94 protein-coding genes and 3 pseudogenes (1 of these 97 only partly in view) are annotated in these 107,840 nt (G+C 70.3%); 51 read left to right on the top strand and 46 right to left on the bottom strand.

Features of this window, described 5'->3' with window-relative positions; translation table 11 throughout:
• Nucleotides 1–1,124: pectate lyase family protein (locus ABD810_RS17125; RefSeq protein ID WP_344940442.1), on the top strand; the 1,124-nt coding region annotated here is incomplete at its 5' end.
• Nucleotides 1,125–1,236: 112 nt separating this feature from the next.
• Here ABD810_RS17125 and ABD810_RS17120 read toward each other — a convergent pair.
• The 3 genes from ABD810_RS17120 to dapA all read right to left on the bottom strand — a co-directional run bounded on the left by ABD810_RS17120 (nucleotide 1,237) and on the right by dapA (nucleotide 4,671).
• Nucleotides 1,237–1,794 (bottom strand): DUF402 domain-containing protein, encoded by a 558-nt coding sequence (locus ABD810_RS17120; protein ID WP_344940439.1) that lies wholly within the window; start codon nucleotides 1,792–1,794, stop codon nucleotides 1,237–1,239.
• Nucleotides 1,795–1,846: 52 nt separating this feature from the next.
• Entirely contained in the window at nucleotides 1,847–3,532 is a 1,686-nt protein-coding gene (locus ABD810_RS17115; protein WP_344940437.1) for a ribonuclease J, read from the bottom strand.
• A 224-nt stretch (nucleotides 3,533–3,756) separates the two neighbouring features.
• Nucleotides 3,757–4,671, bottom strand: coding sequence for a 4-hydroxy-tetrahydrodipicolinate synthase (dapA, locus tag ABD810_RS17110; RefSeq protein WP_344940434.1), 915 nt, complete (start codon nucleotides 4,669–4,671; stop codon nucleotides 3,757–3,759).
• A 478-nt stretch (nucleotides 4,672–5,149) separates the two neighbouring features.
• On the opposite strand from dapA, the gene ABD810_RS17105 reads away from it, so the two are divergent.
• On the top strand, nucleotides 5,150–5,890 hold the full coding sequence (locus ABD810_RS17105) for a GntR family transcriptional regulator (RefSeq protein ID WP_344940431.1): 741 nt from the start codon (nucleotides 5,150–5,152) through the stop codon (nucleotides 5,888–5,890).
• Nucleotides 5,891–5,931: 41 nt separating this feature from the next.
• Here ABD810_RS17105 and ABD810_RS17100 read toward each other — a convergent pair whose 3' ends face one another.
• Nucleotides 5,932–6,789, bottom strand: a complete 858-nt coding sequence (locus tag ABD810_RS17100; protein ID WP_344940429.1) for a DMT family transporter — start codon at nucleotides 6,787–6,789, stop codon at nucleotides 5,932–5,934.
• A 91-nt stretch (nucleotides 6,790–6,880) separates the two neighbouring features.
• Between ABD810_RS17100 and ABD810_RS17095 the strand changes: the two genes are divergently transcribed.
• From ABD810_RS17095 to ABD810_RS17080, 4 genes are all read left to right on the top strand, one after another.
• Complete coding sequence (locus ABD810_RS17095; RefSeq protein WP_344940425.1) at nucleotides 6,881–8,299, top strand: aminotransferase-like domain-containing protein; 1,419 nt, start codon at nucleotides 6,881–6,883, stop codon at nucleotides 8,297–8,299.
• A gap of 44 nt (nucleotides 8,300–8,343) precedes the next feature.
• On the top strand, nucleotides 8,344–8,880 hold the full coding sequence (locus ABD810_RS17090) for a CGNR zinc finger domain-containing protein (RefSeq protein ID WP_344940422.1): 537 nt from the start codon (nucleotides 8,344–8,346) through the stop codon (nucleotides 8,878–8,880).
• Nucleotides 8,881–8,963: 83 nt separating this feature from the next.
• Entirely contained in the window at nucleotides 8,964–9,548 is a 585-nt protein-coding gene (locus ABD810_RS17085) for a GNAT family N-acetyltransferase (protein WP_344940419.1), read from the top strand.
• A 204-nt stretch (nucleotides 9,549–9,752) separates the two neighbouring features.
• Nucleotides 9,753–10,622, top strand: a complete 870-nt coding sequence (locus tag ABD810_RS17080; RefSeq protein WP_344940416.1) for a 1,4-dihydroxy-2-naphthoate polyprenyltransferase — start codon at nucleotides 9,753–9,755, stop codon at nucleotides 10,620–10,622.
• 152 nt (nucleotides 10,623–10,774) lie between these two features.
• On the opposite strand, the gene dapB is transcribed toward ABD810_RS17080, so the two are convergent.
• The 15 genes from dapB to rimP all read right to left on the bottom strand — a co-directional run bounded on the left by dapB (nucleotide 10,775) and on the right by rimP (nucleotide 27,408).
• Complete coding sequence (gene dapB, locus ABD810_RS17075; protein ID WP_344940413.1) at nucleotides 10,775–11,512, bottom strand: 4-hydroxy-tetrahydrodipicolinate reductase; 738 nt, start codon at nucleotides 11,510–11,512, stop codon at nucleotides 10,775–10,777.
• Between the two features lie 97 nt (nucleotides 11,513–11,609).
• The gene (locus ABD810_RS17070; RefSeq protein ID WP_344940409.1) at nucleotides 11,610–12,920 is read right to left on the bottom strand and encodes a M16 family metallopeptidase; all 1,311 of its coding nucleotides are present in this window, start codon (nucleotides 12,918–12,920) and stop codon (nucleotides 11,610–11,612) included.
• Nucleotides 12,917–15,262 carry a polyribonucleotide nucleotidyltransferase gene (locus ABD810_RS17065; RefSeq protein WP_344940406.1) on the bottom strand — a complete coding sequence of 782 codons (2,346 nt, stop codon included), beginning with the start codon at nucleotides 15,260–15,262 and terminating at the stop codon, nucleotides 12,917–12,919. The genes ABD810_RS17070 and ABD810_RS17065 overlap by 4 nt, the downstream gene beginning before the upstream one ends.
• Before the next feature lie 412 nt (nucleotides 15,263–15,674).
• On the bottom strand, nucleotides 15,675–15,944 hold the full coding sequence (rpsO, locus tag ABD810_RS17060; RefSeq protein WP_344940403.1) for a 30S ribosomal protein S15: 270 nt from the start codon (nucleotides 15,942–15,944) through the stop codon (nucleotides 15,675–15,677).
• Nucleotides 15,945–16,099: 155 nt separating this feature from the next.
• Nucleotides 16,100–17,050 (bottom strand): bifunctional riboflavin kinase/FAD synthetase, encoded by a 951-nt coding sequence (locus tag ABD810_RS17055; protein WP_344941962.1) that lies wholly within the window; start codon nucleotides 17,048–17,050, stop codon nucleotides 16,100–16,102.
• Between the two features lie 117 nt (nucleotides 17,051–17,167).
• Entirely contained in the window at nucleotides 17,168–17,782 is a 615-nt protein-coding gene (locus ABD810_RS17050; protein WP_344940400.1) for a Chromate resistance protein ChrB, read from the bottom strand.
• A gap of 144 nt (nucleotides 17,783–17,926) precedes the next feature.
• The gene (locus ABD810_RS17045) at nucleotides 17,927–19,036 is read right to left on the bottom strand and encodes a pyridoxal-phosphate dependent enzyme (RefSeq protein ID WP_344940397.1); all 1,110 of its coding nucleotides are present in this window, start codon (nucleotides 19,034–19,036) and stop codon (nucleotides 17,927–17,929) included.
• 56 nt (nucleotides 19,037–19,092) lie between these two features.
• Nucleotides 19,093–20,076 carry a tRNA pseudouridine(55) synthase TruB gene (gene truB / locus ABD810_RS17040; protein ID WP_344940393.1) on the bottom strand — a complete coding sequence of 328 codons (984 nt, stop codon included), beginning with the start codon at nucleotides 20,074–20,076 and terminating at the stop codon, nucleotides 19,093–19,095.
• Nucleotides 20,077–20,123: 47 nt separating this feature from the next.
• Nucleotides 20,124–21,134: a DHH family phosphoesterase gene (locus ABD810_RS17035; protein ID WP_344940390.1), complete on the bottom strand. Its 1,011-nt coding sequence runs from the start codon at nucleotides 21,132–21,134 to the stop codon at nucleotides 20,124–20,126.
• A gap of 41 nt (nucleotides 21,135–21,175) precedes the next feature.
• The gene (gene rbfA, locus ABD810_RS17030) at nucleotides 21,176–21,676 is read right to left on the bottom strand and encodes a 30S ribosome-binding factor RbfA (RefSeq protein WP_344941959.1); all 501 of its coding nucleotides are present in this window, start codon (nucleotides 21,674–21,676) and stop codon (nucleotides 21,176–21,178) included.
• Nucleotides 21,677–21,751: 75 nt separating this feature from the next.
• Entirely contained in the window at nucleotides 21,752–22,051 is a 300-nt protein-coding gene (locus tag ABD810_RS17025) for a DUF503 domain-containing protein (RefSeq protein WP_344940388.1), read from the bottom strand.
• Between the two features lie 88 nt (nucleotides 22,052–22,139).
• The gene (gene infB, locus ABD810_RS17020; RefSeq protein WP_344940385.1) at nucleotides 22,140–25,439 is read right to left on the bottom strand and encodes a translation initiation factor IF-2; all 3,300 of its coding nucleotides are present in this window, start codon (nucleotides 25,437–25,439) and stop codon (nucleotides 22,140–22,142) included.
• Between the two features lie 151 nt (nucleotides 25,440–25,590).
• Complete coding sequence (locus ABD810_RS17015) at nucleotides 25,591–25,827, bottom strand: YlxR family protein (RefSeq protein ID WP_344940382.1); 237 nt, start codon at nucleotides 25,825–25,827, stop codon at nucleotides 25,591–25,593.
• A 40-nt stretch (nucleotides 25,828–25,867) separates the two neighbouring features.
• The gene (gene nusA / locus ABD810_RS17010) at nucleotides 25,868–26,869 is read right to left on the bottom strand and encodes a transcription termination factor NusA (RefSeq protein WP_344940380.1); all 1,002 of its coding nucleotides are present in this window, start codon (nucleotides 26,867–26,869) and stop codon (nucleotides 25,868–25,870) included.
• A gap of 23 nt (nucleotides 26,870–26,892) precedes the next feature.
• Nucleotides 26,893–27,408: a ribosome maturation factor RimP gene (rimP, locus tag ABD810_RS17005; RefSeq protein WP_344940377.1), complete on the bottom strand. Its 516-nt coding sequence runs from the start codon at nucleotides 27,406–27,408 to the stop codon at nucleotides 26,893–26,895.
• Nucleotides 27,409–27,593: 185 nt separating this feature from the next.
• Here rimP and ABD810_RS17000 point away from each other — a divergent pair, with 185 nt between their 5' ends.
• From ABD810_RS17000 to ABD810_RS16990, 3 genes are all read left to right on the top strand, one after another.
• Nucleotides 27,594–28,103 (top strand): twin-arginine translocation signal domain-containing protein, encoded by a 510-nt coding sequence (locus tag ABD810_RS17000; RefSeq protein ID WP_344940374.1) that lies wholly within the window; start codon nucleotides 27,594–27,596, stop codon nucleotides 28,101–28,103.
• Nucleotides 28,100–28,576 carry a ferritin-like domain-containing protein gene (locus ABD810_RS16995; RefSeq protein ID WP_344940372.1) on the top strand — a complete coding sequence of 159 codons (477 nt, stop codon included), beginning with the start codon at nucleotides 28,100–28,102 and terminating at the stop codon, nucleotides 28,574–28,576. The genes ABD810_RS17000 and ABD810_RS16995 overlap by 4 nt, the downstream gene beginning before the upstream one ends.
• Before the next feature lie 78 nt (nucleotides 28,577–28,654).
• Nucleotides 28,655–28,846, top strand: coding sequence for a DUF4236 domain-containing protein (locus tag ABD810_RS16990; RefSeq protein ID WP_344940370.1), 192 nt, complete (start codon nucleotides 28,655–28,657; stop codon nucleotides 28,844–28,846).
• A gap of 211 nt (nucleotides 28,847–29,057) precedes the next feature.
• On the opposite strand, the gene ABD810_RS16985 is transcribed toward ABD810_RS16990, so the two are convergent.
• Nucleotides 29,058–30,812, bottom strand: coding sequence for a proline--tRNA ligase (locus ABD810_RS16985; protein WP_344940367.1), 1,755 nt, complete (start codon nucleotides 30,810–30,812; stop codon nucleotides 29,058–29,060).
• 131 nt (nucleotides 30,813–30,943) lie between these two features.
• Between ABD810_RS16985 and ABD810_RS16980 the strand changes: the two genes are divergently transcribed.
• The 6 genes from ABD810_RS16980 (at nucleotide 30,944) to ABD810_RS16955 (ending at nucleotide 39,370) form a co-directional block, all read left to right on the top strand.
• Complete coding sequence (locus ABD810_RS16980) at nucleotides 30,944–31,999, top strand: acyl-CoA dehydrogenase family protein (protein WP_344940365.1); 1,056 nt, start codon at nucleotides 30,944–30,946, stop codon at nucleotides 31,997–31,999.
• 77 nt (nucleotides 32,000–32,076) lie between these two features.
• Nucleotides 32,077–33,144: an LLM class flavin-dependent oxidoreductase gene (locus ABD810_RS16975; protein WP_344940362.1), complete on the top strand. Its 1,068-nt coding sequence runs from the start codon at nucleotides 32,077–32,079 to the stop codon at nucleotides 33,142–33,144.
• Nucleotides 33,141–34,214: a hypothetical protein gene (locus tag ABD810_RS16970; protein WP_344940359.1), complete on the top strand. Its 1,074-nt coding sequence runs from the start codon at nucleotides 33,141–33,143 to the stop codon at nucleotides 34,212–34,214. The genes ABD810_RS16975 and ABD810_RS16970 overlap by 4 nt, the downstream gene beginning before the upstream one ends.
• Before the next feature lie 31 nt (nucleotides 34,215–34,245).
• Entirely contained in the window at nucleotides 34,246–36,000 is a 1,755-nt protein-coding gene (locus ABD810_RS16965) for an AMP-binding protein (RefSeq protein ID WP_344940357.1), read from the top strand.
• Nucleotides 36,001–36,115: 115 nt separating this feature from the next.
• Nucleotides 36,116–37,435, top strand: a complete 1,320-nt coding sequence (locus ABD810_RS16960) for an FAD-dependent oxidoreductase (RefSeq protein ID WP_344940354.1) — start codon at nucleotides 36,116–36,118, stop codon at nucleotides 37,433–37,435.
• Nucleotides 37,436–37,636: 201 nt separating this feature from the next.
• On the top strand, nucleotides 37,637–39,370 hold the full coding sequence (locus ABD810_RS16955) for a pyruvate dehydrogenase (protein ID WP_344940351.1): 1,734 nt from the start codon (nucleotides 37,637–37,639) through the stop codon (nucleotides 39,368–39,370).
• A 28-nt stretch (nucleotides 39,371–39,398) separates the two neighbouring features.
• Here ABD810_RS16955 and ABD810_RS16950 read toward each other — a convergent pair whose 3' ends face one another.
• From ABD810_RS16950 to ABD810_RS16930, 5 genes are all read right to left on the bottom strand, one after another.
• Entirely contained in the window at nucleotides 39,399–39,950 is a 552-nt protein-coding gene (locus tag ABD810_RS16950; protein ID WP_344940348.1) for a flavoprotein, read from the bottom strand.
• 441 nt (nucleotides 39,951–40,391) lie between these two features.
• Nucleotides 40,392–41,588 (bottom strand): DUF6986 family protein, encoded by a 1,197-nt coding sequence (locus tag ABD810_RS16945; protein WP_344940345.1) that lies wholly within the window; start codon nucleotides 41,586–41,588, stop codon nucleotides 40,392–40,394.
• 1 nt (nucleotide 41,589) lies between these two features.
• Nucleotides 41,590–42,270, bottom strand: a complete 681-nt coding sequence (locus tag ABD810_RS16940; RefSeq protein ID WP_344940342.1) for a copper homeostasis protein CutC — start codon at nucleotides 42,268–42,270, stop codon at nucleotides 41,590–41,592.
• A 131-nt stretch (nucleotides 42,271–42,401) separates the two neighbouring features.
• Nucleotides 42,402–43,013 carry a GNAT family N-acetyltransferase gene (locus ABD810_RS16935; RefSeq protein WP_344940339.1) on the bottom strand — a complete coding sequence of 204 codons (612 nt, stop codon included), beginning with the start codon at nucleotides 43,011–43,013 and terminating at the stop codon, nucleotides 42,402–42,404.
• 199 nt (nucleotides 43,014–43,212) lie between these two features.
• A complete protein-coding gene (locus ABD810_RS16930; RefSeq protein WP_344940336.1) occupies nucleotides 43,213–43,962 on the bottom strand; it encodes a GntR family transcriptional regulator in 750 nt (249 codons plus the stop codon).
• A gap of 149 nt (nucleotides 43,963–44,111) precedes the next feature.
• Between ABD810_RS16930 and ABD810_RS16925 the strand changes: the two genes are divergently transcribed.
• Nucleotides 44,112–44,444 carry a hypothetical protein gene (locus ABD810_RS16925; protein ID WP_344940333.1) on the top strand — a complete coding sequence of 111 codons (333 nt, stop codon included), beginning with the start codon at nucleotides 44,112–44,114 and terminating at the stop codon, nucleotides 44,442–44,444.
• Between the two features lie 137 nt (nucleotides 44,445–44,581).
• On the opposite strand, the gene ABD810_RS16920 is transcribed toward ABD810_RS16925, so the two are convergent.
• The 3 genes from ABD810_RS16920 to ABD810_RS16910 are packed head-to-tail and all read right to left on the bottom strand — an operon-like array spanning nucleotide 44,582 to nucleotide 47,962.
• On the bottom strand, nucleotides 44,582–46,414 hold the full coding sequence (locus ABD810_RS16920; RefSeq protein ID WP_344940329.1) for an FAD-binding protein: 1,833 nt from the start codon (nucleotides 46,412–46,414) through the stop codon (nucleotides 44,582–44,584).
• Nucleotides 46,411–46,797, bottom strand: coding sequence for a Zn-ribbon domain-containing OB-fold protein (locus ABD810_RS16915; protein ID WP_344940326.1), 387 nt, complete (start codon nucleotides 46,795–46,797; stop codon nucleotides 46,411–46,413). Before ABD810_RS16915 ends, ABD810_RS16920 begins: the two co-directional genes overlap by 4 nt.
• A 1-nt stretch (nucleotide 46,798) precedes the next feature.
• The gene (locus ABD810_RS16910; RefSeq protein WP_344940322.1) at nucleotides 46,799–47,962 is read right to left on the bottom strand and encodes a thiolase C-terminal domain-containing protein; all 1,164 of its coding nucleotides are present in this window, start codon (nucleotides 47,960–47,962) and stop codon (nucleotides 46,799–46,801) included.
• 413 nt (nucleotides 47,963–48,375) lie between these two features.
• Here ABD810_RS16910 and ABD810_RS16905 point away from each other — a divergent pair, with 413 nt between their 5' ends.
• The 5 genes from ABD810_RS16905 to ABD810_RS16885 all read left to right on the top strand — a co-directional run bounded on the left by ABD810_RS16905 (nucleotide 48,376) and on the right by ABD810_RS16885 (nucleotide 54,565).
• Nucleotides 48,376–49,059, top strand: a complete 684-nt coding sequence (locus tag ABD810_RS16905) for a flavin reductase family protein (protein ID WP_425566907.1) — start codon at nucleotides 48,376–48,378, stop codon at nucleotides 49,057–49,059.
• Nucleotides 49,056–50,210 (top strand): acyl-CoA dehydrogenase family protein, encoded by a 1,155-nt coding sequence (locus tag ABD810_RS16900; RefSeq protein WP_344940319.1) that lies wholly within the window; start codon nucleotides 49,056–49,058, stop codon nucleotides 50,208–50,210. The genes ABD810_RS16905 and ABD810_RS16900 overlap by 4 nt, the downstream gene beginning before the upstream one ends.
• A 68-nt stretch (nucleotides 50,211–50,278) precedes the next feature.
• Nucleotides 50,279–51,052, top strand: coding sequence for an SDR family oxidoreductase (locus ABD810_RS16895; RefSeq protein WP_344940316.1), 774 nt, complete (start codon nucleotides 50,279–50,281; stop codon nucleotides 51,050–51,052).
• Between the two features lie 56 nt (nucleotides 51,053–51,108).
• Nucleotides 51,109–51,867 (top strand): SDR family oxidoreductase, encoded by a 759-nt coding sequence (locus ABD810_RS16890; protein ID WP_344940313.1) that lies wholly within the window; start codon nucleotides 51,109–51,111, stop codon nucleotides 51,865–51,867.
• Between the two features lie 148 nt (nucleotides 51,868–52,015).
• Entirely contained in the window at nucleotides 52,016–54,565 is a 2,550-nt protein-coding gene (locus ABD810_RS16885; protein ID WP_344940310.1) for a M14 family zinc carboxypeptidase, read from the top strand.
• A 168-nt stretch (nucleotides 54,566–54,733) separates the two neighbouring features.
• Here ABD810_RS16885 and ABD810_RS16880 read toward each other — a convergent pair whose 3' ends face one another.
• Complete coding sequence (locus tag ABD810_RS16880) at nucleotides 54,734–55,576, bottom strand: ATP-grasp domain-containing protein (protein WP_344940307.1); 843 nt, start codon at nucleotides 55,574–55,576, stop codon at nucleotides 54,734–54,736.
• Between the two features lie 254 nt (nucleotides 55,577–55,830).
• Here ABD810_RS16880 and ABD810_RS16875 point away from each other — a divergent pair, with 254 nt between their 5' ends.
• The 7 genes and pseudogenes from ABD810_RS16875 to ABD810_RS16845 all read left to right on the top strand — a co-directional run bounded on the left by ABD810_RS16875 (nucleotide 55,831) and on the right by ABD810_RS16845 (nucleotide 61,412).
• Nucleotides 55,831–56,280, top strand: coding sequence for a protein-tyrosine phosphatase family protein (locus ABD810_RS16875; RefSeq protein ID WP_344940304.1), 450 nt, complete (start codon nucleotides 55,831–55,833; stop codon nucleotides 56,278–56,280).
• Between the two features lie 212 nt (nucleotides 56,281–56,492).
• The gene (locus ABD810_RS16870; protein WP_344940301.1) at nucleotides 56,493–56,738 is read left to right on the top strand and encodes a hypothetical protein; all 246 of its coding nucleotides are present in this window, start codon (nucleotides 56,493–56,495) and stop codon (nucleotides 56,736–56,738) included.
• Nucleotides 56,735–57,094: a hypothetical protein gene (locus tag ABD810_RS16865; protein WP_344940297.1), complete on the top strand. Its 360-nt coding sequence runs from the start codon at nucleotides 56,735–56,737 to the stop codon at nucleotides 57,092–57,094. Before ABD810_RS16870 ends, ABD810_RS16865 begins: the two co-directional genes overlap by 4 nt.
• Before the next feature lie 189 nt (nucleotides 57,095–57,283).
• Nucleotides 57,284–57,658, top strand: a pseudogene (locus ABD810_RS16860) (helix-turn-helix domain-containing protein); the annotation flags it as partial.
• A gap of 313 nt (nucleotides 57,659–57,971) precedes the next feature.
• Entirely contained in the window at nucleotides 57,972–58,208 is a 237-nt protein-coding gene (locus ABD810_RS16855; RefSeq protein ID WP_344940294.1) for a hypothetical protein, read from the top strand.
• 1,348 nt (nucleotides 58,209–59,556) lie between these two features.
• Complete coding sequence (locus ABD810_RS16850; protein ID WP_344940291.1) at nucleotides 59,557–60,927, top strand: carotenoid oxygenase family protein; 1,371 nt, start codon at nucleotides 59,557–59,559, stop codon at nucleotides 60,925–60,927.
• 125 nt (nucleotides 60,928–61,052) lie between these two features.
• Nucleotides 61,053–61,412 (top strand): hypothetical protein, encoded by a 360-nt coding sequence (locus ABD810_RS16845; RefSeq protein ID WP_344940288.1) that lies wholly within the window; start codon nucleotides 61,053–61,055, stop codon nucleotides 61,410–61,412.
• A 123-nt stretch (nucleotides 61,413–61,535) separates the two neighbouring features.
• On the opposite strand, the gene ABD810_RS16840 is transcribed toward ABD810_RS16845, so the two are convergent.
• Both ABD810_RS16840 and ABD810_RS16835 read right to left on the bottom strand, forming a co-directional pair.
• Nucleotides 61,536–62,450 (bottom strand): SDR family oxidoreductase, encoded by a 915-nt coding sequence (locus ABD810_RS16840; protein ID WP_344940284.1) that lies wholly within the window; start codon nucleotides 62,448–62,450, stop codon nucleotides 61,536–61,538.
• Nucleotides 62,451–62,515: 65 nt separating this feature from the next.
• The gene (locus tag ABD810_RS16835) at nucleotides 62,516–63,286 is read right to left on the bottom strand and encodes an SDR family oxidoreductase (RefSeq protein ID WP_344940281.1); all 771 of its coding nucleotides are present in this window, start codon (nucleotides 63,284–63,286) and stop codon (nucleotides 62,516–62,518) included.
• Between the two features lie 82 nt (nucleotides 63,287–63,368).
• On the opposite strand from ABD810_RS16835, the pseudogene ABD810_RS16830 reads away from it, so the two are divergent.
• The 5 genes and pseudogenes from ABD810_RS16830 to ABD810_RS16810 all read left to right on the top strand — a co-directional run.
• A pseudogene (locus tag ABD810_RS16830) lies at nucleotides 63,369–64,097 on the top strand (enoyl-CoA hydratase family protein); the annotation flags it as partial.
• 22 nt (nucleotides 64,098–64,119) lie between these two features.
• Nucleotides 64,120–64,986, top strand: a complete 867-nt coding sequence (locus ABD810_RS16825; protein WP_344940278.1) for a CoA transferase subunit A — start codon at nucleotides 64,120–64,122, stop codon at nucleotides 64,984–64,986.
• On the top strand, nucleotides 64,983–65,792 hold the full coding sequence (locus ABD810_RS16820) for a CoA-transferase subunit beta (protein WP_344940276.1): 810 nt from the start codon (nucleotides 64,983–64,985) through the stop codon (nucleotides 65,790–65,792). Before ABD810_RS16825 ends, ABD810_RS16820 begins: the two co-directional genes overlap by 4 nt.
• Nucleotides 65,789–66,892: an NAD(P)H-dependent flavin oxidoreductase gene (locus ABD810_RS16815; protein WP_344940273.1), complete on the top strand. Its 1,104-nt coding sequence runs from the start codon at nucleotides 65,789–65,791 to the stop codon at nucleotides 66,890–66,892. The genes ABD810_RS16820 and ABD810_RS16815 overlap by 4 nt, the downstream gene beginning before the upstream one ends.
• 161 nt (nucleotides 66,893–67,053) lie before the next feature.
• Nucleotides 67,054–68,094, top strand: coding sequence for an aldo/keto reductase (locus ABD810_RS16810; RefSeq protein WP_344940269.1), 1,041 nt, complete (start codon nucleotides 67,054–67,056; stop codon nucleotides 68,092–68,094).
• A 54-nt stretch (nucleotides 68,095–68,148) separates the two neighbouring features.
• On the opposite strand, the gene ABD810_RS16805 is transcribed toward ABD810_RS16810, so the two are convergent.
• Together ABD810_RS16805 and ABD810_RS16800 are read right to left on the bottom strand one after the other, a co-directional pair.
• Nucleotides 68,149–69,657: a glycoside hydrolase family 3 protein gene (locus ABD810_RS16805; protein ID WP_344940266.1), complete on the bottom strand. Its 1,509-nt coding sequence runs from the start codon at nucleotides 69,655–69,657 to the stop codon at nucleotides 68,149–68,151.
• A gap of 238 nt (nucleotides 69,658–69,895) precedes the next feature.
• Nucleotides 69,896–71,047 (bottom strand): acetyl-CoA C-acetyltransferase, encoded by a 1,152-nt coding sequence (locus ABD810_RS16800; protein WP_344940263.1) that lies wholly within the window; start codon nucleotides 71,045–71,047, stop codon nucleotides 69,896–69,898.
• 167 nt (nucleotides 71,048–71,214) lie between these two features.
• On the opposite strand from ABD810_RS16800, the gene ABD810_RS16795 reads away from it, so the two are divergent.
• Both ABD810_RS16795 and ABD810_RS16790 read left to right on the top strand, forming a co-directional pair.
• Nucleotides 71,215–71,946, top strand: a complete 732-nt coding sequence (locus tag ABD810_RS16795; protein WP_344940260.1) for a TetR/AcrR family transcriptional regulator — start codon at nucleotides 71,215–71,217, stop codon at nucleotides 71,944–71,946.
• The gene (locus ABD810_RS16790; protein WP_344940256.1) at nucleotides 71,943–72,626 is read left to right on the top strand and encodes a DNA alkylation repair protein; all 684 of its coding nucleotides are present in this window, start codon (nucleotides 71,943–71,945) and stop codon (nucleotides 72,624–72,626) included. Before ABD810_RS16795 ends, ABD810_RS16790 begins: the two co-directional genes overlap by 4 nt.
• A gap of 16 nt (nucleotides 72,627–72,642) precedes the next feature.
• On the opposite strand, the gene ABD810_RS16785 is transcribed toward ABD810_RS16790, so the two are convergent.
• Both ABD810_RS16785 and ABD810_RS16780 read right to left on the bottom strand, forming a co-directional pair.
• Nucleotides 72,643–73,737, bottom strand: a complete 1,095-nt coding sequence (locus tag ABD810_RS16785; protein WP_344940253.1) for a thiolase C-terminal domain-containing protein — start codon at nucleotides 73,735–73,737, stop codon at nucleotides 72,643–72,645.
• An 86-nt stretch (nucleotides 73,738–73,823) separates the two neighbouring features.
• Entirely contained in the window at nucleotides 73,824–74,939 is a 1,116-nt protein-coding gene (locus tag ABD810_RS16780) for an amidohydrolase family protein (protein ID WP_344940250.1), read from the bottom strand.
• Between the two features lie 289 nt (nucleotides 74,940–75,228).
• Here ABD810_RS16780 and ABD810_RS16775 point away from each other — a divergent pair, with 289 nt between their 5' ends.
• Both ABD810_RS16775 and ABD810_RS16770 read left to right on the top strand, forming a co-directional pair.
• On the top strand, nucleotides 75,229–76,032 hold the full coding sequence (locus tag ABD810_RS16775) for an SAM-dependent methyltransferase (RefSeq protein ID WP_344940246.1): 804 nt from the start codon (nucleotides 75,229–75,231) through the stop codon (nucleotides 76,030–76,032).
• A gap of 50 nt (nucleotides 76,033–76,082) precedes the next feature.
• Nucleotides 76,083–76,715 (top strand): MerR family transcriptional regulator, encoded by a 633-nt coding sequence (locus tag ABD810_RS16770; RefSeq protein WP_344940243.1) that lies wholly within the window; start codon nucleotides 76,083–76,085, stop codon nucleotides 76,713–76,715.
• 9 nt (nucleotides 76,716–76,724) lie between these two features.
• On the opposite strand, the gene ABD810_RS16765 is transcribed toward ABD810_RS16770, so the two are convergent.
• The gene (locus ABD810_RS16765) at nucleotides 76,725–77,381 is read right to left on the bottom strand and encodes a ThuA domain-containing protein (protein ID WP_344940240.1); all 657 of its coding nucleotides are present in this window, start codon (nucleotides 77,379–77,381) and stop codon (nucleotides 76,725–76,727) included.
• Between the two features lie 164 nt (nucleotides 77,382–77,545).
• Here ABD810_RS16765 and ABD810_RS16760 point away from each other — a divergent pair, with 164 nt between their 5' ends.
• The gene (locus tag ABD810_RS16760; protein ID WP_344940236.1) at nucleotides 77,546–78,607 is read left to right on the top strand and encodes an LLM class flavin-dependent oxidoreductase; all 1,062 of its coding nucleotides are present in this window, start codon (nucleotides 77,546–77,548) and stop codon (nucleotides 78,605–78,607) included.
• 19 nt (nucleotides 78,608–78,626) lie between these two features.
• Nucleotides 78,627–80,147: an AMP-binding protein gene (locus ABD810_RS16755; protein ID WP_344940233.1), complete on the top strand. Its 1,521-nt coding sequence runs from the start codon at nucleotides 78,627–78,629 to the stop codon at nucleotides 80,145–80,147.
• Nucleotides 80,148–80,347: 200 nt separating this feature from the next.
• On the opposite strand, the gene ABD810_RS16750 is transcribed toward ABD810_RS16755, so the two are convergent.
• Nucleotides 80,348–81,415 (bottom strand): cyclase family protein, encoded by a 1,068-nt coding sequence (locus ABD810_RS16750; RefSeq protein ID WP_344940230.1) that lies wholly within the window; start codon nucleotides 81,413–81,415, stop codon nucleotides 80,348–80,350.
• 31 nt (nucleotides 81,416–81,446) lie between these two features.
• Between ABD810_RS16750 and ABD810_RS16745 the strand changes: the two genes are divergently transcribed.
• Complete coding sequence (locus ABD810_RS16745) at nucleotides 81,447–82,664, top strand: serine hydrolase domain-containing protein (protein WP_344940227.1); 1,218 nt, start codon at nucleotides 81,447–81,449, stop codon at nucleotides 82,662–82,664.
• A 230-nt stretch (nucleotides 82,665–82,894) separates the two neighbouring features.
• Here ABD810_RS16745 and ABD810_RS16740 read toward each other — a convergent pair whose 3' ends face one another.
• Both ABD810_RS16740 and ABD810_RS16735 read right to left on the bottom strand, forming a co-directional pair.
• Nucleotides 82,895–83,791: an SDR family NAD(P)-dependent oxidoreductase gene (locus tag ABD810_RS16740; protein ID WP_344940224.1), complete on the bottom strand. Its 897-nt coding sequence runs from the start codon at nucleotides 83,789–83,791 to the stop codon at nucleotides 82,895–82,897.
• 362 nt (nucleotides 83,792–84,153) lie between these two features.
• A complete protein-coding gene (locus ABD810_RS16735; protein ID WP_344940221.1) occupies nucleotides 84,154–84,792 on the bottom strand; it encodes an isochorismatase family protein in 639 nt (212 codons plus the stop codon).
• A 197-nt stretch (nucleotides 84,793–84,989) separates the two neighbouring features.
• Between ABD810_RS16735 and ABD810_RS16730 the strand changes: the two genes are divergently transcribed.
• The 6 genes from ABD810_RS16730 to ABD810_RS16705 all read left to right on the top strand — a co-directional run bounded on the left by ABD810_RS16730 (nucleotide 84,990) and on the right by ABD810_RS16705 (nucleotide 92,755).
• The gene (locus ABD810_RS16730) at nucleotides 84,990–87,347 is read left to right on the top strand and encodes a serine/threonine-protein kinase (RefSeq protein ID WP_344940217.1); all 2,358 of its coding nucleotides are present in this window, start codon (nucleotides 84,990–84,992) and stop codon (nucleotides 87,345–87,347) included.
• A 72-nt stretch (nucleotides 87,348–87,419) separates the two neighbouring features.
• Nucleotides 87,420–87,785: a Zn-ribbon domain-containing OB-fold protein gene (locus ABD810_RS16725; protein WP_344940214.1), complete on the top strand. Its 366-nt coding sequence runs from the start codon at nucleotides 87,420–87,422 to the stop codon at nucleotides 87,783–87,785.
• Nucleotides 87,782–88,135, top strand: coding sequence for a VOC family protein (locus tag ABD810_RS16720; protein ID WP_344940211.1), 354 nt, complete (start codon nucleotides 87,782–87,784; stop codon nucleotides 88,133–88,135). The genes ABD810_RS16725 and ABD810_RS16720 overlap by 4 nt, the downstream gene beginning before the upstream one ends.
• 45 nt (nucleotides 88,136–88,180) lie before the next feature.
• Nucleotides 88,181–89,770: a class I adenylate-forming enzyme family protein gene (locus ABD810_RS16715; RefSeq protein ID WP_344940208.1), complete on the top strand. Its 1,590-nt coding sequence runs from the start codon at nucleotides 88,181–88,183 to the stop codon at nucleotides 89,768–89,770.
• On the top strand, nucleotides 89,767–91,947 hold the full coding sequence (locus ABD810_RS16710) for an acetate--CoA ligase family protein (protein ID WP_344940205.1): 2,181 nt from the start codon (nucleotides 89,767–89,769) through the stop codon (nucleotides 91,945–91,947). Before ABD810_RS16715 ends, ABD810_RS16710 begins: the two co-directional genes overlap by 4 nt.
• A 58-nt stretch (nucleotides 91,948–92,005) precedes the next feature.
• On the top strand, nucleotides 92,006–92,755 hold the full coding sequence (locus ABD810_RS16705; protein ID WP_344940202.1) for a glucose 1-dehydrogenase: 750 nt from the start codon (nucleotides 92,006–92,008) through the stop codon (nucleotides 92,753–92,755).
• Here ABD810_RS16705 and ABD810_RS16700 read toward each other — a convergent pair.
• On the bottom strand, nucleotides 92,749–93,306 hold the full coding sequence (locus ABD810_RS16700; protein ID WP_344940199.1) for an ATP-binding protein: 558 nt from the start codon (nucleotides 93,304–93,306) through the stop codon (nucleotides 92,749–92,751). The genes ABD810_RS16705 and ABD810_RS16700 overlap by 7 nt on opposite strands.
• Before the next feature lie 305 nt (nucleotides 93,307–93,611).
• On the opposite strand from ABD810_RS16700, the gene ABD810_RS16695 reads away from it, so the two are divergent.
• The gene (locus ABD810_RS16695) at nucleotides 93,612–95,207 is read left to right on the top strand and encodes an NsdA family TPR-like regulatory protein (protein WP_344940196.1); all 1,596 of its coding nucleotides are present in this window, start codon (nucleotides 93,612–93,614) and stop codon (nucleotides 95,205–95,207) included.
• A gap of 400 nt (nucleotides 95,208–95,607) precedes the next feature.
• Here the strand turns inward: ABD810_RS16695 and ABD810_RS16690 are convergent, their stop codons facing one another.
• Nucleotides 95,608–97,413 carry a phosphatidylglycerol lysyltransferase domain-containing protein gene (locus tag ABD810_RS16690; protein WP_344940193.1) on the bottom strand — a complete coding sequence of 602 codons (1,806 nt, stop codon included), beginning with the start codon at nucleotides 97,411–97,413 and terminating at the stop codon, nucleotides 95,608–95,610.
• 328 nt (nucleotides 97,414–97,741) lie between these two features.
• Between ABD810_RS16690 and ABD810_RS16685 the strand changes: the two genes are divergently transcribed.
• Nucleotides 97,742–98,749: an alpha/beta hydrolase gene (locus ABD810_RS16685; RefSeq protein WP_344940190.1), complete on the top strand. Its 1,008-nt coding sequence runs from the start codon at nucleotides 97,742–97,744 to the stop codon at nucleotides 98,747–98,749.
• Nucleotides 98,750–98,838: 89 nt separating this feature from the next.
• Here ABD810_RS16685 and ABD810_RS16680 read toward each other — a convergent pair whose 3' ends face one another.
• On the bottom strand, nucleotides 98,839–99,489 hold the full coding sequence (locus ABD810_RS16680) for a PaaI family thioesterase (RefSeq protein WP_344940187.1): 651 nt from the start codon (nucleotides 99,487–99,489) through the stop codon (nucleotides 98,839–98,841).
• 286 nt (nucleotides 99,490–99,775) lie between these two features.
• Between ABD810_RS16680 and ABD810_RS16675 the strand changes: the two are divergent.
• Nucleotides 99,776–100,144 (top strand): annotated as a pseudogene (locus ABD810_RS16675) (CHAP domain-containing protein); the annotation flags it as partial.
• A gap of 446 nt (nucleotides 100,145–100,590) precedes the next feature.
• Here the strand turns inward: ABD810_RS16675 and ABD810_RS16670 are convergent.
• The 3 genes from ABD810_RS16670 to ABD810_RS16660 are packed head-to-tail and all read right to left on the bottom strand — an operon-like array spanning nucleotide 100,591 to nucleotide 103,626.
• A complete protein-coding gene (locus tag ABD810_RS16670; protein WP_344940184.1) occupies nucleotides 100,591–101,454 on the bottom strand; it encodes a TIGR03619 family F420-dependent LLM class oxidoreductase in 864 nt (287 codons plus the stop codon).
• Nucleotides 101,455–101,473: 19 nt separating this feature from the next.
• Nucleotides 101,474–102,484: an acyl-CoA dehydrogenase family protein gene (locus ABD810_RS16665; protein WP_344940181.1), complete on the bottom strand. Its 1,011-nt coding sequence runs from the start codon at nucleotides 102,482–102,484 to the stop codon at nucleotides 101,474–101,476.
• Nucleotides 102,481–103,626, bottom strand: a complete 1,146-nt coding sequence (locus ABD810_RS16660; RefSeq protein ID WP_344940178.1) for an acyl-CoA dehydrogenase family protein — start codon at nucleotides 103,624–103,626, stop codon at nucleotides 102,481–102,483. The genes ABD810_RS16665 and ABD810_RS16660 overlap by 4 nt, the downstream gene beginning before the upstream one ends.
• Nucleotides 103,627–103,775: 149 nt before the next feature.
• Between ABD810_RS16660 and ABD810_RS16655 the strand changes: the two genes are divergently transcribed.
• Together ABD810_RS16655 and ABD810_RS16650 are read left to right on the top strand one after the other, a co-directional pair.
• Nucleotides 103,776–104,555 (top strand): DUF2267 domain-containing protein, encoded by a 780-nt coding sequence (locus ABD810_RS16655; protein WP_344940175.1) that lies wholly within the window; start codon nucleotides 103,776–103,778, stop codon nucleotides 104,553–104,555.
• A gap of 350 nt (nucleotides 104,556–104,905) precedes the next feature.
• Nucleotides 104,906–107,230 carry a peroxidase family protein gene (locus tag ABD810_RS16650; protein WP_344940173.1) on the top strand — a complete coding sequence of 775 codons (2,325 nt, stop codon included), beginning with the start codon at nucleotides 104,906–104,908 and terminating at the stop codon, nucleotides 107,228–107,230.
• A 112-nt stretch (nucleotides 107,231–107,342) separates the two neighbouring features.
• Here ABD810_RS16650 and ABD810_RS16645 read toward each other — a convergent pair whose 3' ends face one another.
• Nucleotides 107,343–107,840, bottom strand: the 3' portion of a protein-coding gene (locus ABD810_RS16645) for a LuxR C-terminal-related transcriptional regulator (protein WP_344940170.1). 432 nt of this gene lie beyond the right edge of the window; the window shows 498 of its 930 coding nt (coding positions 433–930); its start codon lies off the right edge, out of view; the stop codon is at nucleotides 107,343–107,345.

Raw genomic sequence — 107,840 nt, 5'->3', positions numbered from 1 at the left:
ACACCGTGAGGAACCGCCAGGAGCTGGTCGCGGCCCTGAACCGGGGCGACGCGACCCCGAAGATCATCTACGTCAAGGGCGTCGTCGACGGGAACACCGACGACTCAGGCGCCCCCCTGACCTGCGACGACTACGCGGTGAACGGCTACACCCTCCCGGCCTACCTCGCCGCCTACGACCCGGCGGTGTGGGGCCGTGACACCGAGCCGTCAGGACCGCTGGAGGACGCGCGCGCCGCCTCGGCGGCCAGCCAGACCGCGCACATCAAGCCGAAGGTCGGCTCCAACACCACCATCGTCGGTGTCGGCCACGCGGTGATCAAGGGCATGAACCTTCATGTCGACAAGGCCGACAACGTCATCATCAGGAACATCACGTTCCGGGACGCCTACGACTGCTTCCCCCAGTGGGACCCCACCGACGGCGCCGAGGGCAACTGGAACTCCCTGTACGACAACATCTCCGTCACCGGCTCCACGCACATCTGGGCCGACCACAACAGCTTCGACGACGGCACCAACCCCGACTCCGCGCAGCCGCTGTACTTCGGCCGGCCGTACCAGGTGCACGACGGCGAGCTGGACATCACCAACGGGTCGGACCTGGCCACGGTCTCGTGGAACCGGTTCGCCGACCATGACAAGACCATGCTCATCGGCTCCACCAACAACCCGGCCACCGACTCGGGCAAGCTGAACGTGACCGTGCACCACAACGTGTTCGACACGATCTTGCAGCGGGCGCCGCGCGTGCGGTTCGGCAAGGTGCACGTCTACAACAACTTCTACAACATCCCGGCAGGCACCGGGTACGTCTACAGCCTCGGCGTGGGCGTGGAGTCCAAGATCTACGCCGAGAACAATCACTTCCGGCTGGGCCAGGGCGTCGGCGCGGACCAGATCATCTACAACTGGGGCGGCACCGCCGTCCACGCGACCGGCACGCTGGTGACCACCGGCACCACGACCCGTCAGGTGGACATCCTCGCGGCCCACAACGCCACCCACGACCCCGACCTGTCCGGCGACGTCGGCTGGACGCCGACCCTGCACACCAAGGTGGATCCGGCCGTTCTGGTGCCCGTCAAGGTGCCCCTCCTGGCCGGCGCGGGCCGCCTCCGCTGACCTTCGGCGACCCTCAGGGACCGTCACGCCGGCGCCCGGCGTGACGGTCCGTCTCGCGTCCTGACGGCGGGGTCGCCGTGGCGTCCGCTTCCGTGAAACGGAGGATCGACGGTCAGCTGACCGTGGCCAGCCAGGGCTCGTGGGCACCGGAGAACGGCGGCGCGCCCTGGCCGACCGCGTCCATCAGCCAGGCGGCCGACCGCTCCGCCTGGGTGACGACCTCCCCCGGATAGGAATAACGCACCTGGTGCTCGGCGAACTCGTCCTCGTCGTCGAGCAGGACACGGCCGTCACGCAGGCGGATCACGTCGAGGTCGAGATCGACCATGGTCACCTGGCCGTCCCGCCATCGCGGGACGGTCGTGATGTCGCAGTAGATCGCGACCTTGCTGGGCGTGCCGTTGAAGGTCGCGGTCCACCAGGCCCCACGCGGGAAGAGAATGACGAACGGCTGCGGCCAGATGACCTCGGGCTCGCTGCCCCGCCGGCCGATGGAGCCCGCCGGGCAGCCCGTCCAAATGCCGTGCTCGTCCTCCCCCAGCAGCGCCGCCCCGTGGTGCCAGTGGAGCGAGCCGTCGAACTTGGTGTAGACGACCTCGAGGGCCACGCCGGTGGCGCCCGCCTCGGGGGCCTGGACGCTCACCGGCGGTTCAGCTGGTTTCTCAGGCATGCGGCTCCTCGCGCGTGGCGAACGACACTCCAGCACGGAAACCTACGCCTGCTCACACCTCGACTACCACCGGAATAATCATGGGCCGGCGACGGTAGGTGTCGCTGACCCAGCGGCCGACGATGCGGCGGGTCAGGCGGCGCATCTGCTGGAGATCGGCGACCCCGTCGGCCCCGGCCTCCTGAAGCGCCTTCTCGATGAGCGGGATGACCGCGTCGAACGCCTCGATCTCGATGCCGGACCCGCGCGCGTAGACCTCCGGCCCACCGCTCACCTTGCCCGTCGTGGAGTCGACCACGACGACGACGGAGATGAACCCCTCGTCCCCGAGGATGCGCCGGTCCTTCAGCGCCACGTCGGTGACCGCGCCCACCGAGGAGCCGTCCACGTAGACGTAGCCGCACTGCACCGCGCCGACGATCCTCGCCCGGCCGTCGACCAGGTCGACGACCACGCCGTCCTCGGCGATGACGATGTGATCGTCGGGCACGCCGGTCAGCGCCGCGAGCTTGGCGTGCGCGCGCATGTGGCGCCATTCGCCGTGCACCGGCATGAAGTTGGACGGCTTGGTGAGGTTCAGGACGTACAGCAGCTCGCCCGCGGCCGCGTGGCCGGAGACGTGCACCAGCGCGTTGCCCTTGTGGATCACGCGCGCGCCCCAGCGGGTGAGCCCGTTGATGACCTTGTTGACCGCCGTCTCGTTGCCCGGGACCAGCGAGGACGCCAGCAGGACGGTGTCGCCCTCGGCGACGCGGATCGGATGGTCGCGGTTGGCCATGCGCGACAGCGCCGCCATCGGCTCGCCCTGCGACCCCGTGCAGATCAGCACGACGTCCTCCGGCGGCCACTCCTCGATCTCGCGGGAGTCGACCAGCAGCCCCGGTGGCACCTTGAGGTAGCCGAGCTCCCGCGCGACCGTCATGTTGCGGACCATCGACCGGCCGATGAGCGCGACCTTGCGGCCGTTCTCCTCGGCGGCGTCGAAGACCTGCTGCACCCGGTGCACGTGCGAGGCGAAGCAGGCCACGATGATCCGCTTGGTCGCGCTGCGGAAGACCTCGTCGATGACCGGGCTGATGGTGCGCTCGCTCGGCACGAAGCCGGGCACCTCGGAGTTGGTCGAGTCGGACATCAGCAGGTCGACGCCCTCGGAGCCGAGCCTGGCGAACCCGCCGAGGTCGGTGAGCCGGCCGTCGAGCGGGAGCTGGTCCATCTTGAAGTCGCCGGTGTGCAGCACGATGCCGGCGGGTGTCCTGATCGCGACGGCCAGGGCGTCGGGAATGGAGTGGTTCACCGCGAAGAACTCGCACTCGAACGGCCCGAACCGCTGCCGCTGCCCCTCGGCCACCTCGACCTTCACCGGCTGGATGCGGTGCTCGGTGAGCTTGCTCTCGATCAGCGCCAGCGTCAGCCGCGAACCCACCAGGGGGATGTCGGCACGCTCGCGCAGGAGGTACGGCACGGCGCCGATGTGGTCCTCGTGGGCGTGCGTCAGCACGACCGCCTCGATGTCGCCGAGACGATCTCTGATGTAGTCGAAGTCGGGCAGGATCAGGTCGACGCCCGGCTGGTCGGGCTCTGGGAACAGCACGCCGCAGTCGACGATCAGCAGGCGGCCGTCGAACTCGAAGACCGCCATGTTGCGGCCGATCTCACCGAGCCCGCCCAGTGCGACGATGCGCAGGCCGTTCTCCGGCAGCCCCGGAGGGGGCCCGAGCTCGGGATGCGGATGACTCATGCTCTACCCCCGTCAATGCCGGCCCGCCGCCCACGCACGGCTCCCTCGCCGAGCCGTGCGGCGCGTCGCGGACCGAGATCACTGTGTCTCTCTCTCAAACTCTCTGTTCCTCCCCGCCGTGTTCAGCGCACGGCGACTCGTTCGGATGGTTCTCCGCCGTTCACGTCACACGCGCGGCGGGCAGGCCAATCAATTCTCGCGCGCCTTCCTCGGCGCGCGGCACGTCAGTCGGACAACTTCACGCCGCCCGCGACCAGATCTTCCCTCAGGAGCGCGAGCTGCTCGCGGGTGGCGTCCACCAGGGGAAGGCGCACCGGGCCCACGGGCCGGCCCATCAGGCCGAGAGCCGCCTTGGCCATGATCGCACCCTGGGTGCGGGTCATGATGCCGGTGACGATCGGCAGCAGACGCCGGTGCACGGCACGCGCGCCCTCGACGTGGCCGGAGGAGAACAGGCGGATCATGCCGGCGAGCTCCGCGCCCACCACGTGGCTCACCACGCTGACGAAGCCGGCGGCGCCGACCGAGAGCCAGGGCAGGTTGACCGCGTCGTCGCCGGAGTAGAAGACCAGGTCGGTGGAGGCCATCACGTGGGAACCCGCGAACAGGTCGCTCTTGGCGTCCTTCACCGCGACGATGCGCGGGTGGGCGGCGAGGCGCAGCAACGTCTCGGTGCCGATCGCCATGCCGGTGCGCGTGGGGATGTCGTACAGCATCACCGGCAGGCCGGTCGCGTCGGCCACCGACGTGAAGTGGCGGTACAGGCCTTCGCTCGGAGGCTTGTTGTAATAGGGCGTCACCACGAGGAGGCCGTGTGCCCCCGCACTCTCGGCGGCCTTGGCCAGCTCGATCGAGTGACGGGTGTCGTAGGTGCCCGCTCCGGCCACCACCGTGGCCCGATCGCCGACCGCCTCGATGACGGCCCGGAGTATCCGATCTTTCTCCGCGTCAGTGGTGGTGGCGGACTCTCCTGTCGTGCCGCTCACGACCAGTCCGTCGTTGTTCTGCTCGTCCACGAGGTAGGTGGCCAGGCGCTGCACACCCTCGATGTCGACGGCACCGTCGGCCGTGAACGGCGTGACCATCGCGGTCAGCATGCGACCGAAGGGCGCGTCGGAGGTTCCTATAGGCGATGCCATAGACCGAACGGTACCCGGATCCGGGGAGACGGTGGACCCCGCCACCCCGGTTCGCCACACCAGTGGGCTTGATTATGGTGTGTACCGCTTGCGCGGGAGATGTTGAGACATGGATAGAGGCCGCCGATATGTGCTCGGGGGTACACACATCGACGACCTCTACCCGAGCAATCGGACGCACTTACGGGGGCGTTACACGCTTCTGAGGAGAATTTTCCGATCCCCTGAGCTCCCCGGGTCACCAGAGGTCCACAGCGCCCCCAGCGGCAGGCGCCACCGGCTTGCCGCCAGGCCCTCGGCGCAGGTGGGAGGACCCGCATCTCCTGCTAGGCAGGCGTTCCCGCAGCGTTCGCCACAAGGCGTAGCCACAGAATCGCGTTTGGTAAAGTTGGGACTCCAAATCTTCGTCATTACTCCCAGTTGTCCCGCGATTACGGCAAGATAGGAAAACGATCTCGACGCCCTGAGGGATGGACGGATGACTGGTAACGACCCGGTGTACCTCCGTGTGGTCGAAGAGCTGCGGGCGCAGATAGTCGACGGCACCCTGCCGCCGGGCGCGCCGATCCCGTCTCGCGCCCAGCTCACCCAGCGCTTCCGCGTCGGCGAGACCGCCGCCCGGCACGCACTCCGTGTGCTCGCCGCGGAAGGCCTGATCATCGGCAAGGTCGGCTCGGGGCACTACGTCCGCGAGAAGTCCGTGCTCTACCCCCTGCAGCGATGCCGCTACATCGACCACGACGCCCCCTTCGCCGCCGACATGCAGGCGGGCGGCCACCGCGCCACCTGGGACTGGCGCAGCGAGACGGTCAAGGCCGGACGCGAGATCGCCCGCCGCCTGCGCCTCGACGAGGGCGACCCCGTGACCCGCACCCGCTATGTCTTCCGCACCGAGGGCCGGCCGATGCAGCTCGCCACCTCCTACGAGCCCGCCGATCTCGGCAGGCCGCAGTCCTGCCCCGAGGAGGGCACCAACGGCCGCAAGAGCCTCCTCGCCCGCATGTCCGCCGCCGGTGTCAAGATCACCGATATCCGGGAGAGCGTGCACACCCGGGTGCCGCAGCCGACCGAGAGCGACCTGCTCGACCTGCCCACCGGGGTGCACATCCTCCACGTCGAACGCACCCACTGGTCTGGCGAGCGCCCGGTGGAGACCAGCGACATCGTCGTCCCCGGCGACCGCTTCCGCCTCGTCTACTCCGTTCCCCTCGGCGCCTAGCCCCTCGGCCCGCGGTCACCAGGAGCCCGGCCCGCACCCCGTCATGAGCGGGCGCGCTGGGTCGCGGCGACGCACACCAACACGGCCAGCGCGCCCGCGACCGTGGCGACCTCCAGCCTCTCGTCGAGGAGCAGCCAGGCCCACAGCAGCGAGAGAGGCGGCTGGAGGAGCTGGGTCTGCCCCGCGCGGGCGATGCCCCCCATGGCGAGCCCCGCGTACCACGGGATGAAGCCGAGGAACATCGACACCAGGGAGACGTAGGCGAATCCGGCCACCGCCTCGGCGGTCGGCCGCTGCGCGATCGTCATCGACAGCAGCACCGTCAACGGCACGGCGACGGGCGCGGCGACCACCAGCGCGTAGGAGATGACCCGCCATCCCGGCGTGTGGCGGGCGAGCCGTCCGCCCTCGGTGTACCCCACCGCGGCGCAGACCAGGGCCGCGACCATCAGCAGGTCCGCGACGGCGAGGCTCCCGCCTCCCCTGCTGACCGTGAAGATCGTGACGGATACGGCCCCACCGGTACTGGCCACCCAGAAGGCCGTCCGGGGCCGTTCTCCGGCTCGCAGGACGGCGCAGACGGCCGTGGCGGCCGGGAGCAGCCCGACGACGACCGCCGCGTGCGACACGCTCGCTCCGGCGTTCAGGGCGAGCCCGCTGAACAGCGGGAAGCCGAACACCACGGAAAGCGCGATGACCGCGTACGACTTGAGCTGGGAACGCGGTGGTAGCAGCGGAGCACCGGCCGCCATCAGGCACAGCGCCGCCGCCAGCGCGGCCACCGACGCCCTGCCGATCGCGACCAGGTATGGATCGAAGCCGCGCATCGCGAAAGCCGTGGCCGGAAACGTGCCGGAGAAGGCGAGCACTCCGAGCCCCGCCAGCAAGGTGCCCCGCAATGGGCTTCCAGCCCCGCGGTGAGGCGCTGGACGCTCGGGGGGCACGGCGAGCGCTACTGACGAGGGGACGATAGCGCTATTCTTGGATCTCATGAACGACGATAGCAGTATCGTCCGGGTCGCCGCTCTCCTGCGTGAGGAGACCGGGAGGCTGAGGCCCGGCGACCGCCTCCCGTCCAGCCGCGAGCTGACGCGCCGGCACGGGGTCAGCCCCGTGACCGTCTCCCGTGCGCTGGCCGTTCTCACCGCCGAGGGCAGGGTGGTCACGCGACCGGGGAGCGGCGCCTTCGTCGCCTCCGCGCCCACCGCCCCGGCCGGCGACGCCTCCGACCTCTCCTGGCAGACGGTGTCCCTCGGTGACCGGTGGGTCGACGACTCGACGGTCACCGGGCTGCTCACCTCGCCGCCCGAGGGGGTCATCCCCCTCACCGGCGGCTACCTCCATCCCGGCCTGCGGCCCTCCAAGGCCCTGGCGAACGCCGCCACGCGCGCCGTGCGCCGCCCTGACGCCTGGGCGCTTCCCCCGCTCAACGGCCTCGCCGAGCTGCGGCGCTGGTTCGCCACGGAGGTCGGAGGCGGCGTCACGCTGGCCGACGTCCTGGTCGTCAGCGGCGGGCAGGCGGCGCTGACCCACGCCTTCCGCGCCCTGGCCGGCCCCGGCGCGCCGATGCTGGTGGAGACGCCCACCTATCCGGGCGCGCTGGCCTCCGCCCGTGCCGCCGGCCTGCGCGCGGTGGCCGTGCCCGTCGACCGGGACGGGGTGCGGCCCGAGTTGCTGGCCGAGGCGTTCGCCGTCACGGGGGCGCGGGTCTTCTACTGCCAGCCCACCCTGCACAATCCCACCGGCGCCGTGCTCCCGGCCGAGCGCAGGGAGCAGATCCTCGCCGTCGCCCGCGCGGCAGGCGCCTTCGTGATCGAGGACGACTACGCGCGCTACCTGGCCACCGGCCCCATGCCGCCCTCGCTGATCACCCTGGACACCCACGGCACGGTGGTCCACATCAACTCGCTCAGCAAGGTGACGGCGCCGAGCATGCGGGTGGCCGCGGTGATCGCCCGGGGCCCGGCGGCGCGGCGGCTGCGGGCCGCCCAGCTCGTGGAGTCGTTCTTCGTCGCCCGCCCCCTCCAGGAGACCGCCCTTGAGTTCCTCGGATCGCCCGCCTGGCGCCGTCACCGCACGTCCGTCACCGCGGAGCTGACGGTCCGGCGCGACGCGCTCGCGGCCGCCCTCGCCCGCCACCTTCCGGCCGCGGAGGTGCGGCTCGTGCCCCAAGGCGGGGTCCACCTGTGGGTGCGGCTGCCGCGCGAGGTGGACGAGACGGCGCTGGTCGAGAGCGCACAGCGCGCCGGGGTGCTGGTGAGCCCGGGCACGATCTACCACGCCGCCGAGCCCCCCGCGCCCCACATCCGGGTCACCCACATCGCGGCGGCACACGTCGCCGAGCTGAACGAGGGCGTCCGCCGTCTCGGCGCCTCTCTCGACGCGCAGCTCAGCCGCGGGCACCGGTGAGCGGCTCTACCGGAGGCGACCCTCGGCTGCCTTACAGTGATGACATGTACGGGCCGGCGGAACTGCTCCGCGACTTCGTGAACACCCACGAGATCGAGGGCGACAACGACGAGCTGGCCTCCCCCGCCGAGCTGGCCGTCTGGCTGCGGGAGCACGGGCTGATCTCCGATGCCGACCGCGCCGTCGACGACGACTGGGCTCTGGCCGTCAACCTCCGGCAGGGGCTGCGGTCCGCGCTGCGCCACCACCTCTCCCGCGGCCCGGTGCCGCGGTCCTCGGCGCCCGAGCTGGAAGCGGCGCTCGCGGCGCTGCCGATGCGCGTCACGCTCGCGGACGGGACGCCCCGACCCGAACCACTGGCCACCGGCGCCACCAGGGGCCTCGGGCTCCTGGCGGCGGCCGTCCTGGAAGCCCACGCCGCAGGCGACTGGCCGCGCCTGAAGGTCTGCGCCGAGGACACCTGCCAGTGGGCGTTCATCGACTCCTCCAAGAACCGCTCGCGCTCGTGGTGTTCGATGCGGACCTGCGGGAACCGCACCAAGACCCGCGCCTACCGCGCCAGGCGCCGGCACGACCCCTGAAAGGCTTCGCCACACGGCATCCGCGTCCTTGGCGGCCGAGGAACCCCGATACGGTGTGAGCAGACGAAAGGGGACCGGCCGACATGGCAGACGTGGGGGTACGCGCCGCGCGACGCGAGGACGTCCCGGCGGTGACGGCCACCCAGATCCGGGCATGGAAGAGCGGCTACCGCCATGTCCTGCCCGAAGGGCCGCTGGAGCAGATGACCGGCCCGTCGGCCGAGGAGATGTGGAACCGCCAGTGGGATGAGGCGGTCGTCTCCCCGCCCACGCGGCACCACCGCCTCCTGGTCGCCGTGGAGACCGAGGATCTCCTGACATCCCTCGGTGGCGGCCACGGCGGGCCGGGCGGGCAGCGGGTGGTCGGGGTCGCCTCCCACGCGCCGGCCGAGGACCCCGACCTCGACCCCTCCACCACGGCCGAGCTGCTCACCCTGCTGGTCGATCCCGACCACGTCCGGCGCGGGCACGGCAGCCGCCTGCTCAACGCCACCGTCGACCACCTCCGCGAAGACGGCTTCGCGACCGTGGTGACCTGGGTCTTCGCCGACGACAAGGCGATGCTCGGCTTCCTCACCTCCGCGGGATGGGGGCCCGACGAGGCCGAGCGCATCCTCGACATGGGGCGCCCGGTCCGCATGATCCGCCTCACCACCGACATCAGCTGACCTCACCGCGCTCGGAGAAGCTCCCGCGCCGACGTCACCCCCCTTATCCGGCGCGTCGCGGTGCGGGCGAACCTCCGCCCGGCCCCCGGCACCAGCCATGGGCGGGCCATGAAATACCCTGCATACGCGAATCCCGGGGTCACGTGGACCAGGTTCTCCACGGCCTCACCGGGACCTGACTTCATGGAAAGAAGAGGGGCGACGTTGGCGACACCCGCTCAGTGGCTCGCCGGGGCACGGCCCCGCACCCTTCCGGCGGCGGTGGTCCCCGTCGCCGTGGGCACGGGCGTGGCCGTCGCGTACGGCGGAGCGGTCTGGTGGCGGGCGCTGCTGGCCCTGTTCGTCGCGCTGATCCTCCAGGTGGGGGTCAACTATGCCAACGACTACAGCGACGGCGTGCGCGGCACCGACGAGGACCGTGTCGGCCCGCTGCGGCTCGTCGGCTCCCGCGTGGCCGCTCCACGGTCGGTCCTGCTCGCCGCGCTCGGATGTTTCCTGGCGGCGGCGATCGCGGGCCTGGTCCTGGTCCTGGTGACGCGTGCCTGGTGGCTGCTGCTGGTGGGCGCGCTCGCCATCGCCGCCGCCTGGTTCTACACCGGAGGTTCCCGCCCCTACGGCTACCGTGCCCTCGGGGAGATCTCGGTCTTCGTGTTCTTCGGCCTGGTGGCCGTCACGGGCACGACGTACGTGCAGGTGGAGTCGCTTCCCCTGCTCGCGGTGGCGGCGGCCGTGCCGGTCGGGCTGCTGGCCTGCGCGATGCTCGTCGTGAACAATCTGCGCGACATCGCGACCGACGGCCCGGCGGGCAAGCGCACGCTCGCCGTCGTGCTCGGTGACGCCCGCACCCGGCTGCTGTACGTCGCCTGCCTCCTCACGCCGTTCGCCATCGCGCTGGCGATCGCCCCTGTTCGGCCGTTCGCGCTGCTCGCCGTGCTGGCGCTGCCGCTCGCGCTCGGCCCGTCCAGAGCCGTGCACGGCGGAGCGACGGGCCGCGCCCTGATCACCACACTGCAGCAGACCGGCCGGCTCCAGCTCGCCTTCGGCCTGCTCTTCACGATCGGCCTCGCTCTGTAGGACCATCGGCTCGGAGCGGCCCCGAGAGCCACTCGGAGCGGCCCTGAGAGCCACCGGCTCCGAGCGGGCCTGGAGGCGCCGGGTCGGCCTCAGGCGCCCTGAAAGCCGCTTGGGGCGCTCCGAGAGGGCCCACAGGCCGCCCGGGCGAAGGCTCAGAGGTCGAGGAGGTTCTCCAGGCCGACCGTCAGCCCGGGGAGCTCCCGGACGCGGCGGACGCCGAGCAGCACTCCGGGTGTGAAGGACGAACGGTTCATGGTGTCGTGACGGATCGTCAGGATCTCGCCGTCGCCGCCGAGCAGGACCTCCTGGTGGGCGATCAGGCCCGCCAGGCGCACTCCGTGAACGCGCACCCCGTCGACGTCGGCGCCGCGGGCCCCGTCCAGCTCAGTGCTCGTGGCGTCCGGCATGGCGCCCATGCCCGCCTTGCGCCGCGCCTCGGCCACCAGCTCGGCCGTGCGCCGGGCCGTGCCCGAGGGGGCGTCGGCCTTGTTGGGGTGGTGCAGCTCGATGATCTCGACCGACTCGAAGTAGCGCGCGGCCTGCTGGGCGAAGTGCATCATCAGCACGGCGGCGATGCCGAAGTTGGGGGCGATCAGCGCGTTGACGCCCGGGTTCTCCGACAGCCATCCCCGCACGGTGGCCAGACGGCCGGCGTCGAAGCCGGTGGTGCCGACCACGGGGTGGATGCCGTGCTCCACGCACCACTTCATGTTGTCCATGACCACGTCGGGGTGGGTGAAGTCGACCACCACCTCGGCGGGCGCCAGCGACTCGATGGAGTCGCCGACATCGACGGTCGCCACCAGCTCCATGTCGTCCGCGGCGTGCACTGCCTTGCAGACCTCGACACCGACGCGCCCTCGGGCGCCCAGAACTCCAACCCTGATCACGACGCCCAAGCGTAGCGCGAAGAAGCCCGGACCCTCGCAGGGGTCCGGGCCTCGACCAGGCTCGGCAGGTCGTGTGCCACGCACACGGCCCTCGCCGTCAGGCGATGAAGTTGCTGAAGTCCTTGTCGCCGTACGGCCCGATGACGGCGAGCGTCAAGGGCTGGGAGAGGATCTCCCTGGCCACGGCGTCGACCTCGTCGGGGGTGACGGCGTCGATGCGGGCCAGCACCTCGTCGACGGACATCAGCGTGTCGTAGACCAGCTCGCTCTTGCCGATGCGCGACATGCGCGAGCCGGTGTCCTCAAGGCCGAGCACGAGACCGCCGCGCATCTGGCCCTTGCCGCGCACGATCTCCTCCTCGGTGATGCTCTCGACGACGACCCGCGCGATCTCCTCACGGCAGATCTTCAGCACGTCCTCGATCTTCGCCGGGAGGCACCCGACGTAGACCCCGAACTGGCCGGTGTCGGCGTACTGGGCCGTGTAGCTGTACGCCGAGTAGGCCAGGCCGCGCTTCTCGCGGATCTCCTGGAAGAGCCGCGACGACATGCCGCCGCCGAGGGCCGCGTTGAGCACGCCCAGGGCGAAGCGCCGGTCGTCGGTACGCGAGAACGCGGTGGTGCCGAGGACGAGGTTCGCCTGCTCGGTGGGCCGGTCGACCACGCGCACACCCGAGCGCGGCCCGGCACCGGGGCCGGACAGCCGTGGCGGGATCGGCGTCCCGGAGCCGCTGAGCGCGCCCGCCCGCTGGTAGGCCGAGGCCACCAGCTCCACCACCCGTTCGTGGGTGACGTTGCCGCACACCGAGATCACGGTGTGCGGGGGCAGGTAGTAGCGCTGGTAGTACTCCGCGATGCGCTCACGCGACAGCGCTTTGATCGACTCGACGGATCCGAGAATGGGCCGCCCGATGGGCGTGTCGCCGTACAACTCCATGGAGAACTGCTCGTGCACGACGTCCGAAGGGTCGTCGTCGTGCATGGCGATCTCCTCCAGGATCACGCCGCGCTCGGACTCGACGTCCTCGGCGGCGATCAGGGAGGAGGTCACCACGTCGGCCAGCACGTCGATGGCCAGCGGGAGATCCTCGTCGAGCACCCGCGCGTAGTAGCAGGTGTACTCCTTGGCGGTGAACGCGTTGATCTCACCGCCGATGCCCTCGATCGCCGCGGAGATCTCCAGGGCGTCGCGGGTGGGAGTGCCCTTGAACAGCAGATGTTCGAGGAAGTGGGTGGCCCCCGTGTGCTCGGGGGCCTCGTCACGCGATCCGATACCGACCCACATGCCGACCGCGACGGAACGCACGGTCGGCATGGTCTCGGTCACCACCCGGAGACCACCGGGAAGGACGGTGCGCTGAACGACCCCGACACCGTCCCTGCCGGGGTGCAGAGTGGTGGTCGTCACGAGTTGCGGTCGTCCCGTCCGCCGCGGGTGCGCGACCGGCGCGGCCGGTCACTGCCACCGCGGTCACCGCGGTCACCACGGTCGCTCCGCTCGCCGCGCTCCTCGCGCGGCTCGGAGTCGGCGGCGCTCGGCGCCTCGTCGACGGAACCGCCCTCGTCCTTGGCGGCGGCCTCCTTCTCGATGACCTCGACCGGCACCAGCGACAGCTTGCCGCGCGAGTCGATCTCGGCGATCTCCACCTGCACCTTGTCTCCGACGTTCATGACGTCCTCGACGTTCTCGATGCGCTTGCCGCCGTGCAGCTTGCGGATCTGCGAGACGTGCAGCAGGCCGTCCTTGCCGGGCAGCAGGCTGACGAACGCGCCGAAGGCCGCGATCTTCACGACCGTGCCGAGATAGCGCTCGCCGATCTCCGGCATGTGCGGGTTCGCGATCGAGTTGATCGTGGTCCGCGCGGCCTCGGCCGACGGGCCGTCGGTCGCACCGATGTAGATCGTGCCGTCGTCCTCGATCGTGATCTCGGCGCCGGTGTCGTCCTGGATCTGGTTGATCATCTTGCCCTTCGGGCCGATGACCTCGCCGATCTTGTCGACCGGGACCTTGATCGTGATGATGCGCGGCGCGGTCGGGTTCATCTCCGCCGGGGAGTCGATCGCCTCCTGCATCACATCGAGGATCGCGAGACGGGCGGCCCTGGCCTGCTTGAGCGCGCCGGCCAGCACCGTCGCCGGGATGCCGTCGAGCTTGGTGTCGAGCTGCAGGGCCGTGATGACGTCACGGGTGCCGGCGACCTTGAAGTCCATGTCGCCCATGGCGTCCTCGGCACCGAGGATGTCGGTCAGGGTGACGAACTGGTCGCCCTCGCCGATGAGGCCCATCGCGATGCCCGCGACCATCGCCTTGAGCGGGACACCCGCGTCGAGGAGCGCCATGGTCGAGGCACAGACCGAGCCCATGCTGGTCGAGCCGTTGGAGCTCAGCGCCTCCGACACCTGCCGGATGGCGTACGGGAACTCCTCGCGGGTCGGCAGCACCGGCATGAGCGCCCGCTCGGCGAGCGCGCCGTGGCCGATCTCGCGGCGCTTGGGCGAACCCACGCGGCCGGTCTCACCGGTGGAGTAAGGCGGGAAGTTGTAGTTGTGCATGTAGCGCTTGGTGCGCTCGGGGTTGAGCGTGTCGATCATCTGCTCCATGCGCAGCATGTTCAGCGTGGTGATGCCCAGGATCTGGGTCTCGCCGCGCTCGAACAGCGCCGAGCCGTGCACCCGCGGGACGACCTGGACCTCGGCGCTCAGCTGCCGGATGTCCTTGGTGCCCCGGCCGTCGATGCGGACGCCCTCGCTGATCACGCGCTCACGCATGAGCTTCTTGGTGAGCGCCCGGAACGCCGCGGAGATCTCCTTCTCGCGGCCTTCGAAGTCGGGACCCAGCTTCTCCAGGGCGAGTGCCTTGACCCGGTCGAGCTCGGTTTCGCGCTCCTTCTTGCCGGCGATGGTGAGCGCCGACGCCAGCTCGCTCTTCACCGCACCGGTGACCGCCTCGTAGACGTCCTCCTGGTAGTCGAGGAAGACGGGGAACTGGGCGGTCTCCTTGGCGGCGACCTGAGCGATCTGGTTCTGCGCCTCTACGAGCACCTTGATGAACGGCTTGGACGCCTCGAGGCCCTCGGCCACGGTCTCCTCGGTGGGAGCGACCGCGCCCTCGTTGACCAGCTTGAGGGTGTCGCGGGTTGACTCGGCCTCGACCATCATGATCGCGACATCGCCGTCCGGGAGGACCCGTCCGGCGACGACCATGTCGAAGGTCGCGCCCTCCAGCTCGGAGTGGGTCGGGAACGCCACCCACTGGCCGTTGATCAGAGCGACGCGGACGCCGCCGATCGGGCCGGAGAAGGGCAGGCCGGCGAGCTGCGTCGACAGGCTGGCCGCGTTGATGGCCACCACGTCGTACAGGTGGTCGGGGTTGAGCGCCATGATCGTCGCCACGACCTGGACCTCGTTGCGCAGGCCCTTGACGAAGGACGGACGCAGCGGGCGGTCGATCAGACGGCAGGTGAGGATGGCGTCCTCGGACGGCCGGCCCTCACGACGGAAGAACGAGCCGGGGATCCGGCCCGCCGCGTACATCCGCTCCTCGACGTCCACGGTGAGCGGGAAGAAGTCCAGGCTCTCCTTGGGATGCTTGGACGCGGTGGTGGCGGACAGGACCATCGTGTCGTCGTCCAGATAGACGACGGAACTTCCCGCCGCCTGGCGCGCGAGCCGCCCGGTCTCGAACCGGATGGTACGCGTGCCGAATGAGCCGTTGTCGATAACGGCTTCCGTGCTGTGGACACCCTCCACGGGGGACCTCCTTGTGTCGGTCGCCCGCGTCCGTGCTGTGATCGCACTCGCTCAGGCACTCGCCGGCCGACCGGTGTAGTCGCGGTCGGCTCGCTCGTGCCCGGCTCCGTTATGCCGGCTCCCCGTCATGTGCAGCGCCGGTCTTCGATCGAAGCACCCGGTCTGCACGGCATATGCGCCGTCGACATCCGGAAGCCACTACCGAGGACCGGCCCGCAGGCGTCACGGGAACGCGCGTTGTGCTTGTGCGGGACGCGGGGCACTTTCTCGGCTGTTCAGTTGTCTTGCTCGAGGCCAGTTTGCTCAGAAGCGGTCTCGCGTCGCGCTCCGACGCGCCGACCGGGCTTCTCGCTATCGGGGAGGCCTGCCCCCGATATTAGAGAGGGAGCGGCGCGAGCCGCTCCCTCCTAGACTATCGGCGCAGGCCGAGCCGCTCGATCAGGGTGCGGTAGCGCGTGATGTCCTTGCTCATGAGGTACTTCAGGAGCCGGCGGCGACGGCCGACCAGCAGCAGCAGCCCACGGCGGCTGTGGTGGTCGTGCTTGTGGGTCTTGAGGTGCTCGGTGAGCTCGGCGATGCGCTTGCTCAGCAGCGCGATCTGCACCTCGGGGGACCCGGTGTCACCGTCAACGGTCCCATACTGTTCGATGATCTGCTTTTTGGCGGCGGTGTCGAGCGACACGGCTCTCCTTCAACTGTCTACGGGCACGCGTCAGATGATTGCTCACGAACGACCGTGCGTACCTACAGTCGCCGTAACCGTCGGCGGGCAGCGCGCATCGCGCCGAAACCGAGCCGACACGTCAGGCTACCATCGCCACGGACGGCTCGCGTCGGTCAACCGCGGGTGAGGCGGCGTGCCTCGGCGACGTCGAGGTGCATCTGCTCGATCAGGGCCTCGATGGAGTCGAACTTCAGCGTGTCGCGAAGGCGTACGGCGAAGTCGACGACGACGTGGGCGCCGTAGAGATCGAGATCGTCGCGGTCGAGGGCGTACGCCTCGACGGTGCGCTCGACACCCTCGAAGGTCGGGTTGGTGCCGATGGAGATCGCCGCCGGCCACCGCTCGCCCTCGTAGGGCGAAGGCGACTGCGTGCACTGGAGCCAGCCCGCGTAGACGCCGTCGGCCGGGATCGCCGTGAAGGCCGGTGACTCGACGTTGGCCGTGGGGTAGCCCAGAAGCGCCCTTCCCCGCTGATGGCCCCGCACGACCACGCCCTCCACGCGGTGCGGCCGGCCGAGCGCCTCGGCCGCCGCCTCGACCTCGCCCACCGCCAGGCGCTCGCGGATGAGGCTGGAGGAGATCGCCTCCCCGTTGCTCACCAGGGGAACCCCCTCGGCGACGAAGTCGTACTTCTCGCCGAGCTGGCGCAGCGTCTCCAGGTCGCCCGCGGCCTTGTGGCCGAACCGGAAGTTCTCCCCCACCACGACCCCGGCGGCGTGCAGCCGGTCGACGAGCACCGCCTGGACGAACTCGTCGGGGGTCATGCGGGAGAACTCCAGCGTGAACGGCAGCACGCACACCGCGTCCACGCCCAGCATTCCGAGCAGCTCGGTGCGGTGCCGCGCCGTGGTGAGCCGGGGTGGGTGGCTCCCGGGCCGCACCACCTCGTCCGGATGGGGGTCGAAGGTGATCACCACCGAGGGAAGGCCCAGCTCCGCCGCCATGGCGACGGCGCGTTCGACCATGCGCTGATGACCTTGGTGCACACCGTCGAACACCCCGATCGTGATGACAGACCTGCCCCAGTCTCCGGGCACGTCGTCGAGTCCGTGCCAGCCCTGCACCTCGACCTCGCTCCTGTGCTGATGGTCACGCTCACCCAAGCCTGCCATGCGAAGCGGTTTTCTCCGCACGGGGACGAGGGTAGCCCAGCGGGATGAGGCGACGGGCGAGGGGCCCGCTCACTCGCCCGCCCGGCCGGTGCCGCCGGTGCGCTCGTAGACGTCCTGCTCGAAGTCCTCAAGGAGGCTCTCGCAGGTGGTCAGCCACCGCTCGCACTCGCCCCGGCCGGGGCCGCCGAACCAGTCTCTGCCCACGACCTTCTCGAACCAGCGCTTGATCTTGTCGAGGTCCTGCCGGATCTCCTCCGACTCCTCGAACGTGTAGTTGTCGCGGAACCGCTCGAACTCGATCTCCTTGACGAACTTGGTCTGGCACTCCTCGATGATCTCGGCGTATTCCTTCCCCGCCATGTCCTGGAAGTTCTGGACCAGCGTGACGTCCTGCTCACGATCACCGGTCGAGATCGGGAAATAGTAGGAAATGCCGCCCAGGGTCTCGATGCGCTGCCGGATCTGCCGGAGGTCCTCCTCGATCGTCCCCATGCGCGGGAAGACGCAGACCGCCTGCTGCAGGTAGAGGCCGCCGAGCCGCTTGAGCTCGCGCCACACGGCCACGCGTACTCGCGAGGGCTCCGAGGGGACCTTGTAGATCAGCAGAAGCCACGCGTCGGGCACCATGGCCGACAGGTCCTCGGCCCCCGCCTTCTCGGGCGTGCGACCGGCCGCTGAACTCATGCGAACTCCTCGTGGCGGGCTCCGCCCGGCGTGCCATGGCGGTTCCTCAGCCTACCGTTCAGCCCTGTACGCCCCCGGATATCGCACCGGCCCAAGTGCCGTCCCGGGACGCCGTGGCGCCGTCACAGGGACGCCGTGGCGCCGTCACAGGGACGCCTTCAGGCCGGAGCCGCAGAGCGGGGCCACGACGGCGCCCTCCATGAACGGCGACCCCTCGGCGCGCAGCCGCCGCACGGCCGCGTACGAGACCGCGCCCGTCGGCTCCACCCACAGCCCCTGTGCGGCGAGAGCGGCGTGCGCCCGCGCGATCTCCTCCTCGGTCACGGTGACGACCGCGCCACCGGTCTCACGGACGATCTCCAGGATGCGCGTGCCTCGCGGCGGGGCGGCGATGGCGATCCCCTCGGCGACCGTCGCCTCAGGGGTCACCGGCTCGACGTCCTCCCTGCCCGCGGCGAACGCCGCCGCCAGCGGGGCGCAGCGCTGCGCCTGCACGACGACGACGCGCGGAAGGCGATCGACGAGCCCGGCCGCGCGGAGTCCCGCGAACCCCAGGTAGGCGCCGAGCACCAGCGTGCCGTTGCCCGCAGGAAGCACCAGCGTGGCCGGAGCGGTCTCGCCGAGTTGCTCGAACACCTCAAGGGCGTAGGTCTTGGTGCCCTCGTAGAAGTAGGGGTTGTACACGTGGCTGGCGTAGAAGGCGCCGGTCGCCTCCACCCGCTCCACGGCGGCCCTGGCCGTGTCCTCGCGCGATCCGTCCACCACCGTCACCTGGGCGCCGTGCCCCCGGATCTGCAGGAGCTTCTTGTCGCTGGTGCCGGCCGGCACGAAGATCTCGGCGGCCAGGCCGGCGCGGGCCGCGTACGCCGCGACGGCCGTGCCGGCGTTGCCGCTGCTGTCGGCGACCAGCCGCGTCGCGCCGAGTAGCCGGGCGAGCGCGACCAGCATGACCGCGCCCCGGTCCTTGAAGGACCCCGTCGGGGAGGCGTACTCGACCTTGAGACGCACCCCCTCCTCGCCGTCCGGGGACGCCCCGACCAGCGGGGTCATGCCCTCGCCCAGGCTGAGCTCGCGGCCCGGCACGGCGATGGCGTCCTGGTACCGCCACAGGGAATGGTCGCCGCGACGCGGACTCCAGGTCACCGCGGCGGCAGGCAGGTCGAGCAGCCCGCCACAGTCGCACCGCCACCGTTCCACCGAGGGGGTGGGGCGGCGCCCGCAGGAGCACCGGTAGCTCGGGAGGTCGGGGAACATGGGCGCCTTTCGAGGTGCCGTGAGGTGCTGGGACGAGCCGCCGCACCGCTCCGGGATCAGGGGACGAAAACGGCGAGGGGCCGCAGGGTGCTGCCGCGCTCCTCCACAAGGGCGAGCACGGTGCCGTCAGGTCCGAACACGCCGATCGGCCCGCTTCCGAGCCCGGCCGAGGGCAGCCGCCCTCCGTGGCCGATCAGCTTGGCCTGGTCCTCGGACACGTCCATGCGGGGGAAGGCCGCCGCCACGGCGTCGGCCATCGGCAGGATCACGCACGCCTCCGCGAGCTGCTCGATCGTCCGGGCCACCGACAGGTCGTACGGCCCGACCCGGGTGCGGCGCAGCCGGGTCAGATGCCCGCCGACCCCGAGCGCCGCACCGAGATCGCGCGCCAGCGAGCGGATGTAGGTGCCGCTGGAGCAGCTCACCGAGGCGTCCACCTCGATCGCGTCCCCCTCGCGGCGGATCGCGGTGATCTCGAAGGCGTGGACGGTCACCGGACGGGCCTGCAGCTCGACCTCCTCGCCGGCCCTGGCCCGCTTGTAGGCGCGCTCGCCGTTCACCTTGATGGCACTGACCTGCGGCGGGACCTGCATGATCGGACCGGTGAGCGCGGCCACGCCGGCCCTGATCGCCTCGTCGGCCACCTGGGCGGCCGAGGACCGGGCGAGGACCTCGCCCTCGGCGTCGTCGGTGTTGGTGGTCTCCCCCAGCCGGATCGTGCCGTCGTAACCCTTCTCGGTGAGCGTCAGGTGGCCGAGCAGGCGAGTGGCCTTCTCGACGCCGACGACCAGCACTCCGGTGGCCATGGGGTCCAGGGTGCCCGCGTGCCCGACCTTGCGCGTGCCGGCCAGGCGGCGCATCTTGCCCACCACATCGTGGGAGGTCCAGCCCGCGGGCTTGTCCACGATGATCAGCCCGCTCGGCGGGGCGGGCCGCTTGACCCGGGCCGTACGAGCCGGGGCCGCTCCGGAGGAGCCGTCCTCCGGAGGGACGCCGGAGGTGTCAGGTGCCGCGCCGCTGTTGCCGCCCGCCGTACTCATCGGAACATCCTCGAAGAAGCTCATCGGCGCATCGCCGAACCGGAAGATCAGGTGGAGGGGCCGGGCGACGCGGACGCCGAGGGCCCGAGGAGCGAGCGGAACCTCGCGATGGTCTCCTCAGGGGGGTCGTGCGAGGTGAAGCCCGCCGCGCGCACGTGCCCGCCGCCGCCCATGGCGATACAGGCCCGGCCGACGTCCACCTTGCCCTTGGAGCGCGTGGAGACCTGCCAGGCCCCCTCGTCGTCCTCCTTGAGCACCACGGCCACGTCGGGCTCGTCGGTGCGGCGGATCACGTCGATGATGCCCTCGCACTCGTCGTAGGGCAGGCAGTACGCGGCCCGGTCGGCACGGGCGACGTAGGTCCACACCATGCCGAGCCCATCGGCGGCGCCCGCGTCGAGCGTGACCCGGTCGAGGACCGCCCCGAGCACCTTGAGGTAGGCGAACGGGGAACGGTCCCACAGCTCGCGCGCGATCTCGTCGGTGCGCAGGCCGGTCGCGACCAGCCGCGCCGCCATCTCGTGCACGGCCGGAGTCGTGGAGGCGTGCCGGAACGAGCCGGTGTCGGTGACCAGGCCGGTGTACAGGCAGGTGGCGATGTCGCGGTCGATCGGGAGGCCGAGGCGCCCCAGCAGCTCCTCCACGAGCATGGATGTGGAGGCGGCCGAGGGGTCGACCAGCGGGACGCTGCCGAACCCGGTGTTGGAAGGGTGGTGGTCCACCACGATCAGCTCCCGGGCCTTGCCGGCGTTCGGCGCGAGAAGCCCGAGGCGGTCGACCGTGGGCGCGTCGAAGCTGATCATCAGCTCGGGCTCGGCGGGATAGGCGGCGGGCTCGACCAGCAGGTCCTGGCCGGGCAGGAAGCGCAGCAGGCGCGGCACCGCGAACCGGCGGTCGCCGAACGACGCCCTCACCCGCTTCCCCGCCCGGCGAAGCGCCATGCCGAGGCCCAGCATCGAGCCCAGCGCGTCCCCGTCGGGGGCGACGTGGCAGACCAGCGCGACCTCGCTCGCGCCCAGCACCAGCTCGGTGGCCCGCCGCCAGTCGGCCTCCCGCACCGCCGGCGCAGGAGGCCGCGAGGAAGGTCGTGCGCCGGACATCACGGTGTGGAACGCCCCGCGCGGTCGGTCGGTTCGGCTGCGGCCTCCCCGAGCAGGTCGTCCTCGCCCTCCTCGTCCTCCTCGCCGGGCTTGCGGTACGGGTCGGGCTCGCCGGCGTGGACGGCCCCCTCGGCCTTCTTGGCGATCTCCTCGTCACGGGCCTTGGCCTCGGCGAGCAGCACGTCGAGGTGACGGGCGCTGTCGGGAAGGGGGTCGTGGCTGAAGGTCAGTGTCGGGGTGAAACGCACACCGGTCTGGCGGCCCACCTCGGAGCGGATGACGCCCTTGGCGCTTTCCAGGGCGGCGGCGGTGTCGGCACGTTCGGCCTCGGAGCCGAACACGGTGTAGAAGACCGTCGCATCGCGCAGGTCACCGGTGATCTTGGTGTCGGTCACCGTCACGAAGCCGAGACGGGGATCCTTGATCCGCCGCTCCAGCATCTCGGCGACAACCTGCTGAATGCGGTCCGCAAGTTTACGGGCGCGTGCTGCGTCCACGATCGCGCTCCCCCTCTTTGCTCGCTTTACTCGCTTTACTGATTAACGGCCCGCGGGAAGCATGGCTTCCCACGGGCCCTAATCCTCGTCCTCGTTGATGAGCCGTCGCCGCGCGGACAGCACCTCGATCTCGGGGTGGTAGGTCACCAGCCGCTCGCAGGCATCGAGCACCTCACCGCAGTTGGCGGCCGTGGCCGAGACCACGGCGACACCGATCTCCGTACGGCGGTGGAGGTCGAGGTGGCCCGTCTCGGCCACCGCGACCGCCGGGAACCGGCGACGCACCTCGGCGACGAGAGGACGCACCACGGAACGCTTCTGCTTCAGCGAATGCACGTCGCCCAGCAGGATGTCCAGAGTCAGAGCACCTATGTACATGGCTGTCGCCGCGACCTCGGCGCGAAGGAAAGCGGGGGTGTCCGTGGGAGCGAACCCACGGACACCCGCCGCCCTACTTCTCGCACTATCAGGCGCGCGGCTTCTCCCGCATCTCGAACGTCTCGATGACGTCGTCGATCTTGATGTCGTTGTACCCGACACCGATACCGCACTCGAAGCCCTCGCGGACCTCGGTCGCGTCGTCCTTGAAGCGGCGCAGCGACGAGACGGTCAGGTTGTCGGCCACGACGACACCGTCGCGGATGATGCGGGCCTTGCTGTTGCGGGTGATCGTGCCCGAGCGGACCAGACAGCCCGCCACGTTGCCGATCTTCGGAACCTTGAAGACGTCCCGGACCTCCGCGGTGCCGGTCTGCGCCTCCTCGAACTCCGGCTTCAGCATGCCCTTCAGGGCCGCCTCGATCTCCTCGATCGCCTGGTAGATGACCGAGTAGTAGCGGATGTCGACGCCCTCGCGCTCGGCCAGGTCGCGCGCCCGGACCTCGGGGCGCACGTTGAAGCCGATGATGACGGCGTTGTCGTCCGCGATCGCCAGGTTGACGTCGTACTCGGTGATCGCACCGACGGCACGGTGGAGCACCCGGAGGCGCACCTCCTCGCCGACGTCGATCTTGAGCAGAGCGTCTTCCAGGGCCTCGACGGAACCGGAGACGTCACCCTTGATGATGAGCTTGAGCTCGTCGACCTTGCCCTTCTCCAGGTCGCTGAACAGCTCCTCGAGCGTGCGCCTGCGGCTGGACCTCGCCATGTCGGCGATGCGCTGCCGGGCCGCCCGCTGCTGGGCGATCTGACGGGCCATGCGGTCGTCGGTGACAACGATGAAGTTGTCGCCGGCGCCGGGGACGGCCGTCAGACCAAGCACCAGGACCGGACGCGACGGGTCGGCCTCGGTGACCTGCTCGCCGTTGTCGTCCAGCATCGCCCGGACGCGGCCGAAGGCCTCGCCACAGACGATCGAGTCGCCGACCCGCAGGGTGCCGCGCTGCACGAGCACGGTCGCCACGGGACCGCGGCCCTTGTCGAGGTGGGCCTCGATAGCGATGCCCTGGGCGTCCATCGTCGGGTTGGCGCGCAGGTCGAGCTCGGCGTCGGCCGTCAGCAGGATCGCCTCGAGCAGGTCGTCGATGCCGAGACCCTGCTTCGCGGAGATGTCGACGAACATCGTCGAGCCGCCGTACTCCTCGGCCACCAGACCGTACTCGGTGAGCTGGGCCCGCACCTTCGTCGGGTCCGCGCCCTCCTTGTCGATCTTGTTGACCGCCACGACCACAGGGACGCTCGCCGCGTGGGCGTGGTTGAGCGCCTCGATGGTCTGCGGCTTCACGCCGTCGTCGGCGGCGACCACCAGCACGGCGATGTCGGTCGCCTGGGCACCACGGGCACGCATGGCGGTGAACGCCTCGTGACCCGGGGTGTCGATGAAGGTGATCTTCCGGTCCTGACCCTCGTGCTCGGTCGAGACCTGGTAGGCACCGATGTGCTGGGTGATGCCACCGGCTTCGCGAGCCACCACGTTGGTGTTGCGGATGGCGTCGAGCAGCTTGGTCTTACCGTGGTCGACGTGACCCATGACGGTCACGACCGGCGGGCGTGCCGCGAGGTCGCTCTCGTCGCCCTCGTCCTCGCCGAACTCGATGTCGAAGGCCTCGAGAAGCTCGCGGTCCTCCTCCTCCGGGCTGACGACCTGGATGGCGTAGTTCAGCTCGGCGCCGAGAAGCTGCAGCGTCTCCTCGTTCACCGACTGGGTGGCGGTCACCATCTCGCCGAGGTGCAGCATGATCTGCACCAGCGACGCGGGGTTCGCACCGATCTTGTCGGCGAAGTCGGACAGCGAGGCTCCGCGAGGAAGGCGCAGGGTCTGGCCCGTGCCACGGGGAACCTGCACGCCGCCGATCGACGGCGCCTGCATGTTGTCGAACTCTTGACGCCTCTGGCGCTTGGACTTGCGGCCACGCGTCGGCCGGCCGCCGGGACGCCCGAAGGCACCCGCCGTGCCACCGCGGCCACGGCCACCGCCGCCACCGGGACGACCGGCGAAACCGCCGCCGCCACCGGCACCTGCGCCGGCGCCGCCACCGGGACGACCACCGGCACCCGTGCGGGGACCGCTGAAGCCGCCGCCGCCACCGGGACGACCTGCGCCGCCACCGCCGCCGCCGCCACCGGGACGACCGCCACCGCCGCCGCCACCGGGACGGCCACCGCCGCCACCGGGACGACCGCCGCCGCCACCGCCGCCACCCTGACCGGGACCGGACGGGCGCGAGGGCATCATCATCGGGTTGGGACGCGGACCGCCAGGACGGGGACCACCGGCACCGGGACCGGGACGGGGGCCACCCGCGCCAGGACCGGGACGCGGGCCGGCCGCTCCAGGAGGACCGGAACGAGCGCCCGGCGGACGCGGCATCGCGCCGTCGCGGGGACCGTCACGACGCGGCTCGCGAGGACCGGCGCCTTCACGGCGCGGCTCGCGGGGACCGGCGTCACGAGGAGCACCGTCACGACCGGGAGGAGCCCCGGCGTCACGGCCGGGACGCGCCGGGCGCTGACCCATGCCGCTCGCGTTGGACGAGAAGGGGTTGTTGCCCGGGCGCGGGCCGCGAGGACCCGGCTTCGGGCCACCGGGCCGCGGGGCACCGGACGCCGGAGCGCCGGAACGCGGACCCGCCGGAGCACCACCGGGCGCGCCCCCGCCAGGAGCGGAGGACGCCGCGGGACGCTGCTGCGCCGGGCTCGGCCGGGGACCCGGCTTCGGACCGGCGCCGGGACGCCCGCCCGGCGCCGCCTGGCGAGGCGCGTCGGTGCGAGGAGCCTCGAAGCGGGGCGCCTCGGAACGCGGGACGTCGGGACGCTGGGCCGGACGGGCGGCCTCGGGAGCCGCCTCGGGACGGGCGGCCTCCGGACGCGCCGTCTCAGGGCGCGCGGCCTCGGGACGGACCGTCTCGGCGCGAGCGGCCTCGGGCCGCGGCGTCGCCGGACGGGGAGCCTCCTGCGGAGGCTGGCTGACATGGGGCATCGGAACGGGCGGACGCGGCGCGACGTTCGCGGGACCGGGTCGCGGACCTGGCCGCGGGCTGGGGCCCGGGCGCGGAGCGGACTGACCCGGTGCGGACGCACCGTTGCCGGCCGGGCTCTGCGCCGGCCGGGGGGACGCCTTCGACGGCGCCCTGGACGACGACCTGTCGCCGCCCCTGGAATCGGAGGATCCCCTGGAGAACGCCTCCGTAAGCTTGCGGACCACCGGCGCTTCTATCGTAGAAGACGCCGATCGCACGAACTCGCCCATTTCTTGGAGCTTGGCCATCACGACCTTGCTCTCGACTCCGAACTCCTTGGCGAGCTCGTAGACTCGGACCTTCGCCACTGCACTCCCTAACTCGGCCCGGGAGGCTGTGCCGCCGGACCGTCGCTACCTAGACGTACTCATCGCCGCATGCTCATCAGGCGCTCATCGCTATCTGACCCGCCTATCGACTCGGCGTCCTACATGACAGTTGGTAACCATTCACCCGGCCCTACTCGACGTCAAGCCCCGCGAGAGAAGCCCGCAGACACGCCACGTCGAGCGGTCCCGCGACTCTGAACGAGCGCGGAAACGCCCGGCGACGTTCGGCGAGCTCCAGGCAACCGAGAGCCGGATGCACATAGGCACCCCGGCCCTGCAGCCGTCCTCGCTGGTCGGGAACGATCTCGCCCTCGACCACCACCAGGCGGAGCAGCTCGGACTTTACCGTGCGAACCCGGCAGCCCACGCATGTTCTCAGCGGGGCCGCCCGGCCACCGTATTCAAGCTTACCTTGTAGACGCATCGGCGGGACCGACCGCATCCCCCGTCGCCGCCGCTTCGGTATCGGGACGAATGTCGATGCGCCATCCGGTGAGGCGGGCGGCGAGACGGGCGTTCTGCCCCTCTTTGCCGATCGCCAGCGAAAGCTGGTAGTCGGGCACGGTGACCCGGGCCACGCGGCCCTCGAGATCGATGACCTCAACATGGGAAACCCGCGCGGGCGACAGAGCATTCCCGACGAAGTCGGCAGGATCGTCCGACCAGTCGATGATGTCGATCTTCTCGCCGTGCAGTTCGGTCATCACGTTGCGCACCCGCGAGCCCATCGGGCCGATGCAGGCGCCCTTGGCGTTGACCCCGCCACGGCGCGAGCGCACCGCGATCTTGGTGCGGTGACCCGCCTCGCGGGCGATCGCCGCGATCTCCACCGTGCCGTCGGCGATCTCGGGGACCTCCAGGGCGAACAGCTTCTTCACCAGGTTCGGGTGGGTGCGGGACAGCGTGACCGACGGCCCCTTGTGCCCCTTCTTCACCTGCACCACATAGCAGCGAAGCCGCTCGCCGTGGATGTACTCCTCGCCGGGGACCTGCTCGTTGTGCGGCAGGATGGCCTCGATCTTGCCGAGGTCGACCAGCACCACCCGAGGGTCCTTGCCCTGCTGGATGACGCCCGCCACCAGCTCGCCCTCGCGGCTGGCGAACTCGCCGAAGTTGATCTCGTCTTCCGCGTCCCTGAGCTGCTGGAGGATCACCTGCTTGGCCGTGGTCGCGGCGATGCGGCTGAAGTTGCCGGGGGTGTCGTCGTACTCCCTGACCACCTGCCCCTCGTCGTCGAGCTCCGCCGCGTAGATCATCACGTGTCCGGAGACGCGGTCGAGCTCGGCACGCGCCTTGGAGGCGGCCCCCTCGGTACGGAAGTACGCGATCAGCAATGCGTCCTCGATGGCCTTGACGACCAGGTCGAAGGAGATGTCCTTCTCCCGCTCCAGGCTGCGCAGGACGCTCATGTCAATGTCCACAAGGCTCCCCCTCAGCCCTCGTCGCCGTCGTCGCCGGCGTCTTGTTCATCGTCTAGCTCATCTCCGTCGAGCCGGCGGAACTCCACCTGCACCCGGCCCTTGGCCGGCTCGGCCCAGCCGAGCCGGCGTGTTGTGCCCCCGACCTCCAGCTCGACGCCGGAGTCGTCGACGGCAATAATGCGGCCCTCCACCGAGGTGCCGTCGTGCAGGTCGGCCTTGACCAGCCGGCCTTTGGCGCGCCGCCAGTGGCGGGGCTCGGTCAGCGGGCGGTCGACCCCGGGCGAGGTCACCTCCAGCACGTATGGGCTGCCGCCCATCACGTCGCTGTCGTCGAGCGCCTGCGACACCGCCTGGCTGACGTCGGCGACCTTGTCGAGGCTCACACCGTCGTCGCCGTCCACGATGATCCGCAGGAGCCGCCGCTTGCCCGCGGGGGTGATCGTGACGTCTTCGAGATCGAGACCCTGCGCCGTGGCGACGGGCTCGAGAAGTTTGATCAGGCGGTCACGTCGAGCGTCGGCGCCCATGCTGACCTCCCAGTTGAATTATCGTCCATCCCGCGGGACGGCCGAAGGCGTACCTCGCCCAACGGTTCACCAGCCTATCGACACCAGGGCGCGGAAAGAGCGTCACTCGGTTACCCACCCGGCGACGCGCCGTACGATGCTATGTGCCAAGCCAGGAAAAGCCGTCATCCACGGGAGGCCATACCGTGCGTCAGCGTGCCCTGACCCGGCGCGCGGTGTTGCGCGGGACCGCCGCAGGAGCGGTCGCCGCGGCCGTCGCCGGGTGCTCGCCCACCGAGACCCCGCCGCCCGTGGCGCCCAAGCCGCCCGACCGCGAGACCGTGCTGCTCACGAAGGTCATCGCGGACAAGGAGCAGATGGTGGCGCTCTACCGGCAGGCCGGGCACGCGGAGGCCAGGCTCGCCGCCGTGCTGCGGCCCTTCCAGCAGCGCCACGAGGCCCACCTGGCCGAACTGCGGCGACGCCTGCCGTCCGGCCCGCCTCCGACCACCGCCTCGCCGGCCCCTTCCGCGCCCGCGAGCTCCCCGCCCACCGTCGCCAAGGTCTCGGTCGGCCGGCTGCGCGACCTGGAGCGCAGGGCGGCGGCCACCCGGCCCCGCCAGATCGGTGACGTCTCCCCCGCCCTGGCGCAGCTTCTCGCCAGCATCGGCGCCTGCGAGGCCGCGCACGCCACCGCACTGGCGAGGGCATCGTGACCGACGCGTTGCAGGGGCTGAACAAGGTGCTCGACGCCGAGCACGCGGCGGTGTACGCCTACGGCCTGGTGGGCGCCCGCACCAGCGGCGGGCAGCGGTCGTCGGCGTCCGCCGGCTTCAACGCCCACCGCGCCAGGCGCGACCAGATCAGGGCCCTGATCACGGCCAGGGGCGGCACGCCGTCGGAGTCCGGCGCCGCCTACGACCTGCCCTTCCCGGTGAAGGCCGCGCGTGACGCGGCGCGCCTCGCCGCGCTGGTGGAGGACCGCGTCACCGCCGCCTACCTCGAACTCGCCGCCGTCGACGACTCCTCGCTGCGGCGGCTGGCCGCGCTGGCCATGCAGGAATGCACGGTCCGGGGGTACGGCTGGCGTCCCACGATCGCCACCCTGCCCGGCTGGCCGGCCGGTCGGCCCACCGCGCCGCAGAGGGGGGAACCACGCACCTCTCCCCCGGTTTCCCTTGACCAGTAGATGATTTAGGCCTTACGTCCACGTTTGCAGGCGGCATTCGGGGTAGTTGCGTGTCCATCGGAGAACACGGAGGGACACATGGGCTGGAGTTACCGTAAGTCGATCAAGATGGGGCCGTTCAGGCTCAACCTGTCTCGGCGCGGTGTCGGGCACAGCGTTGGCGGACGTGGCTTCCGTGTCACCAAGACCGCGGACGGGCGACGCACCGTCACCGTGAACCTGCCCGGCGGATTCCACTGGCGCAAGACCCTCGGCAGCAGCCGTAGCTAAAGGACATCGACGAAAGCACGATATCGAAAGCGCGTGCCGTACAGCATTGAGCTGGAACGGCGCGTGATAGGGGAGCTCGCCACCCCGGGCCGAGAGGCGGTGGGCTCCCCTCGCAATGCGCCCTCGCATGCGATGCCATCGCGGACGCCGAGGGCCGGCCCAGGATGCGGCGCATCCTGGGCCGGCCCCTAGCGCGGGACTCGGAGGGTGATCAGCCGCGCTGGTCGCAGCCCACGGCGGTCACCACGCGTTCGGTGGCCTCGGCGAGGGGGATCTCTTCCTTGACGCCGGTCCTGCGGTCGCGAAGCTCCACGACGCCCTGGGCCAGCCCACGGCCGATGATCAGGATGGTCGGAACGCCCAGCAGTTCGGCGTCCTTGAACTTCACGCCGGGCGAGACGCCGCTTCGGTCGTCGACCAGCACGCGCAGGCCCCTGGCCTCGCACTCTTCGGCGAGCCGCAGCGCCACCGCGATCTGATCGTCCTTGCCGGTGCCGACGATGTGCACGTCGGCGGGCGCCACCTCGCGGGGCCAGACCAGGCCGAGCTCGTCGTACTTCTGCTCCGCGAGCACGGCCACGGCGCGTGAGACGCCCACGCCGTACGAGCCCATGGTGATGCGGATGGGCTTGCCATCGGGGCCCAGGGCATCCAGACCGGCCGCGTCGGCGTACTTGCGGCCGAGCTGGAAGATGTGGCCGATCTCGATGCCGCGGTCGATGGAGAGCGGGTGGGCGCACCGGGGGCAGGCGTCGCCCGCGCGCACCTCGGCCGCCTCGATCGTGCCGTCGGGCTCGAAGTCACGGCCCGCCACGACGTGGGCCGCGTGCCGGCCCTGCTCGTTGGCCCCGGTGACCCAGGAGGAACCCGCGGCGACGCGGGGATCGACCAGGTAGCGGATGCCGAGGTCCTTGAGGACCTGGGGACCGATGTAGCCGCGCACCAGGCCGGGGTGCTTGGCGAAGTCGCCGCCCTCGAAGATCTCGGGGACACCCGGAGACAGCGCCGCCTCCAGCCTCTTGAAGTCGACCTCGCGGTCGCCGGGCACGCCGACGACCAGCGTCTCGGTCGTGCTGGAGCCGGGGGTGCGCACCTTGACCACGACGTTCTTGAGGGTGTCGGCGGCGGTCACACCGAGGCCGTACCGCTCGTTGACGAAGGACACCAGCGTGTCGATGGTCGGGGTGTCGGGAGTGTCGAGCACCTGGGTCGCGGGGTGCTCGGCGGTCACGGCGGGGGGCGCCGGCGTGATGACGGCCTCGGCATTGGCGGCGTATCCGCAGTTGTGGCAGGCCACGAACGTGTCCTCGCCGGTGACGCAGGGCGCCAGGAACTCCTCGGAGGCCGAGCCGCCCATGGCGCCGGACATGGCGAAGACGATCTTGTAGTCGATGCCGAGCCGGTCGAACAGCTTGATGTAGGCCTCGCGGTGCATCTCGTACGAGCGCTTGAGGCCGTCGTCGTCGAGGTCGAAGGAGTAGGAGTCCTTCATGATGAACTCGCGGCCGCGCAGGATGCCGGCCCGAGGACGCGCCTCGTCGCGGTACTTCGTCTGAATTTGATAGAGGATGACCGGGTAGTCCTTGTAGGAGGAGTACTCCCCCTTCACCATGTCGGTGAACATCTCCTCGTGGGTGGGGCCGAGCAGGTAGTCGCCCCCCTTGCGGTCCTTGAGCCGGAACAGCGTGTCGCCGTACTCGGTCCAGCGGCCGGTGGTCTCGTAGTGCTCACGGGGCAGCAGCGCGGGGAACAGCACCTCCTGGCCGCCCATGGCGTTCATCTCCTCGCGCACCACGCGGGCGACGTTCTCCATGACGATCTTGCCGAGGGGCAGCCACGAGTAGATTCCCGGGGCGACGCGACGGACATAACCGGCGCGGACGAGCAGCTTGTGGCTCGGCACTTCCGCGTCCGCCGGATCCTCACGCAGGGTGCGCAGGAACAGGGTGGACATACGCAGCAGCACGGCTACTCCTCGGTCGCGGGGATTGACAGGTATACAGGCTATCGAGTCTCGCGCGGGCGTCGCCCGTTTTACGCCCCCTATCCTGCCCGGGAGCCCTGTTGGCCAAGCAATCGCTTGGTTAGGCTGGCCCCATGGACCAGACGGCGGAGCAGCGCCACCTCCGCGCCACCGTACGGGACTTCCTGCGCGACGTGGGCCCGTCCACCACGACGCCCGGCGGCCGGGCGAGCGGCGGGGAGCCCCGCGACGCCCTCCGCCGGCTGTGGCGGAGGTTCGCGGGCGAGATCGGAGTCGCCGGTCTCGCCGTCCCGGAGGAGTACGGCGGGGCGGGATGCGGCATGGCTGAGGTGGCGGTCGTCTGCGAGGAGCTCGGCCGGGCGCTGTCCCCCCTTCCCTACCTGTCCACCGTCGTGCTCGCGGCCGAGGCCGTGAAGGCGTGCGGGGACAAGGAGGCGATGCGCCGCCTGCTGCCCGGCATCGCCGACGGCTCGGCGACCGCCACCCTGGTGCTGCCCGGCGACGCGGACCTGCGCCTCGACGGGGACACCCTGTACGGCACCGCGCCTTACGCCCTCGACGGGGAGATCGTCCTGGCCTACGCCGGCGGCTTCCTCGTCCAGGCGTGGCCCACGGCCCGCAGGCCGCACGTCACCCTCGACCAGACGCGTCCCCTCGTCGAGCTGACCTTCGACGGCGCCCCCGTACAGCGCCTCGGGGACGCCGGCCCCGCCGGACGGGTGCGGGAGCTCGGCGTGACCGGACTCGCGGCCGAGCAGGTGGGCGGCGCCGCACGCTGCCTGGCCTCGTCGGTGGCCCACGCCGCGAACCGCCACCAGTTCGGCCGCCCGATCGGGTCCTTCCAGGCGATCAAGCACAAGCTCGCCGACGTGCTGCTCATGGTGGAGTCTGCGAGGTCCGCCGCCCAGGCCGCCGCGGCCGCGACGGACGACGAGCTTCCCGTACGCGCGGCCATCGCCGGGTCGTACTGCACGGAGGCCTACCTCGCGGCCGCCGGGGAGAACATCCAGATCCACGGCGGCCTGGGAGTCACCTGGGAGCACGACGCCCATCTCTGCTTCAAGCGCGCCACCGCCGACGCCCAGCTCTTCGGGCCGCCGCAGGCACACCGCGAGCGGCTGTCCGAGACGGTGTTCCAGGGCCGGCGCGGCGGGGCGTCGGCTTGTTGACGCTCATCGGGGCTGGTAATCTCGCCAAGCGAGCGCTTGGTTAACTAGACCGATCGAGTGGTGGAACGGAGGCGCGGATGACGTCCCTACGGATCAGCCTGGGATACGAACTGGAGGTCCGCGGGCGCACCCGCGAGGTGGAACGGCAGGCATTCGAGAACGTGATCGGCCAGGTGGTGCTGGGAGACCGCCTGGGATGCGACACCGCGTGGTTCGTGGAGCACCACTTCACCCGCGGCTTCTCCCATTCGTCGGCGCCGGATCTGATCCTCGCCGCCATCTCCCAGCGCACCGAGCGGATCCACCTGGGCCTCGGAGTGGTGCTGCTGCCCTTCCAGTCCCCCATCCGCACGGCGGAGCGGGTCGCCACCCTGGACGTGCTCAGCAACGGGCGCGTCGAGTTCGGTACGGGCCGGGGGGCGTCCCCGCTCGAGTACCAGGCCTTCCAGCGGCCGTTCGAGCAGTCCCGCAAGATCTGGGAGGATTCCCTGGAGGCGGTCCTGGCGATCTGGAACGCCGACGGCGAGCCGGTCAGCCGCTCGAACGAGTTCTTCGAGATCCCCGACGTGGCCGTCTACCCGCGGCCCACCCAGCGGCCCCATCCCCCGGTATGGGTCGCGTCGACCTCCCTGGAGGGCTACCTGGCGGCGGCCAAGCACGGGTACAACCTGCTCGGCATGACCATGCTCAAGGGCATCGACGACGTGGCGGCGGACATCGCGCGGTACAAGGAATGCCTCGCGGAGAACGGCTTCGACCCCGCCACCCGCAGGATCGCGCTGATGATCCCGTGGTACGTCGCGCCGACCCGCGAGGAGGCCATCGAGACCGCCGCGGACCCGGTCCTGTGGTACATCCGGCGCCAGGTCAACCTCGTCACACCGCCCGACTACTACGACGCCCGGCACGCCACCCACAAGGTCCTCGGCCAGCTCGCCGCCGGGCTGCCGCCCGAAGAGGCGATGGCGACGTTGCGCGAGCACCTCATGGTGGTCGTCGACGACGTGGAGGGCTCACGCAAGGCCGTCGCCCGCATCGCCGAGGCCGGCGCGACCGACCTGATCCTGCAGGCCCAGGTGGGCGGCCTCGCCAACGACCGCGTACGCGACTCGATCGAGCTCTTCATGGGGGAGGTCGTGCGTTGACGCCGACCCGCTGGCTGACCAGGGACGAGCTCGGGAAGGCCGCTCGTGGCGCCACCGGCCTGTTGCAGGTCGCGCCCGACGCGTCGAGCGCCTGGCCGCTGGACGCCGCCGACCACGCGGCCGCGCTCGGCCTGACGGCGCGGGCGCTGGCGGCGGCGGGGGTCGGCGACCGGGACAGGGTGGTCGTCGCGCTGGGCGAGCCCGCCGGAGCGCTGTGGGCCGCCGCCGGAGCCGAGGCCGCCGCCGCCTCCGCATCGGTCGGCCCCCGTGGCCGCATGCGTCTGCACCACGCGCTCAAGTCGCTCGGCGCCACCACCCTGGTGATCACGCCTACGGGCGCGATGGACTTCCTCTCCCGGCTGCACCTGGAATTCCTGCTCGACCCTCTCGACCTCGGGCTACGGCATCTGGTGCTCGTCGGCGAGATCGCCTCCCGGCGCACGCTGAGCCACCTGGCCGGCGAGTTCGAGGCCGGCGTGACGGAGGTCTACGCGAACCCCTACAGCGGTGGCGCGCTGGCGTGGCGGGACTCCGACACCGCGCCGCTGACGCCACTGGCCGGCGGGCTGCTCGGCCTCGCCTCGCTGGACAAGGACTCGCCTTTCGAGGGGTCCGGCGGGCTCGCCGAACTGGTCCTCACGCCGTCCGCCCACTCCGCGCTCGGCGACGCCGTCATCCGCACCGGGCAGGTCGCCCAGGTGGGCGACGCGGCCGAGATCCCCGCGCCGTCCCACACGGTCGGCGACCACGTTCTGATCAGGGGCGTATGGCTGTCGCTGCCCCGCATCGAGAAGGCCCTGGCCAAGATCGACGGGGTTTCCCACTGGGATCTCGCGATCGCCCGCCAGGGCACGCTCGACTCCGCGACACTGAGGGTCTCCTTCAACCGCCAGAGCCTGATCGGGAACCCGATGTGGAGGTCCAGGATCGAGCAGTCGATGTCGGCGCTCACCCCGATCAAGCTGGGTGTGGAGGTGTCCGGCGAGGTCGCCGAGACGGCACGTCCCGGCACCGTCTCCGACGCCCGGGGCCACCATCTCGGCAGGGACCGCACCGCCATAGCTCACTAGACGGGAAGCACGAAGTCCGGGAGGCGCGACCATGGTTCCCGAAGAGACAGACGTTGGGCCCGGCGGCACGGGCGTGGCGGCCGTGCCGGACTGGGGGACGATCCCCCGCATGCTGCGCGACCAGGCGGCCCGCCACCCGGAGACCACGGTGATCGTCGACGGCGAGGTGCGCCTGACGCTCGCCGAGCTTCGCGCCCGGGCCACCATGGTCGCCAAAGGGCTCATGGCGCTCGGCGTCGAGCGTGGCGACCGGGTGGCCATCTGGGGGCTCAACGACGTGCACTGGGCGGTGGGCGCCTACGGGATCTGGGACGCGGGCGCGGTCATCGTGCCGCTGTCGTCGCGCTACAAGGGCATCGAGGCGGCCGAGGTGCTCGGCAAGACCGGCGCCACCGTGCTGATCATGGGCGACAACCTCGACGGCGCTCCCCCGTTCGCCGAGGTGCTGGCCGCGGCCGCGGGAGCACCCACCACCACGCCGGTACCGGCCGGGGACCCTGGCCCCACACCGCGACCGGCACGGAGCCCAGGCGCGACAGAGCCCGGGGTGGAGCGGCCGTTCGCCGGGCTTCCCGAGTTGCGCCACGCCATCGTGCCCGAGGGCCTGCGCCATCCCGGCACGCTCCAGCCGTCCCGCGTGCTCGCCGCCGGCGACCTGATCGCGGACGAGGACGCCGAGGCGAGGGCGCTCTCCGTGCGCCCGGACGACCTGTGCGAGATCATGTCCACCTCCGGCACCACGGGCACGCCGAAGGGCGTGATGCTCGACCACGGGCAGGTAGTGCGCGGCTACTGGGACTGGGCCGAGATCGTCACCCTCGGGGAGGGCGACCGCTACCCGGTGATCGCCCCGTTCGCGCACGGGTTCGGCCTGAACGCGGGCCTGGTCGCCGGGGTGATGCGGCGCGCCACGCTCATGCCCGTCAAGGTGTTCACCCCCGGTGGGCTCCGCGACCTGGTCCTGGAAGGGCGCATCACCATCCTCGCCGGGGCTCCCACCCTCTTCCACCGCCTCCTGGACGAGGTGGACATCACCGGGCATTCCGTCCGTGTCGCGATCTGCGGCGCCGCGGCCGTGCCCGCGGAGCTGATCCACCGGCTGCTCCGTGAGGCGGGCCTGCAACGCGTGATCAACGCGTACGGCCTGATGGAGGGAACGGTCGTCTCGATGACGCGCGCGGGCGACCCGGTCGAGGTGATCGCCTCCTCCACCGGCAGGCCGGTGCCGGGCATCGACGTCAAGATCGTCGACGACGACGGCAAGGAGGTGCCGACCGCCGAGCGGGGGGAGATCCTGCAACGCGGCTACGGCGTGATGCGCGGGTACTGGGGCGAGCCCGACAAGACCGCCGAGGTCATCCGGGATGGCTGGCTGCACACCGGCGACATCGGCACGCTCGACGCCCGCGGCAACCTGGCGGTGGTCGACCGCAAGAAGGAGTTGTTCATCGTCAACGGGTTCAACGTCTCACCTGCCGAGGTCGAGAGCCTGCTGCTGCACCGGCCCGATCTGGCGCAGGCGGCCGTCGTGGGCGTCCCCGACGGGCGTTCGGGCGAGGCCGGACGTGCGTACGTGGTGCCCCGGCCCGGCGCGGCACCCGACCCCGCCGAGATCATAAACTGGGCACGAGGGAACATGTCCAACTACAAGGTGCCCCGCCAGGTGATCGTCGTCGACGCGCTGCCCTTGAACGCGAACGGAAAGATCGACAAACGCCTGCTCCGTGCCAGGGCCGCCGAGGAGGCGCCGCCCGGCGACCGGCCGGCCGAGACCGGCCGGGGATGACCGAACTGGATTATCTCGATCACCTGCCGCGTGCGAGTCTGGCCGGAAGGACCGCGTTCCGCGAGAATCTGCTCCATGACGATGTGGGGCCGACGGGTCCCGCTAAGGAGGCCACATGTCGCTCCGCGTGGCGATCGTGGGATCGGGTCCCGCCGGGATCTACACCGCCGAGGCGCTGACCAAGCAGGCGGGCGAGCCCGTCGAGATCGATGTGCTCGACCGGCTGCCGACCCCGTACGGCCTGGTCAGGTACGGTGTCGCGCCCGACCACACCTCGATCAAGTCCATCGCCGGCTACCTTCGTAAGGTGCTGGAACTGCCCTCTGTGCGGTTCCTCGGCGGCGTGGAGCTCGGTTCGGACATCACCGTCGACGACCTGACCGGCAGCTACGACGCGGTGGTCTACTGCACGGGCGCCATGGTCGACCGGCATCTCGGCATCCCCGGCGAGGACCTGCCCGGCAGCGTGGCCGCGACCGACTTCGTCAACTGGTACTGCGGCCATCCCGACATGCCGCCCGACACCTTCTCCCTCGACAGCACCGAGGTGGCCGTGATCGGTGTCGGGAACGTCGCGGTCGACGTGGTGCGCATCCTGGCCAAGACCGCCGAGGAGCTCCGGTCCACCGACGTGCCGCAGGAGGTCCTCGACCGCCTGGCGAAGAGCCAGGTGACGGGCATTCACATGATCGGCAGACGCGGCCCCGAGCACGCGAAGTTCACGCTCAAGGAGCTCAGGGAACTGGGCGACCTGCCGAACTGCGACGTGCTGGTCCGCCCGGAAGAGGCGGGGAGCGGGGACGTCAGCGAGCTGTCACGGCAGATCCGCGGCAACGTGGAGGTCCTGCGAGCCTGGTGCGCGCGCGGTGCCACGGGGCGTCCGCGCCGGCTCGACGTCCGGTTCTGGCTGCGTCCGGTGGAGATCCTCGGCTCCTCGCGTGTCGAGGCGCTGCGCCTGGAGCGCACGAAGCTGGTCGACGGGCGGGTCACCGGCACCGGCGAGTTCGAGACCATCCCGGTCGGCATGGTGCTGCGCTCGGTGGGCTACCAGAGCGTCGCCCTGCCGGGCGTGCCGTTCGACGGCGCGACGATGACCGTGCCGAACGTCGCGGGGCGGGTGTCGGAGGGGCAGTACGTCGCAGGCTGGCTGAAGCGCGGGCCCACCGGGGTCATCGGCACCAACAAGTCCGACGCCGCCGAGACCGTGCGCACGCTGCTCGCCGACCTGGGCTCGCGCCCCGAGCGCGCGGCCCCGGCCACCCGGCTCGACGATCTGCTCGCGGCGCGCGGCGTCACGCCCGTGACCTACGACCAGTGGCTCGCCATCGAGGCGGCGGAGGCGTCGCTGGCCACCTCGCTCGGACGCGGGGAGCACGTCAAGCTGGTCGGCCGCTCGGCGATGCTCGCCGCCTTCGGGCGCACGCTCTCCCACTGACCACGCGGCACGGGCCGTCTCCGTGACCAGATGGTGACTCACCGCGACCGGTGACGTTTGCGGGGCGTTCGGAGCGGAAGGAGTATCGGGACGGCGGCACCGTGCCACGGCGCGGACCGGCCGGACCATCCGCACAGGGGGCCGTTCCATGACCACGCAGACGCACTCGCATGCCCGCCGGGCCGTCCGGGGAGCCCGGTGGTGAACACGATCGCCGAGCAGTTCGTCGAGGTACTGCGCCAAGGCGGCGTGCGCCGCGTCTACGGTGTCGTGGGCGACAGCCTCAACCCGATCGTGGACGCGATCCGCCGGGCCGAGGGCATCGAGTGGGTACATGTGCGCAACGAGGAGGCGGGGGCGTTCGCCGCCGCGGCCGAGGCCCAGCTCACCGGGAGCATCGCGGTCTGCGCGGGAAGCTGCGGCCCCGGCAACACCCATTTGATCCAGGGGCTGTACGACGCCCATCGCACGGGCGCACCGGTGCTGGCGCTGGCCTCGCACATCCCGTCACCGGAGATCGGCACCGGCTTCTTCCAGGAGACCCACCCCGAGCGGGTGTTCACCGACTGCAGCCACTACTGCGAGATGATCAGCCGGCCGGAGCAGATGCCGAGAGTGCTGCGCATCGCCATGCAGTACGCCGAAGGCAGGGGCGGGGTCTCGGTGGTGGTGCTTCCCGGCGACGTCGCCGCCCTGCCCGCCGCGAACCGCACGGGCACCAGCACGCTGGTCGAGGAGAAGGGCGTCGTGATGCCTCCGCCCTCTCAGGTGCGGGCGCTGGCCCACGCCCTGAACACCGCCCAGAAGGTCGCCCTCTTCTGCGGCGCGGGCTGCCAGGACGCCCACGAGGAGGTCATGGCGCTGGCCGCCAGGGTGCTGGCCCCGGTGGGGCACAGCCTGCGCGGCAAGGAGTGGATCCAGTACGACAACCCCTACGACGTCGGGATGAACGGCCTGCTGGGGTACGGCGCCTGCTACGACGCGCTGAACGAGGCCGACCTGCTGGTGCTGCTGGGCACCGACTTCCCCTATGACGCGTTCCTGCCCCAGCGGCACACCGCGCAGGTCGATCACGACCCCATCAAGCTCGGCCGCCGCACGCCCCTGGACGTCGCCGTGCACGGCGACGTCCGCGAGACGCTGCGCACCGTGCTCCCGCTGCTGGACCGGAAGACCGACAGGGGCTTTCTCGACCGAATGCTCCGCGAGCACGCCCGGTCCCTCGAACGCGTCGTCGACGCCTACACAAGTGACGTCGACCACCATGTGCCGATCCACCCGGAGTACGCCACGGCCATCCTGGACGACCTGGCGGCCGACGACGCGGTGTTCACCGTGGACACCGGCATGTGCAACGTATGGGCCGCCCGCTACATCACGCCGAACGGCAGGCGGCGGGTCATCGGGTCCTTCCTGCACGGCAGCATGGCCAACGCGCTGCCCCACGCCATCGGCGCGCAGTTCGCCTACCCGGGCCGCCAGGTGATCTCGATGTCGGGGGACGGCGGCCTCGGCATGCTGATGGGCGAGTTGCTCACCGTGCGCCTGCACGACCTGCCCGTGAAGATCGTCGTGTACGACAACTCCTCTCTCGGCATGGTGAAGCTGGAGATGCTGGTGGAGGGATTTCCCGACTACCAGACCGACCACGACCCGGTCGACTACGCGGCGATCGCGGCGGCGGCCGGCATCCCCTCGGTGCGCGTCGAGCAGCCTTCACAGGTCCGCGAGGCCCTGTCCCACGCCCTGGCGTCCCCCGGCCCCTACCTGGTCGACCTGGTGACCGACGCCAACGTCATAGCCATGCCACCAAAGGTCACACCCGCCCAGATCAAGGGCTTCGCCCTCGCCGCCGGCAAGATCGTCGTCAGCGGCGGCGTCGGCAAAATGCTGGACCTGGCCCGCGCCAACCTCCGCAGCATCCCCCGCCCCTAGAGAGTCGGGGCCGGAGATACGCGTTGGATCAAGTGCCCAGGCGCGATCGCACAGCATGGAGTTCCTTGCGGAGTTCCTCCCAGGGAAACGATGCGGCGCCAGGGGCACCCGAGTCGGGTGCGGGGAGACGGCCGAAGTCGAGGATGAGCGTGACACCCGAAGCCCGGAGCAACTCGATGCTGGCCGTGAACGCCGGATGGCGCGCGAGGGCGACGTTGGGCCATGGAACGGAGATGATCGGCAGGCCGAGCCCGAGTGCTTCGTTCAAGAGGCCAAGCGCCAGAGTGTCGCTGATTCCTTGCGCCCACTTGTTGATCGTATTGAAGGTCGCGGGAACGACGGCGAGAGCGTCGGGCGCGGGGAGGATATCCGGCTCTTCCGGTCTCTTGTAGTCGCTTCGGACTGGATATCCCGTGAGCGTGCCCAATCTCTGAGCATCAATGAACTTGGTCCCCGAGGGAGTCGCCACCACGCAGACCGTCCAGCCTTCTCCCCTCATGTACTCCACCAGCCTGGGAAGCTCCCCCGCCGGCCGTCCTCCACAAGCGATCACATAGAGAACCGGCTTACGCTCAGCCATTATCACACTCTCAGGACTTGACCGATTACCCACGGTTAAGCTCGGTAACCAGCGGGCGACTGCGAAGTCTGCAGCGAACATTACGTCCGGAGTCAAAGGTCGTGCCATGGGAACCGCGCACTCGGATGGCCCAGCCGGCCCGCCGCCCACCCCACCGGCCCGCCGCCCCTATCGGACGCCCCAGTCTGGGTGGGAAGCACCGGCCCACCACCCAACCGGGTGCCGGGAGGGCGAACCAACCCATCACACAACCACCCGCCCGAACCGCCACTTCACCCACCCGCCCTGCCACTCCCTCACCCAGCCCGCCGCCCATCGGACGCCCCGACCCGGGTGGGAAGCACCGGCCCACCACCCAACCGGGTGCCGGGTGGGCGAAAAACGTCCATTCCGGCGGGTTCGCATCGCTTGTCTTGGTGAGCGCGTACGTGTGGCGGTGGGCTAAGCGTCCGTGGTGGATGGGTCGCCTAGGGCCAGGTGGGCGCGGTGGAGGGTGGCGGTGAGGGTTTTGATCGTGGCCGGTTCGTCCATCACGCCGCCGCCCGCGCCGCGCCGTGCCTCCCAGGCGCGTACCCGCTCGGCGTAGGCCTCGTGGTTCGCGAGGTGGAAGGCGTAAACCGTGGCGTACCGGCTGACGAGGTGCGAGGGATGCATGTCCCAGCCCTGGTAGAACCCGTTGCGCAGCGAGTGGCGGACCATCGCGGCGTGGGCGCGCCACAGCGCGTGTACGTCCTCGGTGGTGTCCGAGGAGGGTGAGGCGGCCAGCGAGCCGTCCGACAGTTCCACTCCGGTGCCCGCCAGCGCGGTGCGCATCACCTCGCGAGCGTGGTCGCACACCGGGTGGTCGAGTCGCTGCTCGGCCGGAGAGAGCCCGCAGGCGGCGGTGTAGTCGAACACCCCGAAGTGCGCCGCGGCGAGGCGCCCGCCCAGCGAGGGCACCAGGTCCCGCGAGCGCATGAGGAACATCACCGTCTGCGGCGCCTCCACCTGCATTTCGAACCGCAGCGTCCCCTCCCCCAGCCCCAGGCCCTCCTCCAGCGCGGCGAGGCGCGAGGCGAACTGCCCGAGATACGCCTCCATCAGCACCTTGGGGAAGGTGATCGTCAGGCCGTCGGGGATCTCGCCCAGGTGTTCCGTCACCCCGGTCAGGAAGCCGTCCAGCGTCCGCAGGCTCCGCGCCGCGTCCCCGTCGGCGAACGACTTGACCCGCAGCCCCCAGCGCCGCGGCAGCGTGCCCTCGGCGTGCATCGCGGCGACCGTCTCGGCCGCGTTCCGCACGTGGGCGTCCTCTTCCTCGCCGGGACGCACGCCGTACCCGTCCTCGAAGTCGATGCGCAGGTCCTCGACGGGCTCACCCGCCAGTTTGAGCACCACACGGCGCCGCACCGCCGCCGCGAGGCCGGCGGGGAGCGGCCCGAACACCGGCGACAGCTCGGCGTCCCCCGGGAGGTGGCGTTCGAGCAGCCCCAGGGCCGCGTCTCCCCACGATCGGACCGTGTGGCGGTCGACGCGGTCGGCGGGGACGTACACCGTGTGCACGGGCTGCCATTCGCCCGTGGGGCCGGGGTAGCGCTCGGCCTGCTCGGCGAGCGTCACGCCGAATCCGGGGACGTGGTGGTCGCCGAGGGTGGTGCGCACGTCAGATCGTGTCCACGAGGTCCCGCCACCGCCGGACCCGCTCGCGGTCGACGTGGTGGGACCACGACTCCCGTACGGCGCTGCCGACGTGGAAGGCCCGCACCCCGTAGTCCAGCAGTGGGGGGACGAGATGCGGCTTGAGCCCGCCGCCGGCCAGGATCAGGGGCGCGTCGCCCGCCTCGGCGCGGGAGCGCAGCACGGGCAGCCCGGCCGCGATGCCCGACACCTCGCCGGAGGTGAGGACGGTGGCGAGGTTCGGCAGGAGCCGCACGGCGCGCCAGCTCGCCTGGACGTCGGCGGCGTGGTCCACGGCACGGTGGAACGTCCACGGCAGGGGGGTGACCGCGTGGATGAGGGCCTCGGTGGCGGCCAGGTCGACGGCCCCGTGCTCGTCGAGGAACCCGAAGACGAAACCGGCCGCCCCGGCGTCGGCCAGGGTGCGCGCGTCCCGTTCCAGATTTTCGAGCTCCTCGGGCGTGGCGGTGAACCCCCCATTGGAACGGAGCATCACCATCTGGGGCAGCGCGGACTGCTTGGCGATCGCCGCGACGGTCTCCGGGGCGGGGGTCAGCCCGCCCACGGACATGTCGGCCACGATCTCCAGGCGGTCCGCGCCGCCCTCCTCTGCGGCCACGGCGTCGCGCACGTCAAGCGCGATCACCTCGAGCAGCGATCCGGTCATGGGTCCAGAGGTTATCGGACCCTCCTGTCCCGAGTTGGACCGCTACCGCCCACAGGCCCTCACCTGTCCGGGGTTGGACGGCTAGTGCATGATCTCTCCCGGCAGCCGAGAGCGTCCGCTATGGCCTGATCTCATCCGGAGTACGCTCGCGAAGCCCTGCGCCTGCGCGGATGCGGAACGGCGGGTGAGGCCAGGTCGGCGGGCCGCTGGAACAACGCGCCTGAGGCGCGGTGCGGGAGGTCCACCGTGCGGACATGCCGGAACCCCAGCTTCCGGTAGTAACCCTGGAGCCCCGGGTTGTTCTTGGAGCAGTCGAGCCGCAGCCACCGTAGCCCGTTGGACGCCGCGCGGAGGGTCGCCCAGTCGAGCAGGGTCTCTCCCATGCCCTGACCGGACAAGGACCGCTTGACGGCCAGCTTGTGGACGTACAGGCCGGTTTCCGGGTGGTCGCCGCGCCTCCAGAACTCAGGGTCGGCGTGGCCGTCCAGCGCGAGCGTCGCCGCCGGAACGTGCGGCCTGCCTCCTTCCCGGTCCTCTTCGTCGTCCAGCACGTACAAGGTGCCCTCGGCGATCAGCGGTTCGATCCGGGCGGCGGGGAAGCCGCCGACCGGCCACTGCCGGATGCCGCGACCGTGCAGCCAGCCTGCCGCGTCGGCCAGGAGTGCCAGCACTCCTGGGAGGTCGTCAGGGGTGGCGTTACGCAGGGTGAGTGACCTTGCTGGGTGGAGGGTGTCGGAATGCATCGATCATCCTTTCGTCGCTACCTGTAGCGCCTCGAACACGCAACGTGCTCGATCGGGGGCGCACGGTCCTATCAGTGAAGGCCTGTGTCAACGGCGTTCGCCGCAGGGCCGGCGGGCATCGTGAGCCGAGGGGCGGCCCCAGCCCGCGCCGGAGGCGGGACGGCGCGGCCGGGTCACGGCGTGCGCGGCGCGCGCGAGATCAGCTCAGTGCGAGCTCGTACCTGATCAGATGCTTGTCGGCAGGAAGGACCGACACGGCGACCCGAACCGGGGTGTCCTCACGGTCATAACCAACTCGGACATATACGACAACAGGGGTACCAGGTTCGAGTTGGAGACGGGTGGATTCCTCTGGAGTTGGCATACGTGCGGATATGTCATCCACAACGCGGACCTGGCGGTGGCCCAGCTCCTCCAGCACGCGGTTGGCCCCGCGCGTGATGTCGGCCGGGCGTGCGATCTCGGAGTCCCGGACCAGGGCGTGCGGGAAGTAGGAGTCGTTGGTGTTGTAGGGCTGGTCGTCCACATATCGCAGGCGGCGCCGCACCACCGCGACCGAGTGCTCCTCCAGCTCGAGCCTGGCCGCGATCTCCTCGGGAGGCTCCACGATGGAGACCTCGATCTCCTGCCCGGGCTTGCGGCCCTCCTTGGTGACGGCGTCGGCGAAGGCTTCCCTGCGCAGCACGCCGGGAGAGGCGCTGAGCTCGTCCTGGGGACGCATCAGCAACGCGCGGCGGTCACGGACGAAGCTGCCGCGACGGCGCATCCGGGTGATCAGACCCTCGTTCTCGAGCTCGGCCAGGGCGAGTCGTACCGTGTTTCGGCTGACCTCATGGCTGTCCATAAGGTCCATTTCCGTCGGCAGCTGGGCCCCGGGCCCGAGCTCGCCGGAATAGATGGCCCTGCGCAGCTCGCCGGCCACCTGCTGGTACAGCGTCGACCGTGCCAAATCTCACCTACGGTTGCGTCCTTTTGTACCTACGAATCTAGACGATCTCGATCTGACAGCAAACAACCCCTTGACCCAAGGCTCTCCACACCGCATTATCCAAACGTTGGTACAAATCCATCAAAGGGTCGGCGAGGAGGTGAGGGCCTGTGCTGGCGGTTCGAGCGGGCACCCCGTATCTGCCCTGGCACGATCCACGCGAGGCGACGCGTCTACTGCGCTACGCGCTGCACCGTGAGGGTTTCACCCACACCTACCAGAGCAGCGGAAACGGGATGTCCGTGCTCTCGGTGACAACCGACCTGACCGTGTGGTGCAGGAAGGGCTCGTTCGTCTGGAACGAGGACGGCCTCACCATGACCCATCCGGCAGCCGATCCCGTCGGCGCCGCCCAGCTCATCAAGCGCCGTTTCCGAAGGCCGGTTGACGAAGCGTCCGAGGACCAGGCGGACGACCGGCCTCCCACCGACTCCGTGCGGTAAACGACGGCCAGGACCCCAACCCTCGCCGGGGTCCTGGAAGTCGCGCCGGGGCGGAACGTGTCCTGGCGGGTCCCCCACGCCCGCCAGGACACTTCCGTTATCACGGTCATCCCGGGCGAGGCGGCCGTCAAGGCCGGTCAGGCCGGCAGCGAGCGGCGCAGTTCCTCGGCGAGCAGCGGAACGACCTCGGCCCAGTCGGCCACGATGCCGGCGTCGGCCGACTGGAACACCTCCGCCTCCGGATCCGGGTTGACCGCGATCACGAACCTGGCGCCGCGCACGGCCACCATGTGGTTGAACCGCCCGGACGCACCCAGGACCACGTACACCTCAGGCGCGATGGAGCGGCCCGTGATGCCGATCTGCCGTGACCGGGGCAGCCAGCCCCTGTCGGTCACCTTGCGCGTACCCGCCAGCTCGCCACCGAGCGGCTCCAGCAGCGGTTCCAGCTCGTCGTAGCGGGCCGGATCCACCCCGAGTCCCACGCCGATCACGACCCGGGCCGTCTCCAGGCGCGAGGGATCGTCGTCGGTGATCCATCCGGTGACCGACACCCGGTTCCTGGCCAGGGTGTGGACCTCCGTGACAGGTGCCACCGCGCCGTGCCGCGCCTCCGGCACGGGGAACACGCCTGACCGCACGGTGGCCATCTGGATCTGCGTGCGGCAGGTCACCGCCGCGACGAGTTGTCCGCCGAACGCGGCCTTCCAGCACACCAGGCGCCCGTCGACCGCCTCCAGCTCCACGGCGTCGCCGGTGAGCCCCGCGCCCAGCCGTACGGCGAGCCGGCCGGCCGCCTCGCGACCCCAGGATGTGCCCGGCGCCAGGATCGCCCACGGCCTCGCCTCGCGCGCCCAGCCGGCGGCCGCCTCGGCGACGTCCTCCGGCGTCATGCCCTCCATCACCGACGTGGACGCCATCTGCTCGCCCTGGACGCCGGAAGGGCCGGCCGCGCACAGGCCCACCACGGAGTCTGCCCACCATTCGCCCTGCGTCCCTGCCGGTTCCGTGGTGATCAGCGTGGTCGCGCCGTCCAGCTTCGCGGCCAGGGCGGCCGCGCCGCCGAGAAGCTCCCTGGTGATCCTCGGACGTCCCGGCTCGCCGAGCACCGCCACGATCGCCCCCGACCCGGTCCGCCGCTCGGCGGGCACGGCCGGTGCCATCCTGTCGCCGGTGAGGCGGTTCTCCCTGAGCAGGGCGCAGGCCGTGCGGACCTGATCGCGGACCGGCCCGGAGAGCACGACGCGGTGGCGGGGCACGGAGAGCATGCGGATGTCGCCCACCTCGGTGGGACTGCCGGCCGCGCCCCAGGGCCCCTCGCCCAGGTCGGCCGCCGTGAGCGTGCGGATGCGTCCCGAGCAGTCGGCGCGCTCGTCCGCGGGCACCTTGCACGGGTCGCACAGCCGCTCGGCCGCACTGATCACCGCCGGCAGCCGGGCCCGTACGTGGAGGAAGCCGTCGTCGCGCTCGCACCTGGCGTCGATCTCGCCCGTGACGCCCGAGTGCCCCTCGCCCTCGGTCGCCATCGCGTCCTGGACGCGGTCGAGGGCCATCTCTCGGACGCCCGAGAGGAACGGAAGGCCGAGCAGCTCGGCGACCTCGGGGCCGACCTGGCCGGTGTCGGCGTCCACGGAGTTCAGGCCGGTGATGACCAGGTCATACGGGCCGGTCAGCCTGATCGCGGCGGCCAGGGCGCGGGCGGTGGCGAGCGTGTCGGAGCCGGCGAAGGCGGGATCGGTGACCAGGATCCCCCGCTCCGCCCCCCAGGTGATCGCCTCCCTGAGCACCTCCTCCGCGCTCGGCGGACCGAGGGTGATCACGGTGGTGCCGCCCAGTTCGACCCCCTTGGCCACCGCGCGACGGCAGTACGGGTTCATCTCCAGCGGGACGCCCACCCGTTCGAGCCGCCCTTCCACGAGGCGCATCCGCTCGAACGCGGGGATCTGCTTCGCCAGGACGGCGATCCTCACAACGGCCGCCAGCCGATCAGGGAGAGTCCTTCGTCCACGTAGGTGTAGGACGCCTGGACGGGCCGGCCGGCGACCGGCTCCTCGTGGGACTCCCAGTTGCCCACCATCACGCAGTCGGGGGCGTCGGCGAGGGTGATCATGACGACGGTGTACGGCGTGCGCGTGTCGGGCAGGAACGGCTGGTGAGTGACGATCCAGCTCAGGACGTGCCCGGTGGGGCTGACCGGCTGCCAGTGCCACTCGCGGCCCCGGCAGCGGTGGCAGTACGCGCGGGCGGGGAAGCGGAGCGTGCCGCAGCCGTCGCAGGCCTGGATCACGAACTCGTGCCTGGAGACCCGCTCCCACCACTCGGCGGAGTCGCGATCGGCCACGGGCTTGATCATGTCAGCCCTTCCGCAGGATCAGCGCCGAGGTCGCCGGCAGGATGTAGCCGGGCTGGGCGGTGGACAGCGCCACCTCGGCGCCCGGCACCTGGCGGTCGCCCGCGTCGCCTCTGAGCTGCGAGACCGCCTCGGCGATGTGGTTCACCCCATGCACGTAGCCCTCCGACAGGAAGCCGCCGTGGGTGTTCACCGGAATGGACCCGCCGAGCGCCGTCGCCCCGGACGCGACGAACGGCCCGCCCTCCCCCTTGGCGCAGAAGCCGTAGTCCTCCAGTTGGACGATCGCCGAGTAGGTGAAGCAGTCGTAGAGCTCGGCGACGTCGATGTCGGCGGGCCCGGCGCCGGCCATGGCGTACAGGCGGGGCGCCAGCTCGGCCGCGCTGGTGACGGTGGGGTCGGCACGGCTCTCGCCGCCGGACAGGAAGGAGTCGCCGCCTCCCCAGGCCGCCGCCGAGATCAGGACGCTCGGGCGGCGCAGGTCCCTGGCCCGCTCGGCCGTGGTGACGACGAGGGCGCAGGCTCCATCGGTCTCCAGGCAGCAGTCGAGGAGACGGAACGGCTCGGCGATCCAGCGGCTGCCGAGGTAGTCGTCCATGGTGATGGGCGTGCGCATCAGGGCTCGTGGGTTCTTGGCGGCGTTAGCTCTCTGGGTGACGGCTAGCTGTCCAAAATGTTCAGCTTTAGTGCCATATTTCAGCATATGAGCGCGTGCATACATCGCATATTGCTGCGGTGGGGCCACGTACCCGTAGGGCGCCTGGTACTGCACTTCCGGGCTGACGGGCACCGCCCGGCCCGTACCGCCCATGCGGAACTCCGACCGGGCGTTGATCGCGCGGTAGCAGACCACCGTCTCCGCGACGCCCGCGGCGACCGCGAGGGCCGCCTGGCCGATCACGGAGTGGGAGACGCTGCCCCCGCCGAACTGGTCCAGGTACCACGAGGGCGCGTGGATGCCGAGCGCCGGTCCGACGACGGACGGCGCGGCCGAGTCCCCCACGCGGTGGGTGGCGATGCCGTCCACGTCGTCCGCGGTGAGCCCGGCGTCCTCCAGCGCGGCGAGCACGGCCTCGCAGGCGAGCGTCAGGGTGCTGACCCGGGAGTTCTTGGAGAACGCGGTGTAGCCGACGCCGGCCACCGCCGTACGGTCGCGGAAGCCGCTCACGGCGCGATGCCTCGCGCCGGCGTGGAGGCCGCGCGCACCAGGCCCGTGCCGATCACTCCGCCTCCCCGGTGCGTCGGTCGCTCAAGCAAGCGCTTGTACGGTTCGAGGTTAGGTGCGCCTCAGTGATGATGTCAACGATCTCCGTGGCAGCGGCGCCCGCTTGACTTCAACCACGGTTGAGGTTGCACGCTTGTCACGCCGATCCCGCACGCGGAAGAGGCCGAGGGATCAAGGAGACGCACTGACATGGGGAAACGCGCGCCCGGCTTGACAGTCCGGCGGTCCGGCTCCTATCGTCCAAGCAAGCGCTTGGTAAAGTAAGGGATACGATGGAGGAGCAGTCCCCCGCGCGGTCTCCCCGCAGCGCACTTCCCGGGGGCAGTCAGGCGCCACCCAAGGAGGCGAGTACGACGATGAGCACCCACACGGCCCGGCTGATCGCGCCACACGGCGCCACCGCGGCCCACGGGCACCCCACCGCCGTGCACGACGGCCGTCCGATCCCCCCGCCTCCCCTGCCGCCCTTCGCGAACGGGCAGCCCACCCCTGTGCCCGCCGTGCAGGCGGGCCCCACCGCCAACGGGCAGCCGGCCGCCGCGGCCGACGGCCGCCCCGGCGGCGGAGTGGGCGCGCAGCACTTCAGGAACGTGCTGGGCCGCTTCGCCACCGGCGTGGTCGCCATCACGGCGATCGACCAGGACGGCGAGCCGTGCGGACTGGCGGCCAACTCGTTCACCTCGGTCTCGCTGGACCCTCCGCTGGTGGCCTTCTGCGTCGCGCACACCAGCTCAAGCTGGCCACGGCTGCGGTCGGCGGCACGGCTGTGCGTCAACGTCCTCGCCGAACACCACGAAGAGGTCAGCAGGCAGCTCGCCGCCAAGGGCGGCGACAAGTTCGCCGGCCTCGGCTGGACCCTCTCCCCCGGCGGCGGCCCGATCCTCGACGGCGCCCTGGCGTGGATCGACTGCTCGGTGGAGGCCGAGCACCTCGCGGGCGACCACATCATCGTCGTGGCCCGCGTGCACGGCCTCGACACGCACGCCGACCACGGCCCTCTGGTGTTCTTCCGCGGCGGCTACGGCCGGTTCCAGGCATGAGCGACGGCTTCCGCGAGGAGGTCCGTTCCTGGCTTGAGGAGAACCTGAGCGGCCGGTTCGCCGGCGCCCGCGGGCTCGGCGGTCCGGGCAGGGAGCACGAGGGACACGAACTGCGCGTCGCCTGGGAACGCCACCTCGGAGCCGCCGGATGGACCTGCCTCGGCTGGCCCAAGGAGTACGGCGGCCGCGACGCGCCCCTGGAGGATCAGGTGATCTTCCACGAGGAGTACGCCAGGGCCGACGCGCCCGCCCGGGTGGGGCACATCGGCGAAGGGCTGATCGGGCCGACCATCCTCGACTTCGGTACCGACGAGCAGAAGCGCCGGTTCCTGCCGCCCATCCAGGCGGGCGAGGAGCTGTGGTGCCAGGGATACTCCGAGCCGGACGCCGGCTCCGACCTTGCGGGCGTGCAGACGCGCGCCACCCTGGAAGGCGGCGAGTGGGTCGTCACCGGGCAGAAGGTCTGGACGTCGCTGGCGCACGTGGCCGGCTGGTGCTTCCTCCTCGCCAGGACCGAGCCCGGCTCCCAGCGGCACCGCGGCCTGTCGTACCTGCTGGTGCCGATGGACCAGCCGGGCGTCGAGGTCAGGCCCATCGTCCAGCTGACCGGCACGAGCGAGTTCAACGAGGTCTTCTTCGACGGCGCCCGCACGGCCGCCGCCAACATCCTGGGCGCCCCGGGCGAGGGCTGGCGGGTCGCGATGGCGACGCTGGGGTACGAGCGCGGCGCCTCGACCCTCGGCCAGCAGATCGGCTTCCGGCGCGAGCTGGACTCGGTGATCGCGACCGCGGAACGCACCGGCGCGGCGCGGGACCCGGTGCTGCGCGACCGGCTCGTACGGTCGTGGCTGGAGCTGGAGATCATGCGGTTCAACGCCCTGCGCACGATGACCTCGCTGTCGGCCGGCGAGCCGGGCCCCGAGGTGTCCATCGCCAAGCTCTACTGGTCGGAATGGCACCGCAGGCTCGGCGAGCTGGCGCAGGCCGTACAGGGCAAGGAAGGGCTGGTCACCGGCGGTGAGCCGTACGACCTCAACGACCTGCAGCGGCTCTACCTGTTCAGCCGCGCCGACACCATCTATGCCGGTTCCAGCGAGATCCAGCGCAACATCATCGCCGAACGTACGCTCGGCCTGCCCAGGGACCGCTGACACCGGCGCGCCTCCAGCCCCCGCGTGCGCTCGCCCCGGCGCGCGCACGACCCGAGAGGAGCCTTCAGATGACACCCGGCTACCCACGCGCGCACGGGCTGCTCGAAGGGAAGGTCACGCTCGTGACGGCCGCGGCCGGCGCGGGCATCGGGTACGCCACGGCGAAACGCTGCGCGGAGGAGGGCGCCATGGTCGTCATCTCCGACCGGCACGAGCGCCGCCTGGCCGAGGCCGCCACTTCGCTGACCGAGCTGACCGGCGTGAAGCCGCTGGCGGTGCCGTGCGACGTCACCTCGGAGGCGCAGGTGCTCGCGCTGTTCGACGCGGCCATGGACGCGCACGGGCGCCTCGACGTCGTGGTCAACAACGCCGGCCTGGGCGGCACGGCCGACCTGGTGGACATGACGGACGAGCAGTGGCACGCGGTCCTGGACGTCACGCTCAACGGGACCATGCGCTGCACCCGCACCGCGCTCAAGCACATGATCCCGCAGGGCCGCGGTGTGATCGTGAACAACGCCTCGGTCATCGGATGGCGGGCGCAGAAGGGCCAGGCGCACTACGCCGCCGCCAAGGCGGGGGTGATGGCCCTGACGAGGTGCGCGGCGCTGGAGGCGGCCGAGCACGGCATACGGATCAACGCGGTGGCGCCGTCGCTGGCCATGCATCCCTTCCTGGCCAAGGTGACCAGCGACGACCTGCTCGCCGAGCTGACGGCGAAGGAGGCGTTCGGCAGGCCGGCCGAGCCCTGGGAGGTGGCCAACGTGATCGTGTTCCTCGCCTGCGACTACTCCTCCTACATGACCGGCGAGGTCGTCTCCGTCTCCAGCCAGCACCCCTGAACGAACCGACCGGTCGGTATGGACGGAGCCCGGACCGTACGGCATCATCGGATGGCATGACTCTGTTCTCGGTTGAAGGCAAGACCGTCGTCGTCACGGGCGGTTCCCGGGGCATCGGGAGGATGATCGCCGCCGGGTTCGTGGCGGCGGGGGCCACCGTCTACATCTCCTCGCGCAAGGCCGCCGACGTCGAGAAGACGGCCGCGGAGCTGGGATGCGTCGCCGTACCCGCCGACCTGTCGACACCTGAGGGCATCGATACGCTGGTGTCGGCTGTCGCCGAGCGCGAGGACCGGCTTGACGTCCTGGTGAACAACGCGGGCGCGACCTGGGGCGCACCGCTGGAGGAGTACCCGGAGCATGCGTTCGACAAGCTCTGGGGCATCAACGTCAAGGGCGTCTTCTACCTGACCCAGCGGTTCCTGCCACTGCTCCGCGCGTCCGCCTCCGCCGACGACCCGGCCCGCGTGGTCAACATCGGCTCCATCGACGGCATCCGGGTGCCGGGGGTGGAGAACTACGCCTACTCGGCCGCCAAGGCGGGCGTCCACATGCTGACGCGCCACCTCGCCCACAAGCTGGCCGCCGAGTTCATCACGGTCAACGCCATCGCCCCGGGCCCGTTCGACTCGAAGATGATGGCCTTCGCGCTCGACGATCCCCAGACGCGCGCCGCGATCGCGACCCAGGTCCCGCTGGGCCGCATCGGACGTCCCGACGACATGGCGGGGGCGGCCATCTACCTGTCCTCCCGGGCCGGCGCCTACCTGACGGGAGCCGTCATCCCCGTCGACGGGGGGATCTCCACGGGCTGAAACCGCCTCCGTCGCGCCCTCGCGGCGGTGGCGCATGGTGATCACCGACACACGATCTGCGTTGCCATCTCGGACAATAGCCCCACAAGTCACGCAGATATAAAGAATCACCCTTGTCATGGACAAATGGTGATGACACGGTGATCACATGCTCAAGCGTTTCAAGGTGGTCGCACCGGCCGTACTGGCCTTCGCGATCGCCATCCCCGCCGGGTCCGCCCAAGCGGACCCCACCCCCGCGCAGGCATCCGGCACGTGTGACCCCACCCAGACCACGCCCGTGTACCTCAACAAGGTCCCCACGCCCAAGAGCGTTCTCGGATTCGACCTCGGAGAGCGCGAGGTCACCACCGCCGAGTCCGACACGCTGCTGAGCGCGATCGACAAGGCGAGCGACCGCGTCGTCTCCGGCACCCTGGCCACCACCGCCCAGGGCCGTCCCCTGAAGTACGCGATCGTCGGCAAGGCCGCCAACGTCACCAAGGGCGCGCTCGCCGCCACGGAAGTGGCGATCAAGGCGCTGCGCAGCCCGCTCACCCCGTCGGCGCTGGTCAAGCAGATCGCCAAGCGCAGCCCGGCCATTCTGTGGGTGACCGGCAACGTGCACGGCAACGAGGAGAGCGGCGCCGACGCGGCGCTCAAGACCCTGTACGACCTGTCGGACCGCGACGACTGCGCCGCCAAGCGCATCCTCGACAACGCGACCGTGGTCGTCCTGCCGATCCAGAACCCGGACGGCCGCGAGGCGGACAACCGCCGCAACGCATACGGCTTCGATATGAACCGGGACTGGTTCGCCCGAACCCAGCCCGAGACCGACGGCAAGCTCGAACTGCTCCGCAAGTACCCGCCGCAGCTCTACATCGACGCGCACGAGCAGAGCGGCACGGCGTACTTCTTCCCGCCGAACGCCGACCCGATCTACCACGACATCGCCGAACCGGCCTACGACTGGATCAGCAACCTGTACGGCCAGTCGATGATCGACGAGTTCACCCGGCGGGGCATCCCGTTCACCAACCGGGACGTCTACGACCTGTTCTACATGGGATACGGCGACACGGTTCCCACCACGGGCTTCAACGCCGCGGGCATGACGTACGAGAAGGGCGGCAGTTCCCCGATCGCCGCACGTACCTTCGAGCAGTACCTCACGCAGTGGGTGTCCCTGTCGGCCGCCGCGTCGAACAAGGAGAGCATCCTGGCCACCTGGCACGGCATGTACGCCGAGGCGCTCAAGCAGGGCCTCGCCGGCAAGCTGGAGCCGAACCAGGTCTACAACCCCGGCCACGAGGTCATCACGCAGGTGCCGGACCGGCTGGTGCGCCACTACTTCCTGCGCGCCGACGACCCCGCCAAGAAGGCCGCGGTCGAGTCGATCGTGCGCCGACTGCAGCGCATGGACGTCAAGGTGTTCACGCTGGCCAAGGCGACCACCGTCCCGGACTTCAAGGAGTACGGCAGGGCGCCGGCCCGGACCACGCTGCCCAAGGGCACGTACTGGATCCCCATGGCCCAGGGCCAGAAACACTGGATCCAGGCCATGCTCAACGAGGACAGCTACACGCCGTTCCCCTACTTCTACGACGTGACCGCGTGGAGCCTGCCGCTGCTGGCCAACGTGTCGGGCGGCTCCTCCGGCGGCATCCTGCCGCTCGTCGCGGCCCCCGCCAAGCAGATCCCCGCCGTGGTGTCCCCGCCGGCCCCGGCCAAGCGGCCCAAGGTGGGCGTGCTGCAGCTGTCGGCCACCTCGACCTCCACCTACGAGTCCCTCGGCTGGCTGCGGCACCGCCTCGACCGCGAGTGGAAGCTGCCGTTCACCACGCTCACCCCGGCGGACGTCGCGGCCGGGAAGCTGGCGGGCGTCGACGTCCTGCTGGCCCCCGCCGGACCGGCGTCCGGGGCCAACACGGCCCTCGGCCAGCCCGGGCGTGACGCGCTCAAGGCGTGGGTGAGCGACGGTGGCCGGTACGTCGGCTGGCGGGGCGGCGCGCAACTCGCCTCCCTCTCGGGGCTCAGCACGGCGACCTTCACCGAGCCGACGTCCGACGTCCCGGGATCCCTTCTCCGCGTCAACGTGGCCAAGGGCCCGCTCGCCGCCGGGGTCGGGCCCACGGCGTGGTCCTTCTACGAGTACGACCTGCTGATGCGGGCCTCGAACCCGTCCCAGGCCGTGGTGTCCTACCCGGCCGCGGACTCGCCCGACTGGTTCGTGTCCGGGTTCGCCTCGGGCGCCGAGGAGCTCGGCGGGACCACCGCGGTCCTGGACGAGCCCGTGGGCCAGGGCCACGTGGTCCTGTTCGCCGCCGAGCCGAACTACCGGGCGCTGACGGATGGCACGACGCGGCTGCTCACCAACGCGATCACCGCCGACCTGCCCCGATCCCCCGCCGCCCGCTCCCTCACACCGTCCCCCGACTCCCGCACCTCCCCTGACGCGACAGCCGCGGCGGCCGCGATCCCGGACCGCGAATCACCGATCCGGATCACGGTCGACCCGGCGGACAAGGCCAAGGTCGCCTCGGCGCTCTCCGGCTTCGGCGCCAAGTGGACCGAGCAGGCCGCCCCCGACGGCGCGGTCCGGTTCGTGGTGGACAACCCAGGGGGTCTCAGCCTCGACGAGCACCCCTGGGCCACCAAGATCTCCGCCGCCCTCCGCACCGCCGGAGTGACCCCGCTGGCGGTGGTGCTTCCCTAACAGCTCCCTCAGACGTACGGCTCGCGCCTCCCACTTCCCAGGAGACGCGGGCCGTACCCATGAGGCGGCGGGGTCCGGTGGCAGGGTCCGGTGGCGGGGTCCGGTGGCAGGGTCCGGTGACGGGGTCCGGTGGCGGGGTCGTTCAGGTCCCAGTTCCGGGGTCGTCGTTCAGAGGAGGTCGCGCAGGGCTGTGGTGAAGCGGGCGGCGGCGCCGGAGGCGTGGGCCAGGTAGCAATAGGGCTCGGTCAGCTCCAGCTCGATGAGCACCGGGGTGCCGTCGGGCACGCGGACCAGGTCGACGCGCGCGTACAGAAGCTCCTCGGAGACCGTGCTCAGCACGTGCTCGGCTACTTCCAACTGGTCGGGCGCGGGGTCGCGAAGCTGGACCACGAGGTTGGCCGTCGGAGGGCCGGCGACGCCGTCGGCCAGCATGGCGTTGCGGCGGACGGCGTGGCTGAACCTGCCGCCGAAGTAGATCAAGGAGGTCTCGCCCTCGTCCTCCACCATGTGGAGGTACGGCTGCACCATGGCGATCTGACCCTTGGCGACGAGCCGCTTCGCGTGGACCTCCGCTTCGGCGCGATCGGTCGTACGAACGGCGTCGCGCGCTCCCGCCGAGATGGCCGGCTTGACGACGTAGTCGTCCCAGGTGGGAAGATCCAGCCCGTTATCTGGACCCTCACCTGGGCTGATCCAATGCGTCGGCACTGTAGGGACCCCGGCCTCCGCGAGCTCGCGGAGGTAGGTCTTGTCGGTGTTACGCTCCAGCACGGCCGCCGGGTTCAGCAGCCGCGTCACGCTCTCCGCCTTGTACGCCCAGTCCACGAACTCCTTGCGACGGTCCAGGTAGTCCCACGTCGAGCGGACGACGGCCGCCTCGAAGGACGCCCAGTCGGCGGCCGGGTCGTCCCAGCGCACCGCCGCACCGTCGATCCCGGCCCGCGCCCAGCTCGCCAGCAGCACTTCCCGGTCATCGTCCGGCCCATCAAAGGTGACATAGGCGATCTTCACGACACTCCATCCGTACGCGACTCGTCAGTACCGTGAGCATCGTACGGACATGTACGTGTATGGGATGTATTACACCGGTCTTCCATGGCACCGGGAGCATCCGACGAGCGTATGGAGGCCCTCCCGGCATGCACTTGATCGGGGCACCCATGTGCCGCCCACCCACACTGGGGACTCCGGCGAAGTGAGCCGGTGGCGCATCTCGAACGGCCGAGTGGGTGAGCGATGGAGTGTCCGTACGGGACAATCACCACATGACGGCCTTACTCATCGGCGCCACCCAGATTCCCGACGGTACCTGGGTTCGCGGACGTGGGCTGCGCAACGTTCCTCCGACCGGTCCGGCACCCGACTTCGGGCTCTATCTCGGCTCTTCACGTCTTCAGCGCCGCCATCAAGCCGCCCTGCCCTGGCCACACGAGTGGATCCCCTGGCCGGACTTCCTGCTTCCCCTGGACCGGCACGCCGCCGCCCGGTCCATCACCGAGTTGCACGACCACGCACGGTCGGGCCGTGCCGTCGAAGTCGCCTGCGGAGGAGGTGTCGGCCGGACCGGGACCGTCATGGCCTGCCTGGTCACCCTCACTGGCCTGCCACCTCACCAGGCCATCGAATGGACTCGCGAGCACTACCACCACCGAGCGGCCGAAACGCCCTGGCAGCGCCGGTGGGTGACCTGGTTCGCCACCCACACCGCGTCATGACCGAAGGGTTCCCGTGGTCAGTACGTGGGGGACGTCATGTCGTCAATCGATGCCACTCAGCCAATCGTCCTGAGCATCTGCCAATCGCTCTCCAGCGGTAACGGGACGAATCGGCACGCGAACTCAAGGCCGGAGTCCTCGCCATCACCGCGGACTTGCTGCTCTTGCTGAATCAGCCTATCGGTCAAGGTTGTGTCCGACATAATATGGGCATGAGGAAGTTGCGCTTCTATCGCTCGGCACGGAAGCACCGCATCGGGCGGGCGCACGCCCTGCATGTGGTCCAATCCGGACCGCCTGCTGTCGTCCCGGCGACCGACCCGAGCCTGGAAGACCGATGGGTATGGATCGGCCCGGACGATCGGGGCATCGAGCTGGAGGTGATCGGCATCCTAACTGACAAATATTTAGTGATCCTGCACGTGATGCCGACCGCGTTGAGGAGGAGGAAGCCATGACCGAACACGGGGCAGCCTGGCCTCCGGAGGACATCGAACTGATCGTGGACGACGACTCAGACATCGACAGCGACTCAGAAGAGATCTACGACAGCAAGGGCAACCGGATCACGGACGAGTATGTGAACGACGCGATCGCCGATGTCCACCGGGCAATAGAGGAGGGCCGCGTACCCGTACCGACCAGCCGTGGCGGCCGGCCATCACTGAGCGGCGAAAGCACACACTCTCCAAGGGTCTCTTTCCGCGTACCCGAGGAACTGCGAGAACGCGCGAAGGCCCGCGCCGCCCAAGAAGGAAAGACGGTCTCTGCGCTGGCCAGAGAAGCCTTTGAGCAGTTCCTCAGAGCAGGCTGACTTTACGCAAGCGTAGACGCAAGCCCACCGGATTTCACTCATCACCATGAGTGAACCTATTTCATCCTCGCCTGGAGGATCGCTGGTCACAGCATGATCGCAAGCTGTCAGTTCCGGTCGTGACGTGAAGAAACCCCTGGTAGACGGGTTGATCACCACAATCACGTCCGACACCACCAGGGGTTTCGAGTGCTGTTCTACCGTGCCGCCGTTGATTTGTCGCGTTCAACGCTGAACTACGTGGCCGGACTGATCCGGCGCCACCGCAAGAGGATCGGGTCCACTTGGCGGTTGCTGAACCCCGGTCAGCAGGCCCTGCTGGTCCTGGTCTACCTGCGCAAGGACGAGACTTCGCCGAGATCAGCGCGGGGTTCGGGGTGTCAGCCGACCGCCTGGCGATATGTGGAGGAGACCGTTGTGATCGCGGGTCCGGACGGAACGATCCTGTGGACCTCCGGCGCGCTGCCGGGCAAGACACACGACCTGACCGCCGCCCGGGTGTGGGGCATCCTGCGCGAGCTTCGCCATTCCGCCGAGCTGCTGGGCCGCCACGCTCGCCGGCCCGTCGCCTCCTTGACCCAGAGGACACCGAGCACTTGGGGACTGTGCGCATAGAGGCGCGCCGCCCAGCGTCAGTGGCTGACCCAGTTTGGGACTGGCCGTGCTGCCTTCGTGATGACCTTTCGCCTGGCGCAGGTGGCGCTGCCGCACCAGGCGGGGATGTGTCCCGATGGGGGCCTTGCCGAGCACCATCACAGTCCTGACCACCTCGCCCTGTCGGTGTCACTCAACACCGTCGCCGGAGGAGAATCGACGTGGCAGCCCCCCCGAACTCACCACAGCGCAGTCCCACCCCGATGAGGCGATCGTGTTGGGCGTGGAAACTCATACCGACGTTCACGTCGCCGCGCTGATCACCATGCTGGGCGTCCTGCTCGGCACCCGCGCCTTCCCCGCCACGGCCGCCGGCTATGCGGCGCTGCTGACCTGGGCCCGCGCCCACGGGCACGTTCGCCGCGCCGGCGTGGAGAGTACCAGTCCCCACGGCACGAGAACACTCTCCATTTCCGTACGCCGACGCGAAGATCAGCATCGCGCCGGAGTCGTCACGTAGAGGGGGTCACCAGCGACTCCGAATGGCATGGGATAGGCGATCGATCAGCTGCTCTCGAGGCTCTGAAGCATGATCACGTACGAGCAGCGTACGGATAGCCGCCTGTGCAGGGTACCTACCCAGGTCAGTGGCATGATCTCGTCTGCTCTCCGGAGCCGGAGCGCAAGTTCGAATCTTACAGGGGGCACATGATTCTGATCAGTGGTTCCGGCCGCCGACCAGGGCAAATGACGCATGAACGGGCGGGCCTCCAGTCTCACGGAGTCCGCCCGTTCTCGTTGACGCTCAGCAGCTGTGGGCCGGTTATGGGCCATGATCCTTTGACTCGTCCAACTGACGCCGGCCGATTGACGATCTACAGCTGCCGTAACCGCATACGATCCCAAGATCAGATGGTCTATAGTCCGCCTGATGTGTCAGCAGAGCACGACGTGCTGATAGTAGGCGGGAGATACCCTGTAGAATGTGCGCTTTTGACCTTGGGCGTAGTATTGGCAGGGGGTATCGGGTGTGCCACCCATGTGAATGCTCAGATAAGCCGAATAGGGGCAATTATTCGTAGCGCTGATCGTTGGCAATGTGGAGTCGCGTGCCACGCAGGACGGCGCATACGTTCCGTGGGCATTCGCAGGCGTAGCGGTGAGAACACTCCCGAGGAGCACGCCGACTGCGGCCGCCGCCATGAAACCTAACCTGGCCTTACGCATCGTTCTCCTTGTGTGATCGTGTCGCCCCCCGGCGGAGCGTCCGACATGCGCATATGATCGCGCGCGAGCTGCACAGGATCCGCACAGGCAGTCCGGCCGCGTCGGCTGCTTCGACCATCACAGCATCCTCAGCGGTGGGATCGGCGAGATTCAGTCATCACCGCACGAGCCCAGGAATCCACGTAAGACACGCCCTTAGCGACGGATCACGGCTGTGACCAGGAATCCATGTAAGACAGATGACCGGGTCCCAGCGCCCTTCTTGAGTGCAAACCTGGGCGGGCAGCACATGGGTACCCCGATCAAATGCATGCCGGGAGGGCCCCAAAACACCGATCAAACACCTAGCCGCTCGATCACTCAACACCTAGCCAAGTCCGTGGATCAATATCCGGGCCGTCTCCAGTGAGCACCACTCAAGCGCTTGACGTAGACCACTCTCCACCTGTCGACCAAGGGCTTGCGCGCTCATCAACAGGCCACCGGCACCAGCGGACGCCAGATGAAATTCAAGGCATTTGACCTGCGGTTTCTCCAAGCGGCTGACGCGGGTGGCAAGAACAAGACTGTTTCTCCGGAATCTCCCGAGGCACTCTGGGCTGGCCCTGACCGACCCCCAGGGCCGACGGCGGGAGATGGAAATGACGATGACACCGGATGCCGATGTACCCCTTCACCTGGCGGGTAACAACGCGCCGATCTCCGAAGAGGTGACGCTGAAGCCAAGCGAAGTGATCGGCGCCATCCCGGAGAAGCTGTCCGGCCAGTACTTCCGCAACGGGCCCAACCCCCGGACCGGATGGTCGCCCCACTACTTCGCCGGCGACGGGATGATCCACACGATCGCGATCGAGAACGGAGAGGCCACGTGGTACCGCAACCGCTACGTGCGGACTCCCCTGTTCGAGCACCCGGGGGAATCACGGTTCGCCCTGGCCTTCGATCCGGTGACCTCGCGCATCGACTACCGCGTGTCCACGGCGAACACTCACCTGATCGCCCATGCGGGCCGGCTGTTCGCCCTCGAAGAAGGCGGTTTCCCATACGAGGTGACGCCTGAGCTGGCCACGATCGGGGCGTTCACGTTCGACGGAGCGCTGCGGACGCCCATGACGGCCCATCCGAAGACCTGCCCGATCACCGGGGAACTGCTGTTCTTCGGCTACCGGCTCCGGCCGCCGTACCTCACCTATTATCGCGCCTCCCCCCAGGGAGAAGTGCTCCAAACCCAGGTCGTGGACGTGCCGCGAGCCACGATGATGCACGACTTCGCCGTCACCGCCAACTACGCGATCTTCATGGACCTGCCGGTCGTGTTCGACGCCGAGTCCGCGGGCGCGGGAGGCCCGCCCTGGAGGTGGGACGACGGGCATCGGGCCCGGTTCGGCGTGCTGCCACGGGCCGGCGGCGAGGCCGTCGTACGGTGGTTCGACATCGACCCCTGCTTCGTGTGGCACACCATGAACGCGTTCGAGGACCAGGACACGATCACGATCAGCGGCTCCCGCGTCCCGACCCTGTGGCGGGACGGCCCGCAGGATGTGGGCGGCGGGCTGCCGTCCCTCCACCAGTGGGTGCTCGACCTCCGCACAGGAAGGGTCACCGAGACGCGTCTGGACGACGCGCCGAGCGAGTACCCCCGGGTCGCCGACGGCAGCATCGGGCTCCCCCATCGTTATGGCTACACCGTCAGCTTCTCGATGGACGCCGAACCCGGCCACTCCGAGATCTACAAGTACGACCTGGCCGGTGGCGGCACTCGCGGCGTCCACCGTCTCCCCTCCGGGCACACCTGCGGGGAGGCCGTCTTCGTCCCCAGGGGCGATCGCCCATCGACAAGCGGTGAGGACGACGGGTATCTCATGACCTTCGCCCACGACCGCGCGCGAGGCACCGGCTACCTGGCGATCCTGGACGCCGCCGACCTCGGCGCGGCCCCGGTCGCGGAGATCCACGTCCCCGTACGCATCCCCACCGGCTTCCACGGCAACTGGATCCCCGGCCACCGGTAGACGAGGCCGGCCGGCAGGCCCTGGCACTCCACAGTCGCTCCATGACCCCCCACGCATCGCGATTTGCCTGAACGGTTCTTCGAGACGCCAGGAGGCGGGTAAGAAAGGCATGACTGGGGGAAGTCATGAAAAAGATCACGACTGTCGTCGTGCTCGCCACGATGACGATGTTCGGTACCGTCGCGGCCGGGGGGCCGCCGGACCAAGATGAGAAGCAGTCCGTCAGCGACGATCAATACCGGATACTGATCCGTCAGTGCAAATACGCCGATACGCAAAAGGCCCGGGACGAATGCCGGGCAACGGTAGAGAAGAAGTATGTGATAGGCAAGGAGCCGACCGACCTTGACTGCCGGACCTACTCCAGCGCGACCGTGTGCGGCGTGCTGAAACTCAGTGAGCGGGAAATGCAGTGTGTGAAACAGTCCGTCGAAAGCGGTTTGACCAGCCGCCGCGCCGAAGTCGAGTGCTACGTCTTCTACTGAGGTCTCACGGCATGGTCGGCCGGCTCATCCCTTACACCGGCTCGAGGTTGGGAGCATCGGCGCGCTGACGCCCGGAGCTTCCAACCTCGCACAGTTGCGAGCAGGCTCGCGCGACGACAACGCTCACGACGGCGTGACGCCGTACACCGCGTCGGGGGTCGGAGCGTCGGCCAGAAGCTTGCCGACGGCCTCGCCGATCTCGTGGACCTCCCACCTGGCACCCTTGTCGACGCCCGGTCCGTGGCTCCAGCCCGTGGCGATCGAGATCATGCCGCCCTCCACCTCGAACACCCGCCCGGTCACGCTCGCCGAGTCGGCCGACCCGAGCCAGACCACCAGAGGGGCCACGTTGCCCGGGTGCATGATGTCGAAGCCCGTCTCCGGTCGCGCCATCATCGCGGCGAAGACCTCCTCGGTCATCCGTGTGCGCGCGGCGGGCGCGATGGCGTTGACGGTGACGCCGTAGCGCTTGAGCTCGGCGGCGGCCGTGTGGGTGAGCGCCAGGATGCCCGCCTTGGCGGCGGCGTAGTTGCCCTGTCCCACGCTGCCGAGCAGTCCCGCGCCGGAGGAGGTGTTGATCACCCGGGCGTCCACGGGTTCGTCCGCCTTCGCGCGTTCCCGCCAGTACGAGGCCGCGTGCCGCAGCGGCAGGAAGTGGCCCTTGAGGTGGACGCGGATGACGTCGTCCCATTCCTGTTCGGTCATCGAGACCAGCATGCGGTCACGGACGAACCCGGCGTTGTTGACGAGCACGTCGAGCCTGCCGAAGGCGCTGAGGGCGGTCTTCACCAACCGCCCGGCGCCGTCCCAGTCGGCGATGTCGTCGCAGTTGGCCACCGCCTGGCCACCGAGGTCCTTGATCTCCTCCACGACCTCCTGCGCGGGACCGCCGGAACGGCCCGCTCCCTGAAGGCCGGTACCCAGGTCGTTCACCACGACCTTCGCGCCCTGCCGGGCGAACTCAAGAGCGTGCTCGCGTCCGATGCCCCGTCCGGCCCCGGTCACCACGACGACGCGTCCCGCACAGATACCGCTCATTCACCGTTCCTTTTCCGCCATGATCGCCGATTCTTTTTCCCTGGAAATCGGCATATATGTGCACATCAGGGAAGTTGTCGCCAAGCTGGGACCTCGCCGCCCCCGTGGACGTGGATACGCGCGCCGGTCACGTACCCCGGCGACCCCAGCCACAGGCAGGCCTCCGCCACGTCCCCCGGCCTGGCCATGCGCCCGGCGGGTACGGTCGCGGCCACCCGGTCGAAGTCGCCGCCGTAGTGGGCCGCCGCGTTCTCGGTCTCCGCGAGGCCGACCACGACGGTGTTGACCCGGACGACCGGCGCCCACTCGGCGGCCAGGCATTCGGCAAGGTGGTGCAGCCCCGCCTTGGCCGCGCCATAGGCGGAGGTGCCGGGAGAGGGCCGGTCGCCGCTGACGCTTCCGATCATGACGATCGACCCCTCCGACCGGGTCAGCAGCGGACGGGCTCGCTGGGAGACCAGCAGAGGAGCGGTCAGGTTCAGCTCGATGATCTTGGCGTGCAGGCGCGGGGAGGTGCCGTCGAGCAGCGCGTACGGCGAGCCGCCGGCGTTGTTGACCACCACGTCGAGCCGCCCGTACACCTGCTCGATCTCGTCGAAGAGCCGGTCCACCTCGCCCGGATCCCGTACGTCGGCCGCGACGAAGCGAGCCTGGCGGGACGGTCCGGCACCCGCGGGGAGGCTGTCGGGTTCGCGGGGCAGGCGTTCGGGCGGTTTGCGCGCGCAGATGACCACCTCGGCACCGGCACCGAGGAAAGCCGAGGCGATCCCGGCGCCAAGGCCCTTGCTGCCCCCGGTCACCAGGACGACCCTGCCGGCGTAGTCGTAGCTCACCATCCGCACCACCACCCCTCACGTAGCCATCGTGCTACCGTACCAAGCAAGCGTTAGGTGCCAACGGTACGGCGCGAGGGGAGTCATGGGAATCACAGTGCACGGCGGCCCGATCGCCGAGGTGGTCGTCGACGTCCCCCCGGTCAACGCGCTGCCCGTCCAGGGATGGTTCGACCTGGCGGAGGCCGTGCTGGCCGCCGGGCGGGATCCCGGCACGCGGGTGGTCGTGCTCCGGGCGGAGGGCAAGGGCTTCAACGCCGGGGTCGACATCAAGGAGATGCAACGCACCTCCGGCTTCGGGGCCCTGGTCGGCGCCAATCGCGGATGCTACGCGGCCTTCGCCGCCGTCTACGAGTGCGAGGTCCCTGTGCTCGCCGCCGTACACGGCTTCTGCCTGGGCGGCGGGGTGGGGCTCGTGGGCAACGCCGACATCGTCGTGGCCAGCGAGGACGCCTACTTCGGGCTGCCCGAGGTCGACAGGGGTGCGCTCGGCGCGGCGACCCACCTGGCGAGGCTCGTGCCCGCGCACCTCATGCGGGCCATGGTGTACACCTGCCGAAACGTGACCGCCGCCGAACTCCACCACCACGGATCGGTGCTGGAGGTGGTCCCCCGCGACAGGCTGAGGGACGCGGTGTTCGAGGTCGCGGAACGGATCGCCGGCAAGGATCCGTACGTCATCCGCCGGGCCAAAGAGGCGCTCAACGGCATCGATCCGGTCGACGTCAAGCGCAGCTACCGGTTCGAGCAGGGCTTCACCTTCGAGCTCAACCTGATGGGCGCGGGAGACCGTCACCGTGACGCGTTCGTCGAGGACGCCCCCGAGGAGACCGCTGATGAGGGACAAGACGACGTCGATCGAGGAGATCGTCGGGTCGCTGGAGGACGGCATGACGATCGGGATCGGGGGCTGGGGGTCAAGGCGCAAGCCGATGGCCCTGGTCCGCGCGATCTGCCGCTCGCCACTCCGTGACCTGACGGTGGTCTCGTACGGCGGGGCCGACGTGGGCCTGCTGTGCGCGTACGGCAAGGTGCGCAAGGTCGTGGCCCCCTTCGTGACCCTCGACTCGATCCCCCTCGAACCGCACTTCCGGGTGGCCCGGCAGACGGGGGCGATCGAGTTCACCGAATACGACGAGGGCATGTTCATGTTCGGCCTGCTGGCGGCGGCCCACCGGCTGCCGTTCCTGCCCACGCGGGCGGGCCTCGGCTCGGACGTCATGCGCGTGAACCCCGGCCTTCGCACGATCCGCTCGCCGTACGACGACGGCGAGGAACTGGTCGCGGTGCCGGCCCTGACCATGGACGTGGCCCTGCTGCATCTGAACCGCGCGGACCGGCGGGGCAACGCCCAGTACCTCGGCCCCGACCCCTACTTCGACGACCTCTACGCCAAGGCGGCCGCCCGGTGCTACGTGAGCTGCGAGCGGCTCGTGGACACCGCGGACCTGCTGAAGGAGGGACCGGTGCAGTCCCTGCTCATCAGCAGGTCGATGGTCACGGGCGTGGCCGAGACGCCGGGCGGCGCCCACTTCACCACCTGCGAGCCCGACTACGGGCGTGACGAGGCGTTCCAGAGGAGCTACGTCACCGCGGCCGCCGACCCGCAGGCATGGGCGTCGTTCCGCGAACGCTTCCTGTCCGGCGACGAGACCGCGTACCAGGACGCCGTACGGCAAGCACGCGAGGAGGCGGCACGTTGACATCCGACCAGGTGGGCACCGCCGATCGTGCGGAGACGGCAGGCGCGGCACCACCGACGCGGGCCGAGGTCTGCGTGGTGGCCTGCGCGGAGGCGTTCAGGGGCGACGGCGAGATCCTGGCGGCCGGCATCGGCGGCGCGATCACGGTCCTGGCCGCGCGCCTGGCGAGGCTGACCTTCGAGCCCGACCTGATCACGCATGACGGGGTGTGCCTGCTCACCGGCGACGTGCCCGCGCTCGGGGAGGACCCGGAGGTGGTGGAGGGCTGGCTGCCGTTCCGCGACCATCTCTGGCTGGTGCTCCAGGGCCGGCGGCACGTCATGCTGGGCGCCAGCCAGATCGGCCGGCACGGCGACAGCAACATCTCCTGCATCGGCGAGTGGGCCCGGCCCACCTCGCAGCTTCTCGGCGTGCGCGGCGCCCCGGGGAACACGGTGTGCGATCCGACCAGCTACTGGATCCCCAGGCACTCCACCCGCGTCTTCGTGCCGAAGGTCGACATGGTGAGCGGAGTCGGGTACGCCCGGGCGGCCGAGGCGGGGCCGAGCGCCTCGCGCCACCACGATCTCCGCCGGGTCGTGACGAACCTCGCCGTACTGGACTTCGCCACGCCTGACCGTACGATGCGCCTGGCCTCGGTGCATCCGGGGGTGACGGTGGAGCAGGTGGTGGCCGGCACGGGATTCGAGCTCGCCATGCCCGGGGGCGAGGTGCCCGTGACCCGCTCACCCACCGCAGAGGAACTCCGGATCATCCGCGAGGTGCTCGACCCGCGGTCCCTGCGCGACCGCGAGGTCCCTGAATGACCTCCACGCCCGGACCCCGGCCCGAGGCCGCCAGGTGGACGGCCCGTACCGCACTGACCGACCTGGTCGGATGCCGGTATCCGATCGTGCAGACCGGGATGGGCTACGTCGCGGGCGCGCGGCTCGCGGCGGCGACGTCGAACGCCGGCGGCCTCGGGATCATCGCGGCGGCCACCATGTCGGTGGAGCAGATGACCGACGCGATCCGGTCGGTGAAGGAGCGGACCGAGGCGCCGTTCGGGGTCAACATCCGGTCCGACGCCGCCGACGCCCGCGATCGGGTCGAGGTGATGATCCGTGAAGGCGTGCGGGTGGCCTCCTTCGCGCTCGCCCCCAAGCAGGAGCTGATCGCCCGGCTCAAGGACGCGGGGATCGTCACGATGCCCTCCGTGGGCGCGCGGCGCCACGCGGAGAAGGTCGCCGCGTGGGGGGTGGACGCCGTGATCGTGCAGGGGGGCGAGGGCGGCGGGCACACCGGGCCGATACCGACGACCCTGCTCCTCCCCCAGGTCGTCGACGCCGTGGACATCCCCGTCGTCGCCGCGGGCGGGTTCTTCGACGGGCGAGGCCTCGTCGCGGCGCTGGCCTACGGCGCGGCCGGGATCGCCATGGGCACGCGGTTCCTGCTCACCTCGGACTCGACCGTGGGCGACGAGGTGAAGAAGCTCTACCTGGGGATGTCGGAGACGCTCGTGACGACCCGCGTGGACGGCGTGCCGCATCGGGTGCTGAAGACCTCCTTCGTCGAGTCGCTCGAGAGGACCCGCGCGCTCACCGGCCTGGTACGGGCGGTGGTCAACGGCGCGCGGTTCAAGAAGATCTCCGGCATGACCTGGGCCGACATGATGCGCGAAGGGCGCCGGATGCGGCACGGCCGTGACCTCACCTGGGCCCAGGTGCTCCAGGCGGCCAACACCCCGATGCTGCTCAAGGCGGCCATGGTGGACGGCCGCACCGACCTCGGCGTGATGGCGTCCGGCCAGGTCGTCAGCGTCATCGACGACCTGCCGACCTGCGAGGAGCTGATCACCCGCGTCATGGCCGAGGCGCGGGACGCCCTGTCCCGCCTGCCCGGCATCGACGGCGCGCGGGACCGCTGACACCGGCGCGCCCTTCCGGGTGCGGCGGCCATCTCCCGGTCCGTATCCGCCTTACCCTCGGCGGACCGGCCGTAAGCCACCTCCTCCGCCGACCGGCCGGAGACCACTTCCTCGGCCGACCGGCTGTATTGCTGGTATCCATATTTGGACGCAGTCAGGAGATGATCGCGATGGACCACCGCCTGTTCGGACGGACCGGTGTGAAGGTGAGCCCCATCTGCCTCGGCGGCATGATGTTCGGCTTATGGGGAGACAACGGGTACGAGGAGTCCTCGAAGCTGATCCAGCGGGCGATCGACGCCGGGGTCAACTTCATCGACACCGCCGACGTCTACTCGTACGGCGAGTCCGAGGAGCTCATCGGCAGGTTCCTCTCCGAGAACGGCCTGCGCGACCAGGTCGTCCTCGCCACCAAGGTGCACGGCCCGATGGGCGAGGGCCCGAACCAGGGAGGCAACAGCCGGCGCTGGATCATGCAGGAGGTCGACAACAGCCTCCGCCGGCTGCGTACCGACTGGATCGACCTGTACCAGATCCATCGCCCCGACCCCGCCGTCGACATCGACGAGACGCTGGGCGCCCTGACCGACCTGGTACAGGCCGGAAAGGTGCGCTACATCGGAAGCTCCACCTTCCCCGCGCATCAGGTGGTGGAGGCGCAGTGGGTCGCGGAGCGGCGGAACAGGGAGCGGTTCGTCGCCGAGCAGCCGCCGTACTCGATCCTGGCCCGCGGGGTGGAGGCCGACCTGCTCCCGACGTGCCAGAAGTACGGCCTGGGAGTGCTCGCCTGGAGCCCGCTGGCCGGGGGCTGGCTCACCGGACGCTACCGCGAGGGCACCGAGCTCCCGCGGAGCAGGCGCGCCGCGCTGCTCCCCGAGCGCTACGACATGGAGCTGGCGGAGAACCGGCGCAAGCTCGCCGCGACCGAGCAGCTCGCCCGGCTGGCCGAGGAGAGCGGGCTCTCGCTCGTCGAGATGGCGCTGGCCTTCGTGCTCCGGCACCCGGGCGTGACCTCCGCCATCATCGGCCCCCGGACCATGGAGCACCTGGAGAGCCAGCTCACCGCGGCCGACGTCCGGCTCTCCGGCGACGTGCTCGATCGGATAGACCAGATCGTGCCGCCGGGGGTGAACCTCAACCCCGCCGACGCCGGGTGGCGGCCCCCCGCCCTGGTCGACGCGTCGCTGCGCCGTAGGCCCTGAAGTCGACGACGGTCCCGTCCCAGGTCACGACCCCGGGCGGAAACCCCGGCCGGGTCAGCCCTGGTCGTCCAGCAGGCCGGTGAGGACCTCGGCGGCGGCCTGGCCGCAGACCCGGGCGGCGCCGTGCGTGGCGATGTGGATCGCGCCGAGGTCGGTGCGGCCGGGCAGTCCCATCTCCACCACGACCCCGTCGGGCCGTACCTCCAGCAGCCGACCGGCCGCCGCCGCCAGCCAGGGGTGGCGGTGGGCGTCGCGGACGACGATGACCAGCGGACGGTCGGCCGCCGGGCCGATGACGGCCTCGTCGAGCACCTTGGTGGAGCTCGCCTCGTCGAGGCGGACCACCGTGGTGCCCGGCAGCAGCTTGCCGAGCGGCTCCCCCACCCCCCAGGGCATGTCCTTGTCGATCGCCAGGTTCATGCGGGGGGACAGCTCGACCACGTGCGGAGCGGTGGCCAGCGGGAGCACGCCGGCTCCCGGGTGCCGGGTGACGCGGATCGCACGGCGTGCGGCGGCGAGCCCGGCGCGCATGTGGTCACGCCGGGCGGGCCCGTCGGCCCGTCCGGCCCCGGTCCAGGCCGCGAGCGCGCCGACCCGGCGGGCGGCGTCGGCGAGCCGTTCCTCCGGCAGCAGTCCCCCGGTCACGGCGTCGGCGATGGCCTCGCGGATCGTCGCCACCACCGCGTCGTCGGAGTTCTCCCCGCCGACGCAGATGAGGTCGGCACCCGCGGCGATCGCCCGAGCGCTCCCGCCGCCCACTCCGTAACGCTCCGCGATCGCCGCCATCTCGACGGCGTCGGTGATGACCACGCCGTCGAAGCCCAGCTCGTCGCGGAGCAGGCCGGTCAGGATTCGAGGGCTGAGCGTGGCGGGAAACTCGGGGTCGTAGGCGCTCACCAGCAGGTGCCCGGTCATCATCATGCGCACGCCTGCGGCGATGGCCGCCCGGAACGGCCGCAGCTCCACGTCCCGAAGCTGCTCGCGCGAAGCCGTCACCCCTGGCAGGCCGTGGTGCGAGTCCACCTCGGTGTCCCCGTGGCCGGGGAAGTGCTTGGCGCAGGCGGCGACGCCGGCCGCCTGCAGTCCCCGTACCCAGGCGGCCGTGTGCCGCGCCACCAGCCGCGGATCCTCGCCGAACGACCGCAGGCCGATGACCGGGTTGCCGGGATTGGAGTTGACGTCGGCGGCGGGCGCGAAGTCGACGTTCACGCCGGCGGCGACCAGGTCGGTTCCGAGGTCCCGCGCGATCTCCTCGGTGAGTGCCACGTCGTCCACCACGCCCAGCGCGTAGTTTCCCGGACGGGAGCTTCCGGTGTGCGCCTCCAGACGCGTGACGTCGCCGGTCTCCTCGTCGATGCCGATGACGGCGTCGGGACGCTCGGCGCGCAGCGCGGCCGTCAGCTCGGCGACCTGCGAGGGAGTGCCGATGTTCCTGGAGAACAGCACGACCCCGGACAGCCCTTCACCGAGGCGGCGGCGCAGCCATTCGGGCGGTGTCCTGCCCTCGAACCCGGGGAGAAGGACCGAATCGGCCAGACGCAGTAGCTCGGGGCTGCGCTTCATGCATTCTCCTCGCCTGGCGGCCGGTCAGCGGATCACGCCGGGTGCTGCCAGGCCTGGACGGCTGCTCACGGCGCCCGCTCGCGGGTCCCGTGTAGGACAACCCGACAACCTAATAGGAAACTTTCCTATTTTCCATACCTGTGACTTCGGCATCTCGCCACGTGAGAAGGCCTGCACGACATAGTCAGACCATACCTACCCGAGCCAGCAGTCCCGGCCGCCGAGCCGGCGGGCCGGGTCAGACGCGCTCGATGACGGTGACGTTGGCCTGACCGCCGCCCTCGCACATCGTCTGCAGGCCGTAGCGGCCTCCCGTGCGCTCAAGCTCGTGCAGCAGCGAGGTCATCAGCCGCGCGCCCGTGGCGCCCAGGGGATGGCCGAGGGCGATGGCTCCCCCGCTGGGGTTGACCCGCTCGGCCTCCGCCCCGGTCTCGCGCAGCCAGGCCAGCACCACCGAGGCGAACGCCTCGTTGATCTCGACGACGTCGATGTCGTCGATCTTCATCTCGGCCTTGACGAGTGCGCGGGCGGTGGCGGGGATCGGCGCGGACAGCATCATGATCGGGTCGGCGCCCCGGGCCGACATGTGGTGGATACGGGCGCGGGGGGTGAGCCCGTGCGTCCGCAGGGCGTCCTCGGAGGCGATCAGCAGCGCGGCGGCGCCGTCGGAGATCTGTGAGGACAGGGCGGCGGTCAGCCTGCCCCCCTCGACCAGCGTCTTCAGGCCGGCCATCTTCTCGAGCGTGGTGTCGCGGCGCGGGCCCTCGTCGGTGAGCACGCCGGCCAGGGGGGCGATCTCGCGCTCGAACCGGCCCTCGTCGATGGCGTTGAGGGCCTTCTGGTGGGACTCGAAGGAGAACTCCTCCATCTCCTCCCGTGAGATGTCCCACTTCGCGGCGATCATCTCGGCACCGCGGAACTGGGACACCTCCTGGTCGCCGTACCGCGCCCGCCAGCCCTTGGAGCCGGAGAACGGGGTCGCGAAGCCGAGCGCCTGTCCCGCGACCATCGCGTGAGCGATCGGGATCATGCTCATGTTCTGCACGCCCCCGGCCACGACCAGGTCGGCGTTGCCGCTCTGCACCGCCTGGGCGGCGAAGTGGACGGCCTGCTGGGAGGAGCCGCACTGGCGGTCGACGGTCACGCCGGGGACCTCTTCCGGCAGTCCGGCCGCGAGCCAGCAGGTCCGGGCGATGTCCCCCGCCTGCGGGCCGATGGTGTCCACGCAGCCGAAGACGACGTCGTCGACGGCCGCCGGATCGATCCCGGTACGGTCGACGAGCGCGCGCAGAACGTGGGCTCCGAGGTCGGCGGGGTGGATCGCGGCCAGGCCGCCTTTCCTGCGCCCGACGGGGGTGCGTACGGCTCCGACGATGTATGCCTCGCTCATGGCAGGCCGTCCTTCCGGTCCTTCGCCCTCAAGGTACGCAAGCCGTACAAATCAGCCATCGCCAAGGGTAGCAAGCGCTTGGTAGACGAGGGAACATAGGGTGAGCAGGCGACTCACCGCAGGCGTTAGGTGAACAAGCGATTGCACGGAGGCCCATAATGGAGGGCGTGAATACGCGTAAGAACTCCGGCGGTGCGTCGGCGGTCGCGGGGGCGACCGGAGGAGCTCCCCCACGGGGCGGGTCCGCGGCGGCCAAACGCCAGGGCGCCACGCGGCGGTCGGCGGCATCGGGCTCCGCGTCCGAACGCCGCGACCACCTGGTGAAACTCGCCGCCGAGCTCTTCGCGCGCAAGGGTTTCCAGGCGACCACCGTGCGCGAGATCGCCGATGAGGCCGGCATCCTCTCCGGAAGCCTCTACCACCACTTCGACTCCAAAGAGACGATCGTCGACGAGGTCCTGTCCACCTTCCTCAAAGACCTTATCGGGCGTTACAAGGCGGCGCTCGACCAAGACGGCGACCCGCGCACGATCCTGTCCGAGATGGTGCGCATCGGCTTCAGCACCCTGGAGCCGCACCGCGCCGCGATCACCGTGATGCAGAACGACTGGAACTATCTGCGCTCCCTGCCCGGCGACCGCTTCGACTACCTCATCAAGGCCGAGGACGAGGTCGAGCGCATGTGGGTGGAGCAGATCAAGCGCGGCCAGGCCCAGGGCCAGTTCCGTGCCGACGTCGATCCCAAGCTCACCTACCGCATGATCCGCGACACCATCTGGGTGGCCGTGCGCTGGTTCCGCCCCGGTGGCCGGCTCAACACGACCGGACTCGCCGAGCACTACGTCACCGTCCTGTTCGACGGTCTCGCCACAGGTGAACGGACCAGCCACAAAGCATGACCCCGCTCCACAAAGCCGTCCGGACGGCGCTCACCGAGGTCGCCGACGCGGCCAAGGCTCCCGTCATGCAGGCGTACATGAAGTCCGCGATGCCCTTCCTCGGTGTCCAGGCCGTGCCGCGGCGGGCGGCGGTGAAGCGGGTGCTCACCGAGCACCGCATCGAGGGCGCGCCCGAGTGGCGCCGCACCATCCTCGCGATGTGGCGCGACGCCGAATACCGCGAGGAGCGGTACGCCGCGATGGAGCTGTCGGCGTTCCGCTACTACAAAAGCTTCCAGACGCTCTACACCGTGCCGATGTACGAGGAGATGATCGTCACCGGCGCGTGGTGGGACTACGTCGACGACCTGGCGATCAACCGCATCGGGCCGTTGCTGCGGGCCTATCCCGACACCATGCGTCCGCTCATGCTCGAATGGGCCGGCGGCGACGACCTGTGGCGGCGGCGCACCGCGATCCTGTGCCAGAACTCCTTCAAAGAGCGCACCGACGCGGGCCTGTTATACGCCTGCATCGAGCCGAGCCTGGCCGACACCGACTTCTTCGCCCGCAAGGCCATCGGCTGGGCCCTGCGCGAGTACGCCAAGACGGACCCGCGCGAGGTCATCCGTTATGTCAACCACAAGGGCCTGAACGGCCTGAGCCGCCGTGAGGCCCTGAAGAACCTGCCGGTCACCTAGCCCGCCGCGGTGATGGTCATCCGGCCCTGCGCAGCAACGCCGCGCTGCCGTAACTCCCGCCGAAGCCGGTGACCAGGGCCATCTCGTGCTCTCCGCCCCTGAGTTCCCGTACGGCCTGCGCCACGTTGTTGAGGCCGTGGACGTAGCCCTCGGAAAGCAGGCCGCCGTGCGGGTTGACGGACCGGTGCCCCCGCTTGAGCAGGTACGTACCGAGTTCCTCGCGCTCGACGAAGCCGAAGTCCTCCAGCTGCCGGGGCACGAGCCAGGAGTAGGCGTCGTAGAGGAGCGCGACGTCGACGTCGCGTGGTGACCGGCCCGATGCCGCCCACAGCATGGGGGCGACGTAGGCGGAGAAGACGGCCGTGACGTCGGGCGCGCCGTCCATGGCCGAGCAGCCGGGTCCGCCGCCGCGTACCACCGCGTGGATGCGCGGGGCGTCGGGCGCGAGCCGTACGTCCCTCACCACCAGCGCGCAGGCGCCGTCGGTCTCCTGGCAGCAGTCGACGGTCCGCAGCGGGGTGCAGACGTAGGGCCTGGCGAGGTAGTCGGCCAGCGGCAGCGGGTCGCGGCGCAGGGCGCGGGGGTTGGCGGCGGCGTTCTCCCGGGACTGGGCGACGACGGCGTGCAGGTGCTCCTCGGTCAGCCCGGTGTCGTGCAGGTAGCGCCGGGCGGCGAGGGCGAACATCGGGATGGGGCCCGCCATGCCGTAGGGGATGGTGAACCGCTCCTGCGGGCCGGTCGAGACGGTGTTCATGCGGGTGCCCGACCGCCCGTTCATCGCCCGATATACCAGGACATTTCGCGCTATGCCGCTGGAGATGAGCATCGCGGCGTCACCGAGGATGGACGCCGTCTGGGTGCCGCCCCCGCTGATGTCGTTGTGCCAGCCGATGCGCTCCATCCGCAGGGCCCTCGCGACCTGCACGACGGGCACCGAGTCGTTCATGTGGTAGCTCAGCACCGCGTCGACCTCGTCCGCGCCGATCCCCGCGTCCGCGAGCGCCGCGCGGGAGGCCTCGACGGCGAGTTCCAGCTCGGTCCGGCCGGACGCCCTCGTCAGGGCGGTCATCCCGATCCCCGCGACCGCCGCCCGCCCGGCGAACCCCTGCATGTCACCTCTGCCCGGATCGTGGTTGAAGGTGCCGCTCGCCGGGGCGGGGCGCGATCCACCCCGGCGAGCGGCGTCTGTGGACGCGGCTACACGCCGTACACCCTCGCCGCGTTGCCCGAGAGGATCTTCTCCTGGTCGTCCTCGGGTATGTCGTGCAGCAGCTTGGCCACGTAGTCCTTGGTGTTGGGCCACAGGCACAGGCTGTGCGGATAGTCGGTGGAGTACATGACCATGTCGGCGAGCCGCGGCCAGCCGTTGCGGATCAGGTCGTAGCCCACGTAGTCGTCCAGGGAGGTCACGAAGACGTTCGTGCCGCAGTACTCGCTGGGCTTGCGCGAGATCGGCAGGTTGGCCCACGCCTTCTCGCACTCGTAGGTCTCGTCCATGGTCTGCATCCAGAACGGCACCCAGCCGTGGTTCACCTCGCCCACGACCAGCTTCAGCCCGGGGAAACGCTCGAACACGCCGCCGTAGATCAGGTAGGTCAGCGGCTGGACGCCGGCGAAGAACCGGAAGACCGTCCCGGCCAGGTTGATCTTCCCGCTGGTGACCATGTCGTCGTACTGCGGCCCCTGGTACGTGCCGCCGAAGGTGCGGTGGAAGGTCACCGGCACGCCCGTCTCGTCGGCGCGGGCCCACAGCGGGTCGTAGTACGCGTCGTTGTACGGCTTCTGCGGAAGTCCGGGGATGAACATGCCACGAGCGCCCTTGGCAAGGCAGCGGTCGAACTCCTCCACCGCCGTCTCGATGCCGTCGTCCACCGGCAGCATGGGCAGTCCGACCAGGCGGCCGGGGTCGGCGGACTGGAACTCCTCCAGCAGCCAGTCGTTGTAGGACCTCATGCAGCTCACGCCGAGCTCGCGATCCGGGTGCACGTAGGTGAAGACCGCGTTGGCGGGATAGACGACGCTGACGTCCACCCCGTCGGCCTCCATGTCGGCCACGTGGGCGGCGCCGTCGTAGTTGCCCGGCATGATCTCGTCGAACCGCAGGCCCGAGGCCCTGAAGTCCTCCTTGGACCGTCCGGCCATGGCCTCCAGCCCGAACGTGCGCTTGGGCGGCTGCCCGTCGAAGCTCCAGCCGTCACCACCGTCCGCCCCGCGCATCATCCTGGGGGCACGGTCCCGGAGGTGGGCCGGCACGCGTTCGAAGACGTGCGGTGGTTCGTTGATGTGGCAGTCGGCTGAAATGATCCGCGTCATTGAGCGCCCGCCTCCCGGTCGAGGTGTTCGGCCACCGCCCGTCACGGTAACGCCCGCGCCATTGTTAGGCAAGCGCTTGCTCGGTATAGCCGGATCAGGCGCTCATGGGGCCGCTCCAGCCCGGACCGGCGGGCCGAAAGCCCCTACCGGTGGCTTCGTGTAACTCCTCCAAGACAGAAGAGACGAAAAATCGTCACATGATCATCACCATCGTGTTTTTCGTCTATATTCAGCCATAGGGCGTTAGTCACAGGGTGTTATGTCTCCGGACTACGAGGCGAGGGCACGGATGAGCGATCAGGAGCAGGCTCCACCCGGGATCGATCCCAAAACCCCCAGCGTTGCCCGGATGTACGACTACTACCTGGGCGGCAAGGACAACTTCGCCGCGGACCGCGAGGCGGCCGAGAAGGTCATGCAGGTGCTGCCGGACGTGCGGCACGTCGCCCGCGAGAACCGCGCCTTCCTGGGCAGAGCCGTGCGCTTCCTGGCCGAGCGGGGGATCCGCCAGTTCATCGACATCGGCACCGGGCTCCCCACCGGCAAGAACGTCCACCAGGTGGCGCTGGAGACAGCGCCCGACTCGCGCATCGTCTACATCGACAACGATCCGATCGTGCTCGTCCACGCCCGCGCCCTGCTCGCCGACAACCCCCAGACCCTCGTCGTCGAAGGCGACCTGCACGATCCCAAGTCGCTCACCGAACACCCGGAGCTCCGGACCCACATCGACTTCGAGAAGCCCTTCGCGATCATCCTCTGCGCGATCATGCACTTCGTCGCGGACGACGAGGAGGCCACGAGCATCATCACCCACCTGCGCGACACCCTCCCGCCCGGCGGCGCCCTGGTGATCTCGCACGGCTTCAGGGGCGACCTCGACGAGGAGGCGATAGCGCGGGCGGAGGAGATCTACTCCCACACCAAGGGAGCGCTCAAGGTGCGCGACCGCGGCACGATCAGTGAGTATTTCACCGGGCTCGACCTGGTGGAGCCGGGAGTGGTCCACGTGGGGGCATGGCGCCCGGAGCACGACCTGGAGGAGGACCCGGCGGCCCCCGGCGTCCTCGGCGGAGTCGGCATCCTCCGCTGATCCACCCCACTGGATAGTAAGAGTATCCAGAACGGCGGTACGATCCCTTCATGCGGATCTCCCAGCTCAGCGCCGCGTCGGGGATACCGATACCCACGATCAAGTACTACCTGCGCGAGGGCCTGCTCCCCCAGGGCGAGCAGACGGCCGTCACCCGCGCGGAGTACGGCGAAAGGCATCTGCGCAGGCTGAGGCTCATCCGCGCGCTCCTGGAGGTCGGCCGCCTGCCCGTCGCCTCTATCAGCAAGATCATCGCCGCGGTGGAGGACGAGGAGATGCCGGTCCACCAGATGCTGGGCACGGCCCACTACGCGCTCTCCTCCCCCATGGAGCCGCGCCCGGACGACGAGGAGCACCGGGCGGCACGCGAGCGCGTGAACGGGCTCATCGAATCCATGGGCTGGACCGTCAACCCCGAGGCGCCCACCCTGGACGAGCTGGCGCAGATCCTGGTCCGGATGGACCATCTCGGCATGCCCGCCACCGAGCAGAGCCTGCGTTACTACGCCGAGCTGCTGATGCGCCTGGTCGCGGAGCACGAGATGGAGAAGATCCCGTTCGACGGCCCGAGGGAGACGGCCGTCGAGTCGCTGGTGGTCGGCACGGTGCTGTACGGCAAGGCCTTCGACGTGCTCAGAAGGCTGGCCCAGGAGTCGGAGTCGGCCCGCCTCCTCGGCGGCTGAACCGGTCCGCTAGCCGGCACGCGTCAGCCAGCGGGCGGCGCCCTTCACCAGCGTGCGGTGGGCGGGGCTCTCGTAGGAACGCGAATCGTGACCGAGGGCGTCGTACACCAGCCTTCCCCGGCCCGCCGTTCGCGCCCACACCAGCGGCTGCCCGAGCGCCGACGCCAGCGGCACGACATCGGGGAGCACGTCGAGATCGGAGTAGACCTCGTCGATCAGTTCGAAGTCTCCGAGGCCTTCCACGATGGGATGGCCGCCGTGCACCTTGACCTCCGCCGGTCCGAGCGGTGGGTGGTGGGAGACGCCCCAGGCCCAGGACGCCCCGAGCATCTGCCGCCACCGGTCCCAGTCGTCGAAGCAGATCGCCGCCGCGTGCATCGCCAGCACCCCGCCTCCCCTGTCGAGATGGCGGAGCAGCCCCGCACGCGCGTCCGGGGGCAGCTCGAAGGACGACCCGCCCTCCTCCGCCGACCATCCGCCGTCCATGCAACAGCGCAGCGCATTGACGGTGATGAGCTGAACGTCGGGACCCGCGCCGAGCGCGCCGGCGATGTCCTCGGTGATCTCGGACTGGATGCCCACCTCGGACAGCAGATCGGCGAGGACTTCGGACGTCGCGGGGAAGTCGTGTGCCACGCCCCCGGAAAGGATCAGGTTCGTCGCCACGGGAACACCTCATCATGAACACCGGGCACGCGCCAACCTCGCGATGACCTGATACGCTGCCCAAGCGAGCGCTTGGTTACGGAACGGCCCGCCGGGCCGTAGCCGGGAGCGTGACGCGGGCGCGACGACAGGGCATGTGGAGACGACCGCCAGGGGTACTGCCGATGAAGTTCTCGACCTTCCACCTCTTCCACCGGTTCGACGGCCAGAGCTTCAAGGAGGTCTACGACTACCATCTGCGGCTCGTCGACCTCGCCGAGGAACTGGGCTTCCACGGGGTGAGGCTGGCCGAGCACCACTTCCGCGATTACGGCGTGGTGCCCAACCTCTTCACGATGCTCGCGCACCTCGCCGCACGCACCTCGCGCCTCCGCCTCGGCACGGGCATCGTGGTGCTGCCGCTGCACAACCCCGTCCACGTCGCCGAGGAGGCGGCCCAGGTGGACGTCCTCTCCGGCGGCAGGCTCGACCTGGGCATCGGGCGGGGATACCAGAGCTTCGAGTTCGAGGGCTTCGGAGTGGATCTGGCCGAGGCCCGCGACCGCTTCAACGAGTCGCTGGAGATGATCCTCGGCCTATGGGGCAGCGACAACTACCAGCACGTCGGGAAGTTCTACAAGACCGGAACCGAGGTGTCGCTGGTGCCGAAGCCGACACAGGCACCGCACCCGCCCATCCACGTGGCGGCGGTGTCCCCCGAGACGGTCACCATGTACGCCGAGCGGGGCCTGCCGATCCTCGCCGACCCCGCGGCGCCGTTCCACAAGGTCGCGAAGGCGGCGGAGACCTGGCGGGCGACCGCCGAGGCCGCCGGGCACGATGTGGCGGCGGCCGAACTGGTCGTGGCGCGCAGCGTGTACGTCGCCCCGACCGCCGAGCAGGCCCGGGACGCCCAGGCGAGGTTCGAGAAGCTGTTCGACCGGGCCCGGATCTTCAACGAGAAGAGCGCCCCCATCGACTCCCGTACCGGCAAGGCCGCCCAGGGCTTCGAGTACTACCAGGACCGCTACCTCAAGGGCGGTTCGGTGAGCAACGAGTTCCGGTGGGAGCAACTCGAGGTGATCGGCGACCCCGAGCGAGTGATCAGCCAGATCCAGATGCTTCAGGACTTCGGATTCAGCAATCTGATGTGTGACTTCGGTAGCACCAGGCCGATCCCCATCGAAGAGATGGAGAACGTGATGCGGTTCTTCGCCGCCGAAGTCATGCCCGCGTTCCAGCAATGACCCCCGCTCAGGAGGCGCGATGAGCACCGTCCACCGTCTCACGCTCGCGGACATCCTCGCCGAGCACAGCCGCAGCCGCCCGCTGATCACCGCCGTCGTCGACGGTGACGTGCGGCTCGATTACCCGCGGCTCGAAGAACGCGTCGCCCGGCTCGCCGGCGCGCTCGCCGCCGAGGGGGTCGGCGCGGGGGACCGGGTGCTCTGGCTCGGGCAGAACTCCCACCGCGTGCTGGAACTCCTGCTCGCCGCGGGGCGCCTCGGCGCGATCCTCTGTCCCGCCAACTGGCGGCAGTCACCGGACGAGCTCGCCTTCGTGCTGAGCGACCTGTCCCCGAAGGTCGTCGTGTGGGAGCGGTCCGAGGCCGTCGAGGCCGTACGGTCCAGAGCGGCCGAGGCCGTAGGGTCCGGTGGCGCGAGGTGGGTGCTCTCGGGAGACGAGTACGAGGAGTTCCTGGCCGGCGGCCCGGTGGAGCCGGACGGCTTCGTGGACGACACCGCTCCCGTCCTCGCGCTCTACACCGCCGCGTTCGACGGGCGTCCGAACGCGGCGCTGCTCAGCCACCAGGCCCTGGTCGCGCACTCGGCGTCCCTGCTGCACGTACGCCAGATCGAACCCGGCTTCACGTTCCTCAACTCCGGGCCGCTGTTCCATGTGGGCACGATGATGTTCTGCCTGGCCACCCTGCTCGCCGGCGGCACCAACGTCTTCACCCCTGCCTTCGACGCCGAGGAGGTGTGCCGGCTCATCGACGCCGAACGGTGCACCCAGGCGTTCCTGTTCGGCCAGATGATCGACGCCGTGGTGGCGGCGAACGCCGGAGGCAAGTACGACCTGAAGTCCCTCGGCTTCATCTCGCACTCGGAGGAGTGGGACAGCATGATCACGGTGTCCGACACGCCGTGGTGCCGGTCGAAGATGGGCGGATACGGCCAGACGGAGGTCGCCGGCATGCTGACCTTCCTCGGGCTCGCCCCCGGGGCCGCCGGGTTCGCCGGCCGTCCCTCGCCCCTGGTGCAGGTGCGCCTGCTCGACGCGTCCGGCGAGGAGGTCCCCTCGGGAGAGGCCGGGGAGATCTGCGCGCGCGGCAAGTCCATCTTCTCCGGCTACTTCAACCGCCCCGAGCTGAACGTGAAGAAGTTCCGGGGCGGCTGGCACCACACCGGCGACCTCGGCCGCAGGGAACCCGACGGCACGATCACCTTCATCGGGCCGAGGCTTCGCATGATCAAGTCGGGGAACGAGAACGTCTACCCCGCCGAGGTCGAGCGTGTGCTGAAGACCCACCCCGCCGTGGCCGACGCCGCGGTGATCGGCGTCCCGGACGATCAGTGGGGGCAGTCGGTGAAGGCCGTCGTCGTGCTGAGGCCGGACGCCGTGGCGGACGCCGAGGCTCTCGTCGGGCACGTACGGGGCCTGCTGGCCTCGTACAAGAAGCCCAAGCACGTCGAGTTCGCGGAGTCCATCCCCAAGAAGGGCTTCACCCCCGACTACGACGCGCTCGACGAACGGTACGGGGGCGGCGGCTACCCCGGCGCCTGACGCGGGCATCAGGCTCCCCCGAGCAGGTTCGGGGCGGGCAGGCCGAGCGTCTCGGCGAGCTGGGCGATCGGGCCGAACAACGGCCGCCACCGGCTGAACGCCGTCCCCCGGCCGCGGCCGGGGGACGGAGGCGGGTCCAGAACGCCACCCGGACCCGAGGATTCCCCTGAACGCGCCGCTCGGCGCCGCGGCGTGTTCCCTCAGAGGATCGCGAGCGGGTTGATGGGGCTTCCGGTCCCTCCCTCGATCTTCAGCGGGGCGGCGATGAACAGGAAATCCCTTCTCACTCCGGCACGGCCCCGGCCCGTGCTCTCCCCCTCCCCCTCACTTCCGCTTCCGCCCGCTCCCTCGCTTCCGCTTCCGCCCGCTCCCTCGCTTTCGCTTCCGGTCGTGGCCGTGGTCGTGGTCGCGGTATCGGTTCCGGCCTGGTCCGCATCGGCGAGGGCGCCGGCAAGGTCCTCCAGCCAGAGCATCTCGGCCAGGTGGATGCCGTGTCGCCACAGGAAGATCATGTGGAGGTCGTCCTCCAGGCCCTCGTCGGCGAGCTGGCGGGAGTTCAGTCCGCCGATCGCGGCGTTGTCGGAGGCCACCAGCGCGACGTCGCGGGAGGCCAGCCAGCGCCCTCCGTCCCCGGACAGGCCCGGCTGTCCCGACCAGTACTCCTCCCTCGACCTCTCCCACACCAGCGGCCATCCGGTACGCAGGACCGCCACGTCGCCGGGACGTACATCCGGGGCCATCTCCTCCAGCAGGTCACCGGATACGCGGAAGTCGGCGGGCAGGTGGTCGAGGCCCAGGTGGCGAGGCAGGTCGAAGAGCACTCCACGCGCCGCCACGCCGCCCACCGTCTCGATGCCGCACCGCGAGGCGCCGTACGACCGGACCCGCGCGGCCGGATGCCCGTTGTAGAGCGACTCGCCCGACCACATGTGGCACAGCGCGTCCATGTGCGTCGTGGTGCCGTGGTGGGTGACGATCAGCGCGTCGTCGGCCATCCGCAGCCCCGCTCCGATCGCCTTGGCCCCGGCCGCGTAGTCGCCGCCGTCGACCGACATGAAATGCTGCGGCAATGGCCGGCCCCGAAGGTGTGGCACGGTCGTGGGGGCCGGTGACGAGGTCGCGCCTCTGATCGGCATCGACAGGCTGATGACCCGGCCGGTCGACGCGGTGGCGAGCGCGGCGAGCACGACGTCCGGAGTCAGCAGATTGAGGGTGCCACGCTGATCTTCTGGGCCGAACCGGCCCCAGTTGTTAGGCTCGGTAACCAAGCAAGCGCTTCCTTTCTAACGGAGGTCCGGAATGACCGCTCACGGCGACTGCGATCCTCGGTTCGCCCGGGTACGCGAGGTCTTCGAGAAGCACTTCGCGGAAGGCAAGGAACTGGGCGCGGCCTTCGCGGTCTTCCTCGACGGCGAGCCCGTCGTGGACCTGTGGGACGGGGTCGCCGACCGGCACACCGAGCGCCCGTGGGAACGTGACACCCCCGTTCTCGCCTACTCCTGCACCAAGGCCCTCACCGCCACGGCGCTCCTGCTCCAGGCCGAGCGCGGACTGGTGGACCTCACCGGACCCGTCGCCGAGGTCTGGCCCGAGTTCGCGGTGAACGGCAAGGACAAGATCACGATCGAACACCTGCTGACCCACCAGTCGGGCCTGCCGGCGATGGAGGAGGAGGTGCCCGTCGAGGAGTTCGAGGACATGCCGACGATCGCCGCCCGAATCGCCGGTCAGTCCCCGATCTGGGAGCCGGGCACCGCCCACGGCTATCACGCGATCACCTACGGCTTCCTCATCGGAGAGGTGATCCGGCGGGTCACCGGCAAGAGCGTGGGCGAGGTGGTGGCCGCCGAGATCGCCGGGCCGCGCAAGCTGGAACTCTGGCTGGGCGCCCCCGACGACGTGGCCGCACGCGCGGCCCGCCTCTCCGCGGGGGACCGCTCCGGCGTCTCCGGTGGCTCCGGTGGCGGAGGCTCGGCAGGCCTGCGCACCGTGACCGAGTTCCCCGGTCAGGGACCCGGCGACCCGCTGTACGAGATGTCGAAGGCCATGGGCGATCCGGGGAGCCTGATGAACCGGGCCCTGGGCAACCCGAACCCCAACAAGCTGAAGGGCGGCGCCAACCACCCGGTGATCCTCCGGGCAGGCTGGCCCGCGATGGGCATGGTGGCCACCGCGCGCGGCCTCGCGGGGTTCTACCGCGACCTGCTGGCGGGCGACATCCTCAAGCCCGAGACCCTGGAGGACGCCACGCGACGCCGGGTCGGCGGCCCGGACAGAGTGCTGTTCCTCGACAGCGCCTTCGGCCTGGGTTACATGCGTCCCTCGCTGACCTTCCTCACCCCGGGCAAGGGCAACGAGCGGGCCTTCGGGCACACGGGGCTCGGCGGATCCCTGGGGCTGGGCGACCCGGGGCACGGCCTGGCGATGGGGTACACGATGAACAAGTTGGCCAGAGCCCTGACCGGCAGCCTCCGCGCCTACCACCTGGCCGAGGCCGTCTACGACTCCCTCGACTGACAGCCTGCCGACTGAGGCGAGACCGTCCGCCATACCACCACCGGCTGAAGTCAGACCGACCGCCATACCGGGACCGGCGCGAGTCAGGCCGTTCGCTGTACCGACACCGGCTGAAGTCAGACCGACCGCCATACCGGGACCGGCGCGAGTCAGGCCGTTCGCTGTACCGAGACCGGCTGGGCCGGGCTCGTCCGCGCGTTCGGGCGGGGGCCGGCCGGGGATCGGTGTGCTCAATGCATCGTGATTCCGCCGCTGACGGACAGGGTCTGGCCGGTGATGTAGGCGGCGCGGTCGGTGCACAGGTAGGCGACCAGTCCCGCGACGTCGGCGGGGGCGCCCAGCCGTCGCAAGGGGATCCCCTTCGCGATCTTGTCGACGAGCCCCGGCTTCTCGGCGTCGATCCGCCTCAGCATGGGCGTGTCGGTCGGCCCGGGGCAGACGACGTTGCTGGTCACCTCGTGGCGCGCCGCCTCCCTGGCCAGGGTCTTCGCCAGCCCGAACAGGCCCGCCTTGGTGGCGGCGTAGGCGCCCTCCCCGCCCGAACCGGCCCGCGCGCCGTCCGAGGAGATGAAGATCAGCCTTCCCCAGGAGCGGGAGAGCATCCCGGGGAGCAGCAGACGCGTGAGCAGCATCGGGGCTCGCAGGTTGATCGCCCACATGAGGTCCCAGGCCGCGGGGTCGCTGGTCACGAACGGTTCCACGATGGACACCCCGGCGTTGTGCACGAGGATGTCCACCGGGCCTAGCCGACCGCAGAACTCCTCGATCGACGCAGGGTCGGCCAGATCGACGCGCATGGGCACCGCGACCGGCTCCACGGTCCTCGACGGCGGGGTGGACGCCGCCTCCCCGCCGGACACCCGGGTGAACGCATCCTCCCCGCCCGACGGCCGGGTGAACGCCGCCTCCCCGCCCGACGGCCGGGTGAACGCATCCTCCCCGCCCGACGGCCGGGTGGACGCATCCTCAGCGCCCGATGGCCGGACGGGGTCCCGCACGATGTCCGACAGGTCGGCGGCCACTCTTGCGGCGCCCGCCTCGTCGACGTCCGCGACGATCACCTGGGCGCCTAGAGACACGAGGTCGGCGCAGATGGCCGATCCGATGGCCCCCGCTCCCCCGGTCACGACGGCCCTCCGTCCGCCGAGACCCATGCCGCTCATCACGCGAAGAGCCTATCGACCTAGCACTTGCTTGGCCATACTCACACCCACCGGCGTGGGGCGGCGGAACGCGCCAGGCGACGGGCCATCCAGGGGCATCGGGTGGCGCGGGGCGGGACCGTCCAAGGTCATCGGGTGGCGCAGGGCGGGACCATCCAAGGTCATCGGGGGGTGTCGGCGGGCGCCGTCCAAGGTCATGGGGTGGCGCAGGGCGGGACCGGCCAAGGTCATCGGGGGGTGTCGGCGGGCGCCGTCCAAGGTCATCCGATGGCGTAGGGCGGGACCGTCCAAGGTTCTCGGGGGGTGTCGGCGGGCGCCGTCCAAGGTCATGGGGTGGGGCGGGGGGTGGGCCAGGCTTGGGTCACTTGTTGGGTGGTCACCCGGGCGGCCAGGAGGCTGATCGTGTTCCTCAGGACCGCCGAGGCGTAGTCCTCCGGGAAGCCGGCCACCGCGTCGACGACCACGGCGACCCGGTAGCCGAGGTTGACCGCTTCCAGCGCCAGGCCGGGGATCCCCAGGTTGAGGGAGACCCCTGTCGCCACGACGGTGGAGACGCCCAGGGAGCGCAGGAGCATGTCCAGGGACGTGCCGGTGAACGGCGAGAAGCCGTGGCCGCGCCGCGACTCCAGGTCGGCGGGGTCCCACAGCTCCGGGACGACCTCCACCGCGCCGGTGCCCTCCAGCATGTGCTCCGGATCCTTGAGCAGGGCGGTGATGAACGGGCTGTTCGCCGAGTGCGACCCGGCGCGATCGGCGCGGAAGGCCGCGGTGCAGTGGACCACCGGCACCCCGGCGGCCCGGGCGGCCTGGAGCAGGGCCCGCGTGTTCTGGATCACGTCGTTTCGGGTGCACGCGGCGACCAATTCCGGAAATTTGGACAGATCGCCGACGATGCCGCGTTGCATCTCCATGACCAGAACAGCGGCCCGGCCCGGCGCCACCATCGCTCCGATGTCCAGCGGCACGACATTTCCCCTTCCGAGCGAGCACTTGCTTGGTTATGCGAAATACAGGCTAACACCTTGACATATGCTGATCCGGCACACCTTCCGTAATCGAATCGTCACAGTCAACGATCTACCATTCTCGTGACATTTGGCGTATCGGATGAGACCTTCGTCAGGGGAGACGGGGAGCATCATCACCTTTCGAGGGGACAGCGATGAACGCCTGGTCCGTACCGGGATACCGCGAGGAACGCGTGCTCGGCTCCGGAGGGAGCGGGCGGGTCGTTCTCGCCACCTACATCGGCACCGGCGCCCATGTGGCGATCAAGTACCTCAGCGACGAACTCAGAGCCGACCCCTACTTCCTCGCGGCGTTCCGCGAAGAGGCGCGCACGATGGTCGAGATCGGCGACCCGAACGTCGTGCGCTTCTACGAGTACGTCGAGAGCCCCCTCGGCGCCGCCATCGTCATGGAGCTCGTGGACGGGGTCTCGCTCCGCAAGATCCTCCACGAGCACGGAGCCACCAGCCCCGAGGCCGCGCTGGTCGTGCTGAAGGGCTCGCTCCTCGGCCTGTCCGCCGCCCACGCCGGCGGCATCGTCCACCGCGACTACAAGCCTGAGAACGTCCTCGTCCAGGCCGACGGGTTCAGCAAGCTGGCGGACTTCGGCATCGCGACCCCCACCGGCCAGTCCGGCATGCCTTCTGGCACCCCGCCGTACATGGCGCCCGAGCAGTGGAACGGCGCTCCCGCCAGCCCCGCGACCGATGTCTACGCCGCGACCTGCGTCTTCTTCGAATGCCTTGTCGGGCGCAAGCCGTACCGTGCCGACCACCCCGCCGCCCTCAGGCACCAGCACCAGAACGCCCCTGTGCCGGTGGAGGCCGTGCCCAGCTCGGTGCGCGCTCTGGTGAGTCGTGGCCTGGCGAAGAATCCCGCCGACCGCCCCCTGACGGCGCGGGCGTTCGTCGGCGAGCTCGAGGTCGCGGCGCTCGCGGCCTACGGGCCCGAGTGGGAGCAGCGCGGCCGCCGCCACCTGGCGGAGCTGGCCGCCCTTCTCGCGTTGCTCTTCCCCCTGGCCGAGCCGGCGCCGCAGGCCAGCAGCAGCCTGGCGCAGACGGTGCTGCGCCGGCCGCTCCGCCAGACCTCGCGCGTGCTGGTCGGCACCGGCGTCCTCGCGGTCGGAGTGGTGATCGCGGTGCTCGCCGCCAACCGCGGCGGCTCCCCCGTACACGACGTCGCGCTGACGTCGTCCCCCAAGCCGACGGTGCAGGCGGCCGTGGCGTCGCCCACCGACGTGCCGACGAAGGCGCTGGAGAAGAAGCCGGTGACCCCGGACGCGACGCCGAGCGCGTCCCGGCTCTCCTCCAATCCCCCGGTGACCGAGCAGAGCCCCGCGGCGAGCACCGAGCCCAGCGCGACGCCCACGAAGGCCACCAAGCCCACCCCGACCCCGGCCCCCACGCCGACCCCCACCCCAACGCCCACACCGACCCCGACCCCGACCGTGCATGCGGTGAGCGGTCTGACCGTCGTCGGGTTCGACGGGCGGGTCGCCACGGTGCGGGTGCGGACGTCGACGCCGCAGAACGTCACGCTCGCCCTGAGGTTCGCCGAGGGACCCTCGCCCGCCAAGCTCGTCCTGGGCGGCCCGAAGACCTTCGTCCTCTCGGGCTCGACCTCCTACACCAGGCCCGTCGACGGCGGCTTCGCGGCACCGCCGTGCGGCGTGACCCTCTACCGGCAGGTGACGGTGTCGACCACGCCCAAGGCCAAGGGCGACGCCGCGAGCAAGGTCGTCCCGGTGCGAGGCGCCCCGTGCCCACCGCCCTCCGTCGACAACGTGTCGCTCGAGTGGAACGGCCGCACCGCGGAGGTCGGCGTACGGACCGGCGGGACGGGCGCGGTGCGCCTGGCGGCGGAGTTCACCCGGCGAACCGGAGAGGGCTCGGCCACGGTGGTCGACCGCGCGAGCCGCACCCTGTCCGGCGAGAGATCGTACAACCTCTCGCTGCGGGCCGCCTTCGATGACGTCGCGTGCGGCACGACCGCGCTCTTCGGTGCGCGGGTGACGACGCAGCCCGCGGCCGCCAACGGCACGCAGTTCAAGGAGGTCAGGGTCGCGGGGCCCAAGTGCACGCCGCCCACGGTTTCGATAACTTCCTGGGACGGCAGCACGCTGAGGGTCAGGGTGAAGAACGCCAGGCCCGACGCGGTCAGGCTGTCCGCCGCCTTCGAGCAGACCCTCACCGTGGGTGAGCGCACCATCAACCGCACGTCCTCCCGCCAGGCCACCCTGTCCGGCGGCACCGTCTACGACCGGGTCTACACGGTCCGGTTCGCGACCCCGCAGTGCGGCTACACCGACGCCCGGCGGGTCACGGTGAACATCAGCTCGGCCCTCGGCGCGGCGAGCGATTCGAGCAGGTCCGTCCGCAGGGGCCCGGCCTGCCCCGAGCCGGAGCCCGAGCCGAGCGAGGAGCCGACCAAGGAACCCCCCACGCCGGAACCCAGCGAGGAGCCGACCCGCGAGCCGAACGACGACCAGAGTGAGGGCCCCATCCTGACCTGATCATCAGGCCGCCCCCCGGCGGCCTGCGTGAGGCCTTGTTAGTCAACCAAGCGTGCGCTAGCTTGGCTTGCGATGACCGGTGACACCACGCCCTACTGGGACGCCTGCCGCCGCCACGAGCTGGTGGTCCAGTCCTGCGCGGCCTGCGCCCGGCGGGTGCATCCGCCGGCCGCCGAGTGCCCCTCCTGCGGGGCCGCGGACCTCGCCTTCGCGCCCGTGTCCGGCGACGCCGTCGTGCACACGTTCACCATCGTGCACCGCGCCTTCGTCCCCGCGTTCCGGGGGCGCGAGCCGTACGTGCTGGCCTGGGTCGACCTCGCCGAAGGTGCCCGCGCGTTCGGCCAGGTGGTGGAGTGCCCGCCCGAGCAGGTGCGCATCGGCATGCCCGTACGGGTGACCTTCGATCATGACGATCTACCTCAGTGGAGGCCAGCGTGAGCGCGCACGCCCAGAAGCTAGGCAATGTTCTGATCCCCGTCGCCGATCTGGACAAGGCGGTGGCCTTCTACACGGAGACTCTGGGCCTGACGGTGAAGTTCCGGGACGGCGACCGCTTCGCGGCTCTGGACGCGGGGGGTGTCACGATCGCGCTCGCCGCCCGGGCGGAACAGGTGGCCGGTCCGGTCACCGCCCCCTGCTACAAGGTCGGCGACGTCGCCGAGGCCGTACGGGACCTGACGGAGGCGGGCGCCGAGCTGGTCAACGGCCCTGAGACCGGTCCCCACGAGATCAGAGCCGTGCTCCGCGACCCCTCCGGCAACGTCTTCGTCCTGTATTCGTCCCTCTGACCTCCCCACCCAGATCCACACACCTCTCTATGTGGAGGCCGTCCCATGGCGCGATCGCATGGCACCCCCTACGGCAACTACGGCTACGCGGTCCTCACCGCCAACGCGCTCCGCACGCCGGACAGCGTCGCGCTGACCTACTGCGGTGAGCAGAGCTTCACCTACGACCAGCTGAACCGGCTGGTCAACCAGCGCGCCCACGCCCTCCGCGCGTCCGGGATCGAGGCGGGCCGGCGGGTCGCCGTGCTGCTCAACGAGACGCTGAAGGTCGCCGAGGTGTACCTCGCCCAGGCCAAGCTCGGCGTGCTCACCTCGGCGCTCAACCCCTACTGGCCGGTGGAGACCTTGCAGGCGGTGGTCGCGCACTCCGAGTGCACGGCGTTCGTGTACGACGCGACGGTGGAGCAGGTCGTCGACCGGATCCGGCCGGACCTGCCGGGCGTGACCACCTGGATCAAGGTGGGCGGCCCCTCTGCGGAGGCCGGCGTGGTGGACCTCGACGCGCTGACCTCGGGCGCACCCGAAGACGAGCCGGAGCCGGCCGGGTTCGGGGACGACCCGCTGGCGCTCTACTACACCTCCGGGACCACCGGGCTCCCCAAGGCCGTCGTGCACACGCACGCCTCCTCGCTGGCCACGGCGCAGATCTGGCTGGACGTGCCACGCGACCCCGGCTCGGTCTTCGGCACCGGGGCGATCATCTGGGGCATCGGCTTCCCGGCGATCGTCGGGCCCGCCCTCTACACCGGCATGCGCCTGGTGCTGGAGCAGGACTGGGGCCCGGCCAACTTCCTGCGGGTGGTCCCCAGGGAACGGGTCACGCACGTCTCGCAGATCCCGTCCTTCTACGCCGCGCTCCTCGGCTCGGACGACCACGCCGGCGTCGACCTGTCCACGCTCCGGGTGATCATGCTGGGCGGCGAACCCCTCACCGCCGCGCTCCTCGCCCGCATCAAGGAACGGCTGCCCGAGGCGGGGGTCTACAGCTACTACGGCCAGACCGAGGCCCCGTACACCTGCTTCGGCCGGGTGGACGACGGCAGCACCCCGCTCGGCGCCTCGGGCCGTGCCAGGACGGGCTGCGCCGTACGGGTCACCGGCCCGGACGGCGAGCGCGTCATCGGCACGACCGGCGAGATCAACCTCGCGGGGCCCCATCGGATGGCCGGATACGACAAGCTGCCCGACCGCACCGCCGAGGTGCTGCGGGACGGCTGGTACGTCGGCGGCGACCTCGGCGTCGTCTCAGCGGAAGGTCACCTGACCGTGCTCGGCCGCCGTGAGGACGCCATACTCAAGGGCGGGCAGTGGAGCCAGCCCGCCGCCGTGGAGGAGGCCGCCGTCGCCGTGGACGGCGTCGCCGAGGCGGGCGTGGCCGGCGTGCCCGCCCATGTCGAGGGGCAGGACGCGGTGTCGCAGAAGATCCTGCTCGCCGTGGTCCCCCGGGCCGGTCAGTCGCTGGACGCCGAGAAGCTCGCCGCCGCGCTCGCGGAGCGGCTTCCCGAGCACCAACGGCCCGACCACATCCTGGTCGCCGACGAGCTGCCCCACTTCCAGGACGCCTCGGGCGGTCCCGGCAAGCTGCTGCGCCGGGAGATCCGCGAGCGTTATCAGCATCTCCTGGACGAGGCGTGATCCCTGAGCACGAGGTCAAGGCCCGGCTGCGCGACTTCGGCGTGGCCGTGCCCAGGGGTGTCACCGCGGACGGTCCCCCGGGGATCGCCGAGGCCGCCCAGGGGCTGACTCCCCCGCTGGTGCTGAAGGCCCACGGCCCCGGTCTGGTGCACAAGTCCGACGCCGGAGCGGTACGGCTGGGGCTGGCGTCGGCGGCCGACGCGGCCGGAGCGGCCGCGGAGATGCGCGAGCGCCTGGCCGCACAGGGGATCACCCCCGAGGGGTTCCTCGTCGAGGAACAGGCGCCCCCCGGGGTGGAGCTGATCGTCGGCCTGGTCCGCGACGCCGGTTTCGGACCGGTGGTCCTCACCGGCCTGGGCGGGGTGTGGACCGAGGTCATGCGCGACACCGCGCTGCGGCTGTGCCCGATCGGGGAGGCCGACGCGAGAGAGATGCTCGCGTCGCTGCGGGGCTGGGCCCTGCTGACGGGTTACCGCGGCGCCCCGGCCGTGGACGTGGAAGCCCTGGTCAAGCTGCTGGTACGGCTCGCCGGTCACGGAGGTCTGTGGGAAGAGCTGGACCTCGGCGAGTTCGAGCTGAACCCGGTGATCGCCTCCCCCGGCGGGGTCATCGCCGTGGACGCGCGCCACCTCCCGGCGCTCCCTACCGCCGTGGACGCGCGTCACCCTCCGGCACTCCCCGATGGCGGGCGGGACCTGCCCGCGGACACCATCCGCGAAGCGGCCCCGCCGACGGACTTCACCGCGCTGTTCGAGCCGAGGAAGGTCGCGGTGGTCGGCGCGTCCACCACCCGCCCCAACTTCGGCAACATGTTCCTGGAGTTCTACAAGCTCACCGGCGTCCCCGTCGTCGCCGTCCACCCGGAGGCCGGTGAGATCGCCGGCGTCGCCGCCGTGCCGACGACGGCCGGCACAGGCGCCGACTACGCGCTGGTGGCCGTGCCCGCCGCGCGCTGCGCCGACGTCGTACGCCAGGCCACCGGTATCCCGTTCGTCCAGGTGATGAGCGGCGGGTTCGCCGAGCTTGGCCATCCGGAGCTGGAGAGCGAGCTTGTCAGCGCGGCACGCGAGGCCGGGACGCGGCTGCTCGGCCCCAACTGCATGGGCGTGTACAGCCCACGCGGAGGGCAGACGTTCGTCGGCGGCGAGCAGGGGCCGCCGGGCAGCGTCGCGATGATCTCCCAGAGCGGCGGGCTGGCCGGGGAGGTCATCAAGGTGGGCGAGCGCCGCGGCCTGGCGTTCAGCCGGGTCGTGACCGTGGGCAACTCCGCCGACGTCACCCCGGCCGAGCTGCTTCGCTGGCTCGCGGCCGACCCCGAGACCTCGGTGGTGGGCCTGTACCTGGAGGACCCGCGCGACGGCCGGGCGCTGTTCGAGGCGCTGACGGCGGTGCGCGGGCGGCTGCCGGTGGTCCTGCTCGTCGGGGGCCGCAGCACGCAGGGCCGGCGCGCCGCCGCCTCCCACACCGGAGGTCTCGTCGGGGACGGCCGCGTATGGCGGGCCCTCGCCGAGCAGAGCGGAGCGACCCTGGTGGCGGGCCAGGACGACCTCATCGGCGTCCTGTCGTTCTTCCAGGCCCACGCCGCGCGCGTGGACGTGCCGGGCGATCCCGGCGTGCTGCTCATCGGGCCCAGCGGCGGCGCCGGCGTGCTCGCGGCCGACGTCCTCGACGGGGCGGGGCTGGCCCTCGACTCCCTTCCCGCGCCCGCGCGTGACGCGCTCACCGCCCTCGGCGTCGGGGTGGGCAGCTCCCTGGCCAACCCTCTGGAGATCCCCGTCGGCCCACGGGCACGCGCCGGCCTGGTCCGCGAGGCGATCGCCGCCATCGTGGCCCGGCAGCCGTACCCGGACGTGGTGGCCCATGTGAACGTGCAGAGCTTCTTCACCTACGGCGACACCGCCGAGCCGCTGTACGCGTACGCGCGGCACCTCGCCGAGGCCCAGGCCGAGCTGCCCGGCACCAGGATCACGCTGGTGACGCGCAACGGCGAGTGCGCCCCACCGGGGGTCGAGGACGAGGTACGCGCCATCGTCTCGGCCGCCGGCATCCCCGTCTTCCGGTCCATGGAGGGCGCCGCCGCCGCCGTCGCGGCGGGCAAGCGATTCGCACGCGCCCGTACGGGCGTTGTGACCACCTGGACCTCGCCCGCCCCGGCCCTGGACATCGGCGCCACCTGATCCACCGGTGTCCAGACCAAAGGCACCGAGCTCCGCATTTCGAACTCCGGAGGAACTCATGGGGATACTCGACGGGAAGGTCGCCCTCATCACGGGCGGGGCACGAGGCATGGGCGCCGCCCACGTCCGGCTGTTCCTCGATGAGGGAGCGCAGGTCGTCTTCGGTGACGTCCTGGAGGACGAGGGGAAGGCCCTCGCCGAGGAGACCGGCGCCGTCTACGTACGGCACGACGTGACCCGGCCGGAGGAGTGGGCACGGGCCGTGGAGGTCACCACCGAGACGTACGGCAAGCTGGACGTGCTGGTGAACAACGCGGGGATCCTGAAGTTCCGGCGCATCGCCGACATGACGGTGGAGGAGTACGAGCGGGTCCTCGATGTGAACCTCAAAGGCACCTGGCTCGGGGTGAAGTCGGTGATCGAGCCCATGAAGGCCGCCGGGCGCGGCTCCATCGTCAACATCTCGTCGGTCGAGGGCTTCATCGGGGCCGAGGGGATGTCGGCCTACGCGGCCTCGAAGTTCGGCGTGCGAGGGGTGACCAAGGCGGCCGCCCGTGAGCTGGCCGGGGCGAAGATCCGCGTCAACTCCGTCCATCCCGGAGCCATCAACACCTCCATGGCCATGGATCCGGAGATCATGGCAGAGGTGGACGGCGAGGCCTTCATCAAAGCCATGGTGATCAAGCGTTTCGCCAAGCCGGTGGAGGTCTCCCACGTGGTGGCGTTCCTGGCCTCCGACCGGTCCAGCTACTGCACCGGCAGCGAGTTCACCGTGGACGGCGGCATGCTCACCGGCGCGGGTTACTGACCCGGCCGGGCGGTCACGGCCACGCCCTCCGCCGGTGATCGCCCGATCACCGTGACGTCCTCCGCCGGCGATCGCCCGGCCACCGTCACGTCCTCCGCCGGCGATCGCCCGGCCACCGTCACGTCCTCCGGCGGCGGTCGCGAGGGCACCGCCGGCTGCCGGGAGCACGTGAACCAGATCGTCTTGCCGGCACCGCCCGGGACGGGCTCGACGCCCCATCTGTCGGTGAGCGCGGAGACGATCCGCAGGCCACGCCCGTGTTCCAGGTCCATCCCCGCCACGCGCAGCCGCGGCCATCCCGAGCCTCCGTCGGTCACGGCGCCGGCGAGGGTGCTGTGGCCCGCGCTGAGGACGAGGTGGATGGGCGGGCCGCCGTGGATGAGGGCGTTCCCCAGCAGCTCGGTGACGACGACCACCACGTCGTCGGTCAGGTCGTTCAGGTTCCACTCGGTGAGCGCCTCCCGGACCAGGGCGCGGCACTTGGCCGTGATGCTGGGGTCGGCGGGCAGCTCCCAGCGGGCCTCACGGGGGCAGGATGGGACGCTCGTCATCACGAATCTCCCTCGGCCGCTCGCGCCTTGGGGCGCGTCGGCCTCGTGACGGCCCCCGCACCCGATCAAGGAGGATCCGGGTAACGGGGCGGACCTTTACCTTCCGGTGGGCGGCATCCGCCTCAACAGGCGACCGGAAGGGGGCCGTCTGTAGGTCTGGGCGCCCGATCGGGCGCCGGGGCGCCCGAGGGTGGCGGAAACCGGCGATCCGGCCGCCGATTCTTCACAACACTTAGTAGTCGATAAAACGCTTTGGCTACTCTCGGTGTCGGCAATACGCATCCACGGGGGTCGGAGGGTACGCGATGCCACGTAAGCCACGCAGCCTCAAAGAGGAGATGGACCGCCTGACCACCGAGCTCCGCGAGCGGGGCTCCACATGGATCGAGGTGGCAGGCGAGTACCGGCGGCGCTACCGGCTCAACGCACGGCAGGCGTTCCGCGAGGCACACCGCTACACCCAGGACCGCGTAGTGGACGAGTGGAAGGCGCTGTGGCCTTCCGAGCCGTTCAGCGTGCGCAAGCTCGGCTCCTGGGAGGCGTGGCCCGGCGTCACCGGCAACGAGCCACCGGTCGCGGGGCTGAACCGGCTGGCCCGCATCTACGGGTGCAGGGCGTGCGACCTCGTCGACGGCGAGGATCACACGGGGAGCGACCAGAACGCGAATGTCGCCCGCAGGCGGGATATCCCGACTACACCTACCGCCGTTAACCTCACATTTAGCGACATTAAGGGCGTCTTGCCCGGTCAGCCGCTCCCCGGGCCGATGTCACCAGGAGAACTGCGTGATCGGGAGTTCGAGCAACTCGTCCACGCCTTCACGGATTGGGCAACCCAGATGAATCGACGTGACGTTCTCGCCCTGATCGGAGCCGCCGCCACCTCCGCCTACGCCTCGCCCCTCCTCGACCGGCTGAACGCCGACGAGTCGCAGCGGCTGACGATGGCGGCGGCCGATCCGAGCAGGGTCGACGACGCGACGATCGGCCATATCGAGGCCGTGTTACGGCACTGCACGCGCCAGGAGGACGCGCTCGGCCCCCAGGCGACGGTGGCCACCGTGCTCGCCCAGCAGCATCTCGTCGTCTCCCTGCTCTCCTCCGGGGTTCCGGAGCAGGTGCGCTCCAAGCTGCTGTCGCTGCTCGCCGACATCCGCCGCTGCACCGCGTGGATGCTGTTCAACCTCAACGACTTCAAGGGCGCCGACTACTACTACGCGCAGGCGCGCAACGCGGCCCACCAGGCCGACGACGACGCGATGTGCGGCATGGTGCTGGCCAACTGGAGCCAGCTCGCCACCTGGCGCGGCGACCCGCGCCTCGGCGTCGAGCATGCCCTGGGCGCGCTGGCCTGGGGTCAGCGGGCGGGCAGCAAGCTGCTGACCGCCTACGCCTGCGATGTGGGCGCCCGCGCCTACGCCGCCGTGGTCAGGCGCTCGGCCAAGGGGCAGCGCCGCGATGACCACACCCGATGCTTCCGGTCGGTCGACCAGGCTCAGCGAGAGCTCCACGGAGCCGACGCCGGTGACCCGGGCGCCCGGCTCGTCCCGTTCTACGGGGAGGGACAGTACCTGTCGACCAAGACCGGCTGCTTGCTGGACACCGGCGACCCGGCCCAGGCGCTCCAGCTGGCCGCGACCGCGGCGGCCGGCATCGACCCGGCCTTCGTCCGCAACGTCGCCTACATCCGGCTGAAGACCGCGCAGGCCCATCTCCAGCTCCGTGACGTCGAAGAGGCGTGCGAGGAGCTCGGGAAGGCGGCACGCCTGGCCGAGTACAACACCTCGCCGCGCCTGGCCCGGTCGATCATCGAGACACGCGAGAGGCTCAGCCCATGGCACCGCACCCGCAGCGTGGCCGCGCTCGACGAGCGTTTGCACGCCTCCCGCCTCATCGCCTGACCGCCTGGCGCGCGGCAATGAGGTGCTCACCTTAAGCGAAGATCACCCGGATGATAATGCATCGCCCTTGTGGTCCATGGACGGGCTGGTAAGCGATACATCGAGGGGCATGAACTCTTTCAGGTCCGGATGGCACGACATTCCCGTTGATCAACTGCGAACGATGACCAAGCCATCGTTAATGCCGAGAATTCCGCTTTTCGAGCGGACGAGAATGCCACGCGGCTCATTTCCGGAGTGCCAGAGCAGGGCTCCTGTCGTTTCCCGATCGTTATAGACGCGGGACATGCGCTCCGGGTTCATCTGGTGCCCTATACAGGCTGTTTCCCACCCGTTTACGAGTGCCAGCGAACTGTGCCCGCCCGGTGAAGGCGATATATGCCGCTCGTTGTACAGAATTTTACGGCAAAATCGGGAGAGGCCCGTCGGACGAGGCCGAGTCGGCGGCGGTGGAGCCCCGCGAGCGACGCCCGCCGCGGGACGGCAGCCTCGGTCTGCCGAGGGTGAGGAACGCCTCGGCCTGGAGCGCCGCGAGGCCGATGCGCGGCAGGTCGCGGGCCGTGGGGTACACCAGGAACCTCGGTTCCCAGTAGGGCTTGAACTTGGCGTTGAACTTGTACAGCGACTCGATCTGGAACCACCGCGACAAGAACACCAGGATGCCGCGCCAGGCGCGCAACACCGGGCCCGCGCCGAGCCGCTCCCCCCGGGCGAGCGCCGAGCGGAACATGGCGAAGTTCAGCGAGACCCTGGTCACGCCCAGGGCGGGAGCCGCCTGCAGGGCCTTGACGATCAGCAGCTCGTTGAGCCCCGGATCGGCGTCACGGTCGCGGCGCATCAGGTCGAGCGAGATGCCGCCGGCTCCCCAGGGGACGAAGTGCAGGATCGCCCGGATGTCTCCTCCGGGCAGGTCTCCGCCCTCCTCGCAGGCCTTGTGCGCCGTGACCACGACGCACTCGCCGTCGGCCGGGTCGCCGAAGCGGCCCAAGGCCATGGAGAACCCCCGCTCGGTCTCCGTGCCACGCCAGGAGCCCGCGGCCGTGCGGATCTGCTCCTTCTCCTCCTCACTGAGCTCGCGCACCCGGCGTACCAGGCACTTGTATCCCCCTCGCTCGGTGCGGTTGACCATCTGGCGGACGTTGCGCATGGCCCGCCCTTCGAGGCTGAAACCGGCGACCTCGACGATCGCCTCGTCGCCGATCTCGAGGGCGGACAGCCCCGCCTCGCGGGTCCAGATCTCGCCCCCGGCCTCGCTGCACCCGATGACGGCGGGGACCCAGGCGTGCCGCCTGACCTCCTCCATGAAGCGCTTGATCGCGCCGGGCCACGCCTCGATGTCGCCGATGGGATCGCCGCTGGCCAGCATCACGCCGGCGACCACGCGGTAGGCGATCACGGCCTTGCCGGAAGGGGAGAAGATCACGCTTTTGTCACGGCGCAGCGCGAAGTAGCCTAGCGAGTCGATCGCGCCGTGCCGGGCGAGCAGCGCGCGCACCCGCTTCTCGTCGTCGGCGCTGAGCGCGGCGACCGGCCGTTCGGGACGAAGGGCGAGGTAGAGCGTGGTGATCGCGGTCAGCGCGCCCAGCCCGGCCAGCGAGTAGTACACCAGGTCGGCCTTACGGTCGAGGGTGTACTGCACCGGCCCTTCCATGCCGATGAGGCCGAGGACGACGTGCTGCCACCGCTCGCCCACGGACGGACTGCCGACCATGGCCGACGGGTGGACGTTGACGACCAGCCAGCCGATGACCAGGTCGACGAGGCCGAGCGCGAGGAAGTTCCACAGGGCACGCCAGCGTGACCTGGGGTCGGACAGGGCATGGAACTCACGGCGATTGATCAGGAGAACGATGAACACCACCATGCTGATGACCGCGGTGGCCGACTGCCGCCAGCGCAGCGCCTCGACCAGCGCGCCCAGGGGCAGGAGCACGATCACGGCCCGCCAGGCACGCACCTTACGTCGGCGGAGCGCATGGGCCAGCATGACCAGCAGCACGCCGACCAGCAGCGAGGCCGCCGCCGCCAGCGTGGTGACGGTCCCCGGCAGGACACCGGCGATGGCGCTGACGCGGCTGCGGCGGAAATACGGGAACACGCCCCTGACGATGTCGAGTATCCCGACGATGAGCGCGGCGTATCCCGCCGCCGCCGGCACCCATGAGCGCGACGCCAGCATGCGGGAAAGGCGTGTCCGATCGTTCACGTGAGGACACACTAGAGGGTGAGGTCCGTGCGACGGGCGTCTCTGAAGTGATGCATCCTTACCCTGGCCCTATATCGATTGAGTAACTTTTGCTGGGCACTACCCTAAAAGACGCCGGGAGCGGCACCAAGACCGGGGGAGAGTTGAATTGGAACTCACAGCGATAAAGCTGGAGCTTCTGGTTGGCCTGTTCGCAGTAGCGGGCCTCGTGGCGTCAGTGTGGTGGATATGGCCGCGACTGAGCGTCCGCACCTGGCCGGCGATCGCGGGCCGCGTTGGAGTTCTTCTGGGGAACCAGATTCTCACGCTCGCGGCGCTTGCGCTCCTATTGAACAATTATTTCGGCTTCTACAGCAGTTGGGGCGATCTTTTCGGTACTAATGGGAGCATTGCCGCCCCGATCGTCCGTGACGACCAGAACGTCGATCCCGCGCAGGAGCCGGCGGGCAAGGTCCAGATCATCAGCAGCGCGCACGTGCCGCTGATCACCAGGGAAGGCGACACGGGCGGACGGCTGCAGCGGGTCGTGATCTCGGGTGCGACCTCCCGGCTGAGCTCGCCCGCGTACGTGTACCTCCCGCCGCAGTACTTCGAGAAGAAGTACGCCACCACCCGCTTCCCGGTGATCCTCGCCCTGACCGGCTATCCCGGCGACGCCGGCAACCTGGTCACGAGGATGAACCTCCCCACGCTCGCGGCCAAGGCCATCGACCGCAACGAGATGGTGCCGACGATCATGGTGCTCATGCGCCCGACCGTGGCGCCGCCTCGTGACACCGAGTGCATGGACGTGCCCGGCGGCCCCCAGGTCGAGACGTACTTCACCAAGGACCTTCGCGAGTCGATGGCCGCCACGTTCCGGGTCGGGACAGAGGCCGCCAACTGGGGCGTCCTTGGCGGTTCTACCGGTGGCTACTGTGCTCTGAAGATGAGCATGCGCCATCCGGAGGCGTTCTCCGCCGCGGTGGCCCTCTCCGGCTACTACAAGCCCCCGATCGACAGCACCACCGGCGACCTGTTCGGCGGCAGCCGTCAGCTCAAGGACCAGAACGATCTGATGTGGCGCCTCGGCAACCTGCCGCATCCGCCGATCTCCGTGCTGGTGACCAGCAGCAAGAAGGGCGAGTCGAACTACAAGGCGACGCTGGACTTCCTGGACGCCGTGAAGCCGCCGATGCAGGCGTCCTCGCTGATCCTCCCGAGCGGCGGGCACAACTTCAACACCTGGAACCGCGAGGTCCCGCAGGCGCTGCCCTGGCTCGCGCAGCAGCTCCACATGCCGGACGGCGGCACCTCCTCGGCCACGCCGACCCCGGCGTCGAGTCCCTCGTCCTGACCCGCGCGGGTGGAGCGTCGCCCTCCGGCGGGCGCGGGCCAGGCGTCTTCGGCGGTCTGGGCGGTTTCCGGTGGTCCGGGCAGTGCGGGTCAGCCGTTTTCGGTGGGCTGGTAGCCGTCCATCCACTGGGCGGGTGTGATGAACAGTGCGGTGGCCTCCACCAGGGTCTTGCCCTCCGACGAGACGATCGCGCCGTCGGCCCAGGTCTTGCGCCCCTCGCCGCGTGAGACGGCCGCGGAGGCCACCAGCGGCTCGCCGTAGGGCACCGGCTGCCGGTACCTGATGCTCAGCGTGCCGGTCACGCTGGGCCTGCCGGACGTGGCGACCGCGTCACCCAGCAGATGATCGAGGATCATCGCGCTGACGCCGCCGTGCACCGAGCCGGGCGGGCCCTCGTGCGCGGGGCGGAAGGTCACCTCGGCCCGGGAGACGCCGTCGGCGGTCCTTTCGATGACCAGCGGGAGGGCGTGCGGGTTGGCCTCGCCGGTGACGGCGTTGCCGAGGTGGCGGAACCGGCCGTCGGGCCCGAACTCGTGCGGCAGGGGGGTCGCGCGCCGGGTGGCGTTCAGCCGGTCGGCCAGCGCCACGATCTCGGCGGTCACCGCCGTCACCTCGTCCTCGGGCACGTCGGTCAGCACGACGGCGTCGACGAGTTCCCTCACCTGCTGGGCGAGCACAGTGAGGGCCGCCAGGCGGGCTTCGTCGCCGGACTCCTGAGGTACCACGAGATCGAGCGTCATGGGGGCAATTCTAGAACATGTTCTAGCCCACAACGTGCCACATGACCGATTTAGTCATGTTTGGGTAAAGGAATCCCATTAATGGCATGATCCGCCGGCGAGTGGTTTCGGCGCGAAAACCCCGGCGCCCACGGCGTTTCCGGCGCGCGGCCCTTCCGGACAAGGCGGGCCAGGGTCAAGACAAGGCCCTTTTGACCTCCTCTTTTCCTAGCTAACGTCCTCCTCCACAGAACACCTGACGTGCCCCGACGTCAGTGGCGCAAACCGGAAGGACCCCTCACTTCCCATGTCACCTGAACTGCAGAAGATGCTCGACCTGCTCCAGACCCAGCTCGGCTACAGCGAGCAGGGTGGCGGATACACGAAGTTCGGAGCCTGGTACGGCAAGACGGTCGAGTTCGACTCGGACTACTCCGCACAGCCCTGGTGCGACATGTTCCTGTCCTGGGCGGCCCACCAGCTCGGGTACGAGAAGTGGTTCGGACAGTTCGCGTACACCGTGAACCACGCCGAATGGTTCGTCGACCACGGCGCCTGGGGCACCACCCCCAAGCCGGGTGCCGTGGTCTTCTTCGACTGGGGCGGCTCCGACGTCGTCGACAACATCGACCACGTCGGCATGGTGGTCTCCGTCGACGGCCAGACCATCCACACGATCGAGGGCAATGTGGACGGCCGGTTCGTCAGGGAGAAGGTCAGGGACCAGAGCTACGTCGTCGGCTACGGCTATCCCGAGAAGGTCAAGGCCAAGTTGAGCGAGGTCACGGTGGTGACGAAGGCGTCGTTCGCCGGTCCCCAGGCCGGCGCGGCGCCCGCCGTACTCGCCGGGACGCGTTCCGCACAGGACGCTCCGGCGGCGGAGCCCATCGTTCCCGCGATGACCCTGGCCGCCGCGGAGTCCTCGATCCCGGCCACCGTCACGATGGGCATGCCGGCCGCGAACGGCATCGCCGGCGGCGTGGCGTCCCAGCAGGCGGACCTCGGCGCCGGCGCCCTGGTCGCTCCCGTGCTGATCGCCTCCCTGGTCCTGATCGCCTACTTCAAGGTCACGCACGCCTCCGTACGGCTGGCGCTGTCGATCGCCCGGCGAGGCCAGGACCGTCAGTCCGTGACGGCCGGGTCGCGGACGCCGTACCGGTCGGCGAACTCGGCCAGTTTCGCCACCGCGTCGCGGCCCCGCGTCCAGGGACGGACGATCATGCGGTCGACGCCGAGCCTCTCCCAGCCGCCGACCTCGTCCGGTCCCGTCAACGAGTAGGCGTGCGCGGTGACGGAGAAGGGGACCGCATCCGTGACCTCGCGAGTGGCGCGCATCGTGGCGAGCCGGTCGAGCTGCGGGCGGATCGACTCCAGCGTGTGCGGCATGCTGATCCAGCCGTCGCACCGGGTCGCCGCCCTCCGCAGGGCCGCGGCCGACTCGCCCCCGGACAGGATGGGAAGCCGTTCCTGGACCGGCTTGGGATCGAAGGCCACCTCAGGGAAGGTGAAGAAGCGTCCGGTGTGCGCGACGACCGGCTCCGACCACAGCCGCCTGGTCACCTCGATGGCCTCGTCCAGCCGGGGTCCACGCGTCGCGAAGTCCAGTCCGGCCGCCACCCACTCCCCCGGATACCACCCGGCGCCCACCCCGCAGATCGCCCGGCCGTCGGAGACGATGTCCAGCGTGGCGAAGGCCCGTGCCGAGACGAATGGGTGCCGCAGGGCGTAGAGGTGCACCGCGGTCCCGAGCCTCACCCGCGAGGTCAGCCCGGCCAGCCAGCACAGGTAGGCCGGAGCGTCGAAGAGCGGGGTCGCCGGAGAGATGCCCGGCTTGTCGGTGCCCGGATAGATGGCGAGGGACAGGTCCGTGGCGAAGACCAGATGCTCGGGCAGCCAGACCGACTCGAACCCCAGCTCGTCGGCGGCCACGGCCACGTCCTTCCACGCCGCTGGGTGCAGCAGCCCCAGCGGGACGCCGAATCTCACGCCCGCACCTCCTGGTGTCTCATGGCCATCTGCGCAGTTCGGGGGTGCCGAGGATCGCCGACCTGAGCCGAGAGCGGTGCAGGCCGGTGTTCCCGTAGGCCGACGCGAGCGACCAGACCCGGACCAGCCACAGCCGCAGGTCCAGCTCGTCGGTGTAGCCGATGGCGCCGTGCACCTGCAGCGCCACCCGGGCGGCCCGGTCGGCCGCCTCGCCGGCCGCCGCCTTGGCCGCGCTCACGTCCCGGTCGGCCGAAGGCAGGTCGCGGTCGGTGGCCAGCGCCGCCGCGTAGACCAGCGGCGCCGCGAAGTCGATCGCGATGGCGACGTCGGCGAGCTGGTGCTTGACCGCCTGGAAGCCCCCGACGGGCGTGCCGAACTGCTTGCGCGCCCGCGCGTACACCACGGTGGTCTCCAGCAGGTGCCGGGACAGGCCGATCAGCTGTGCCGCCACCGCGACCGTCACCGCCCGCAGGGCGGCGGGCCGGGCATGCGCCAGGCGGGTCCGCGGCGAGGGATCGAAGGCCACGGTGAACAGCCTGCGGACCGGGTCGACGCCGGGTTGCGGCGTCAGCCGCACGGCGTCGGCGGGCACCGCGTGGACCTCTCCGTCCTGCTCCAGGATCAGCAGGTCGGCGAGGTCGGCGTCCGGGGCGTAGACCTGGTCGCCGAGCCGCACGCTCGCGCGCGTCGTGCCCGCCGCCACCCCGGGCAGGGCGGACGCCGACGCGGCCGGATCGGTGGCGAGGAGTACGGGCGCGGCGGCGGCGGTCTCTGCGATCGGCCCGGGCAGGGCGGCCCTTCCCGTCTCCTCGAAGGCCAGGACCGCGTCGGTCATCCCGAGCCCCAGGCCTCCGTGGCGTTCGGGGACCAGCACGCCGAACAGGCCGAGCTTCGCCAGGTGCGGCCAGGCCGGCGTCCGGTCACCGCCCAGACCGGCCTCCCGTACGGCTCGCGGGGGGCAGTGGGCGCGCAGCACGTCCTTGACCGTCGCCGCCAGGGCGAGCTGGTCGTCGTTGAAGGCGAAGTTCATCGCGGCAGCCCGAGGACGCGCTCGGCGATGATGTTCCGCTGGATCTCGTTGGTGCCCGCGTAGATGGGACCGGCGAGGGCGAACAGGAAGCCGTCCAGCCACCGCCCGCCGTCCGCCGAGTCGGGAGCGCCACCGGAGAGCAGCCCGCGCTGGCCGAGCAACTGGAGGGCGAGCGTGTGCATGCGCAGGTCCAGCTCGGACCAGAAGACCTTCCCCATACTGGACGCGGATCCGATCTCCTCTCCGGCGGCGAGCCTGCGCGCGGTGCCGAAGGTGTGCAGCCGGTAGGCCTCGGCGTCGAGCCAGGCCCGCGCCACCTGGTCGGCCAGCACCGGGTCGGGGTTGAGGCCGCGTGCCAGCCGTACGAGCCGGTCGGCGGTGGCGAGAAAGCGGCCGGGGCTGCGCAGCGTGAGGCCGCGCTCGGAGGACGTGGTGGCCATGGCGATGCGCCAGCCCTCCCCCGGCGCGCCGAGCACCTGGTCGTCGGGCACGAACACCCCGTCGAAGAACAGCTCGGCGAATCCGTGCTCGCCGTCGAGCTGGGCGATCGGGCGGACCGTGACCTCAGAGAGCGGGAACATGAAGTAGGTGAGGCCCCGGTGGCGGGCCGACTCCGGGTCGGACCGGAAGAGCCCGAAGCCCCAGTCCGCGTGGGCCGCCCGGGAGCTCCAGGTCTTCTGCCCGTATAAGCGCCAGCCTCCGTCGACGCGCTCGGCGCGCGAGCGCAGGGAGGCGAGGTCGCTGCCGGCCTCGGGCTCCGACCACGCCTGCGCCCAGACGTCGTCGGCCCGTGCCATCCTGCCGAGGAACCTCTCGCGCTGGGCCGAGGTGCCCGACGAGAACAGAGTGGGGGCGAGCAGGAAGATGCCGTTCTGGCTCACCCTGCCGGGCGCGCCCGCCGCCCAGTACTCCTCCTCGAAGATCAGCCACTCCACCAGGGACGCGCCCCGCCCGCCGTACTCGTGCGGCCAGCTCACGACGGAGTATCGCTCGGTGGCGAGAAGGCGTTCCCACTCCCGGTGCGCCTGGAAGCCCTTGGCGGTGTCCATGGAGGGAAGCGGCGGGTCGGGCACGTGCGCCGCCAGCCAGCCGCGCACCTCCGCGCGGAACTCCTGCTCCGCCGGCGTGAAGTCCAGATCCACATGCCCTCCGTAGGTCGGCGCCTAACCAACCTAGCGCACGCTTGGTGAGCTGGCCATGCCCGATTCGCGGGTGATCAGGCGGGGCCCGCGCATGACTTGGAGGGCGCCGCGAGTAGCGTCGAGAATGACCCCGACCGGAGTGGGCAGCCATGGATTACACCGGATTTCTCGCCATCGTCCAGCATGAGGCGGGCCTCGACCGGCAGGCCGCCGAGACCGCCGCCCGCGTCACACTGGAGACGCTCGCCCAGCGGCTGACACCAGCCCAGGCCCAGGCCCTCGCCGCGCATCTTCCGGACGAGCCGGCACGGTGGCTACAGCAGGGCAACGACCAGGGGAACCTCTACGCCGACGAGTTCCTGCGCTGGGTCGCCCAGCGCGAGGGCGTCGACGTCCTCACGGCGGAGCGGCACGTGAACGCGGTCCTCCTGGCTCTGAGCAGGGCTGTGCCGGCCACCGTGTTCACCCGCGTGGTGTCGGAGCTCCCCGAGGACTACCAGGTCCTCATCGACAGGGCCCTGGCCCCGGTCCACGTGTCCGTCCCGCTGGAGCAGTTCCTGGACGGGGTCGCCCGCCGTGCCCGGCTCAACCGCAGGGACGCGTGGCGGGCCACCGAGGCGGTGCTGGAGACGCTGGCGGAGCGGGTCAGCGGCGGAGAGGTACGCGACCTGATGGAGGAACTCCCCGCCGAGCTGTCCTCGGCGCTGGAACGCGGCAACGACCGGAGCCAGGACGCCGCCAGGCCGATGCCGCTGGACGAATTCCTCTCCCTGGTGGCGGAGCGGGAGGGAGGGGTGCCCGTGGACAAGGCCCGCGCGCACACCCGAGCCGTCTTCGCGACCCTGCGCGACACGCTCACCAAGAAGGAGTTCCACGACCTCACCTCGCAACTGCCTCGCGTATACGTGGCGGAGCTCGCAACGGCGTGAATGGAATTTCCCCCAAGGCTTAAACGCACCCAGTGATGATACGTCGGCGAACCCGCATTGACGGCGGGTAGGCGAGAGCCCAGCATTGCCGCGAGGCACGGAAACGCCCTCTCCCACCTCCGGGAGGTCCCTGCACTTTGGCGCGTCCTCCCTCGTCAACCCCGCTGTACGCTGCAGATTTCGTCGTATCAGAGGCTGCGGTTCTCTCTCTGGCTCCGAACCCCGAGCTTTTGTGCCGAGCCCCGGGCACGACATCTCGCGCCCGTTCTCCATTCCTTTCAACGTATGTGAAGAAAGGCTGGTTCGGCGCGCGAAACCCCTTTTCACATGCCCCCGTGTGGAGACGCCAGATGCATCACCACAGCAATCCCCTGTCGCAACGATCGCCGTCGACCAGCACCCGAAGAGTCTCTCGCCGCAGGCGGGGCAGGGCGTCGATCTCCATCGCCTGCGCCCTGCTGTTCGTGCTGAGCGGGGTGGTCACGGCCACCGAGGCCGGCGCCGCCGTCCCGTTCGAGGTGCAGAGCCTGGACGGCAGCGGGAACAACGTCGCCAACCCCACATCGGGGAAGGCGGGCACCGCCTACTCACGGGTGGCTCCTGCCCGTTACGCCAACGGAGTGAGCACCCCGTCGACCGGGCCCAATTCCCGCTTCCTCAGCAACCGGCTCTTCAACGACGTCGACCAGAACGTCTTCTCCGAGCGGCGGGTCACCCAGTGGGGCTTCACGTGGGGCCAGTTCCTCGATCACACGATGGGCCTGCGCGATGATGCCGGTCCGACCGCGACCGCGGCGAACATCCCCTTCAACAGCGCGGACCCGCTCGAAACCTTCACCAACACCCTCGGCGTCATCCCCTTCACCCGCTCGGCGGCCACCGCGGGAACCGGCACCACCACGGCCAACCCACGCCAGCAGACCAACACGGTCAGCTCCTACCTCGACGCGTGGGCGGTCTACGGCGGCACCAGCCAGCGACTCGAATGGCTGCGCGAGGGTTCCGTGGACGGCAACCTCGCCAACAACAACGCCCGCCTGCTGATACCCGGCGGCTACCTGCCCCGGCGTAGCAGCCGTGGCGACGCGGCGACCGCGCCGGCCATGCAGGTCGACGGCAGGCTGCTGGGGAACCCGGCCAACGCGGTGGTCGCCGGAGACGTGCGGGCCAACGAGAACGTGGCGCTGACCGCGACTCACACGTTGTTCGCACGGGAGCACAACCGGATCGTCTCCCTGCTGCCGAGCTCCCTGTCGGAGGAGGACAAGTTCCAGATCGCCCGGCGCCTGGTCATCGCCGAGCAGCAGTACGTCACCTATAACGAGTTCCTCCCCGCCTTGGGGGTCAGCCTGCCGCGCTACACCGGTTACAAGCCCAATGTGAACTCCAACCTGACCAACGAGTTCGCCACGGTGGGCTACCGGGCGCACAGCCAGATCCACGGTGAGATCGAGCTGGACACCGAGGCCGCCCGCTACACGGCCGCACAGCTCGCGGCCTTCGAGGCACAGGGCATCGAGGTCGCCACCGAAGGCGACGACGTCGCGCTGGCGATCCCCCTCAACGTGGCCTTCTTCAACCCCGGCCTGGTGCCCTCCCTCCAGCTCGGCCCGCTGCTCAAGGCCATCGGCGCGGAGTCGGAGTACAAGAACGACGAGCAGATCGACAACCAGCTCCGCAGCGTGCTCTTCCAGGTTCCCGTCTCGGGCAACCCGGAGTGCCTCGACGGGCCGGCCCTGCCCGAGTGCTTCAGAGGTGTGGTCGACCTCGGCGCGATCGACATCGAGCGTGGCCGCGATCACGGGATGCCGACCTACAACCAGCTGCGCCAGGCATACGGGCTCGCGCCGCGGACGAGCTTCGCGGCGATCACCGGTGAGGCGTCGGACCTCTTCCCGTCCGACCCGCTGCTGACCCCCGGCAACGAGATCAACGACCCCGACAGCCTCGGCTTCACCCAGCTCTTCGACATCGACGGCGCGCCGGTCGCGCTCGGTGAGGACGGTGCGACGAGGTCCGTACGCCGCACCCCGGTGGCGGCACGGCTGCGGGCGGTCTACGGGAACGTGAACGCCGTGGACGCCTTCACCGGCATGGTGGCAGAACCGCACGTCGCCGGCACCGAGTTCGGCGAGTTGCAGCTCGCCATCTGGGCGAAGCAGTTCCAGGCCCTGCGTGACGGCGACCGGTTCTTCTACGGCAACGACCCCGGGCTCAGCTTCATCAGGCAGCAGTACGGGATCGACTACCGGCGGTCGCTGGCGCAGATCATCTCCTCCAACACCGACATCCCGGCCTCCGGTCTCAACGCGAACGTCTTCCTCGTCCCCGACGCCGACCTGCCCGCGGCGACGTGCCAGGTCGCCTACTCGATCGTCACCTCGTGGCCGGGGAACTTCCAGGCCACCATGGAGATCACCAACCTGCGTGCGACCCCGGTCAACGGCTGGACCCTCCGGTGGCAGTTCGCGAACGGGCAGACGTTCACCCAGCTCTGGAACGGCGTCGCCTCGCAGGCGGGGTCGGCCGCCACGGTGACCAACCAGAGCTTCAACGCGACCATCCCCGCGGGCGGCACTCTCACCGGGGTGGGGTTCAACGCCAGGTGGGATGACGCCACCAATGCGAAACCGCCCAACTTCACCCTCAACAACCTTCGCTGCGCCCTCCGCTAGCGCCGGGCGCTCGCCGTGGACGGGCGGGCCGGGCACAGACCGTATGCGGCCGTGCCCGGCCCGACCTCCGCGTTCAGCGGTCCACCCCGCGAGACCTCTCGTGATCGGGCACCTAGTCCACGATCCCCTGGACGACGCCCAGTTGGTAGGCGATGGTCAGCGTCTCCGACCTGTTCTTGGCGCCCAGTTTCCTGAACAGCCGGGCCTGGGTGTTCTCCACGGTCTTGGAGGCGATGCCGAGTGTGCGGGCGGTCTGGCGGATGGTGTGCCCGCAGGCGATGGAGCCGAGGATGTCCCGCTCCCGCGGGGTGAGCTTCACGGTCCACGAAAGATCTCCCACGCCGCTCTCCGAGGGGTCGAAGGGGAGCTTTCCGACGTACGCCGAGCTCATGACGAAGTATCGCCCGGCCACCAGGGGTAAGACCGTGCCAAGATCGCGGCGTAGCTCGTCCCCCCAGAGCAGCGCTCGCGCGCCTCGGCGGAGCGCGTCCATCACCGCGGTGAGGGCCGGCGGTGTTGATCGTACGATGATGACCGGAGCGCCCAGGCGTGCGGGCAGCGTCCAGTCGTGGGCGGTGGGGTCCATGAGCAGCACCGTCAGCGTGCCCCG

The organism is Sphaerisporangium flaviroseum, assembly GCF_039537005.1.
GTDB classification, from domain to species: Bacteria; Actinomycetota; Actinomycetes; order Streptosporangiales; family Streptosporangiaceae; genus Sphaerisporangium; species Sphaerisporangium flaviroseum.
The sequence above is the reverse complement of the archived record's forward strand: the minus strand, read 5'-3'. Positions and strand labels throughout refer to the sequence as shown.

Bases quoted from the DNA above. Each gene is read 5' to 3' on its own strand.
- rimP (WP_344940377.1), bottom strand. From the start codon at position 27,408: ATGGGCGCCGACGCTCGACGTGACCGCCTGATCAAACTTCTCGAGCCC.
- ABD810_RS16975 (WP_344940362.1), top strand. From the start codon at position 32,077: ATGACGTCCCTACGGATCAGCCTGGGATACGAACTGGAGGTCCGCGGG.
- ABD810_RS16655 (WP_344940175.1), top strand. From the start codon at position 103,776: ATGGATTACACCGGATTTCTCGCCATCGTCCAGCATGAGGCGGGCCTC.
- ABD810_RS16905 (WP_425566907.1), top strand. From the start codon at position 48,376: ATGAGCACCCACACGGCCCGGCTGATCGCGCCACACGGCGCCACCGCG.
- truB (WP_344940393.1), bottom strand. From the start codon at position 20,076: ATGAGTACGGCGGGCGGCAACAGCGGCGCGGCACCTGACACCTCCGGC.
- ABD810_RS16700 (WP_344940199.1), bottom strand. From the start codon at position 93,306: ATGACGAGCGTCCCATCCTGCCCCCGTGAGGCCCGCTGGGAGCTGCCC.
- ABD810_RS16885 (WP_344940310.1), top strand. From the start codon at position 52,016: ATGCTCAAGCGTTTCAAGGTGGTCGCACCGGCCGTACTGGCCTTCGCG.
- ABD810_RS16835 (WP_344940281.1), bottom strand. From the start codon at position 63,286: ATGGTGAGCTACGACTACGCCGGCAGGGTCGTCCTGGTGACCGGGGGC.
- ABD810_RS17105 (WP_344940431.1), top strand. From the start codon at position 5,150: ATGACTGGTAACGACCCGGTGTACCTCCGTGTGGTCGAAGAGCTGCGG.
- ABD810_RS16745 (WP_344940227.1), top strand. From the start codon at position 81,447: ATGACCGCTCACGGCGACTGCGATCCTCGGTTCGCCCGGGTACGCGAG.
- ABD810_RS16775 (WP_344940246.1), top strand. From the start codon at position 75,229: ATGAGCGATCAGGAGCAGGCTCCACCCGGGATCGATCCCAAAACCCCC.
- ABD810_RS16800 (WP_344940263.1), bottom strand. From the start codon at position 71,047: ATGAGCGAGGCATACATCGTCGGAGCCGTACGCACCCCCGTCGGGCGC.
- ABD810_RS16715 (WP_344940208.1), top strand. From the start codon at position 88,181: ATGGCGCGATCGCATGGCACCCCCTACGGCAACTACGGCTACGCGGTC.
- ABD810_RS16810 (WP_344940269.1), top strand. From the start codon at position 67,054: ATGATCGCGATGGACCACCGCCTGTTCGGACGGACCGGTGTGAAGGTG.
- ABD810_RS16650 (WP_344940173.1), top strand. From the start codon at position 104,906: ATGCATCACCACAGCAATCCCCTGTCGCAACGATCGCCGTCGACCAGC.
- ABD810_RS17025 (WP_344940388.1), bottom strand. From the start codon at position 22,051: ATGTACATAGGTGCTCTGACTCTGGACATCCTGCTGGGCGACGTGCAT.
- nusA (WP_344940380.1), bottom strand. From the start codon at position 26,869: ATGAGCGTCCTGCGCAGCCTGGAGCGGGAGAAGGACATCTCCTTCGAC.
- ABD810_RS16815 (WP_344940273.1), top strand. From the start codon at position 65,789: ATGACCTCCACGCCCGGACCCCGGCCCGAGGCCGCCAGGTGGACGGCC.
- ABD810_RS16940 (WP_344940342.1), bottom strand. From the start codon at position 42,270: ATGACCGGATCGCTGCTCGAGGTGATCGCGCTTGACGTGCGCGACGCC.
- ABD810_RS16895 (WP_344940316.1), top strand. From the start codon at position 50,279: ATGACACCCGGCTACCCACGCGCGCACGGGCTGCTCGAAGGGAAGGTC.
- ABD810_RS17115 (WP_344940437.1), bottom strand. From the start codon at position 3,532: ATGAGTCATCCGCATCCCGAGCTCGGGCCCCCTCCGGGGCTGCCGGAG.
- ABD810_RS16805 (WP_344940266.1), bottom strand. From the start codon at position 69,657: ATGAAGCGCAGCCCCGAGCTACTGCGTCTGGCCGATTCGGTCCTTCTC.
- ABD810_RS16695 (WP_344940196.1), top strand. From the start codon at position 93,612: ATGCCACGTAAGCCACGCAGCCTCAAAGAGGAGATGGACCGCCTGACC.
- ABD810_RS16755 (WP_344940233.1), top strand. From the start codon at position 78,627: ATGAGCACCGTCCACCGTCTCACGCTCGCGGACATCCTCGCCGAGCAC.
- ABD810_RS16825 (WP_344940278.1), top strand. From the start codon at position 64,120: ATGAGGGACAAGACGACGTCGATCGAGGAGATCGTCGGGTCGCTGGAG.
- ABD810_RS16790 (WP_344940256.1), top strand. From the start codon at position 71,943: ATGACCCCGCTCCACAAAGCCGTCCGGACGGCGCTCACCGAGGTCGCC.
- ABD810_RS16980 (WP_344940365.1), top strand. From the start codon at position 30,944: ATGGACCAGACGGCGGAGCAGCGCCACCTCCGCGCCACCGTACGGGAC.
- ABD810_RS16935 (WP_344940339.1), bottom strand. From the start codon at position 43,013: ATGCATTCCGACACCCTCCACCCAGCAAGGTCACTCACCCTGCGTAAC.
- ABD810_RS16960 (WP_344940354.1), top strand. From the start codon at position 36,116: ATGTCGCTCCGCGTGGCGATCGTGGGATCGGGTCCCGCCGGGATCTAC.
- ABD810_RS17085 (WP_344940419.1), top strand. From the start codon at position 8,964: ATGGCAGACGTGGGGGTACGCGCCGCGCGACGCGAGGACGTCCCGGCG.
- dapA (WP_344940434.1), bottom strand. From the start codon at position 4,671: ATGGCATCGCCTATAGGAACCTCCGACGCGCCCTTCGGTCGCATGCTG.
- ABD810_RS16850 (WP_344940291.1), top strand. From the start codon at position 59,557: ATGACGATGACACCGGATGCCGATGTACCCCTTCACCTGGCGGGTAAC.
- ABD810_RS16875 (WP_344940304.1), top strand. From the start codon at position 55,831: ATGACGGCCTTACTCATCGGCGCCACCCAGATTCCCGACGGTACCTGG.
- ABD810_RS16780 (WP_344940250.1), bottom strand. From the start codon at position 74,939: ATGACGCGGATCATTTCAGCCGACTGCCACATCAACGAACCACCGCAC.
- ABD810_RS16865 (WP_344940297.1), top strand. From the start codon at position 56,735: ATGACCGAACACGGGGCAGCCTGGCCTCCGGAGGACATCGAACTGATC.
- ABD810_RS16990 (WP_344940370.1), top strand. From the start codon at position 28,655: ATGGGCTGGAGTTACCGTAAGTCGATCAAGATGGGGCCGTTCAGGCTC.
- ABD810_RS16760 (WP_344940236.1), top strand. From the start codon at position 77,546: ATGAAGTTCTCGACCTTCCACCTCTTCCACCGGTTCGACGGCCAGAGC.
- ABD810_RS16680 (WP_344940187.1), bottom strand. From the start codon at position 99,489: ATGACGCTCGATCTCGTGGTACCTCAGGAGTCCGGCGACGAAGCCCGC.
- ABD810_RS16965 (WP_344940357.1), top strand. From the start codon at position 34,246: ATGGTTCCCGAAGAGACAGACGTTGGGCCCGGCGGCACGGGCGTGGCG.
- ABD810_RS17120 (WP_344940439.1), bottom strand. From the start codon at position 1,794: ATGCCTGAGAAACCAGCTGAACCGCCGGTGAGCGTCCAGGCCCCCGAG.
- ABD810_RS17045 (WP_344940397.1), bottom strand. From the start codon at position 19,036: ATGTTCCCCGACCTCCCGAGCTACCGGTGCTCCTGCGGGCGCCGCCCC.
- ABD810_RS16840 (WP_344940284.1), bottom strand. From the start codon at position 62,450: ATGAGCGGTATCTGTGCGGGACGCGTCGTCGTGGTGACCGGGGCCGGA.
- ABD810_RS17095 (WP_344940425.1), top strand. From the start codon at position 6,881: ATGAACGACGATAGCAGTATCGTCCGGGTCGCCGCTCTCCTGCGTGAG.
- ABD810_RS16665 (WP_344940181.1), bottom strand. From the start codon at position 102,484: ATGAACTTCGCCTTCAACGACGACCAGCTCGCCCTGGCGGCGACGGTC.
- ABD810_RS16770 (WP_344940243.1), top strand. From the start codon at position 76,083: ATGCGGATCTCCCAGCTCAGCGCCGCGTCGGGGATACCGATACCCACG.
- ABD810_RS16900 (WP_344940319.1), top strand. From the start codon at position 49,056: ATGAGCGACGGCTTCCGCGAGGAGGTCCGTTCCTGGCTTGAGGAGAAC.
- ABD810_RS16870 (WP_344940301.1), top strand. From the start codon at position 56,493: ATGAGGAAGTTGCGCTTCTATCGCTCGGCACGGAAGCACCGCATCGGG.
- ABD810_RS16730 (WP_344940217.1), top strand. From the start codon at position 84,990: ATGAACGCCTGGTCCGTACCGGGATACCGCGAGGAACGCGTGCTCGGC.
- ABD810_RS16785 (WP_344940253.1), bottom strand. From the start codon at position 73,737: ATGCAGGGGTTCGCCGGGCGGGCGGCGGTCGCGGGGATCGGGATGACC.
- ABD810_RS16915 (WP_344940326.1), bottom strand. From the start codon at position 46,797: ATGATCAAGCCCGTGGCCGATCGCGACTCCGCCGAGTGGTGGGAGCGG.
- ABD810_RS16705 (WP_344940202.1), top strand. From the start codon at position 92,006: ATGGGGATACTCGACGGGAAGGTCGCCCTCATCACGGGCGGGGCACGA.
- ABD810_RS16950 (WP_344940348.1), bottom strand. From the start codon at position 39,950: ATGGCTGAGCGTAAGCCGGTTCTCTATGTGATCGCTTGTGGAGGACGG.
- ABD810_RS16845 (WP_344940288.1), top strand. From the start codon at position 61,053: ATGAAAAAGATCACGACTGTCGTCGTGCTCGCCACGATGACGATGTTC.
- ABD810_RS17050 (WP_344940400.1), bottom strand. From the start codon at position 17,782: ATGAGTTCAGCGGCCGGTCGCACGCCCGAGAAGGCGGGGGCCGAGGAC.
- ABD810_RS17090 (WP_344940422.1), top strand. From the start codon at position 8,344: ATGTACGGGCCGGCGGAACTGCTCCGCGACTTCGTGAACACCCACGAG.
- ABD810_RS16725 (WP_344940214.1), top strand. From the start codon at position 87,420: ATGACCGGTGACACCACGCCCTACTGGGACGCCTGCCGCCGCCACGAG.
- ABD810_RS16890 (WP_344940313.1), top strand. From the start codon at position 51,109: ATGACTCTGTTCTCGGTTGAAGGCAAGACCGTCGTCGTCACGGGCGGT.